At 60.2% G+C, this 114,213-nt stretch carries 100 protein-coding genes, 1 other RNA gene and 3 pseudogenes; 47 read left to right on the top strand and 57 right to left on the bottom strand.

Annotated features, from left to right (window positions below; genetic code table 11):
* Window positions 1-682 precede the first annotated feature (682 nt).
* Window positions 683-1,747: a 2,3-butanediol dehydrogenase gene (locus AB4O35_RS27225; RefSeq protein ID WP_225930709.1), complete on the top strand. Its 1,065-nt coding sequence runs from the start codon at window positions 683-685 to the stop codon at window positions 1,745-1,747.
* Between the two features lie 89 nt (window positions 1,748-1,836).
* On the opposite strand, the gene AB4O35_RS27220 is transcribed toward AB4O35_RS27225, so the two are convergent.
* The 3 genes from AB4O35_RS27220 to AB4O35_RS27210 form a co-directional block, all read right to left on the bottom strand.
* The gene (locus tag AB4O35_RS27220; RefSeq protein ID WP_065881300.1) at window positions 1,837-2,172 is read right to left on the bottom strand and encodes a hypothetical protein; all 336 of its coding nucleotides are present in this window, start codon (window positions 2,170-2,172) and stop codon (window positions 1,837-1,839) included.
* A gap of 200 nt (window positions 2,173-2,372) precedes the next feature.
* Window positions 2,373-3,413, bottom strand: a complete 1,041-nt coding sequence (locus tag AB4O35_RS27215) for a DMT family transporter (protein ID WP_065881298.1) — start codon at window positions 3,411-3,413, stop codon at window positions 2,373-2,375.
* 40 nt (window positions 3,414-3,453) lie between these two features.
* Entirely contained in the window at window positions 3,454-4,086 is a 633-nt protein-coding gene (locus AB4O35_RS27210) for a hypothetical protein (RefSeq protein WP_065946251.1), read from the bottom strand.
* A 156-nt stretch (window positions 4,087-4,242) separates the two neighbouring features.
* On the opposite strand from AB4O35_RS27210, the gene AB4O35_RS27205 reads away from it, so the two are divergent.
* Entirely contained in the window at window positions 4,243-4,611 is a 369-nt protein-coding gene (locus AB4O35_RS27205) for a hypothetical protein (RefSeq protein WP_065873917.1), read from the top strand.
* Between the two features lie 281 nt (window positions 4,612-4,892).
* On the opposite strand, the gene AB4O35_RS27200 is transcribed toward AB4O35_RS27205, so the two are convergent.
* Complete coding sequence (locus AB4O35_RS27200) at window positions 4,893-5,471, bottom strand: DUF4337 domain-containing protein (RefSeq protein ID WP_065873916.1); 579 nt, start codon at window positions 5,469-5,471, stop codon at window positions 4,893-4,895.
* Window positions 5,472-5,525: 54 nt separating this feature from the next.
* Complete coding sequence (locus AB4O35_RS27195) at window positions 5,526-5,891, bottom strand: DUF2784 domain-containing protein (protein ID WP_065873915.1); 366 nt, start codon at window positions 5,889-5,891, stop codon at window positions 5,526-5,528.
* Window positions 5,892-5,999: 108 nt separating this feature from the next.
* On the opposite strand from AB4O35_RS27195, the gene AB4O35_RS27190 reads away from it, so the two are divergent.
* Window positions 6,000-6,689 (top strand): HAD-IA family hydrolase, encoded by a 690-nt coding sequence (locus tag AB4O35_RS27190; protein WP_065873914.1) that lies wholly within the window; start codon window positions 6,000-6,002, stop codon window positions 6,687-6,689.
* Window positions 6,690-6,838: 149 nt separating this feature from the next.
* Here AB4O35_RS27190 and AB4O35_RS27185 read toward each other — a convergent pair whose 3' ends face one another.
* The gene (locus tag AB4O35_RS27185) at window positions 6,839-7,585 is read right to left on the bottom strand and encodes a 3-oxoacyl-ACP reductase family protein (protein ID WP_065946250.1); all 747 of its coding nucleotides are present in this window, start codon (window positions 7,583-7,585) and stop codon (window positions 6,839-6,841) included.
* 125 nt (window positions 7,586-7,710) lie between these two features.
* Between AB4O35_RS27185 and AB4O35_RS27180 the strand changes: the two are divergent.
* A pseudogene (locus tag AB4O35_RS27180) lies at window positions 7,711-8,635 on the top strand (LysR family transcriptional regulator).
* Window positions 8,636-8,739: 104 nt separating this feature from the next.
* Here AB4O35_RS27180 and AB4O35_RS27175 read toward each other — a convergent pair.
* The 3 genes from AB4O35_RS27175 to AB4O35_RS27165 all read right to left on the bottom strand — a co-directional run bounded on the left by AB4O35_RS27175 (window position 8,740) and on the right by AB4O35_RS27165 (window position 12,212).
* Window positions 8,740-9,468 (bottom strand): aspartate/glutamate racemase family protein, encoded by a 729-nt coding sequence (locus tag AB4O35_RS27175; RefSeq protein WP_065873911.1) that lies wholly within the window; start codon window positions 9,466-9,468, stop codon window positions 8,740-8,742.
* A 13-nt stretch (window positions 9,469-9,481) separates the two neighbouring features.
* Window positions 9,482-11,008, bottom strand: coding sequence for an NCS1 family nucleobase:cation symporter-1 (locus AB4O35_RS27170; RefSeq protein ID WP_065873910.1), 1,527 nt, complete (start codon window positions 11,006-11,008; stop codon window positions 9,482-9,484).
* Window positions 11,009-11,477: 469 nt separating this feature from the next.
* On the bottom strand, window positions 11,478-12,212 hold the full coding sequence (locus AB4O35_RS27165) for a phosphoadenylyl-sulfate reductase (RefSeq protein ID WP_065873909.1): 735 nt from the start codon (window positions 12,210-12,212) through the stop codon (window positions 11,478-11,480).
* A 153-nt stretch (window positions 12,213-12,365) separates the two neighbouring features.
* On the opposite strand from AB4O35_RS27165, the gene thrH reads away from it, so the two are divergent.
* Window positions 12,366-12,983: a bifunctional phosphoserine phosphatase/homoserine phosphotransferase ThrH gene (gene thrH, locus AB4O35_RS27160; RefSeq protein ID WP_049711978.1), complete on the top strand. Its 618-nt coding sequence runs from the start codon at window positions 12,366-12,368 to the stop codon at window positions 12,981-12,983.
* Between the two features lie 183 nt (window positions 12,984-13,166).
* Here the strand turns inward: thrH and AB4O35_RS27155 are convergent.
* From AB4O35_RS27155 to rloA, 6 genes and pseudogenes are all read right to left on the bottom strand, one after another.
* Window positions 13,167-13,514, bottom strand: a pseudogene (locus tag AB4O35_RS27155) (helix-turn-helix domain-containing protein); the annotation flags it as partial.
* A complete protein-coding gene (locus AB4O35_RS27150) occupies window positions 13,514-13,816 on the bottom strand; it encodes a type II toxin-antitoxin system HigB family toxin (protein WP_065946248.1) in 303 nt (100 codons plus the stop codon). The gene AB4O35_RS27150 and the pseudogene AB4O35_RS27155, both read right to left, overlap by 1 nt.
* 228 nt (window positions 13,817-14,044) lie before the next feature.
* A complete protein-coding gene (gene pabB, locus AB4O35_RS27145) occupies window positions 14,045-15,388 on the bottom strand; it encodes an aminodeoxychorismate synthase component I (RefSeq protein ID WP_065946247.1) in 1,344 nt (447 codons plus the stop codon).
* An 89-nt stretch (window positions 15,389-15,477) separates the two neighbouring features.
* Window positions 15,478-16,464 carry an alpha-L-glutamate ligase-like protein gene (locus AB4O35_RS27140; RefSeq protein WP_065873906.1) on the bottom strand — a complete coding sequence of 329 codons (987 nt, stop codon included), beginning with the start codon at window positions 16,462-16,464 and terminating at the stop codon, window positions 15,478-15,480.
* A complete protein-coding gene (gene rloB / locus AB4O35_RS27135; protein ID WP_049711983.1) occupies window positions 16,464-17,996 on the bottom strand; it encodes an osmotic stress tolerance membrane protein RloB in 1,533 nt (510 codons plus the stop codon). Before rloB ends, AB4O35_RS27140 begins: the two co-directional genes overlap by 1 nt.
* A 5-nt stretch (window positions 17,997-18,001) precedes the next feature.
* The gene (rloA, locus tag AB4O35_RS27130) at window positions 18,002-18,535 is read right to left on the bottom strand and encodes a retropepsin-like aspartic peptidase RloA (protein WP_065873905.1); all 534 of its coding nucleotides are present in this window, start codon (window positions 18,533-18,535) and stop codon (window positions 18,002-18,004) included.
* Window positions 18,536-18,807: 272 nt separating this feature from the next.
* Here rloA and AB4O35_RS27125 point away from each other — a divergent pair, with 272 nt between their 5' ends.
* The 6 genes from AB4O35_RS27125 to prpD all read left to right on the top strand — a co-directional run bounded on the left by AB4O35_RS27125 (window position 18,808) and on the right by prpD (window position 27,274).
* A complete protein-coding gene (locus AB4O35_RS27125; protein WP_065873904.1) occupies window positions 18,808-19,518 on the top strand; it encodes a GntR family transcriptional regulator in 711 nt (236 codons plus the stop codon).
* Entirely contained in the window at window positions 19,515-20,408 is an 894-nt protein-coding gene (gene prpB, locus AB4O35_RS27120; protein ID WP_065873903.1) for a methylisocitrate lyase, read from the top strand. The genes AB4O35_RS27125 and prpB overlap by 4 nt, the downstream gene beginning before the upstream one ends.
* Before the next feature lie 40 nt (window positions 20,409-20,448).
* Window positions 20,449-21,576, top strand: a complete 1,128-nt coding sequence (prpC, locus tag AB4O35_RS27115; protein WP_460149390.1) for a bifunctional 2-methylcitrate synthase/citrate synthase — start codon at window positions 20,449-20,451, stop codon at window positions 21,574-21,576.
* 207 nt (window positions 21,577-21,783) lie between these two features.
* Window positions 21,784-24,378, top strand: coding sequence for a Fe/S-dependent 2-methylisocitrate dehydratase AcnD (gene acnD, locus AB4O35_RS27110; RefSeq protein WP_065946245.1), 2,595 nt, complete (start codon window positions 21,784-21,786; stop codon window positions 24,376-24,378).
* A gap of 9 nt (window positions 24,379-24,387) precedes the next feature.
* Window positions 24,388-25,578 carry a 2-methylaconitate cis-trans isomerase PrpF gene (gene prpF, locus AB4O35_RS27105; protein ID WP_065873900.1) on the top strand — a complete coding sequence of 397 codons (1,191 nt, stop codon included), beginning with the start codon at window positions 24,388-24,390 and terminating at the stop codon, window positions 25,576-25,578.
* Window positions 25,579-25,789: 211 nt separating this feature from the next.
* The gene (prpD, locus tag AB4O35_RS27100) at window positions 25,790-27,274 is read left to right on the top strand and encodes a 2-methylcitrate dehydratase (RefSeq protein WP_065946244.1); all 1,485 of its coding nucleotides are present in this window, start codon (window positions 25,790-25,792) and stop codon (window positions 27,272-27,274) included.
* A 56-nt stretch (window positions 27,275-27,330) separates the two neighbouring features.
* On the opposite strand, the gene AB4O35_RS27095 is transcribed toward prpD, so the two are convergent.
* The 5 genes and pseudogenes from AB4O35_RS27095 to AB4O35_RS27075 form a co-directional block, all read right to left on the bottom strand.
* Window positions 27,331-28,059: an alanyl-tRNA editing protein gene (locus AB4O35_RS27095; protein WP_065873898.1), complete on the bottom strand. Its 729-nt coding sequence runs from the start codon at window positions 28,057-28,059 to the stop codon at window positions 27,331-27,333.
* 2 nt (window positions 28,060-28,061) lie between these two features.
* Window positions 28,062-29,054 (bottom strand): serine O-acetyltransferase, encoded by a 993-nt coding sequence (locus AB4O35_RS27090; protein WP_065873897.1) that lies wholly within the window; start codon window positions 29,052-29,054, stop codon window positions 28,062-28,064.
* A gap of 37 nt (window positions 29,055-29,091) precedes the next feature.
* The gene (locus AB4O35_RS27085; RefSeq protein WP_065873896.1) at window positions 29,092-30,006 is read right to left on the bottom strand and encodes a PLP-dependent cysteine synthase family protein; all 915 of its coding nucleotides are present in this window, start codon (window positions 30,004-30,006) and stop codon (window positions 29,092-29,094) included.
* A gap of 15 nt (window positions 30,007-30,021) precedes the next feature.
* On the bottom strand, window positions 30,022-31,884 hold the full coding sequence (gene moeB, locus AB4O35_RS27080; protein WP_065946243.1) for a molybdopterin-synthase adenylyltransferase MoeB: 1,863 nt from the start codon (window positions 31,882-31,884) through the stop codon (window positions 30,022-30,024).
* A 45-nt stretch (window positions 31,885-31,929) separates the two neighbouring features.
* Window positions 31,930-32,817 (bottom strand): annotated as a pseudogene (locus tag AB4O35_RS27075) (DMT family transporter); the annotation flags it as partial.
* A 160-nt stretch (window positions 32,818-32,977) separates the two neighbouring features.
* Between AB4O35_RS27075 and AB4O35_RS27070 the strand changes: the two are divergent.
* Window positions 32,978-34,402 carry an aminotransferase-like domain-containing protein gene (locus AB4O35_RS27070; protein WP_065909226.1) on the top strand — a complete coding sequence of 475 codons (1,425 nt, stop codon included), beginning with the start codon at window positions 32,978-32,980 and terminating at the stop codon, window positions 34,400-34,402.
* A gap of 126 nt (window positions 34,403-34,528) precedes the next feature.
* Here AB4O35_RS27070 and ppsR read toward each other — a convergent pair whose 3' ends face one another.
* Window positions 34,529-35,347: a posphoenolpyruvate synthetase regulatory kinase/phosphorylase PpsR gene (ppsR, locus tag AB4O35_RS27065; RefSeq protein ID WP_027603681.1), complete on the bottom strand. Its 819-nt coding sequence runs from the start codon at window positions 35,345-35,347 to the stop codon at window positions 34,529-34,531.
* A gap of 178 nt (window positions 35,348-35,525) precedes the next feature.
* On the opposite strand from ppsR, the gene ppsA reads away from it, so the two are divergent.
* The 8 genes from ppsA (at window position 35,526) to AB4O35_RS27025 (ending at window position 43,608) form a co-directional block, all read left to right on the top strand.
* Entirely contained in the window at window positions 35,526-37,901 is a 2,376-nt protein-coding gene (gene ppsA, locus AB4O35_RS27060) for a phosphoenolpyruvate synthase (RefSeq protein ID WP_065873892.1), read from the top strand.
* A 106-nt stretch (window positions 37,902-38,007) separates the two neighbouring features.
* The gene (locus tag AB4O35_RS27055; protein WP_065873891.1) at window positions 38,008-38,997 is read left to right on the top strand and encodes an alpha/beta fold hydrolase; all 990 of its coding nucleotides are present in this window, start codon (window positions 38,008-38,010) and stop codon (window positions 38,995-38,997) included.
* Between the two features lie 188 nt (window positions 38,998-39,185).
* On the top strand, window positions 39,186-39,674 hold the full coding sequence (gene rraA, locus AB4O35_RS27050) for a ribonuclease E activity regulator RraA (protein WP_460149388.1): 489 nt from the start codon (window positions 39,186-39,188) through the stop codon (window positions 39,672-39,674).
* A 13-nt stretch (window positions 39,675-39,687) separates the two neighbouring features.
* A complete protein-coding gene (locus AB4O35_RS27045) occupies window positions 39,688-40,683 on the top strand; it encodes a zinc transporter ZntB (RefSeq protein ID WP_065881271.1) in 996 nt (331 codons plus the stop codon).
* Between the two features lie 86 nt (window positions 40,684-40,769).
* A complete protein-coding gene (locus AB4O35_RS27040) occupies window positions 40,770-41,015 on the top strand; it encodes a hypothetical protein (RefSeq protein ID WP_025854229.1) in 246 nt (81 codons plus the stop codon).
* A 2-nt stretch (window positions 41,016-41,017) separates the two neighbouring features.
* Entirely contained in the window at window positions 41,018-41,842 is an 825-nt protein-coding gene (locus tag AB4O35_RS27035) for a mechanosensitive ion channel family protein (protein ID WP_065946242.1), read from the top strand.
* Between the two features lie 87 nt (window positions 41,843-41,929).
* On the top strand, window positions 41,930-42,520 hold the full coding sequence (gene sigX, locus AB4O35_RS27030) for an RNA polymerase sigma factor SigX (RefSeq protein WP_010208495.1): 591 nt from the start codon (window positions 41,930-41,932) through the stop codon (window positions 42,518-42,520).
* Between the two features lie 107 nt (window positions 42,521-42,627).
* On the top strand, window positions 42,628-43,608 hold the full coding sequence (locus AB4O35_RS27025) for an OmpA family protein (protein WP_065873888.1): 981 nt from the start codon (window positions 42,628-42,630) through the stop codon (window positions 43,606-43,608).
* Between the two features lie 60 nt (window positions 43,609-43,668).
* On the opposite strand, the gene cobA is transcribed toward AB4O35_RS27025, so the two are convergent.
* The 5 genes from cobA to AB4O35_RS27000 form a co-directional block, all read right to left on the bottom strand.
* The gene (gene cobA, locus AB4O35_RS27020) at window positions 43,669-44,412 is read right to left on the bottom strand and encodes a uroporphyrinogen-III C-methyltransferase (protein WP_065881270.1); all 744 of its coding nucleotides are present in this window, start codon (window positions 44,410-44,412) and stop codon (window positions 43,669-43,671) included.
* Window positions 44,413-44,438: 26 nt separating this feature from the next.
* Complete coding sequence (locus AB4O35_RS27015; RefSeq protein WP_065881269.1) at window positions 44,439-46,109, bottom strand: bifunctional protein-serine/threonine kinase/phosphatase; 1,671 nt, start codon at window positions 46,107-46,109, stop codon at window positions 44,439-44,441.
* Entirely contained in the window at window positions 46,109-47,320 is a 1,212-nt protein-coding gene (locus tag AB4O35_RS27010; RefSeq protein ID WP_065873885.1) for a nitrate/nitrite transporter, read from the bottom strand. Before AB4O35_RS27010 ends, AB4O35_RS27015 begins: the two co-directional genes overlap by 1 nt.
* 210 nt (window positions 47,321-47,530) lie before the next feature.
* On the bottom strand, window positions 47,531-48,106 hold the full coding sequence (locus tag AB4O35_RS27005; RefSeq protein ID WP_065873884.1) for an ANTAR domain-containing response regulator: 576 nt from the start codon (window positions 48,104-48,106) through the stop codon (window positions 47,531-47,533).
* Window positions 48,107-48,119: 13 nt separating this feature from the next.
* A complete protein-coding gene (locus AB4O35_RS27000; RefSeq protein ID WP_065889818.1) occupies window positions 48,120-49,346 on the bottom strand; it encodes a CmpA/NrtA family ABC transporter substrate-binding protein in 1,227 nt (408 codons plus the stop codon).
* A gap of 272 nt (window positions 49,347-49,618) precedes the next feature.
* Here AB4O35_RS27000 and sctC point away from each other — a divergent pair, with 272 nt between their 5' ends.
* From sctC to AB4O35_RS26975, 5 genes are all read left to right on the top strand, one after another.
* Window positions 49,619-51,046 (top strand): type III secretion system outer membrane ring subunit SctC, encoded by a 1,428-nt coding sequence (gene sctC, locus AB4O35_RS26995; protein WP_065881266.1) that lies wholly within the window; start codon window positions 49,619-49,621, stop codon window positions 51,044-51,046.
* A gap of 15 nt (window positions 51,047-51,061) precedes the next feature.
* Window positions 51,062-51,286, top strand: coding sequence for a FliM/FliN family flagellar motor switch protein (locus AB4O35_RS26990; RefSeq protein WP_065873881.1), 225 nt, complete (start codon window positions 51,062-51,064; stop codon window positions 51,284-51,286).
* Window positions 51,287-51,441: 155 nt separating this feature from the next.
* Window positions 51,442-51,846 (top strand): winged helix-turn-helix domain-containing protein, encoded by a 405-nt coding sequence (locus AB4O35_RS26985; protein ID WP_083207180.1) that lies wholly within the window; start codon window positions 51,442-51,444, stop codon window positions 51,844-51,846.
* Window positions 51,839-52,300, top strand: a complete 462-nt coding sequence (locus AB4O35_RS26980) for a transglycosylase SLT domain-containing protein (protein WP_083207178.1) — start codon at window positions 51,839-51,841, stop codon at window positions 52,298-52,300. Before AB4O35_RS26985 ends, AB4O35_RS26980 begins: the two co-directional genes overlap by 8 nt.
* Before the next feature lie 86 nt (window positions 52,301-52,386).
* A complete protein-coding gene (locus tag AB4O35_RS26975) occupies window positions 52,387-53,406 on the top strand; it encodes a quinone-dependent dihydroorotate dehydrogenase (protein ID WP_065946241.1) in 1,020 nt (339 codons plus the stop codon).
* A gap of 341 nt (window positions 53,407-53,747) precedes the next feature.
* Here the strand turns inward: AB4O35_RS26975 and rmf are convergent, their stop codons facing one another.
* Window positions 53,748-53,963 (bottom strand): ribosome modulation factor, encoded by a 216-nt coding sequence (rmf, locus tag AB4O35_RS26970; RefSeq protein ID WP_002553055.1) that lies wholly within the window; start codon window positions 53,961-53,963, stop codon window positions 53,748-53,750.
* A gap of 543 nt (window positions 53,964-54,506) precedes the next feature.
* On the opposite strand from rmf, the gene rlmKL reads away from it, so the two are divergent.
* Complete coding sequence (gene rlmKL, locus AB4O35_RS26965; protein WP_065881259.1) at window positions 54,507-56,771, top strand: bifunctional 23S rRNA (guanine(2069)-N(7))-methyltransferase RlmK/23S rRNA (guanine(2445)-N(2))-methyltransferase RlmL; 2,265 nt, start codon at window positions 54,507-54,509, stop codon at window positions 56,769-56,771.
* A gap of 140 nt (window positions 56,772-56,911) precedes the next feature.
* Window positions 56,912-59,314 carry a sensor domain-containing diguanylate cyclase gene (locus tag AB4O35_RS26960; RefSeq protein WP_065946240.1) on the top strand — a complete coding sequence of 801 codons (2,403 nt, stop codon included), beginning with the start codon at window positions 56,912-56,914 and terminating at the stop codon, window positions 59,312-59,314.
* Window positions 59,315-59,364: 50 nt separating this feature from the next.
* Here AB4O35_RS26960 and dacB read toward each other — a convergent pair whose 3' ends face one another.
* Window positions 59,365-60,825: a D-alanyl-D-alanine carboxypeptidase/D-alanyl-D-alanine endopeptidase gene (gene dacB / locus AB4O35_RS26955; RefSeq protein ID WP_065873876.1), complete on the bottom strand. Its 1,461-nt coding sequence runs from the start codon at window positions 60,823-60,825 to the stop codon at window positions 59,365-59,367.
* Window positions 60,826-61,063: 238 nt separating this feature from the next.
* Between dacB and AB4O35_RS26950 the strand changes: the two genes are divergently transcribed.
* Window positions 61,064-61,408 carry a YggL family protein gene (locus AB4O35_RS26950; RefSeq protein WP_065873875.1) on the top strand — a complete coding sequence of 115 codons (345 nt, stop codon included), beginning with the start codon at window positions 61,064-61,066 and terminating at the stop codon, window positions 61,406-61,408.
* Between the two features lie 37 nt (window positions 61,409-61,445).
* Here AB4O35_RS26950 and AB4O35_RS26945 read toward each other — a convergent pair whose 3' ends face one another.
* A complete protein-coding gene (locus AB4O35_RS26945) occupies window positions 61,446-62,636 on the bottom strand; it encodes a benzoate/H(+) symporter BenE family transporter (RefSeq protein WP_065873874.1) in 1,191 nt (396 codons plus the stop codon).
* Between the two features lie 226 nt (window positions 62,637-62,862).
* Between AB4O35_RS26945 and AB4O35_RS26940 the strand changes: the two genes are divergently transcribed.
* Window positions 62,863-63,627 carry a GntR family transcriptional regulator gene (locus AB4O35_RS26940; RefSeq protein ID WP_049712013.1) on the top strand — a complete coding sequence of 255 codons (765 nt, stop codon included), beginning with the start codon at window positions 62,863-62,865 and terminating at the stop codon, window positions 63,625-63,627.
* Window positions 63,628-63,702: 75 nt separating this feature from the next.
* On the opposite strand, the gene guaD is transcribed toward AB4O35_RS26940, so the two are convergent.
* From guaD to xdhA, 4 genes are all read right to left on the bottom strand, one after another.
* A complete protein-coding gene (guaD, locus tag AB4O35_RS26935) occupies window positions 63,703-65,007 on the bottom strand; it encodes a guanine deaminase (protein WP_065873873.1) in 1,305 nt (434 codons plus the stop codon).
* A gap of 12 nt (window positions 65,008-65,019) precedes the next feature.
* Entirely contained in the window at window positions 65,020-65,859 is an 840-nt protein-coding gene (xdhC, locus tag AB4O35_RS26930; protein WP_049712015.1) for a xanthine dehydrogenase accessory protein XdhC, read from the bottom strand.
* 118 nt (window positions 65,860-65,977) lie between these two features.
* Window positions 65,978-68,377: a xanthine dehydrogenase molybdopterin binding subunit gene (xdhB, locus tag AB4O35_RS26925; RefSeq protein WP_065946239.1), complete on the bottom strand. Its 2,400-nt coding sequence runs from the start codon at window positions 68,375-68,377 to the stop codon at window positions 65,978-65,980.
* Window positions 68,370-69,818 (bottom strand): xanthine dehydrogenase small subunit, encoded by a 1,449-nt coding sequence (gene xdhA, locus AB4O35_RS26920; protein WP_065881255.1) that lies wholly within the window; start codon window positions 69,816-69,818, stop codon window positions 68,370-68,372. The genes xdhB and xdhA overlap by 8 nt, the downstream gene beginning before the upstream one ends.
* A gap of 280 nt (window positions 69,819-70,098) precedes the next feature.
* On the opposite strand from xdhA, the gene AB4O35_RS26915 reads away from it, so the two are divergent.
* The 8 genes from AB4O35_RS26915 to AB4O35_RS26880 all read left to right on the top strand — a co-directional run bounded on the left by AB4O35_RS26915 (window position 70,099) and on the right by AB4O35_RS26880 (window position 82,083).
* Complete coding sequence (locus tag AB4O35_RS26915) at window positions 70,099-70,758, top strand: GntR family transcriptional regulator (protein WP_065946238.1); 660 nt, start codon at window positions 70,099-70,101, stop codon at window positions 70,756-70,758.
* A gap of 2 nt (window positions 70,759-70,760) precedes the next feature.
* Window positions 70,761-74,249, top strand: coding sequence for a chromosome segregation protein SMC (gene smc / locus AB4O35_RS26910; protein WP_065946237.1), 3,489 nt, complete (start codon window positions 70,761-70,763; stop codon window positions 74,247-74,249).
* A 259-nt stretch (window positions 74,250-74,508) separates the two neighbouring features.
* Window positions 74,509-75,378: a cell division protein ZipA gene (gene zipA, locus AB4O35_RS26905; protein ID WP_049712020.1), complete on the top strand. Its 870-nt coding sequence runs from the start codon at window positions 74,509-74,511 to the stop codon at window positions 75,376-75,378.
* Between the two features lie 87 nt (window positions 75,379-75,465).
* A complete protein-coding gene (gene ligA / locus AB4O35_RS26900; protein ID WP_065946236.1) occupies window positions 75,466-77,823 on the top strand; it encodes an NAD-dependent DNA ligase LigA in 2,358 nt (785 codons plus the stop codon).
* A 203-nt stretch (window positions 77,824-78,026) separates the two neighbouring features.
* On the top strand, window positions 78,027-79,193 hold the full coding sequence (locus AB4O35_RS26895; RefSeq protein ID WP_065881252.1) for a zinc-binding metallopeptidase family protein: 1,167 nt from the start codon (window positions 78,027-78,029) through the stop codon (window positions 79,191-79,193).
* 236 nt (window positions 79,194-79,429) lie between these two features.
* An RNA gene (gene ffs / locus AB4O35_RS26890) (signal recognition particle sRNA small type) lies at window positions 79,430-79,526 on the top strand.
* A 125-nt stretch (window positions 79,527-79,651) separates the two neighbouring features.
* Window positions 79,652-80,083: a hypothetical protein gene (locus AB4O35_RS26885; protein WP_065873857.1), complete on the top strand. Its 432-nt coding sequence runs from the start codon at window positions 79,652-79,654 to the stop codon at window positions 80,081-80,083.
* Between the two features lie 38 nt (window positions 80,084-80,121).
* Window positions 80,122-82,083, top strand: a complete 1,962-nt coding sequence (locus AB4O35_RS26880) for a hypothetical protein (RefSeq protein ID WP_065946235.1) — start codon at window positions 80,122-80,124, stop codon at window positions 82,081-82,083.
* A 2-nt stretch (window positions 82,084-82,085) separates the two neighbouring features.
* Here AB4O35_RS26880 and AB4O35_RS26875 read toward each other — a convergent pair whose 3' ends face one another.
* Window positions 82,086-82,652 (bottom strand): hypothetical protein, encoded by a 567-nt coding sequence (locus tag AB4O35_RS26875; protein WP_065873855.1) that lies wholly within the window; start codon window positions 82,650-82,652, stop codon window positions 82,086-82,088.
* A gap of 260 nt (window positions 82,653-82,912) precedes the next feature.
* Between AB4O35_RS26875 and AB4O35_RS26870 the strand changes: the two genes are divergently transcribed.
* Together AB4O35_RS26870 and AB4O35_RS26865 are read left to right on the top strand one after the other, a co-directional pair.
* The gene (locus AB4O35_RS26870; RefSeq protein WP_065889799.1) at window positions 82,913-83,959 is read left to right on the top strand and encodes an N-acetylmuramidase family protein; all 1,047 of its coding nucleotides are present in this window, start codon (window positions 82,913-82,915) and stop codon (window positions 83,957-83,959) included.
* A 1-nt stretch (window position 83,960) separates the two neighbouring features.
* A complete protein-coding gene (locus AB4O35_RS26865) occupies window positions 83,961-84,551 on the top strand; it encodes a hypothetical protein (RefSeq protein ID WP_065889797.1) in 591 nt (196 codons plus the stop codon).
* A 76-nt stretch (window positions 84,552-84,627) separates the two neighbouring features.
* Here AB4O35_RS26865 and AB4O35_RS26860 read toward each other — a convergent pair whose 3' ends face one another.
* Together AB4O35_RS26860 and AB4O35_RS26855 are read right to left on the bottom strand one after the other, a co-directional pair.
* On the bottom strand, window positions 84,628-85,530 hold the full coding sequence (locus AB4O35_RS26860) for a DUF2167 domain-containing protein (RefSeq protein WP_065873852.1): 903 nt from the start codon (window positions 85,528-85,530) through the stop codon (window positions 84,628-84,630).
* A gap of 61 nt (window positions 85,531-85,591) precedes the next feature.
* Complete coding sequence (locus tag AB4O35_RS26855; protein ID WP_065946234.1) at window positions 85,592-86,455, bottom strand: LysR family transcriptional regulator; 864 nt, start codon at window positions 86,453-86,455, stop codon at window positions 85,592-85,594.
* A 102-nt stretch (window positions 86,456-86,557) separates the two neighbouring features.
* Here AB4O35_RS26855 and AB4O35_RS26850 point away from each other — a divergent pair, with 102 nt between their 5' ends.
* The gene (locus tag AB4O35_RS26850) at window positions 86,558-87,454 is read left to right on the top strand and encodes a DMT family transporter (RefSeq protein WP_065881240.1); all 897 of its coding nucleotides are present in this window, start codon (window positions 86,558-86,560) and stop codon (window positions 87,452-87,454) included.
* On the opposite strand, the gene AB4O35_RS26845 is transcribed toward AB4O35_RS26850, so the two are convergent.
* Complete coding sequence (locus tag AB4O35_RS26845; protein WP_065889791.1) at window positions 87,408-88,166, bottom strand: substrate-binding periplasmic protein; 759 nt, start codon at window positions 88,164-88,166, stop codon at window positions 87,408-87,410. The two genes, AB4O35_RS26850 and AB4O35_RS26845, sit on opposite strands and share 47 nt — an antisense overlap.
* A gap of 133 nt (window positions 88,167-88,299) precedes the next feature.
* Here AB4O35_RS26845 and dnaX point away from each other — a divergent pair, with 133 nt between their 5' ends.
* The 5 genes from dnaX to AB4O35_RS26820 all read left to right on the top strand — a co-directional run bounded on the left by dnaX (window position 88,300) and on the right by AB4O35_RS26820 (window position 93,960).
* A complete protein-coding gene (gene dnaX, locus AB4O35_RS26840; RefSeq protein WP_065946233.1) occupies window positions 88,300-90,354 on the top strand; it encodes a DNA polymerase III subunit gamma/tau in 2,055 nt (684 codons plus the stop codon).
* Between the two features lie 43 nt (window positions 90,355-90,397).
* A complete protein-coding gene (locus AB4O35_RS26835; RefSeq protein WP_049712036.1) occupies window positions 90,398-90,736 on the top strand; it encodes a YbaB/EbfC family nucleoid-associated protein in 339 nt (112 codons plus the stop codon).
* Between the two features lie 253 nt (window positions 90,737-90,989).
* Window positions 90,990-92,024, top strand: coding sequence for an NADP-dependent oxidoreductase (locus AB4O35_RS26830; protein ID WP_065873847.1), 1,035 nt, complete (start codon window positions 90,990-90,992; stop codon window positions 92,022-92,024).
* Between the two features lie 66 nt (window positions 92,025-92,090).
* Window positions 92,091-92,693, top strand: a complete 603-nt coding sequence (gene recR / locus AB4O35_RS26825) for a recombination mediator RecR (RefSeq protein ID WP_065873846.1) — start codon at window positions 92,091-92,093, stop codon at window positions 92,691-92,693.
* Between the two features lie 118 nt (window positions 92,694-92,811).
* Window positions 92,812-93,960 carry an acyl-CoA dehydrogenase family protein gene (locus AB4O35_RS26820; protein WP_065881235.1) on the top strand — a complete coding sequence of 383 codons (1,149 nt, stop codon included), beginning with the start codon at window positions 92,812-92,814 and terminating at the stop codon, window positions 93,958-93,960.
* A gap of 132 nt (window positions 93,961-94,092) precedes the next feature.
* Here AB4O35_RS26820 and AB4O35_RS26815 read toward each other — a convergent pair whose 3' ends face one another.
* Together AB4O35_RS26815 and fnr are read right to left on the bottom strand one after the other, a co-directional pair.
* Entirely contained in the window at window positions 94,093-94,641 is a 549-nt protein-coding gene (locus AB4O35_RS26815) for an adenine phosphoribosyltransferase (RefSeq protein ID WP_065946232.1), read from the bottom strand.
* Between the two features lie 78 nt (window positions 94,642-94,719).
* A complete protein-coding gene (gene fnr / locus AB4O35_RS26810; RefSeq protein WP_065873844.1) occupies window positions 94,720-95,454 on the bottom strand; it encodes a fumarate/nitrate reduction transcriptional regulator Fnr in 735 nt (244 codons plus the stop codon).
* Between the two features lie 153 nt (window positions 95,455-95,607).
* On the opposite strand from fnr, the gene AB4O35_RS26805 reads away from it, so the two are divergent.
* A complete protein-coding gene (locus AB4O35_RS26805; RefSeq protein WP_460149386.1) occupies window positions 95,608-96,075 on the top strand; it encodes a hypothetical protein in 468 nt (155 codons plus the stop codon).
* Here AB4O35_RS26805 and hemN read toward each other — a convergent pair whose 3' ends face one another.
* From hemN to ccoN (AB4O35_RS26725), 16 genes are all read right to left on the bottom strand, one after another.
* Window positions 96,076-97,458: an oxygen-independent coproporphyrinogen III oxidase gene (hemN, locus tag AB4O35_RS26800; RefSeq protein WP_065873843.1), complete on the bottom strand. Its 1,383-nt coding sequence runs from the start codon at window positions 97,456-97,458 to the stop codon at window positions 96,076-96,078.
* A gap of 94 nt (window positions 97,459-97,552) precedes the next feature.
* A complete protein-coding gene (locus AB4O35_RS26795) occupies window positions 97,553-98,236 on the bottom strand; it encodes a sulfite exporter TauE/SafE family protein (protein WP_065873842.1) in 684 nt (227 codons plus the stop codon).
* On the bottom strand, window positions 98,229-98,441 hold the full coding sequence (gene ccoS / locus AB4O35_RS26790) for a cbb3-type cytochrome oxidase assembly protein CcoS (RefSeq protein ID WP_010208549.1): 213 nt from the start codon (window positions 98,439-98,441) through the stop codon (window positions 98,229-98,231). Before ccoS ends, AB4O35_RS26795 begins: the two co-directional genes overlap by 8 nt.
* 22 nt (window positions 98,442-98,463) lie before the next feature.
* A complete protein-coding gene (locus AB4O35_RS26785; protein WP_065881228.1) occupies window positions 98,464-100,908 on the bottom strand; it encodes a heavy metal translocating P-type ATPase in 2,445 nt (814 codons plus the stop codon).
* Between the two features lie 45 nt (window positions 100,909-100,953).
* Window positions 100,954-101,493 carry a FixH family protein gene (locus AB4O35_RS26780; RefSeq protein WP_015885303.1) on the bottom strand — a complete coding sequence of 180 codons (540 nt, stop codon included), beginning with the start codon at window positions 101,491-101,493 and terminating at the stop codon, window positions 100,954-100,956.
* Between the two features lie 16 nt (window positions 101,494-101,509).
* Entirely contained in the window at window positions 101,510-102,913 is a 1,404-nt protein-coding gene (gene ccoG / locus AB4O35_RS26775; protein ID WP_065946230.1) for a cytochrome c oxidase accessory protein CcoG, read from the bottom strand.
* Window positions 102,914-103,120: 207 nt separating this feature from the next.
* On the bottom strand, window positions 103,121-103,531 hold the full coding sequence (locus tag AB4O35_RS26770) for a type II toxin-antitoxin system VapC family toxin (protein ID WP_065873839.1): 411 nt from the start codon (window positions 103,529-103,531) through the stop codon (window positions 103,121-103,123).
* Complete coding sequence (locus tag AB4O35_RS26765; protein WP_010208555.1) at window positions 103,531-103,785, bottom strand: type II toxin-antitoxin system Phd/YefM family antitoxin; 255 nt, start codon at window positions 103,783-103,785, stop codon at window positions 103,531-103,533. Before AB4O35_RS26765 ends, AB4O35_RS26770 begins: the two co-directional genes overlap by 1 nt.
* Before the next feature lie 171 nt (window positions 103,786-103,956).
* Window positions 103,957-104,934, bottom strand: a complete 978-nt coding sequence (ccoP, locus tag AB4O35_RS26760; RefSeq protein WP_049712048.1) for a cytochrome-c oxidase, cbb3-type subunit III — start codon at window positions 104,932-104,934, stop codon at window positions 103,957-103,959.
* On the bottom strand, window positions 104,931-105,116 hold the full coding sequence (locus tag AB4O35_RS26755) for a CcoQ/FixQ family Cbb3-type cytochrome c oxidase assembly chaperone (protein WP_003175465.1): 186 nt from the start codon (window positions 105,114-105,116) through the stop codon (window positions 104,931-104,933). The genes ccoP (AB4O35_RS26760) and AB4O35_RS26755 overlap by 4 nt, the downstream gene beginning before the upstream one ends.
* A 6-nt stretch (window positions 105,117-105,122) precedes the next feature.
* Window positions 105,123-105,731: a cytochrome-c oxidase, cbb3-type subunit II gene (gene ccoO, locus AB4O35_RS26750; RefSeq protein ID WP_003193167.1), complete on the bottom strand. Its 609-nt coding sequence runs from the start codon at window positions 105,729-105,731 to the stop codon at window positions 105,123-105,125.
* Window positions 105,731-107,173 carry a cytochrome-c oxidase, cbb3-type subunit I gene (gene ccoN / locus AB4O35_RS26745; protein WP_065873838.1) on the bottom strand — a complete coding sequence of 481 codons (1,443 nt, stop codon included), beginning with the start codon at window positions 107,171-107,173 and terminating at the stop codon, window positions 105,731-105,733. The genes ccoO (AB4O35_RS26750) and ccoN (AB4O35_RS26745) overlap by 1 nt, the downstream gene beginning before the upstream one ends.
* A gap of 350 nt (window positions 107,174-107,523) precedes the next feature.
* The gene (gene ccoP, locus AB4O35_RS26740; RefSeq protein ID WP_065873837.1) at window positions 107,524-108,471 is read right to left on the bottom strand and encodes a cytochrome-c oxidase, cbb3-type subunit III; all 948 of its coding nucleotides are present in this window, start codon (window positions 108,469-108,471) and stop codon (window positions 107,524-107,526) included.
* Complete coding sequence (locus AB4O35_RS26735; protein ID WP_010208563.1) at window positions 108,468-108,668, bottom strand: cbb3-type cytochrome oxidase subunit 3; 201 nt, start codon at window positions 108,666-108,668, stop codon at window positions 108,468-108,470. The genes ccoP (AB4O35_RS26740) and AB4O35_RS26735 overlap by 4 nt, the downstream gene beginning before the upstream one ends.
* 3 nt (window positions 108,669-108,671) lie before the next feature.
* Window positions 108,672-109,280, bottom strand: coding sequence for a cytochrome-c oxidase, cbb3-type subunit II (gene ccoO / locus AB4O35_RS26730; RefSeq protein ID WP_065881223.1), 609 nt, complete (start codon window positions 109,278-109,280; stop codon window positions 108,672-108,674).
* Window positions 109,281-109,290: 10 nt separating this feature from the next.
* Window positions 109,291-110,715: a cytochrome-c oxidase, cbb3-type subunit I gene (gene ccoN / locus AB4O35_RS26725; RefSeq protein WP_049712053.1), complete on the bottom strand. Its 1,425-nt coding sequence runs from the start codon at window positions 110,713-110,715 to the stop codon at window positions 109,291-109,293.
* A 79-nt stretch (window positions 110,716-110,794) separates the two neighbouring features.
* Here ccoN (AB4O35_RS26725) and AB4O35_RS26720 point away from each other — a divergent pair, with 79 nt between their 5' ends.
* Window positions 110,795-111,490 (top strand): alpha/beta family hydrolase, encoded by a 696-nt coding sequence (locus AB4O35_RS26720; protein ID WP_065889788.1) that lies wholly within the window; start codon window positions 110,795-110,797, stop codon window positions 111,488-111,490.
* Between the two features lie 40 nt (window positions 111,491-111,530).
* On the opposite strand, the gene AB4O35_RS26715 is transcribed toward AB4O35_RS26720, so the two are convergent.
* Together AB4O35_RS26715 and AB4O35_RS26710 are read right to left on the bottom strand one after the other, a co-directional pair.
* Complete coding sequence (locus tag AB4O35_RS26715; RefSeq protein ID WP_065873833.1) at window positions 111,531-113,096, bottom strand: methyl-accepting chemotaxis protein; 1,566 nt, start codon at window positions 113,094-113,096, stop codon at window positions 111,531-111,533.
* 73 nt (window positions 113,097-113,169) lie between these two features.
* Window positions 113,170-113,961: a CPBP family intramembrane glutamic endopeptidase gene (locus AB4O35_RS26710; RefSeq protein WP_065946229.1), complete on the bottom strand. Its 792-nt coding sequence runs from the start codon at window positions 113,959-113,961 to the stop codon at window positions 113,170-113,172.
* Window positions 113,962-114,213 lie beyond the last annotated feature (252 nt).

Below are 114,213 nucleotides of genomic sequence, written 5' to 3'. Positions count from 1 at the left end.
GATTTCGAATTCAAACCCCCTATACGTGTGATGCGCACGCGTAGTGAGGTGCATGCTGATGCTCGTGGGAATGGCGTGGGAATGCTTTTGCGCAATTGGCACCGCTGGAGCCCTTGTATACCGGGGCCTCGGTTGAGCAATCGAGGGTGCGGGTACTTTCGAATCTCTCCTTCACCGCCAAATTCGAAACGACAAGACCCCTGAAAACGTAAAAGTTTTCAGGGGTTTTGTGTTTTCAGGGGGCCGAAAAAGCCCATTGGGGAATATCCATGGGAACACGGGCTGCTGGAGTGGCCGTCTTCATTGATCCCAACTTGCTTCATTCCTCGGGCCTGGCGCTGAGACGCAACGTCTCACGTTCTCGTGGCTACCTCTTGCGCCCTGACCTGCAGCGTCTCATCTGAACCCGACTCCCGCCATCCTTCATTACCCATCCCGCCGCTCTAAAAAAGGGTTGTCCAGGTGTTTTTGCGGACCTGGCACCGGCCTTGCTCTAGCTCCAGCACCCAGCCCGACTGGTCAACCAATAATAAAAAGAAGTGCCCGATGTCCCGCTCAATCGACTGGTTTTGGCCGCTGTTCAACAGCACTGAGGCCCTGCTGGCGGACGGTTGCGGGGCGCCAGGACCCACCGTCTCAAGGAGATGTCGCGATGACCCTTTCGATCAAACCGCAACGCAGCATGCGTGCCGCTGTCTGGCACGGCCGCAACGATATTCGCGTCGAGGACGTTCCGCTGCCGATTTCTCCGCCTGCTGGTTGGGTGCAGATCCGGGTGCAATGGTGCGGGATTTGCGGGTCCGATTTGCATGAGTACGTGGCGGGGCCGGTGTTCATACCGGTTGACGCTCCGCACCCGCTGACCGGGATTAAGGGCCAGTGCATTCTCGGTCATGAGTTTTGTGGCGAGATCGTCGAACTCGGTGACGGCGTGCAGGGCTTCAGTGTCGGCGAGCCGGTGGCGGCCGATGCGTGCCAACATTGCGGCACGTGCTACTACTGCACTCACGGGCTGTACAACATTTGCGAGAACCTGGCGTTCACTGGGTTGATGAACAATGGTGCCTTCGCCGAACTGGTCAATGTGCCAGCCAACCTGCTGTACAAGTTGCCGGCGAACTTTCCGGCTGAAGCAGGGGCACTGATCGAGCCGCTGGCGGTGGGCATGCACGCGGTGAAAAAAGCCGGAAGCCTGCTCGGGCAACACGTGGTGGTGGTCGGTGCCGGCACCATTGGCCTGTGTACCATCATGTGTGCCAAGGCGGCGGGTGCGGCTCAGGTGATCGCTCTGGAAATGTCCGCAGCGCGCAAGGCCAAGGCCCTGGAAGTGGGGGCGACGCATGTGCTCGATCCCAACCAATGCGACGTTCTGGCTGAGGTACGACGCTTGACGGGTGGGCTCGGGGCGGATGTCAGTTTCGAATGCATCGGTAACAAACACACGGCCAAGCTCGCGATCGATTTGATCCGCAAGGCCGGCAAATGCGTACTGGTGGGGATTTTCGAGGAGCCCAGCGAGTTCAACTTTTTCGAGTTGGTGGCCACGGAAAAGCAGGTACTGGGGGCACTGGCCTACAACGGTGAGTTCGCTGACGTGATCGCTTTTATCGCGGATGGCCGGCTCGACATCACGCCGCTGGTGACTGGGCGCATTCAGTTGGAACAGATCGTGGGTCAGGGCTTCGAGGAACTGGTCAACAACAAGGAGCACAACGTGAAAATCATCGTGTCACCCGCTCGAGTCTGAAACGAGTGATGGGCGGCCTAATGCATTAAATCCACATTCAAAAAACCAAAACACCGGGCAATGCCCGGTGTTTTTTTATGCGTGCCGCTTTACTGTGCGGTTTTCAGCTTGACCACATCACCCGAAATCTTGGTGGTGTAACCGCTCAGCACCCACGCCCAAAACCATTTTTCCTGGATCTGAGTGTTGATCAGCGCATCGCCGCCTTTTGCCTTGATGGCAGCATCCTGGGCGCGAACGAAACGGCTGTTCTGGCCGATCGGGATGATGCCGAACAGCATGATGCCAGTGGCGCTGGCTTCGCTGTGACCCAGCACGGTGTATTGGCTGCTGTCGTATTGCGGGGATTTGATGGCGGTGCCGGTGCAACCTGCGAGGGCGAGACCAAGAACGGCTGCGGCAACTGCTTTACTGACGTACTTCACGGTGTAACTCCATGGACGAAATATCGAGATCCAATTCTCGAGGGGGCGCTACTCTAATTGCTCGGGCAACATATTGAAATCAATCGCCTGAAGATTTCATGTTCCGATACCTGCCTGTCATCGGGAAAACAGTCAGGAGAACAATGTGAAAGTCATCGTTTCACCCGCTCGACTTACGGCCTCCGTGACAAACCCAAACCTTAATGCCTATGCCGATGATGCACATCCGGAAAGTGCGCATGGCTGTGCTTCATCGGAGTGTGCACATGTACATGGCTATGCGGCATCGTGGGATCCCACTCAAACCCATGTTCATGCTGATGGTGCTCATCATGCACATGCCGATGCCCATGTTCCGTGGCCTCATGCTGATGATCGTGCGAGTGCCGCTCCGTCAGGTGCAGCCACACGCCAACGGCCATCAGCGCCGACGCAATCCAGAATGCCGCCGACACCGACTCACCCAACACCAGCAACGCAATCACTGCACCCAGGAACGGCGCCGTGGAGAAATAAGCCCCCGTACGCGCACTGCCCAGACCGCGTAGCGCCAGCACAAACATAACCAGGCTGATGCCGTAGCCCAGGAGCCCAACCAGCAAGATAGGCGCGAGCTGCGCCGCACCTGGAATCTGTGCCCCCAGATAAAGCGCGAGGCTGCAGTTCACCAGTCCAGCAACCAACCCTTTGGCGCCCGCGATAAATAGCGCGTCAGACGCGGACACCTTGCGCGTCAGGTTGTTATCAATCCCCCAGCACAGGCACGCAACGGCAACCGCAAACGGCCCCGTCCAATCGTGGTCCGTGCCGCCGCCGTCGGACCATGACAACACCACGCCGCCCAACACAATGGCGATCATCCCCAGGACGATACGTCGATCCGCGTTTTCCCTGAACACGAGCCAGGCGATAACGGCGGTCAGCACCGATTCAAGGTTGAGCATCAAGGAGGCGGTCGCTCCGGCAGTGCGTGTCAGGCCAAACATCAACGCAACCGGCCCGAGGATGCCGCCAAACCCAATGGCACCCAGCAACCAGGGCCACTCCGAGGACGTCAGCCCGGAAGGTTTCCAGCCGCGATCACGGATAAGGCGCAAGGCGGCGAGTCCTAGGCCGCTGCCGAGGTATAGCAACCCTGCGAGCAGGATGGGAGAGAGGCCCAGGCCGAGGCTTTTGGCGAGTGGGGTGCTGGCGCCGAAAAGGGCAGCTGCCGCAAGTGCGTAAACAATGCTGAGGTTCATGGGGCGTCTCCGAAAGTCAGGCCCATGGTACGCCGCTCGTTCAGGGTGTCCCTTGCGTGTTCAATAACGGCCCCACCGACCCAAACGGATAGCTGCCCATCCCAATCCGCAACGGTGCTATCGGGCTCGCCGCCGCACCCATCAGCAGCACGTTGTCGATAACAATGGTTTCTCCCGGCGCCCGGTTATCCGCCGCGACAATCAGGTAGTAAGTGCCGCTGTTTTTCACCGTGCCCTTCAACACCTGGCTGATGACTCCCACTATGCCGGTCGCATTGCCAAAGCCTTCCGCCTGCACATTGCCCTGGTCGTCCATCAGGATCAAATAAGGGTTCAGGGCGTATTTGCTGAACCCCAGGCACGCATTGACGCACCAGGAGTTAACGTCGATATGGAAGGGTGTGTCTTTGGTTAAGGCAACGCTGAACAATCGATAGTTCGAGGGTATCCCGTTGATCAGGATGCGCGGCTCGGCGGCGGTGATTTTCCACTGGGGCGGCCGCCAGCCTGGGTCGACCGGCATGGGCACCGCATGGGTGTTATGCATGGCGTCGGCGGGCGTTTGCGCTAACGGCGTGGTGCTGTTTTTGACTTGCTCTTCAAACAGTGTCGCCGGGTTGCTTGCACAGGCGGTGATCAACAAACAGCAGAGTGATAAAAACAGCATCCGCATGAGTACTTCCTTGTAGATAGATGGATAAACGGGACGGATTTGTTTGAGGTTTTACTCTATCGCGGTGTGATGGCAAAGGGCTTACAAATGCTGGTCATGAATTCTAAGACTTGTTAAGGTCGCCGCCTTTCCAACACGCCATTCAGAGGGATCTAAATGCATCCGGTGCTTCGCAAGACATTCGGCGGGCTTTCTGCCCAGTACTACATTCGCAATTTTCTGTTCGGGCTGATTTTTCCCGTGCTGATCTATACCGCGCTTACCCACTCGAAAACCGGAGTGTTCACAATGGGGGCTCTGTTTTATTGCGTGGTCAACAGCGTGCTTTACCCCTACGCACGCTTCGTTTACGAAAGCATCATGGATTACATCTTTGGCAACAACGTGTTCTTCGTGAATGCGATTCTGATGCTGACCGTCAAGGTGTTCACCATGGCGATCTGCTGGAGCATGGCTATTTTCATTGCGCCGGTTGGGCTGGCTTACTTGTACTTCCACCACAGCAGTGCGGCGAATCGGGCCTGATTCAGCCCTGCGCAAGGCAGTAGATCTGGTAGCTGGCCAGACTGCGATTACGGTGTGACAGTCAACTATGATGTTGAGTGATGGTCCGTCATCGCAACATAGGTATCTACACATCTTTAGCCATCCCCGGCGTAGCAGCTGTCGAGCCCCGGCGAGGCTGCGTCAGCGGTGTGTCAGACAGGCCGCAAACGCAGCCTCGCTGGGGCTCGACAGCTGCTACGCACCATCAATACCTATGGTCATCGCAGGCAAGCCAGCGCCTACCTTTGGCCTGCGCTATGTCAGATATGCAGCCACGCCAGGCTGCCCAGCACCACGGCTACGCCACCGGCCGTATACGACAGGCGTTTGAGCCATTCCTTACGCGTCAACAAGGTAATCGCCGCCAACGAAATCGCGATCTGAATCGCAGTCATCGCCTGGGCCCAGCGATGATGCTGGTGCAGCGCCTGCTCTGACTTCTCATCCCATTCCTTTGACGTGGCTTCAAGCTTTTCGGCCTGCTTGCGCACGTCTTCCTTCTGGCCCTTGTAGCGCTCGATCTCTTCCTTGTAATGCACGGCGTCCACACCTGGAATGTGCGTGGCGAGTTCAGCGAGGTTTTGTCGGCTGGATTTGGCCTGGTAGTAATTCCACTGGTTGGCGGCTTCGGTCTTGAAGATGGCGGCGTTGTTTTTGTCCATCGCCGCTTCGCTTTCGGTGGAGCCGGCCTGGTAGCTGAGCATGGCGCCAAGGGTGGCCATGAGGGCGGTCATCACGGCGATGCGACTGGCGAAATTGTCCCCGCGGCCGTGGGCATGTTCGGTGGTGTGTTCGATGTGTTTTTCGTGGGGGCTGGGGACTTCGAAGGCTTCGGACATGGCGGCGTCTGTGAAGGGAATGAGGGCGTCTGATTCTTCACCAGCGAAGCTGTCTCAAGCCTGTACGTAACGCCGGATCAACCGCGCATACACCGCGATATTGATCATCAGCACCAGCGCGCCCAGCCCCAACTGGATCTGTGGGGTCAGCCCGGCGGGGTAGATGAGTGTGAGGATGTAATGCTCGATGAACCCACCGCCATAACCGTCCTGCCCGGCGAGATGACGAAACAGGTTTTCCCAACGGGTTAATGGGCAAGGCAGGTGAAACACCTCGACGGCCACGCCCCATGCAGCAGCGGGCAAGTGCAACCACATCACACTACGCCACTTAAGCGCGAGCAGGCCTCCGAACAGAACAAAGAGGATAAAGCACAGGTGAAACAGCACCAGGCTGTCGGCGGCTAGGCGGTAGAGCATCGCGGACACTTCGAAAGGGGAGGTGGATAGTCTAAAGGGTTGCTAGCTGACAAGCGTGGCCGTTATTGTGCTGAATCCTTTTAGTCCTTCCTCCAGGGTTCTGTAGTGATGAATGCACCGCGTAGCGCAGTCGGTCCGATCAAGGCCGTGATTTTCGATATGGACGGGTTGTTGCTGGACACTGAAGGCATCTACACCGAAGTCACGCAGATCATCGCCGAACGCTACGGCCGTACCTACGACTGGAGCATCAAGCAGCACATCATCGGGCGTGGCGCTCAGGATTTGGCCGACTACGTGGTCAAGGCGCTGGATTTGCCGATCACACCGGCCGAGTTTCTCGAGATCCGTGAACCGCTGATGAGCGAGCGCTTCCCCAAGGCCTTGGGCATGCCCGGCGCCGAAGCATTGGTGCGGCATTTGAAGGCACACAATATCCCGATCGCTGTGGGCACCAGTTCGTCGCGCAATTCGTTCGGCCACAAAACCACGTTGCACCGCGAGTGGTTTGGCCTGTTCGACACCATCGTCACCGCTGACGACCCGGAAGTCGGCGCGGCCAAACCTGCGCCGGACATTTTCCTCACCGCCGCCCGCCGCCTGGGCGTCGCGCCCGAGGATTGCCTGGTATTCGAAGATTCGCCCTTCGGCGTGACCGCCGCGAAGGCTGCCCACATGACTGCCATCGCCGTGCCGGATGAAGCCATGGCCGACAGCAAGTACCACCACGCCGACCAGATCATTCGCAAGCTCGCGGATTTCGACCTGGCCGCCTACGGCCTGCCGCCGCTCCCCTGACCAAAACGCGGTCAAAAAAATGTGGGAGCTGGCTTGCCTGCGATAGCGGTGTACCAGTCGATGTATCCAGTGACTGGCACCCTGCTTTCGCGAGCAAGTCGAATCGTCGCACCGCCGCTCCCACATTTGGTTTGCAGTGTTCCAACAATCTAGGCGCTGAAGCCACCATCGATAGTCAAGCTTGCACCGGTGATGTACCCAGCCTCCGGCCCTGCGAGGTAGGCCACAAAGCTGGCAATCTCCTCGACATGCCCATACCTGCCCACCGCCATCAACCCAATCAAGCTCTCGGCAAAATCACTGTTCGCCGGGTTCATATCAGTATCCACCGGCCCAGGCTGCACGTTATTGATGGTAATCCCACGAGGCCCCAGGTCTCGCGCCAACCCTTTGGTCAAACCGACCAGCGCCGCCTTGCTCATTGCATACGGGCCACCCCCGCCAAATGGCATGCGCTCGGCATTGGTGCTGCCAATGTTGATCACCCGGCCACCTTCACCCATGTGCTTGGCGGCTTCCTGGGTCGCGATAAACACACTGCGTACGTTGATGGCCAAGGTCTGGTCAAAATCTTCCAGCTTGAAGTCTTCCAGCGGCGCGATGGCCAGCACGCCGGCGTTGTTCACCAGGATATCCAGGCTCCCGAAGGCTTCGACAGTGGCGTTGACGGCGTTGCGGATCGCGTCGGCATCGGCGCTGTCGGCATGAATCGCCAGGGCTTTGCCGCCTTCGCTGATCACGCTGTTCTGCAATGCTTCGGCCTTGGCGGCCGAGCTGACGTAGGTAAAGGCAACCGCTGCACCCTGTGCGGCGAGGCGCTTGACGATGGCGGCGCCGATGCCGCGGGAACCGCCTTGAATCAAGGCGACTTTACCGCTGAGGTCTTGTGTGGTCATGTCGATCTCCTAGCTGTTCAAGGCGGGATGCCTTGTTGTTGGAACCGAGTATCGACCTCACCCGTCACTGTCGGTAGACCGTGATTGCTATAGTCTGTGTAAACCAAAAGTTTAGAGTGGATGGAATGGAAAGCTTTGGCAGTATCGAATGCTTTGTGCGCAGCGCCGAAGGGGGCAGCTTTGCAGAGGCGGCGCGGCACCTGAGCCTGACCCCTGCAGCGGTAGGTAAAAGCGTTGCCAAGCTGGAAGCGCGTCTCGGTGTGCGTCTGTTCCAGCGCAGCACCCGACGCTTGACCCTGACCGAGGCCGGCAAACTGTTTCTCGAAGAAGTCAGCGGTAGCCTCACCCACCATCCAGAACGCCGTGGCCAACCTGGCCAGCGCCGAAGGCCGGCCGGTGGGCACGCTCAAGGTCAGCATGGGCCCGGTGTTCGGTAATCGCTATGTGGTGCCGCTGCTGGGAGCGTTCATGCGGCGCTTTCCGGACATCAGCCCGGACTGGCATTTCGATAACCGCCAGGTTGACCTGATCGGACAAGGCTTTGACGCGGCCATCGGCGGTGGCTTTGAGCTGCCCCAGGGCGTCGTGGCCCGTAAGCTCACGCCCGCGCACCGAGTGTTGGTGGCCTCACCGGATTACCTGTCGCAACGACCGCCGGTAGACACGCCTGAAGACTTGGCACGTTGCACGGGAATCCTGATCCGCTCACCACAAACCGGTCGCATCCGCTCCTGGCAGTTGACCAGCAGTGAAAGAGAGCAACGCCCGTTGGTGCTCAAGCCAAGGATGACCATGAGTGACTCCGAAGCCGCCTGCTGCGCCAGCGCCCAGGGCCTGGGCATTGCCTTGGTGAGTATGCCGATGGCTGTGCCGTTCCTCGACAGTGGCGCCGTGGTGCGAGTATTGCCCGACTGGTATGTCGACGACGGCAACATCTCCATTTACTACGCCGAACACAAACTGCTGCCCGGCAAGACCCGGGCGTTTGTGGACTTCATCATTGAGCAGTTCGCCGAGCAGCAACTGAGCCAGCGATTCAGTGCCATTTGATTGCACTCACACACCGCGTCGCGGCCATCGCAGGCAAGCCAGCTCCCACCTTGAAATGCATTCCCCTGTGGGAGCTGGCTTGCCTGCGATGGCCACACCTCGGTCTACCGGCCGAACTGGCCCGGCCAGCCAATGACCTTCTTCGGCCGCGGCGTCGCATACGTCCTGATCTTCGACGTCGACAACCCCAACCGTACCAAGGACTCAGCAATGGTCACCGCTGCAGTCACGCCATCCACCACCGGCACCCCGGTGCGCTGGCGAATCTGCTCATCCAGCCCGGCCATGCCGCCACACCCCAGGCAGATCACCTCAGCCTTGTCCTCGCGGATGGCCAGTTCGGCCTGACGCACGATAGCCTCCATCGCCGCCAACGGGTCTTCTTCCAGCTCCAGCACCGCCATTCCACTGGCCCGCACCGAGGCGCAACGCTGGTACAGGCCGGCGAGTTTCAGGCGGTCTTCGATCAGCGGCACAGTGCGGTCCAGCGTGGTGACCACCGAATAGGCGTGGCCCAGGAACATCGCGGTGCTGGCGGCGGCTTCGGTGATGTCCACCACCGGCACGTTGAGCAACTCCTGCAAACCTTCGCGGCCGTGTTCGCCGTAGCCGGCCTGGATCACCGCGTCGAACGGCTGGTCGTAGGCCATCACCCGGTCCATCACCGCGATGGCCGCCAGGTAGCTTTCAAAATTGCCCTCTACCGACTCCGCGCCGAAGTAGGGCGTGAGCCCGACAATCTCGGTGCCCGGCGCGGCCACGGCTCGTGCCTGCTGGGCGATGGTTTCAGTGATGGATTCGGTGGTGTTGACGTTGACCACGAGGATACGCATGGAATGTCCTTGATTAGTGACTGACGTTATCGACTGCAATGCTTTCGCCGCTGACATCGGCGTAGAACGGCTGGCGCTTGGCGATCAGCCCATACAGCAGCGCTGCAATACCGGCGCCAAACATCCAGGAAAACGGTGAGACGCTGGCGAAACCGGGCAGCAGGGCCAGGAGAATGGCGATCACTGCCGCAGGAACAAACGCCGCCACCGCACGTAAATTGACCCCGCGGCTGTAGTAATAAACACCACGGGGGTCTTCGCTATACAACTGCGGCACGTCCACCTGGCTTTTACGGATCAACCAGTAATCGACCATGATCACCCCGTACAACGGCCCCAGCAGTGCGCCCAAGCCAGACAGGAAATACACGATCACCAGCGGGCTGTTGTAGAGGTTCCACGGCAGGATCAATACGGCCACGGTGGCGCTGATCAACCCGGCGCGACGGAAGTTCAGGTACTTGGGCGCCAGGTTGCTCAGCACAAAGGCGGGCGCGACAAAGTTGGCCATGATGTTCACCGCCACGGTGACGATCAGGAACGCCAGGCAACCCAGTACCAGAAGCACGGTATCAGGGATGGCTGCGATGATCTCGGTCGGGCTTTCGATCACCCGGCCATTGAGCTGGAATTGCCCGCCGCACAGCAGCACCGTGATTGCGGCGAACACCAGGATATTCACCGGCAGGCCCCAGAAGTTGCCGACCTGGATGGTCTTGCGGCATGGCGAGGAGCGGGCGAAGTCGCAGAAGTTGAGAATCAACGTGCCGTAGATCGACAGCCACAGCGCGCCGCCGGCAAAGATATTGCGCCACATCTCGCCACCGCTCAGCGGTTCACGGATCGACCAGGCGATGTTGCCGCCAGTTTGGAAATACATCCAACCGGCCAGTGAAGCCACCGTCAGCAGAATCACCGGCCCGGCGAAGCCTTCATAGCGGCGCACCATTTCCATGCCGTAGGCCAGGATCACCAGCTGCACCAGCCAGATCGCCACAAAACACGCCCAGCCGAGGGAGGACAGACCGAGGATAGAGTTGTGGTCATAGTCGGCAAAGCCTGGATGAATCGCCGTCAGCAATACGCGGAAAACCACCGAGGCCAGGTAGGTCTGGATACCAAACCAGGCAATCGCAATCACCGCGCGGATCAACGCCGGAATCTGTGCGCCATGAATGCCGAAACTGATGCGGCTGATCACTGGAAACGGTACGCCGGTCTTCTGCCCCATATAGCCCGACAAGTTCATGAAGAAGTACACCAGCGCCGCACCGATGCCGAGGGACAACAAGATCTGCCAGCCGCCCAGGCCCAATGCATACAAGCCAATGGCGAACGAATAGTTGGCGATGTTGTGTACGTCGTTGGTCCATAACGCAAAGATGCTGTAGCGCCCCCAACGCCGGCCTTCGACCTTGGTGGGCGCCAGGTCCTTGTTATGCAGGCGCGGGCTGAGTACCAGCGGGCCCGGCCGTGTGGCCTCGGGGTTCAGGGAGGAGGGCGGATCCAGTGCGATGTTATTCGAGAGGCTAGTACGCATTCCGGCAGGCTCCAGCACATCAGCAGTCGGGCCGCGGATGGCAAAGTGTATGTAGGTTTTGTGTTTATTGTATACAAAGCGTATTTCACCTTAAGCCACATGCGTGCCAGTTTTCGATCTATGAAAACGGCGGATAATTTCCTTTTTGTAGAATTTTTAAATAACTAGCTGAATTAAAAGCGATATAAATTGACCGTTTGAACAGCTATTTATTTTTCTGTGGGAAAGCGACGGATCGCGATGGGAAAAAGAGGGCGAGTAGAGGTGTTACGTTATGGTGCGGATCAAGGAGGATCGCACACATATATGGCACCGATGGTTACATCTTTGTGTACATTTTAGGGGTCAAAACAAAACAAATGTGGGAGCGGGCTTGCTCGCGAATGCAGTGTGTCATTCACCGAATAAGTGACTGATACACTGCATTCGCGAGCAAGCCCGCTCCCACATTTTCATATCGCGCCAGGCATCAAGCCTTACTGATGATATTCCCCGCATGCAACCCACATTCCTTCTGCGTAGCCTCTTCCCACCACCAACGCCCCTCGCGTTCATGCTGGTTCGGCAACACCGGACGCGTGCAAGGTTCGCAGCCAATGCTGATGAAACCACGCTCATGCAAGCTGTTATACGGCAGCTCCAGCATGCGGATGTAACCCCAAACCTCCTCACTGGTCATTTGCGCCAGCGGGTTGAACTTGTACAAGGTGCGCTCCGGCGTAGAGAACGCCGTGTCGATTTCCAGTGCCGCCACCTGGCTCCGTGTACCCGGGCTCTGGTCGCGGCGCTGGCCGGTGGCCCAGGCATTTACGCCGGAGAGTTTGCGACGCAGCGGCTCGATCTTGCGCACGCCGCAGCATTCGCCATGGCCGTCCTTGTAAAAGCTGAACAGGCCCTTCTCTTTAACGAAGGGCTCCAGCTTGCTCTGGTCCGGTGAAATCAACTCGATGTCGATCTTGTAGAAGTCGCGCACCTGCTCGATAAACCGGTAGGTCTCCGGGTGCAGGCGGCCGGTGTCGAGGCTGAACACCTTGACGTTCTTGTTCAGCTTCCAGGCCATGTCTACCAGCACCACGTCCTCGGCGCCGCTGAAGGAGATCCACAGGTCATCACCGAACTGGCTGAACGCCAGCTTGAGAATGTCCTGCGCAGACTTGTTGGCGTAAGTCGTGGCGAGTTCAACGACGTCGAAGGCTTGGTTCATCAGGACGGTTTCCTACAGGTCAGTGGCGCTGAGCGCTCTATAGGGGAGCGATGGTATCAAAATCCGCCCTGCGTTGCGGCGGCGAGCGTGAGTCGCTAGAGTTCGGCAGTCCTTTTGCCCGCTCAATCAACAACATCTAAATGGGAGTGTCTTGTGGAAATTGCCTGCCTTGACCTGGAAGGGGTACTGGTTCCGGAAATCTGGATCGCCTTCGCCGAAAAAACCGGTATTGAATCCCTGCGGGCCACCACGCGGGACATTCCCGACTACGACGTGCTGATGAAGCAACGCCTGCGCATCCTCGACGAACACGGGCTCAAGCTCGCCGACATCCAGGAAGTGATCGCCACCCTCAAGCCGCTGGACGGCGCTATCGAGTTCGTCAACTGGCTGCGCGAGCGCTTCCAGGTGGTGATCCTGTCAGACACCTTCTACGAGTTCTCCCAGCCGCTGATGCGCCAACTGGGTTTCCCGACCCTGCTCTGCCACCGCCTCATCACCGACGAAACCGACCGCGTGGTGAGCTATCAACTGCGCCAGAAAGACCCCAAGCGCCAGTCGGTATTGGCCTTCAAGAGCCTGTACTACCGCGTGATCGCCGCCGGCGATTCCTACAACGACACCACCATGCTGGGCGAGGCCGACCGTGGGATCTTGTTCCATGCGCCGGAGAACGTGATTCGCGAGTTCCCGCAGTTTCCGGCGGTCCATACGTTTGAGGACTTGAAGAAAGAGTTCATCAAGGCCTCGAATCGGCAGTTGAGCCTGTAGGTCCTTCAGCGCGGCTGATGGCCTCTTCGCAGGCAAGCCAGCTCCCACATTTGAATGATGTGAACCCGATCAAATGTGGGAGCCGGGCTTGCCCGCGATGGGCATAGGTATCTACACATTTTCAATGTGAAATTGCGTAGCAGAGGGCTCCCTCAAGATGTGTGGATACTTATGCCGCGATGAGGCCAGCAAGCTCTCATAAGGAATGCGCAACCCCTCGTGCAAGCGCTTGATCATCGACAAGCTGAGCTTGCGCTTGTGGTTCAACACCTCTGACACCCGCCCACTGGTGCCGATAAAGGGTTCCAGATCGCGGGCGGTCATGCCCAGTTGCTCCATGCGAAATTTGATCGCCTCCACCGGGTCCGAAGGGGGCATTGGATAATGTTCGGCCTCATATTTTTCGATGAGTATTGCGAGGACTTCCAGCTCGTCACCTTCGGGTGAGCCGACTTCCGCTCCCCATATTTGCTCCACACGAGCGAGGGCTGCAGTTAGATCCTCTTGGGAATGAATCGGTTTGATGTTCATCACACGGTCTCCGCGTTGATCTGATCGTACTGCGCGTGAGTTCCTACGAAGCGTATGAACCCAAGCTGTCGCTGATAATCGATCGCCATGATTACTCGGTACTTGTTGTCACCGACGTTGAAGACAACCCTGCCACTTTTAAGAATGCTTGCTGTTCTAAGCTCTGCTTTGAGCGCTTGCGGCGTTGGGTACGTTGCTTTCTCCATATGGCGATACAGCTCGACCAGGGGTGTTTTTGCGTCGGAATAGGCGCAGTGGCTTTCCCAAAATATGCGTAGGGTGGAGAGAGCGATAATCCGCATCGCTGAAACCTCCCAATTTGGGAGATGATAGGTGCGGTTAGTTTGAGATGCAATCTCGGAAATAATTTCTGACGAGTAAGCAGTCGTTTCATGTGATCCCTCACAGACGGCCAGTGGACGGTCGGGGCTGGACGCTATCTACCAGCGCAAACTCCGTCCATAGACGTTCTGATTCAGGCTTTTTCCTGCCGACCAGCGCTGCACCCGAAACCTGGAGGGGCTTGGTTATTACAGGCCTTCCAAAGTGCGTAACAACACCCGCACCTTCGTCAGCGACTCCTGATATTCCGCCTCCCACTGCGAATCCGCCACGATCCCGCCGCCGCCCCAGCAGCAGACCTGACCCTCCTTGACCAGTAAGCTACGGATGGCGATGGAACTGTCCATCTCCCCCCTAACATCCAGATACACCAAAGAACCGCAGTACAGTCCGCGTCGAGTAGGCTCCAGCTCGTCGATGATCTGCATCGCACGGATCTTCGGTGCGCCGGTGATCGAGCCGCCGGGAAAGCTGCCCGCGATCAGGTCGAGAGCGTCTTTGTCGTCGGCCAACTCGCCGATAACGCTGCTCACCAGATGGTGGACGTTGGGGTAGCTTTCCAGGCTGAACAGCTCCGGCACGCTCACCGAGCCGGTGCGGCAGGTACGGCCGAGGTCGTTGCGCAGCAGGTCGACGATCATCAGGTTTTCGGCGCGGTCCTTGGGGCTGGCCAGCAGTTCGGCGGCGTTGGCGGCGTCTTCTTCGGGCGTCAGGCCACGGGGGCGGGTGCCTTTGATGGGGCGGGTTTCGACGCGACGCTTGCTGATATGCACGAAGCGCTCGGGCGACAGGCTCAGTACCGCGCCGTCGTCCGGCAGGCTCTGGAACCCGGAGAACGGCGTCGGGCAGGCTTCTCGCAGGGCGCAGTAGGCGACCCATGGATCGCCCATGCACGGTGCACGGAAACGCTGGGCGAAGTTGACCTGGTAGCAGTCGCCGGCCTGAATGTAATCCTGGATGCGCACGATGGCCTGACGGTAAGCCTCGGCGGTGAGGTCCGGGGCCATGGGGCCGTGAAGTTTGAAGGACGCGGGCGAGTCGATAGCGCCAGTGCTGAATAGCGCAATCAAACGTTGCTGCTCGCTATCGGCCAGTGCCGGATGAAACACCAACTGGCTGGTCTGCGTGTGGTGATCGCTGACCAGCGCCCAGGCATACAGCCCAAAGCGCGCATCCGGCAGGTGCAGGTCGTCTGTTGCAAGGTGCGGCATCTGCTCAAGGTGCCGACCAAAGTCATAGCTCAGGTAGCCGATCAGGCCTCCGGCAAATGGCAGCTCATACTCGACAGGCAAATCCGCCTCACCCAGCTGCGTGAGATTTTCCCGCAACCGTTGCAGGAAATCGCCACCGCTTTCATCAGGCGACACCGTCAACGTCGCTTGCGGCCAAGCGCTGAGAAGGTCATACCGCCCGCGTTCAGCCGCTGGCCGGCCACTGTCCAGCAGTACGGCACCAGGCCCGTGGCGAATGACCGCGAAATACTCGGCGGGGTTGGCCCGGTAGGGCAGCGGGTGTACGGAACAGGTCGACATGCGGGGTGGATCAGCTGTTGGCGTGGGGGAGGGGATTGTAGTCCCCACGAAGGGTTTGATCCTAGAGCGCAGTCTAAATGTGGGAGCGCTCAGCCTTCTACAGGCGGAATATGCCCAAACATCTCCTGCGCAAACTTAACCCGCTCCTCAGGAGTTTCTGTCACGCCGGCTGCCTTCAGTTCTTCCAGCCGCGCCTCCACCGCATGGGTGCGCAGGGTCAAACCACAGTCGTTGGCGATCTGGATATTCAGCCCCGGTCGCGCATTCAGTTCCAGGATCAGCGGGCCTTTCTCCTGGTCCAGTACCATGTCCACGCCGATGTAACCCAGCCCGCACAGCTCATAGCAGCCGGCTGCGAGCTTCATGAAACCGTCCCAGTTGGGCAGTTGCACGCCATCCACCGCATTGGTGGTGTCTGGGTGTTTGGTGATGATGTTGTTCAGCCAGGTGCCGCGCAGGGTAAGGCCCGTGGCCAAGTCCACCCCCACACCGATGGCGCCCTGGTGCAGGTTGGCCTTGCCGCCCGATTGGCGGGTCGGCAAGCGCAGCATGGCCATCACCGGGTAACCCATCAATACGATGATGCGAATGTCCGGCACACCTTCATAGCTGATGCTCTTGAAGATCTGGTCGGGCACCACGCGGTATTCGATCAGCGCACGATCACGGTGGCCGCCCAACGAATACAGGCCGGTGAGGATGCTGGAAATCTGATGTTCGATTTCTTCATGGCTGATGATCTTGCCGGACACCGTGCGATAGCGCCCTTCAAAGCGGTCCGCCACCACCAGGATGCCGTCGCCGCCGGCGCCCTGGGCCGGCTTGATCACGAAGTCGCTGCGCCCTTTGAGGATCTCGTCGAGCTTGTCGATTTCCTTCTCGGTGGAGATCACCCCGTACATTTCCGGCACATGGATGCCGGCCGCCAGCGCGCGTTCCTTGGTGATGATCTTGTCATCCACAATCGGGTACAGGCTGCGCTTGTTGTACTTGAGCACGTAGTCGGCATTCCGCCGGTTGATGCCCATGATCCCCCGCGCTTCCAGCGCTTTCCAGGTCTTCCAGAATCCGAACATTACTGATCAGCCTTCAAGAAGGCCTTGAATCGCACCAGCTCGGTCAAGCGGTAGCCGCGATACCGACCCATGGCCAGCATGAAGCCCACCAAAATCAGCAGGATCGCCGGGAAGGTGAACACAAAGTAGATCAGTTCCGGCACGCTCATGATCAGGTGTGCCAGGGATGCGGCGAACAGCGTACCAATCGCCACTTTCAGCGCATGGTTGGCGCCGCGCTCTTCCCAAGTGATGGACAGGCGTTCGATGGTCATGGTCAAAATCACCATCGGGAACAGCGCCACCGACAGCCCGCGCTCCAGCCCCAGTTTGTGGCTGAACAGGCTGATGGCCGCGATCAGCACCACCACAAAGGTCAACACCACCGACAACCTCGGCAGCATCTGCAGCTTCAAGTGTTCCAGGTACGACCTGAGCGACAAGCCCAGCGCCGTGATGATCGTAAACAGCACAATCCCGAAGCCCAGCTGCGTCTCGCGGAACGCCAGGGCGATCAGCACCGGGGTGAATGTGCCCAAGGTCTGCAGGCCGATCAGGTTGCGCAGGATCAAAATCACCAACACGCCAATCGGGATCATCACCATGATCATGAAGGTCTGCTGGGTTTGCAGCGGCAGGCCGTAGAGCGAGTACTCGAGGAAGTTGGCGTCGGTGTTCTCGTCGGTCAGCTTGGCCAGGCGAATCGCGTTCATTTCGCTGTTGTTCAGGCTGAAGGTCACCATGGCCTTCTTGCCGCCATCGACAGTGATCAGGTTTTCATCGCCTGTCCACCACAGCAGGCGGTCGGCGGGCAGGCCTTGTTCGCCGGTCTCCGGGTTGAAGTACAACCAGTCATTGCCGTTGAAGCTGCGCAGCCACAGTTCCGGGCTTTGCGGCTGGTCGGCGACCAGGCGGATGGTGTGGACTTTTTCCACCGGCACGTGGGCAATGGACAGCAGCAATTCGACGATCTTGGCTTTGTGCGGCGTCGACGGATCGCCCGCGAGCAGCAGTTTCACGTTGTCGTCGTTGAGGTTGTTGGTGCGCTTGATGGCTTCAGTAATAAAGGTCTCGACGTCGGCCGAGTGCTGGCGGATCGGCGCAAGCAGGGCTTCGGCGGCGATTTTCTCCGGGCCTTCGACGGCAATGCTGTCGCGGAAGGTGGGGCCCTTGACCTTGACCTTTTCGCCGCTGTAGCGCTTGGTCAGGACCAGGCGGTAATACAGGGTCTGGTTACCCTTGGCGCGGCGTGCCGACCAGGTGACCTTGCGGTTGCCGTCGGTGCGGTTGACGCTCACGCCGTAATTATTCGAGATGAAACTCTCGTTGAGGCTGACGAAGTCGCGGCTCAAGGGCGGCACGAACATCTGGATTTTCACGGGATCTTTCGGGTTGGCGACGAACTCGACCTTGGCGTCGATGTTCCACAAGTCGTCGGTGGCGTCCTCGGTAACGGGGATCCCCAGCACGAAGATCTGATAGGCGGTGACCGAAATACCCAGCACCACCAGGATGGCGATCAGGATTTTCAGGTGCAGGGTCAGAGAGCGCATTCGTTTTACTCGGCGGTATGAGCGTCGGCGGCGCAAGCGGGTTTGCCCGCTGCGTATTTAAGACTGGGGTCGACCAGCGCATCAAAGCGTTTCAGCGCTTCGGAGCCAATCAGCAGCGGGTATTGGAATGCGCTGCGGTCAGTCAAGTTCACTTCGATGCTGCGTAAAGCGGTGCCCATGCAGATATCCAGGGCTATCACTGGACGGGCGGTGTAGTTCTTGTCCTCATCGGGGTCGTAGTCACCGGCGCGGCGCTTGATCTTGCTGACGCGGGCCAGGGGGCGTTCGATGGGGTGGGAATGGGCGGTGTCGATGGCCAGGTAGAAGCGAACCCAGGATTCGCCGTTGCGCTTGAAGCGCTTGATGTCGCGGGCGCTGAGGGACGCGGTCTTGGCACCGGTGTCCAGTTTGGCGGCGACTTCCAGGTTAATGCCGGCCAATTGGGCGTATTCGTTGAGGCCATACACGGTCTTCTCGGCAGCGGTGCCAAGGCCTGGCATGAACAATAGGCAGAACAGGGGGAAGGGCTTGAGTCTCATAAATCCTGAGGCGGTGCAGTGCGATGTTTGATTCAAGGCGACTGGCATTACTGCGCAAGCTCCCTCGTGCGCCGTTTCATCTAGTGATGTCAGGCAAATACGGCGAGCATTCTAACATGATGCTTTTTTGGCGCCAGCGCTGGCAGGCGGCCATGCCCTGCACGAGTTCAGCAGCGGTTATTAGACGATTGTCGACAATGTTGATTTATTCTTTGACTATCTTGGTCTGATTGGCTAGTTTTTGCGGCATTGCTTTTAAAGGTGTCGACAATATGCTGGATCAGCTGGAATCCCCAGTGGTGGCGCAAGACGATTCCCAGACCATGTCCGAGAACGTCTTCCGACGTATCCAGGCCGCCATCGTCAAGGGTGAGATCGCCCCCGGCAGCAAGATCTCCGAGCCGGAACTGGCACGCACCTACGGCATCAGCCGAGGTCCGCTGCGCGAGGCGATCCACCGCCTGGAAGGCCAGCGCCTGCTGGTGCGTGTGCCCCACGTCGGCGCGCGGGTGGTGTCGTTGAGCCATGCCGAGCTGATCGAACTCTATGAAATCCGCGAATCCCTCGAAGGCATGGCCTGTCGCCTGGCCGCCGAGCGCATGACCGATGCGGAAATCGAAGAGCTGCGCCAGGTGCTGCACACCCACGAACGCGATGAAGCCTTCCAGGCCGGCCTCGGCTATTACCAGCAGGAAGGCGACTTCGATTTTCATTACCGGATCATTCAAGGCGCCGGCAACCGCACCCTGACCCAAATGCTCTGCGGCGAGCTGTACCAACTGGTGCGCATGTACCGCATCCAGTTTTCCGCCACCCCCAATCGTCCACGCCAGGCCTTTGCGGAGCACCACCGCATTCTTGACGCGATTGCCGATCGCGACGGTGAACTGGCCGAACTGTTGATGCGCCGGCATATCGGCGCTTCCAAACGCAACATTGCCCGTCACTTCCCAGGCGGTGCTACTGATAGAGGTGAGTCATGAGTTCTAACAATAAAAGCACCCCCGGCCAGCGTTTCCGTGACGCCGTCGCCAGTGAGCACCCCTTGCAGGTGGTCGGTGCTATCAACGCCAATCACGCGCTGCTGGCCAAGCGTGCCGGTTTCAAGGCGATCTACCTGTCGGGTGGCGGGGTGGCTGCCGGCTCCCTCGGCGTGCCGGACCTGGGCATCACCGGCCTGGATGACGTACTCACCGACGTACGCCGCATCACCGATGTGTGCGACCTGCCGCTGCTAGTGGACGTGGACACCGGTTTCGGCTCCTCAGCGTTCAACGTGGCGCGTACCGTCAAGTCGATGATCAAGTTTGGCGCGGCTGCCATCCATATCGAAGACCAGGTCGGCGCCAAGCGCTGCGGCCATCGCCCGAACAAAGAAATCGTGTCCCAGCAGGAAATGGTCGACCGCATCAAGGCCGCCGTGGATGCGCGCACCGATGACAGCTTCGTGATCATGGCGCGCACCGATGCCCTGGCCGTCGAGGGATTGGAATCCGCCCTGGAACGCGCCGCCGCCTGCATCGAAGCCGGCGCCGACATGGTGTTTCCGGAGGCCATTACCGAATTGGAGATGTACAAGCTCTTCGCGTCAAAGGTAAAGGTCCCGATCCTGGCCAACATCACCGAATTCGGCGCCACGCCGCTGTACACCACCGAACAGTTGAAATCTGCCGATGTTTCCATCGTGCTGTACCCGCTCTCGGCCTTCCGCGCCATGAACAAGGCCGCCGAAAACGTCTACACCGCGATCCGTCGCGACGGCACCCAGCAGAACGTGATCGACACCATGCAAACCCGCATGGAGCTTTACGATCGCATCGACTACCACACCTTCGAGCAGAAGCTCGACGCGCTGTTCGCAGCCAAGAAGTAACGAACGGCCTCCCTAATAAATTCAAGATTGGAGAAAGAACATGGCTGAAGCAAAAGTACTCAGTGGCGCCGGCCTGCGTGGCCAGGTGGCCGGGCAGACCGCACTGTCCACCGTCGGCCAAGCCGGCGCCGGCCTGACCTATCGCGGCTACGACGTGCGTGAACTGGCCGCCGATGCGCAGTTTGAAGAAGTCGCCTACCTGCTGCTGTATGGCGAGCTGCCGACAAAGACCGAACTGGCCGCCTACAGTGCCAAGCTGAGCAAGCTGCGCGACCTGCCGCACGCATTGAAGGAAGTACTGGAACGCATCCCCGCCGACGCCCACCCGATGGACGTGATGCGCACCGGTTGCTCGTTCCTCGGCAATATCGAGCCAGAGAAAGACTTCAGCGTGCAGCGCGACGTTACCGATCGTCTGCTGACGGCCTTCCCGGCGATCATGTGCTACTGGTATCGCTTCAGCCACGACGGCAAGCGTATCGACTGCGTGACCGACGAGCCGACCATCGGCGGCCACTTCCTGCACCTGTTGCACGGCGAAAAGCCGAGCGAGTTGCACGAGAAGGTCATGAACGTGTCGCTGATTCTCTACGCCGAGCACGAATTCAACGCTTCGACCTTCACCGCACGGGTGTGTGCGTCGACCCTGTCCGACCTCTATTCCTGCGTCACCGCCGCCATCGGTTCCCTGCGCGGTCCTCTGCATGGCGGCGCCAACGAAGCGGCGATGGAGATGATCGAGCGGTTCTCGTCGGCTGAAGAAGCCGTCGAAGGCACCCTCGGCATGCTGGCGCGCAAGGACAAGATCATGGGCTTCGGCCACGCGATCTACAAAGACAACGACCCGCGCAATGAAGTGATCAAGGGCTGGTCGAAAAAACTCGCTGACGAGGTAGGGGACAAGGTGTTGTTCCCGGTCTCCGAAGCCATCGACAAAACCATGTGGGAACAGAAGAAGCTGTTTCCCAACGCCGATTTCTACCATGCCTCGGCGTATCACTTCATGGGCATCCCGACCAAGCTGTTCACCCCGATCTTCGTGTGCTCGCGCCTGACTGGCTGGGCCGCGCATGTCTTCGAGCAGCGCGCCAACAACCGCATCATCCGTCCAAGCGCCGAATACACCGGCGTTGAGCAGCGCAAGTTCGTGCCAATCGAACGTCGCTGAATGGGATGAACCTGAGGCACCGGTTTTCATGGTTGGAACCGGGTCAATGTGGGAGCCGGGCTTGCCCGCGATAGCGGTATTACTGTCGACACATGTGTTGAATGACAGTCAGTCATCGCGGGCAAGCCCGGCTCCCACAGGGACCGAGTTCATCCAGACCCCTGCAGCAGGTTCGTGCCGCCTAACTACCGTGACCGAGTCCTGACGATGAACACTGAATTTCGCAAACCACTCCCCGGCAGCCGCCTGGATTTCTTCGACGCCCGTGCGGCTGTCGAGGCAATCACCCCCGGCGCCTACGCCACCTTGCCCTACACCTCCCGCGTCCTCGCAGAAAACCTCGTGCGTCGTTGCGACCCGGCCACCCTCAACGCGTCCCTGAGCCAACTGATCGAACGCAAGCGCGACCTCGACTTCCCGTGGTTCCCGGCGCGTGTGGTGTGCCACGACATTCTCGGCCAGACCGCCTTGGTCGACCTCGCTGGCCTGCGCGATGCTATCGCCCTGCAAGGCGGTGACCCGGCGCAGGTCAATCCGGTGGTGCCGACCCAATTGATCGTCGACCATTCCCTGGCCGTCGAAGCCGGTGGTTCTGACCCGGACGCGTTCGAGAAAAACCGCGCCATCGAAGACCGTCGCAACGAAGACCGTTTCCACTTTATCGAGTGGACCAAGAAGGCGTTCAAGAACGTCGATGTGATCCCGCCGGGCAACGGCATCATGCACCAGATCAACCTGGAGAAAATGTCCCCGGTGATTCAGGTGCGTGACGGCGTTGCGTTCCCCGACACGTGCGTCGGCACCGACAGCCACACGCCACACGTAGACGCGTTGGGCGTAATCGCCATCGGCGTCGGTGGTCTCGAAGCTGAAAGCGTGATGCTTGGCCGCGCCTCGTGGATGCGCCTGCCGGAAAGTGTTGGCGTGGAGCTCACCGGCAAGCTGCAACCTGGCATCACCGCCACCGATATGGTGCTGGCGCTGACCGAGTTCCTGCGCAAGCAAAAAGTGGTCGGCGCCTGGCTGGAGTTCTTCGGCGAGGGTGCCTCAAATCTCACCTTGGGCGACCGTGCGACCATCTCCAACATGGCCCCGGAATACGGCGCTACGGCGGCGATGTTCTATATCGATCAGCAGACCATCGCGTACCTCAAGCTCACCGGTCGCGAAGACGAACAAGTCACCTTGGTTGAGCAATACGCCCGCCACACTGGCCTATGGGCCGATGACCTCAAAGGCGCGCAATACGAGCGTGGTCTCACCTTCGACCTGTCCAGCGTCGTGCGCAACATGGCCGGCCCGAGCAACCCGCACGCGCGCGTCGCTACCCGTGACCTGGCGGCCAAAGGCATCTCTGGCCAGTGGGACGAAGTGCCGGGGCAAATGCCCGACGGCGCGGTAATCATCGCCGCTATCACCAGTTGCACCAACACCAGCAACCCGCGCAACGTCATCGCCGCAGGCCTCTTGGCGCGCAACGCCAACAAACTGGGGCTGGTGCGCAAACCGTGGGTCAAATCGTCCCTGGCTCCTGGTTCGAAAACCGTGGCCATGTACCTCGACGAAGCCGGCTTGACCACTGAATTGGAGCAGCTTGGTTTTGGTGTCGTGGCCTTCGCCTGCACCACCTGCAACGGTATGTCCGGCGCACTCGACCCGGTGATCCAGCAGGAAATCATCGACCGCGACCTATACGCCACCGCAGTGCTCTCGGGCAACCGCAACTTCGACGGGCGTATTCACCCGTACGCCAAGCAAGCTTTCCTGGCCTCGCCGCCGCTGGTAGTGGCTTACGCGATTGCCGGCACTATTCGTTTCGACATCGAAAAAGACGAGCTCGGTCTCGACGCCAACGGCAAGGAAATCCGCCTGCAGGACATCTGGCCGAGCGACGAAGAGATCGACGCGGTGGTCAAGGCCTCGGTCAAGCCGGAGCAGTTCCGCAAGGTCTACATTCCGATGTTCGCGATCCACGAAGACACCGGCCCGAAAGTCGCGCCGCTGTACGATTGGCGCCCACAAAGCACTTACATCCGCCGCCCGCCGTATTGGGAAGGCGCACTGGCCGGCGCCCGCCCGCTCAAGGGCATGCGCCCGCTGGCGGTGCTGCCGGACAACATCACCACTGACCACCTGTCGCCGTCCAACGCGATCCTGCTCGACAGCGCCGCCGGCGAATACCTCGCGAAAATGGGCTTGCCGGAAGTCGACTTCAACTCCTACGCCACGCATCGCGGCGACCACCTGACAGCGCAACGCGCGACCTTTGCCAACCCGAAACTGTTCAACGAAATGGTCGTTGAAAACGGCAAGGTCAAGCAGGGTTCCCTGGCGCGGATCGAGCCGGAAGGCCAGGTCACGCGGATGTGGGAAGCCATCGAAACCTACATGGAACGCAAGCAGCCGCTGATCATCATCGCCGGCGCCGACTACGGCCAGGGCTCGTCCCGCGACTGGGCGGCCAAAGGCGTGCGACTGGCCGGTGTGGAAGCGATTGCCGCCGAAGGCTTCGAGCGTATCCACCGCACTAACCTGGTGGGCATGGGCGTGTTGCCGCTGGAGTTCCTGCCGGGCACGGATCGCCATACGCTGAAGATCGATGGCAGCGAGACCTATGACGTTGTTGGTGCGCGCACCCCGCGTGCCACGCTGACATTGGTGATCAACCGCAAGAATGGCGAACGTGTCGAAGTGCCGGTGACCTGCCGCCTGGACACCGCCGAAGAAGTGTCGATCTACGAGGCGGGCGGCGTGTTGCAGCGTTTTGCCCAGGACTTCCTGGAATCGGCGGCGACTGCCTGAGGGGGAACCATGGCACACGTAGCGCAAATCAAGATCCCCGCCACCTACATGCGTGGCGGCACCAGCAAGGGTGTATTTTTCAGCCTCCAGGACCTGCCCGAAGCGGCGCAAGTACCGGGCGCCGCACGGGATGCCCTGTTGCTGCGGGTGATCGGCAGCCCCGACCCGTATGACAAGCAGATCGACGGTATGGGCGGTGCCACGTCGAGCACCAGCAAAACCGTAATCCTGGCCAAAAGCACCCGCGCCGAGCATGACGTGGACTACCTGTTCGGCCAGGTCTCCATCGACAAACCCTTCGTCGATTGGAGCGGCAACTGTGGCAACCTGTCGGCGGCGGTCGGCGCCTTCGCCATCAGCGCCGGCTTGGTTGACCCCGCCCGCGTGCCCCGTAACGGCGTGGCCGTGGTGCGCGTGTGGCAGGCGAATATCGGCAAGACCATCATCGCCCATGTACCGATCACGGACGGCGCGGTGCAGGAAACCGGCGATTTCGAACTGGACGGCGTGACCTTCCCGGCAGCCGAAGTGCAGTTGGAGTTCATGGACCCCGCGGCGGAAGAAGAGGGCGGTGGTGGCTCGATGTTCCCCACTGGCAACCTGGTAGATGACCTGGAAGTCCCCGGTGTCGGCACCTTCAAGGCGACGCTGATCAATGCCGGCATCCCGACGATTTTCATCAACGCTGAAGACCTCGGCTACACCGGTACCGAGCTGCAAGGCGCAATCAACAGCGATCCGAAAGCGTTGGCCATGTTCGAAACCGTGCGGGGCTACGGCGCGTTGCGCATGGGCCTGATCAAACACCTGGACGAAGCCGCGCAGCGCCAGCACACGCCGAAGGTGGCGTTTGTGGCCAAGCCTTCGGATTACGTGGCTTCCAGCGGAAAGGCGATCAAGGCCGACGATGTGGACTTGCTGGTGCGCGCGCTGTCCATGGGCAAGCTGCACCACGCGATGATGGGCACGGCGGCAGTGGCGATTGGCACTGCAGCGGCCATTTCCGGGACCTTGGTCAACCTCGCAGCCGGTGGTATCGAGCGTAACGCCGTGCGGTTTGGGCATCCGTCCGGCACCTTGCGTGTTGGGGCCGAAGCCACTCAAGTGAATGGCGAATGGATTGTTAAGAAAGCCATCATGAGCCGCAGCGCACGCGTCTTGATGGAAGGTTTCGTCCGCGTGCCCGGCGATTCTTTCTAACTGCCTGCACCGACCCAGTGTGGGAGCGGGCTTGCTCGCGAAAGCGGTGATTCAGTCAATACATTAGCTGACTGATAAACCGCATTCGCGAGCAAGCCCGCTCCCACATGGTTTAGTGGTGCATTTCGCATATAGGCAGGCGCCAGACCTGCCGTAACCCGATCAACCGTGACCCGAGGACTACCCCCCACCCATTTTTTGGAGTACTGCCATGAGCGCCAACGTCGACCAGAACAACCGCCCCGACTACGACCAGGTCCTGCAGGACATCGCCGACTACGTCCTCAACTGCCGGATCGACTCGCAGGACGCATTGGACACCGCCCGTCATTGCTTGATGGATACCCTCGGTTGCGGCCTGCTGGCCCTGCGTTTCCCCGAGTGCACCAAGCACCTGGGGCCGATCGTCGAGGGCACGGTGGTGCCGTTTGGCGCGCGGGTGCCGGGGACGTCGTTCCGGCTGGACCCGGTCAAGGCGGCGTGGGACATCGGTTGCATCGTGCGTTGGCTCGACTACAACGACACCTGGCTCGCCGCCGAATGGGGTCACCCATCGGATAACCTCGGCGGCATCCTCGCCGTCGCCGATCACCTGTCGCAAAAGCGCGTGGCCCATGGCGACGCACCGCTGACCGTTCGCACAGTGCTGGAAGCGATGATCATGGCCCACGAAATCCAGGGCGTGATTGCCCTGGAAAACTCGTTCAACCGCGTCGGCCTAGACCATGTGCTGTTGGTGAAAGTCGCCTCCACGGCCGTCACCGCCAAGCTGATGGGCGCCAACCGGGAGCAGTTGCTGGCGGCGTTGTCCCATGCGTTTGTCGATGGGCAGGCGTTGCGCACTTATCGGCATGCACCGAACGCCGGGTCGCGCAAATCCTGGGCGGCAGGGGATGCGTCGAGTCGGGGCGTGCGGCTGGCAGATATCGCGTTGCGTGGCGAGATGGGTATTCCCGGCGTATTGAGCGCGCCGCAGTGGGGGTTCTACGACGTGCTGTTCAGCCACACCAACAAGGACCAGATGCTCAAGCCGGAGGACAAACGCGCGTTCAGCCTGTCCCAGCCCTACGGCACTTATGTGATGGAGAACGTGCTGTTCAAGATTAGCTTCCCTGCAGAGTTCCACGCGCAAACGGCCTGTGAAGCGGCGGTGACCTTGCATCCATGGGTGAAAGATCGCCTGCATGAAATCGAGCGTATCGTCATTACCACCCACGAGTCGGCGATTCGCATTATCTCCAAGGTCGGCCCACTGGCGAATGCAGCGGACCGTGACCATTGCCTGCAATACATGACTGCGGTACCGCTGGCCTTCGGCAATCTGGTGGCCGAGCAGTACGAAGATGAATTCCACGCCGCGCATCCCATCATCGATCAGTTGCGGGAAAAAATGGTCATCGTCGAAGACCCACGCTACAGCCGTGAATACCTGGAAGCCGACAAGCGTTCCATCGCCAACGCCGTTCAGGTGTTCTTCACGGATGGCAGCAGCACTGAGCAGGTGGCGGTTGAATACCCGATTGGTCATCGTCGGCGCCGGGCGGATGGCATTCCGTTGCTGGAAGACAAGTTCAAGGCCAACCTGGCGACGCGGTTTACCGGCCAGCGCAGTGCTGAGATTTTTGCGTTATGCAAGGACCAGGCGCGGCTTGAGGCCACTCCCGTCAATCGGTTTGTGGACCTGTTCGTGATCTAAGCCGTAACAGGGTCAATGTGGGAACTGCGGTTCGACGCTCCCACATTGAATCGTGTTCACTCAAACCGCAGGATCACCCGGCGGTTGTGCTTGCTCTTCTTCTCGATCTTCTCGCAAAACACCCGGCCGATTTCTTCGGTGTTGATCACATGGGTGCCCCCACACGGCTGGATATCAATACCGGCAATTTCAATCACTCGGACCGAGCCCTGAATCACCGGCGGGGCCACGGCTTGTGTGCGGGTGATCTGTAGCAGAGTCGAGTATTCGGAAGCCGGCATCGACAGGGTTTTGACCGCGTGAGCCTGTTCAATCAGCGCATTCAGGTCGCGGGTGATGGTGTCTTTATCGAGGGTCATTTCCGGCAGGTCGAAATCCAGGCGGCCCTTATCCGCGCTGATGCTGCATCCCGTTACCGGTGCGTCGATGATCGAGCACAACAGGTGCAGGCAGGTGTGCATTTTCATGTGCTGGTAACGGCGATCCCAATCGAGTCCGGCGTCCACCTGCACCCCGGCAACCAGTTGCTCGGGGCAGTGTTCCACCTGATGCCAGATGATCGAGCGCAGCACCGGGTCGCGCACCGTGCCCGTCACTTCGACCCGCGTACCGTCCGCCAGTGTGAGGTGGCCGGTGTCGCCTGGCTGCCCGCCACCCGTGGGATAGAACAGCGTGTGCTCCAGGGCAATGCCGTGTTCGCTGACGGCAATCACCCGGGCGCTGAAAGCATTCTGGTAGGGCGCGCTGTCGAACAGCGCCAGGGTTTCCATGGTGTGCACAGACATGTTCAACCTCGCACGATCAGTGGGCTGGCTTGCAGCAGGGAACGCACCATTGCACTCAAGCCAGGAGGTGAGAGCAGGGTGATTTCAAATTCGGGGCCGCAGACCTTCAGGTTCAGTGGCAAGCGCGGCAATTGGTTGCCCGACTCCACCCGGTGCAACCGGAACTGCAGGTGGTGACGCTCTTTTACCGTGGGCTCCAGCATCAGGCCCTGCAAGGGGTGAAAGTCGGCGTCCAGCACCGTCACCTTGTGGCTGACATTGATCTCGCCAACCACATGTAACCGCTCATCCAGGGCGAAGGCGCCGAGGTAGTTGCTGTGGTCCGACTCATCGTTCTTTTGCAGTTGGATCTGGTTCACCACCTTCACTTTGGTGCCGGCGGGAACGTCCTGTGTGATCACGCAGGACGGGCTGATAAATACGTTGTCGCCGATCAGCACATAACCCAGCACGCGGGCGCCGGAGCCGACTTCGACGTTATTGCCCAGGCGCGGGTGACGCTTGCCGTCGGGGTTGTTGGCGATGCCACGGGCGCCCAGGGTGACGCCGCAGAGGATGTAGCAGTCGTTGCCGATCTCGCAGGTTTCGCCGATCACCGTGCCGTAGCCGTGGTCCAGCACGAAGCGTCGGCCGATCCGCGCTGCCGGGTGGATCTCGGCGCCGGAGAGCACTTTGCCCTGGTTGCTGAGCTTGAGCGCGATGCGGGAAAACATCCCGTTGGTCTGGTCGGGAAAATTCCACACCAGGTGCGCCAGGCGGTAATACAGCACCGCCTTGAACGAGGCGTAGGACTCCAGGATCAGCTCGCCGCGCCCACGCGATGCAGGATCGCGGTAGGCGTAGGCGATCAGGTCCTCGGCCACTGCCTGGGCAGCATTCTGGATCAACGGTGCCAGATGCGGTTCCAACTGTTTCATTTGCAAGGGTGTGAGGGTCTTGATGAGGTGAGTGATCAACTCATCGTGCAACTGTTGCATGTCGATAAAGCCGCCCATGGAGGCACCCCCGCATTCTGAATGATTGGAAAACCGATTATTCGAAACTCGGCAGGTAGCTGTCGGCATTGTCGTAGACCATGGTCAACACCACCGTTTCGGGCGGCAGTTCGGGGGCGAGCTTGGCGATGGCCACCATGTTGGCGGCGGAAGACAGGCCCAGGCTGATGGCGTCGGTGCGCATGATGCGTTTCATCATGTCGATGCACGCCTGGCGCGAGACCTTGAGCATGCCGTCGATCACCTTCAGGTTGAGGATGCTCGGGATCAGGCCGATCGACAGGCCCTGGATGTGGTGCGGCGCATGCTGGTCTTTCAGCAGGTCGCATTCTTCCGGTTCCACGCCCATCACGCGAAGGGCTGGCCAGGCGGCTTTCAGCGTTTCGCCGATGCCGGTGATGTGCCCGCCGGTGCCGATGCCGCTGACAAAATAGTCCACACGAAGATCACCAAACGCACGGAGGATTTCCGGTGCGGTGGTGTCGCGATGGGTTTGCGGGTTGGCGCCGTTGCGCTGCTGGTTGAGCATCACGTAGCTGGGGTTTTCCAGCTGCAGTTCCATGCACTTTTCGCCGTGGGAATTGTTCCCCAAGCGACTGTCCGACAGCACCACCTTGGCCCCGTACAAACGCAGCAACTTCTGTTTTTCGGGGCTGTAGTTGTCGGGGATCACCAGCACGACTTTGTAGCCCAGCACATTGCCGGCCATGACCAGGCCAATGCCGGTATTGCCGCCGCTGGGCTCGATGATGGTTTGCCCGGAGTCGCGGATCAGCACACCCCGGCGTTCGGCGTCGAGGATCATGCCCAGCGCGATGCGCGCCTTGTGGCTGCCGCCCGGGTTGAGGGATTCCAGCTTGGCATACACTTCGATGCCCAGGTCTTCGGAAAACTGCGCCAGGCGCACGATCGGCGTATGGCCGATCACGTCGAGAATGGAGTTATGCAACATCAGTCAGCTCCCGGCTCAGTACAAAGGCATGTCGGGTTCGACGTCGCGAACCCAGTGTTTCATGCCGCCTTGCAGGACTTTGGTGTTAGCGAAGCCGGCTGCCAGCAAGGTACTGGCGGCTTGTTCGGCCCGGGTCCCGGCGTAGCAGATCAGGTAGTGGGTGTTGTCCCGACTGAGGCTGTCCAAGTGCCCATCCAGTTCGGCGAGGGGGATGTGCACCACGCCCGGCAATTTGCACACTTCCAGTTCGCTGGCGTCACGCACGTCCAGCAGTACGTCGGCGCTGCGTGGGTGGTCGAGCAGTTGCTTGAGCACGCGGGGCTTGATGTAGCGTTCTTCGGCCAGTGAAGGCTTGTTCGGTACGGCGTCGGCGCAGACCGCTGGTGTGTGGGGCTGGCTGTGGCGCAGTTCCGAGCAGCACGGGCAATCGGCGCGGCGCTTGAAGCGGATCTCGCTGAACTTCATCGCCAGCGCATCGAAACGCATCAAGCGGCCGGACAAAGGCTCGCCAATGCCGATCAGTAGCTTGATGGCCTCGGTCGCCTGGATCATCCCGACCACGCCGGGCAGTACGCCGATCACGCCACCGGCGCTGCAATTGGGTGCCAGTTCGGCAGGCGGCGCGCTGGGGAACAGGCAGCGGTAGCATGGGCCGCCTTTGTAGTTGAGCACGCTGATCTGCCCGTCGAAGCGGTAGATGGCGCCGTACACCAAGGGCTTGCCGAGTTGCACGCAGGCGTCGTTGACCAAATAGCGGGTGTCGAAATTGTCGGTGCCGTCGATCACCAGGTCGTAGGCGCCCACCAGTTCCAGGGCGTTGTCGGCATTCAGGGCGGTGTCGTGGGCATTGATCTGGATATGACTGTTGAGGTCTTGCAGGCGCTGCTTGGCCGATTCGACCTTTGGCATGCCCAACGTGCTGTTGCCGTGGACGATCTGGCGTTGCAGGTTGCTGCTTTCCACCACATCGAAGTCCACCAGCCCCAGGGTGCCGATGCCGGCGGCTGCCAGGTACAGGCTGATCGGCGAACCCAGGCCACCGGTGCCGATGATCAGCACCTTGGCTTTCTTGAGGTTCAACTGACCTTCGCGACCGACACCCGGCAGGGTGATGTGGCGCACATAGCGCTGTACTTCCTCGTTGCTCAAAGTGTCGACGTCGATGCCGCCCGACGTGGCGAGCAGTACTTCGATTCTGGCTTTTTCCGGCAGCCGTTCATCGGGATCAACCAGCGCCTCCTCAGCGGTAAACAGGAAGTGTTCCTTGAGCTGGTTGTTCTTCTCGTGAAACAGGTGCGGACGCAATTGCGGGTGGCTGCTGCAGAGGTTTTCAATGACTTCGCGCAATGTCGATCCGGTGCCCTCGAGGGTCGATTCCGGCAGCTTGGCCACGCGAACCAGAATGTCAGGGAAAGAGACAGCGTTCATGGACAACTCCGTGTGCAGGTCGTTGAAAGGTTTAAGGGCGAAATGCTTGCCGTCCCAGGCAAACAGCTTGGAGCCCAGGGCCTGGCCCTGGCGAACGTCTACCACCAGGTAGCTGACGGGGTAGATCGGCTCGCCCATGAACAGTGCCTTGTCCTGGTCTTCGTCGCTGAAATAGGCACCCACATCCGGATGGGAGTGGTAGATCACCACCACCGGGTTGTCGCTGCGAAACGCCTTGTTCATCAGCAGGGTGTCGGCCACCGAAAACGTGTAGCCATTGGCCGCGCTGCGCGGGTACATCTCAGGGTTCTTGCGGTGCAGCTCATTCTGGATATTGCTGCCCAGGTACACGCTGCCGTCGGCGAAGACAAAGCCACAGCACTCCTCGGGGTAGCTGCGGCTGGCGTGGGCGTAAATCTGTTCCAGGGCTTTTGGGCGGAGGACGTCCATGTTTCTCTCGCGTTGCTCATGTTGATGGGAAAGGAGGGTCAATTTTTTCTTGGCCATGAGTTTCTCGATGGGCAATTTGGTAATCGCAAAGCCGGCCAGCAGAATGGCCGAATACAGCATCAGGTCGCGGGAAATCGCCAAGCCTTCGTACCAGGCACCGATGATCACCGCGAACACCGGAAAGATGATGAACACGAACGACAGGATGATCGGGCTCAAGCGCTTGAGCAGCATGAAGTACACGATGAACCCACCCACTGAAGCCACCAGCCCCAGGTAGAACAGGGCACTCCAGGAGCGCAGGGTGATGTCTTCGAATGTCGGCGTTTCAAACCACAAGCCGGCGACGAACAGCATCATCCCGGCAATGCCGATGGGCAAAGTGTTGTAGGTAATAACGCTGATGGCGCTGCCTTTTTGCTTGGTAATCACGTAGCACAAGGCATGCATGATCGCGGCGGTCAGGATCGCCAGGACGCCAAAGAACTCCGCGTGGTCCAGGTGCAGGCCCTGGCTCTTGATGATCATGTAGAGGCTGCCGAAGCCGATACCGATGCCGACCACCTGGGAAAAGTAGATACGTTCGCGCAGGAACAGCGCGGAGAAAATCAGGATGAATACCGGCATGCAGCTGAATAACAGCGCTGTGAGGCCAGATGAGACATGCATCTCGCCGTAGTTGAGCAGGTAGTAGGGCACGCTGAAGTAGGACAAGGTCACGAACACGAAGAACCAGCGGCTCTCACGGGGAAACAGGATCGGCTCGCGACGCACCATGGCAAAACACAGGAACAGCGGGAAGGCGATGAGGAAGCGCAAACCGGCGGAGGTCAGTGGAGGAACGCTCTCCACGGCAATCTTGATCCCCAGCCAGGTTGTGCCCCAGCTCAGGCACACGATCAGGAACATCACGCTGGTGACCAAGCCAGCCAACCACTGTTTTTGGGTTTTTGTCTTGGCAGTGTTTTCGAGAACGGCGGACATTGGCATCGTTTATTGCTTCCCTGAGCCGGAATTGAACTCTATATTGAGCTTGTAATGAGTTGTAAAATTCGGCGATTGAACCCGTAAAAGCACACTATTAGGGCGAAAGATGGCTGTCAAAACAAATATTGACATGGTGTCAATTATGCGTGATGGGTTGTCCAACGGGCAGGGCGTGAAGTACAAGCGCCTGTCCGATGTCATGGAACGGGGCATCCTTGAAGGCTTGATTGAACCCGGACGAAAACTGCCGCCCCATCGGGTGCTTTCCGACAATCTTGGCGTCACCATCGGCACGATCAGCCGCGCTTACGGCGAGCTGGAACGCCTGGGGTTAGTTGTCGCGCGGGTCGGTGACGGCACGTTCGTGCGCAAGCGTGGAATGGAGCGCCAGCGCGATGAAGGTTTTCGCAACTTCAGCGAAGAGCCGCGCCAGTTTTTCGACATGAGCCGCAACATGCACATCCCGGGGCAGGAAACGCTGTTTCTGGCCCAGAGCTTCCAAACCCTGTCGACCAACGCCAAGTTCCTCCAGGACATCAGTGCCTACACCCCGGACGCCGGCCTGCCGCGCTACCGTGAAGCCGGTGCGCAGTGGCTGGTGCAGCGTGATTTTCATCCGATCCCCGAGCAAGTCATCTGCGTCAACGGCGGCCAGCATGGCTTGCTGTGCTCGATGATGGCGCTGTTGCGGGCCGGCGATACGGTGGTCACCGAACAACTGACTTACCCCGGCTTGATCACCGCCGCGCGCATGCTGGGTATCCGGTTGATCGGCCTGGAAATGGACGAAGAAGGTGTGCTGCCGAGCGCGCTGGATGAAGTCTGTCGTAATCACCGGGTCTCAGCGCTGTATTGCACGCCGACGATCCAGAACCCGACCACCGCGGTGCTCTCGGTGGCGCGTCGCGAAGCCTTGGTCAGGGTGTGTCGGGAACACAACCTGCTGATTCTTGAGGATGAGGCCCACGGGGTGCTGGTCGAAGACCGACCGCCGCCCCTCAGCCATTTCGCCCCCGAGCGTGCGATTTTGATCAGTAGCCTGAGCAAGGCGGTGTCGGCCGGGCTGCGTGTGGGCTATGTGCATGCGCCGCCGGCGTTGGTCAGCCGTATTTCGGCGGCGCTGCGTTCTACCTGCTGGATGGCCACGCCCGTCACCCTTGAGCTGGCCACCCAGTGGATTGAAAACGGCACGGCGGAATACCTGTTGCGCCAGCAGATCAATGAGATCAGCCGGCGTAAGGCGCTGGTACGTGATCTTCTGGCGGGCCTGGAATACCGCACCCACCTCAACAGCCCGCATTTCTGGATTGAAGTGCCGGAGCCGTGGCGTGCGTCGGAAATCGAGGCGGAGCTCAGGCAGAACAACTACTTGATTGCTACGGCCGAGGCGTTTGCCGTGGGGCAGACGGCAGTGCCGCAGTTTATTCGGGCGAGTATCTGTAATACGTCGGGGGATGATCAATTGTTGCGGGCGGGGTTTGATGCGTTGGCCACGGCGCTGGGGCAGGGGGGCGGGCGGTTTCATTTGTAGGCAGGCTTACCGAGTTATCGTTCTTCGCAGGCAAGCCAGCTCCCACATTTGACCGAGTTCCAACTTTGGAATGCAGTCAAATGTGGGAGCTGGCTTGCCTGCGATAGCGTCAGTCCGGTCAATCGATTATTTGAATCGGCGCTCCACCCCTTTCTCCACCAAAATCTTCGCCGAAATCTCTTCCACCGAAAAATGCGTGGAATTGATATGCGCAATATTCTCGCGACGGAACAGATTTTCTACCTCGCGCACCTCGAACTCGCACTGGGCATAACTGGAATAGCGGCTATTGGGCTTGCGCTCATTGCGGATCGCAGTGAGGCGGTCCGGGTCAATAGTCAGGCCAAACAGCTTGTGCGAATGCGCGCGCAGGGCGGCCGGCAGCGTCAAGTGCTCCATGTCATCTTCGGTCAGCGGGTAGTTGGCCGCACGAATGCCGAATTGCATAGCCATGTACAGACAGGTCGGGGTCTTGCCGCAACGCGACACGCCCACCAGGATCAGGTCGGCTTTGTCGTAATAGTGAGTGCGGGCGCCGTCATCGTTGTCGAGGGCGAAGTTGACGGCCTCGATCCGCTCCATATAGTTGGAGTTATGACCAATGGAATGGGACTTTCCTACTGAATAGGAGGAGTGTTCACTCAACTCCTGCTCCAGCGGCGCCAGGAACGTCGAGAAGATGTCGATCATGAAACCATTGGAGGTTGCGAGGATCTCACGGATGTCTTGATTGACGATGGTGTCAAAAATGATCGGCCGAAAGCCGTCTTTTTCAGCCGCCAGATTGATTTGTTGTACCATGGCCCGCGCTTTATCCACGCTGTCGATATAGGGCCGCGTGAATTTGGCGAAGGTATTGTTTTCGAACTGCGCGAGCAGGCTTTGACCCAATGTTTCGGCTGTGATGCCGGTGCCGTCGGAGATAAAGAAAGCAGATCGTTTCATTTGAGCCCTGGGCCTTAAGCTGATGGCGAATCTTGGATATGATAGGCGCGATTTTGCCGTCCCGCAGTGGGCCGCATTCTCACTTATTTTCCAGGTCCAGGCCACAAGCGCTGGCGAATGCTCCTACTGAGCTGCCGGCGTCCTGAGCTTTTCCAACACAGTTAGTGGAGAGATCACCTTGGTAGAGTACGTAGTTTCCCTCGATAAGCTCGGCGTCCATGATGTAGAGCACGTGGGGGGCAAGAACGCATCCCTCGGCGAGATGATCAGTAATCTTGCAGGCGCAGGTGTGTCGGTGCCCGGTGGTTTCGCCACCACGGCCCAGGCTTACCGCGATTTCCTCGAACTGAGCGGCCTTAACGCTCAGATCCACGCCGCGCTGGACGCTCTGGACGTCGATGACGTCAACGCCCTGGCCAAGACTGGCGCCCAGATCCGTAAGTGGATTATGGAAGCCGAGTTCCCCGAGAAGCTCAACGAAGAAATCCGCGTCGCCTTCGCTACCCTGTCGGCTGGCAACCCGGACATGGCCGTCGCCGTGCGCTCGTCGGCCACCGCCGAAGACCTGCCAGACGCCTCTTTCGCCGGCCAGCAAGAGACCTTCCTGAACATCCGCGGCGTGGAAAACGTGATCCGCGCAGCCAAGGAAGTCTTCGCCTCGCTGTTTAACGATCGCGCGATTTCCTACCGTGTGCACCAAGGTTTCGACCACAAGCTGGTGGCCTTGTCCGCCGGTGTACAGCGCATGGTGCGCTCGGAAACCGGCACCGCCGGTGTGATGTTCACCCTGGATACCGAATCGGGCTTCCGTGACGTGGTGTTCATCACCGGTGCCTACGGCCTGGGCGAAACCGTTGTACAAGGCGCGGTCAACCCAGACGAATTCTACGTACACAAGCACACCCTTGAAGCCGGCCGTCCGGCCATCTTGCGCCGCAACCTGGGCAGCAAGGCCATCAAGATGATCTACGGCGACGAGGCCAAGGCCGGTCGCTCGGTTAAGACCGTTGATGTCGACAAGGCCGAGCGCGCGCGTTTCTGCCTGACCGACGCTGAAGTCAGCGAATTGGCTAAGCAAGCGATGATCATCGAAAAGCACTACAAGTGCCCGATGGACATCGAATGGGCCAAAGACGGTGATGACGGCAAGCTGTACATCGTGCAGGCCCGTCCGGAAACCGTGAAGAGCCGCACTTCGGCCAATGTCATGGAACGCTACCTGCTGAAAGAAACCGGCACCGTACTGGTGGAAGGCCGTGCCATCGGCCAGCGCATCGGCGCCGGCAAGGTGCGGATCATCAAGGACGTGTCCGAAATGGACAAAGTCCAGCCAGGTGACGTACTGGTTTCCGACATGACCGACCCGGACTGGGAACCGGTGATGAAACGCGCCAGCGCCATCGTCACCAACCGGGGTGGGCGTACCTGCCACGCGGCGATCATCGCTCGTGAGCTGGGGATTCCTGCGGTAGTGGGTTGCGGTAACGCCACCCAACTGCTCAAGGACGGTCAGGGCGTGACGGTTTCCTGCGCCGAAGGTGACACCGGCTTTATCTTTGAAGGCGAACTGGGCTTCGATATCAAGCAGAACTCCATCGACGCCATGCCTGACCTGCCGTTCAAGATCATGATGAACGTCGGCAACCCGGACCGTGCCTTTGACTTCGCGCAGTTGCCGAACGCCGGCGTGGGCCTGGCCCGCCTGGAATTCATCATCAACCGCATGATCGGCGTGCACCCCAAGGCCCTGTTGAACTACGACGGCCTGCCGCTGGATATCAAAGAAAGCGTCGACAAGCGCATCGCTGGCTATAACGATCCGGTGGGCTTCTACGTCGAGAAGCTGGTGGAAGGCATCAGCACCCTGGCGGCGGCGTTCTACCCGAAAAAGGTCATCGTGCGCCTGTCGGACTTCAAGTCCAACGAATACGCCAACCTGATCGGCGGCAAACTCTACGAGCCGGAAGAAGAAAACCCGATGTTGGGCTTCCGTGGCGCCTCGCGTTACATCAGCGAAGCGTTCCGTGACTGCTTCGAACTCGAGTGCCGCGCCCTCAAGCGCGTGCGCAACGAGATGGGCCTGACCAACGTCGAGATCATGGTGCCGTTCGTGCGCACCTTGGGCGAAGCGAGCCAGGTGGTTGACCTGCTGGCGGAAAACGGCCTGTCCCGTGGCGAGAACGGCCTGCGCGTCATCATGATGTGCGAACTGCCGTCCAACGCCATCCTGGCTGAAGAATTCCTGGAATTCTTCGACGGTTTCTCCATCGGCTCCAACGACCTGACCCAACTGACCCTGGGCCTGGATCGCGACTCCGGGATCATCGCTCACCTGTTCGACGAGCGTAACCCTGCCGTCAAGAAGTTGCTGGCCAACGCCATCCAGGCCTGTAACAAGGCCGGCAAGTACATCGGTATCTGCGGCCAAGGTCCTTCCGATCACCCGGATCTGGCCAAATGGCTGATGGAACAGGGCATCGAAAGTGTCTCGCTGAACCCCGATTCCGTGCTGGAAACCTGGTTCTTCCTGGCGGAAGGCCAAGCGCCGGCCTAAGGTCGTCACGTCAAAAGTGCCGGTCACCCGCTGAGGGTGACTGGCATTCTTATCTGTGCAGGGCGGAACTCCTTCCGGACGCCGCCCTTTTTTGTGCAAGAGCATTATGCAAAGCAGCAGCAACCTGTTTCCCGTCGCCCTGATCAGCGCTGAACGTCGTGGCGACCTGAGTGAAGATGTGTACCGCCTCAAGCCCGGCAACAGCCCCGACGGCACCGTCGAGTTGGCGGTTACCCGTTTGGGCTTGGCCGATGTCCCGGAAAGCCGGGGCATTCCGGTTATTTTGTTGCATGGCAGTTTTTCCAATCGGCGCTTCTGGTACTCGCCCAAGGGGATTGGCCTGGGCGCTTATCTGGCACGCCAGGGCTTTGATGTGTGGATCCCGGAAATGCGCGGTCACGGCCTGTCCAAGCGCAATCATCACTACGCGCGCAACCGCGTCGCGGACTATGCACGCTATGACTTACCGGCCATTGGCGCGTTTGTGCGTGAGCAAAGCGGGCAGATTCCACACTGGATCGGCCACTCCCTGGGGGGGACGAGCCTGGCGGCGGCCTTGGGTGGGCAGCACCTTGGCGCGCCGGCAGTGGCTTCAGTGGCACTGTTTGGCTGTCAGGTCAGTCGCACCCACTGGCCGTTGAAACTGCCCCCGGTGGAATGGACGGGCCGCTTGCTCTTGAAACGCTTCGGCGAGCTGTCTGGTTCGCGCTTCAAGCGCGGCCCGGAGGACGAGCCTGCGGGCGTGTTGATCGAGGCGATGCGCTGGAATGGCCTGTTCGGGCGGTTTGGCGAAGGTAAACACGACTGGTGGAAAGGCTTGGCAAGCGTCGATGTACCGCTGCTGGCTGTCAGTGCTGCCGGGGATCATCAAGACCCCGACTGGGCCTGCCGCACGTTGTTCGAGCAAGTCGGCTCCGAGCACCGCCAATACTTGTGCCTGGGCCGCCAACAAGGGTTCAGCGGGGATTTCGGGCATGTGGAAATGCTCGTCAGCAAAGCCGCGCAGGTCGAAGTGTGGCCTTTGGTGGCGCAGTGGCTGAAAGATCCGCTCACACCCTTGACTGGCGCGCAAGCCGAGGTATTGGCCGAGGTTTGAAGGAGCGCTCTGCCAAGGGCGTTTCACTCGTGTGTGGTTGCGGCTAAGATATGACGCGTTAAACGCTTCTGGTCATATTCAGTCGCGCAGTGGCTATTGCGTTGCGGCGAAGCGGATGGGATGTTTCGCACCTGCTTGGCCTGGCGCTTCTTTCGAAAGACACCTCTTTGACAGAAAGGAATTTTTCAATGAACCATTACGTGACTCCCGACCTGTGCGACGCCTACCCGGACCTGGTGCAAGTGCTGGAGCCGATGTTCAGCAATTTCGGCGGCCGAGATTCGTTTGGCGGCGAGATTGTCACCATCAAATGCTTCGAAGATAACTCCCTGGTCAAGGAACAAGCCGACCAGCCTGGCGCTGGCAAGGTGCTGGTGGTCGACGGGGGGTCGCTGCGCCGCGCGCTGCTGGGCGACATGATTGCCGAGAAAGCCGCGAAAAACGGCTGGGAAGGCCTGGTGATCTACGGCTGCATTCGTGACGTCGATGTGATCGCCCAGACCGACCTGGGTGTTCAGGCGCTGGCCAGCCATCCGATGAAGACTGACAAGCGCGGTATCGGTGACCTGAACGTAGTGGTCACGTTTGCAGGCGTGACGTTTCGCCCGGGTGAATACGTATACGCCGATAACAACGGCGTGATCGTTTCACCCAGCCCGCTGAAAATGCCTGAATAAGACAGGAGTGAGGATGTTCGAGGAAGAAAACGCGCAATGGGGGCTGGTGCATGCCCTGGTGCTGGACGGTAAAGGCGGTGCGCGTTCGATTGCCCGGACTGAGCTCGATGATTTGCAACTGCAGCCCCAGGAAAGCCTCTGGCTGCATTGGGATCGCAGCCACCCGCAAACCCAGACCTGGTTGCGTAAATCCAGTGGGTTGAGTGAGTTCGCCTGTGACCTGTTGCTGGAGGAAAACACCCGGCCGCGTCTGTTGCCGCTGCCGGACTCGGAATTGCTGTTGTTCCTGCGTGGGGTCAACCTCAACCCGGGCGCAGAACCGGAGGATATGGTTTCGGTGCGTATTTTCGCAGCGGCCAGCCGTGTGATTTCCCTGCGATTGCGCCCGTTGCGCGCCACTGATGAGCTGCTGGTGCAATTGGCGGACGGTAAGGGGCCTAGAACCGCTTCGGAACTCATCCTTTATATGGCGCAGTACCTGACCCATAAAGTGCAGGATTTGGTCGCCGACCTGTCGGAAGTCGTCGACGCCGAGGAAGAAAAACTCGATACCGACGAACGGTATACCCCGGAACATGGCAGCATTTTGCAGATCCGCCGGAGAGCGGCCGGGCTGAAGCGATTCCTCGCGCCGCAGCGGGATATTTTTGCCCAGCTCACACGCATCAAATTAGCGTGGTTCTGTGACGACGATGCCGACTACTGGAACGAATTGAACAACAGCCTGACCCGTTATCTGGAAGAGCTCGAATTGACCCGAGAGCGCGTGGGGCTTGTGCTTGAGGCCGAAGATCGGCGCTTGAGCGTGCGTATGAACCGCACCATGTACCGCTTCGGGATCATTACCGGGATCTTCCTGCCGATGAGTTTTCTCACCGGTCTGCTGGGTATAAATGTGGGGGGGATTCCGTTCTCCGCCAGCCCCTATGGATTCATGATTGCGTGCCTGTTGATGGCCTCGGTTGCGCTCGGCCAGTGGTGGCTTTTTCGACGATTGCGCTGGGTTTGAGCTGAATATGAGCTGAACGTAGGAAGGGGCCTATGTGACCCCAAGAATTTTACCCTCGTCTTTTAAATCACTTGCGAGAGGTCTATATGCACGATCCGTTCGAACAGTCTTTGCGTGACATGCTCAATGCCTCGCCGTCCAACCGTGACGACGATGCTTGCCTGGGTCGCGTGTTGAAAACCGCCAACCGTCAGGTGGGTGCGGGTGACCTGTTCGGTCTGCTCGGCCGCTGGGTACCGGCGTTGATGATGGCCCTGAACAACGGTTCGGCCCACGTATCGCCGGTTTCCCGTCGTAAACCTCTTGCTCGCACTGCTGATAAGGCTGATTGAATATGGAACTTGATCTCTGGACCCAGAGCCTGGTCACTGCGATGACTGCATTGTGGACCAAGGTGGCGAATTTCATTCCCAACCTGTTTGGTGCACTGGTACTGGTACTGCTGGGCTTTGTCGTGGCCAAGTTGCTCGACACCCTGCTGTCCAAGCTGCTTGCAAAATTGGGCCTCGACCGCTTGATGGCAGGCACTGGCCTGACTAAGCAGCTGGGCCGCGCAGGGCTGCAGGTGCCGATCTCCACATTGATCGGCAAGATCGTTTATTGGTTTGTTTTGCTGATTTTTCTGGTTTCTGCGGCTCAATCCCTTGGACTTGAGCGAGTTTCAGCTACGCTCGACATGCTGGCGCTGTATTTGCCGAAAGTTTTCGGCGGCGCGCTGGTACTGCTGGTAGGCGTTTTGCTGGCGCAATTGGCCAATGGGCTGGTGCGCGGCGCCGCTGAAGGAGTGGGGCTGGACTATGCCGCCGGTCTTGGGCGAATTGCTCAGGGACTGGTGATCATCATCAGTATTTCGGTCGCGATCAGCCAGTTGGAGGTCAAGACTGACCTGCTCAACCACGTGATTGTGATCGTTTTGATTACCGTTGGTCTGGCCGTTGCGCTGGCCATGGGCTTGGGAAGCCGGGAAATTGCCGGTCAGATTCTTGCGGGAATCTATGTGCGTGAGCTGTATCAGGTAGGGCAACAGGTGCGTGTGGGCGAGGTCGAAGGGCAAATCGAAGAGATCGGCACAGTCAAGACGACCGTGCTCACCGATGACGGCGACCTGGTGTCGTTGTCCAACCGGATTCTCCTCGAGCAGCAGGTCAGTAGCCGCTAATCCGGAAAACCCTGCTAATGTACGCCGCCGCGAACCCGGCTGACCGGGCTGTGGCGGACATTGACCTGACTGTCGGCACGACTTGTTTTGAATAAAGCCCAAACGCTGTCCACGCGCTATGACCCCCGTGAGCTCTCTGATGAGGAGTTGGTCGCGCGCTCGCACACGGAGCTGTTTCACGTAACTCGTGCGTATGAAGAATTGATGCGCAGATATCAACGCACTCTGTTCAACGTTTGTTCAAGGTATTTAGGGAACGATAGAGATGCGGATGATGTCTGTCAGGAAGTGATGCTCAAGGTGCTTTACGGCCTGAAGAACTTCGAGGGCAAATCGAAGTTCAAGACGTGGCTGTACAGCATCACGTACAACGAGTGCATCACGCAGTATCGGAAGGAACGGCGAAAGCGTCGCTTGATGGACGCCTTGAGTCTTGACCCCCTTGAGGAGGCGTCTGAAGAAAAGGCGCCGGCACCCGAGGAGAAGGGCGGACTTGATCGCTGGTTGGTGTATGTGAACCCGATTGACCGCGAAATTCTGGTGCTACGATTTGTCGCAGAGCTGGAATTTCAGGAAATCGCTGACATCATGCACATGGGTTTGAGTGCTACAAAAATGCGTTACAAACGTGCTCTTGATAAATTACGTGAGAAATTTGCGGGCGAGACTGAAACTTAGTGCGTGGCAAATATCTCTTACGTGTAGGCAAGTTCTGTTAGACTTGTCGCCGAGTTGTCCCCCGGTTTGTGGGACTGCTTTACAATCACCAGATGGGGATTTAACGGATGAAACTGAAAAACACCTTGGGCTTGGCCATTGGTTCTCTTATTGCCGCTACTTCTTTCGGCGTTCTGGCACAAGGCCAAGGCGCAGTTGAAGGCGAGCTGTTCTACAAGAAGCAGTACAACGATAGCGTCAAGCACATCGAAGACGGCTTCAATCCTGGCGCTCGCATCGGTTACTTCCTGACCGACGACCTGTCCTTGAACCTGTCCTACGACAAGACCAACCACACCCGTTCGAACGACGGTACTGGTAACCAGAAGATCAAAGGCGATACCGGCAGCCTGGTTGCCCAGTATCACTTCGGTCAAGCTGGCGTAGACAGCCTGCGTCCGTACGTAGAAGGCGGTTTCGGCCACCAGAGCCGTACCAACGTTCAAGCTGACGGCCACAGCGGTCGCGACCAGACCACTTTCGCTACCGTTGGTACTGGCGTGAAGTACTACTTCACCAACAACCTGTACGCTCGTGCCGGTGTTGAAGCTGACTACGGTCTGGACAACGGCAAGTGGGACTACTCCGCACTGGTCGGCCTGGGCGTGAACTTCGGCGGTAACGCTGGCGCAGCAGCTCCAGCTCCTACCCCAGCACCAGCTCCAGAGCCAACTCCAGAGCCAGAAGCTCCAGTTGCTCAGGTTGTTCGTGTTGAGCTGGACGTTAAGTTCGACTTCGACAAGGCTGTTGTTAAGCCTAACAGCTACGGCGACGTTAAAAACCTGGCCGACTTCATGGCTCAGTACCCAGCTACCAACGTAGAAGTTGCTGGTCACACTGACTCCGTAGGTCCAGACGCTTACAACCAGAAGCTGTCCCAGCGTCGTGCTGACGCTGTTAAGCAAGTCCTGGTTAAAGACGGCGTTGCTCCAAGCCGTGTAACTGCAGTAGGTTACGGCGAATCCCGCCCAGTTGCTGACAACGCAACTGAAGCTGGTCGCGCTGTTAACCGTCGCGTAGAAGCGTCGGTTGAAGCTACCGCTCAGTAATTACTGAGTTGTAGAAAAAAGCCCGGCTTAGGCCGGGCTTTTTTTCGCCTGGGATTTGCCTCAGGCGCGGGCTGCCTCTGCCAGGCAAACAGCCTGTTCGGTGGCGGCAACGCGGCCGATCACCAGGATTGCCGGGCTCTTCAGGGCAAACGCACGGGCATCCTCATGCATATGGGACAGATCGCTGCGGCATTCCCTTTGCTGCGGCAACGATGCATTTTCAATCATCGCCACCGGCATATCCGGCGTCATCCCGCCATCCAGCAATTGCTGGCGAATTTCCTCCAGTTTCGCCACGCCCATATACACCACCAAGGTTGTCCCGCCCTCTGCCAGCGCACGCCAATTCAGGCTGCTGTCGTCCTGAGTGTGCGCCGTGACCAGGGTCACGCCACGGCTTACCCCGCGTAACGTCAACGGAACCGCGCAATTCGTAGCGCCGGCCAAGCCGGCAGTAATCCCGTTGACCAATTCCACCTCGACGCCTCGCTCACGCAACCACACTGCTTCTTCACCACCGCGGCCGAAAATGCACGGGTCGCCACCCTTGAGCCGCACCACGCATTTGCCTTGGCGCGCATAACGCAGCATCAGGCGGTGGATAAAATCCTGTGGAGTCGAGCGACAGCCACCGCGTTTGCCCACGGTAATCACCCGCGCTTGAGCACAGTGTTCCAGCACCGCCGGGTTGACCAGATCATCGATCAGTACCACATCGGCTTCGCGCATGGCCCGAACGGCCTTGAGGGTCAACAGCTCCGGGTCACCGGGACCTGCGCCTACCAGCCAGACTTTTGCGTTCATAGGTTTTTCCTCGTCCAGGGATGACGTCAGCTGTGAAAGAGTGAGTACAACAGCACCAGGTTGATCAGCATTGAGATCAACCCCAGCGCGCGCCAGACCTTCAAGGGTTCACGCTCCAGCAACGGCCTGGGGCGGATGCTCAGTTCCTGCCGGTCAGCCTGTTCCAGCACCCGCAACCACTCTTCGGCGGTTTCATAGCGGTTTGTCGGATGGGCAGCCACGGCCCTTTCCAGGCTCAGGGGCAACCAATCCGGCAGGTCGGGGCGATAGCGGCTGGCGCTGACAGGGTGGGTAAACCTTGGCCGTTGGAAGGCTTCGATTTCACCGTAGGGGTAATGCCCGGTCAGCAGGTAATAAAGGGCGACGCCGACACTGTATAAATCCTGTTGGGCCGTAGGACGGTCGCCATTGAATGCCTCCGGTGCTATGAAGCTTGGCGTGCCCGGCAGTGCATGGGGATGGTCTTCCGACAGGCCTGGGCAGTACGCCAGGCCGAAATCCAGCACCCGCAGTTCGCCGTCGTCCCCCAGCAGGAGGTTTTCCGGCTTGATATCACGGTGCAGGATCTGCCGCCGATGCAGCATCCCCACCGCCCGCAGCAAGCGTTCGGCCATAGACTGCCATTGCGCCAGGGGCAATGGACCTTGGCGCTGGAACAGTTCAGCCAGGGTTTCACCGGAATATTCACGCATCACGTAGTACAGATGCTGGCGCCCGCTGGCGACATGCACTTCAGGAAATGCCCGCCCTGCAACCCGCCTTAAAAACCATTCCTCCGACAGCAATGCCTGGCCGGCGTCGCGATCATCGTCACGGCTCAACGGCAGGGTTTTCAGCAGCCAGGGTTGCTGCTGGGCGTCCCTTACCCGGTACAACAACGACTGTCGGCTTTGCGCCAGAACGGTCTCCACGTGCCAGCCTTCGAAGTGTTGCCCGGCTTTCAGCGGTGGTGGCAGGGGCCATTGCTGCAACTGCACCAAGGCGTCGCCGAGCATGGCTGCACCTAGGCTGTCGATGCGCACCAGCAGTGCGCTGGCATTGTCTTGGCTGCCGGCCAGGTGTGCGGCGCTCACCAGCGTGTTGACCGCCAGATCCAGGTCCGTTTGCTCGCGTAAAATCGCGCGGATGCGCTGATCACCCAACGTCGCCCATACGCCATCACTGAGCAGCAGGAAACATTCGCCTTCGCGCAGTTGGCCGTCGAGAAAATCCAACACCAGGTGTTGATCCAGGCCGAGCGCGCGCTTGAGCACATGTTGCATGCCCGGTTGTTCCCACACGTGATCCTCGCTGATGCGCTGCAATTCGCCATCCAGCCAACGATAGGCCCGGCAATCGCCGACGTGCGCCAGGGTAAAGCGCTGGCCGCGAAACACCAGGGCGCTGAGGGTGGTCAGCAAGGGCTGACCACCGCCATTCGCCTGCAGCCAGCGATTCTGTGCCAGCAGCAAACGTTCCAGGGCCTGGGCCACGCCCCAGGTTTGCGGCGTGGCGTAGTAATCCAACGCCAGCGCCTGCAGGGTCGTGCGCGCGGCCAGACCACCGTCGGCGCACTGGCTTACGCCGTCGGCGATGGCGCACAAGTAACCTTTGCTCGCCGCCAGTTCGGCCACAGGAGTCACCACCCGCAGCGCGTCCTGGTTTTCCGCCCGTGGGCCGATGGCACTGGCTTGGGCGACGCTCAGTTGCAGGCTCATCAGACCCGCGCAGCCGTCACGGCAGCCGAGCCCCAGGTGGTCCTCCAGCGACGCTTCACGCCATGCAAGCCGAACCAGGCCAACACGCCCAGGCTGGCGAACAGCCACAGGGCCAGTTGATAGCTGCCGGTGCTTTGTTTGATCGCGCCCATGCCCGCCGCCAGAGCAAAACCGCCGATACCGCCGGCCATGCCGATCAGGCCGGTCATCACGCCGATCTCGCGACGGAAACGCTGTGGCACCAGTTGGAACACCGCGCCATTCCCGGCACCCAGGCCGAGCATCGTGCAGACGAAAAGTGCCAGTGCCGCGTAGGAACTCGGTAGGTTGAAACCCACCGCTGCGATACAAATCGCCGCCACGCTGTACATGCCCAACAGGGTACGAATCCCGCCGAAACGGTCCGCCAAGGCGCCACCCAGGGGGCGCATCAGGCTGCCGCCGAACACGCAGGCGGCGGTGTAGTAACCGGCGGTCACCGGGCTCAGGCCGTACTGGTCGTTGAAGTAGCCGGGCAGGGCGCTGGCCAGGCCGATAAACCCGCCAAAGGTCACGCTGTAGAAAAACATGAACCACCAGCTGTCACGGTCGCCCAGGGCCTTGAAGTAGTCAGCCATGGATTTGGCTTTCGGGCGTTCAGGGGCGTTGCGCGCCAGCCAGGCAAAGACAATCAGGGTCAACACCAGTGGAATCACGGCAAAGCCGAAGACGTTGTTCCAGCCAAAAGCGGCCGCCAGCACAGGCGCCAACAATGCGGCGAATACAGTGCCGGAGTTGCCCGCGCCGGCGATGCCCATGGCCTTGCCCTGGTGTTCTGCCGGGTACCATTGGGAGGCCAGTGGCAGTGCGACGGCAAACGATGCGCCGGCCATGCCGAGGAACACGCCCAACAGCAAGGCTTGCTCGTAACTGTGGATTCCCAGCTTCCAGGCGACGAACAGGGCGCAGATCACAATCACCTGGCCAATCAGCCCCGCGGTCTTCGGCGACAGCTTGTCAGCCAGCATCCCCATCAGAAAGCGCAAAATCGCACCGGCGAGGATGGGCGTTGCGACCATCAAGCCGCGCTGTTGAGTGGTCAAGTGCAAGTCGGCGGCAATTTGTATCGCCAGTGGGCCCAGCAGGTACCAGACCATGAAGCTCAGGTCGAAATACAGGAACGCGGCAAACAGGGTCGGGGTGTGCCCGGATTTCCAGAAGCTTGATTTCATCACGCACCTCAACGGTTGGGAGTCTTGTAAGAAGGCCTGGTGATGGAACAGCCGGTTAAGGCCGCCCCACCGGCCCCTTTAGCGGGGGCCAAAACGAAAAAACGCCGCCACCGGGTTCGCGAGGGCAAACCGGGTGTGCGACGTCTTTGTCGTGGAGGGGCAACCGCCGTTGGCTACCTGTGATGTTTACTTAGCAAGAGCTGCGCCACATCAGCCGAGCAACTCACTCATGGCGATAATCTGCTCCGCCACCTGGATCAGTTTCTGCTGGCGACTCATGGCCTGCCGGCGCATCAAGGTGTAGGCCTCTTCCTCATTGCATTCCTTCATTTTCATCAGCATGCCCTTGGCCAGCTCGATGCGCTTGCGTTCGGCCAGTTGCTGGTCTCGAGCGTGAAGCTGAGCGCGCAAGGCCTGGTCGCTTTCGAAGCGCGCCATGGCCACATCGAGGATCGGCTGCAGGCGCTCGGCCTGGATGCCTTCGACGATATAAGCGCTGACACCGGATTTGATAGCCTGGCGCATCACGCTTGGGTCGTGTTCGTCGGTGAACATCACAATCGGCCGGGGTTGGTCGCGGCTGACCAATACCACTTGCTCCATCACATCACGGCCCGGTGACTCGGTATCGATCAGGATCACGTCCGGGCGCACTGTTTCGACGCGTGCGGGCAGGTCGATGGTCAAGCCGGACTCGTCGATGACTTCAAAACCGGCCTCGATCAGCGCCGTCCTAAGTCGGCCGACTTTGCGCGGTGTGTCGTTGATCAACAGGATTCGCAGCATGGAAGTCCTCCTGTCAGCGCAAGGCTTGGCGGTGGGTGGTGTTGGCCAGGGCATGCAGGCGGAAGCTGCGGGCATAGCCGGCGGGGTCGGAACCGTCCCAGATTTTGCCGTCGATCAGTTGGCTGCTGCGCATGTCCTGGTCTTTCGCCGTGATACCCAGCGCGTCGGCCGCCTGGCGAAACAGCGGCAACTGCTGCACTTGGCGCGCAACGCCGAGATAGTCCGGGTCTTCACGCAGCAGGCCCCAGCGCCGAAACTGGGTCATGAACCACATGCCGTCAGAGAGGTAGGGCAGGTTCACCTCGCCATCAGCAAAAAAGCGCAAGGCGTGGGGATCCTGCCACCGGTTGCCCAGGCCATCGTTGTAGGCGCCGAGCAGGCGCGGTTCGATGCAGTCGAGTGGGGCGTCGAGGTACTCGCGGCCACTGAGCAGTTGCGCGGTGGAACGGCGGTTTTCGGTGCTTTCTTCGATAAATCGACTGGCCTCCAGGATCGCCATTACCAGTACGCGCGCGGTGTTGGGGTACTGGTCGACAAACGCCTGGGTACAGCCGAGCACCTTTTCTGGATGATCCGGCCAGATCGCCTGGGTTGTTGCCAGGGTAAACCCTTGGTTTTGCTTGACCGCACTGGCGCACCAGGGTTCGCCGACGCAAAAACCATCGATGCGTCCGGCGTGCAGGTGCGCAACCATTTGCGGTGGCGGGACCACCACGCTGTCCACATCCCGCAAGGGATGAATGCCTTGGCTCGCCAGCCAGTAATACAACCACATGGCGTGGGTGCCTGTGGGAAAGGTCTGAGCAAAGGTCAGTTTTGTTCGGCTTTGGTGCACATGGCGTTCCAGTGCCTCAGGAGTGATCACCCCTTGTTGCTGCAACCCGTGGGACAGGTTGATGCTCTGGCCGTTCTGGTTAAGCCCCATCAGTACCGCCATGTCGGTGGACGCTACGCCGCCGATGCCCAGGTGCACGGCATAAATCAGCCCGTACAGGCTGTGGGCGGCGTCCAGTTCGCCGCTGACCAGTTTGTCGCGCAGGTTGGCCCAGGACGATTGGCGCTTGAGGTTCAGGGTCAGGCCATAGGGTTGAGCGAAGCCCTGGGTGGCCGCTACCACTATTGATGCGCAGTCGCTCAAAGCCATGAAGCCCAGGTCGATGCTGCTCTTTTCCGGGGCATCACTGCCGTTGACCCACGCCAGTGGGTCGTTCATCGGGCTGTTGCCAACAGAATCGTTCATCAATACCTACCTTTTCTTTCAAAAAAAGCGTCGTTCCCTCAGATGGCGATGTAAGCCAGTGCGGGTAACGACGCCTTTGTCCGTAAGCTCGCTCCGCCGTTGGCGCGTGCTCTGATACAGAGTGCATAGCAAGGCACATGCCACGGGGGTGAGGCCCGGGCAGCCGTCAACTTTCCATCAAGATTGAAATCGGGCGGCCTTTCAGTATGGCCGCATTCTTAATGCCAGACCGCCCAGGAAACCCCACGGTGTACGCCGACTTCCTTGCAACGATGCCCCGCCGCTGGCTGTTTTTTACTGCGCTGCTTGCCGTGCTGGTGTCCGAAAGTGCGGTTGCCTGGGCCGGGCTTTACCAGGCGCAGGATGAAAGCCTGCATACCGTGTTTACCGCACTGTCGGAGCCATTGGGCTTGCCCATCGTTGTCAGCCGTGAGGTGGCACGCAAACGCCTCAGCGCAGCGCTGGATTTCGATGCACCGCAACAGGCCCTGGAGACGCTTGCGTTGCAACAAGGATTGATCTGGTACAGCGACGGGCAAGCGCTGTATGTCTATGACGCGGGCGAGGCTAAAAGCTCTGCGGTGACCTTGCGGCATATTTCCGTCGACAGGCTGCGTAGCCTCATGCGCCGCTCGGGCCTGGATGAGTCGCGCTATCCCTTGCGTGAAAGTACCGGCCGAACATTCTATGTGTCCGGCCCACCGAATTATGTCGACCAGGTGCTGCGCCTGGCCCAGTTGATGGACCGTCAAAGGGCTGAGTTACGGGTGGCGGCACAGGCCTTTGGCGTCGTGCAAGTGCTCAACACCGATGTGGCGGACCATCAGTACGGCACAAGCGACAGCCCGGTCACCGTCCCGGGAATGGCGTCGATGATCGACACCCTGCTGGCCAGCGAGTACAAGGGGTTGTTGTCCGACAAGAGCCTTGGCGTTATCGCCTACCCGGATAGCAACAGCCTGCTTATCAAGGGTAAGCCAGCGCAGGTAAGTTTCATCCAGAAACTGGTAGCGGAACTCGACATACCCAAGCGCGCGATCGAGGTCTCGCTGTGGTGGGTGGATGTGGAGCGCGACGAACTGAAGACGCTGGGCTTGGATTGGGATACGCAAAGCAAGGCTTCGACATCGCGCGTGTTAGCGCCGTTGGACGATAGCCACCTGATGGTGCAGATCAGCGCATTGGAGCGTCGTCGGCGCGCGAAGGTAACAACACTGCCGGTGATTCTCACCCAGGAGAACGTGCCGGCGGTGTTTCAGGACAACCACACGTTCTATCTGCCACCTCCCGAAAACGACAAAACCGGCTGGACACCAGTGCGTTACGGCACCCAAGTCAGTGTCTTGCCGCGTTTTGCCGAGGCCAACCAGATCGAGATGCGCGTTGAGGTCGACGAGGGTCGCCAGATGACCGAGCCGGGACGGCGTGAAAAAAACACAGCGGTGGGACGAGTGGGCGTCAACAGTGTGGTGCGTGTGCCCCAAGGCAGACGCCTATGGCTGGGCGCGTTTCAAAGGGAGTCAGAAGGACGGGGGGCTGGTCGCCCGGCACTAGTGCGCCTATTTGTGATCCAGGCCAGAGCGGTGGGCGGCGCGTTGAAGGGGCCGGACGAGGGCGTAGGGCCACCACCCTTGACCGCCGCGCAATATGAGCGCGTTCAACGTGCTTTTGTGCGGCCGGGGCGCGATGTTTCACCGTAAACAAGGTGGTAACCCATGCATCTGGAAATTCTTCTACAGGAACAGCTGATCAGCCGCAGGCGCCTGGCAGCCTTCGCGCCCGGAAAGATATTGCCATTGACGCAGCAGATAACCCACTGCGTGGAAGTTCGGGTGAATGGGCAATTACTCGCCTTGGGCGAACTGGTGCAGTTGGAGGACAGGCTAGGGGTTGAGTTGCATGAGGTGTATCAGGCGTGGCTGCCTGGAGGCGGCGGATAGCGAAAGGTCTTACAGAGCAGTATCGAAAACCGCTGGATGAATGGGCTTTTTCCTAGCGTGAGTCGGGACGCAGGTTTTTATAGTCGTGACCTAGGTACATGAGCCAGTGATGCAAATGAGGACTTCAATGTCAGTAGTCGGATGCCGAGGTAATGATGGCCGTCATGGATGATGCAGGGACGACGACTTCCCTGGTTTTTTCGCGTTGGACCCTGCATCACGACGGTCGCCTGACCGGCGAGGGTTCGGATGTTCAGTTACCGCCCAAGGAATGGCAGGTGTTGCGACTGCTACTGGCATCCGGTGGCGCGTTGATGACCAAGGATCGCTTGCTGGAGCTGGCCTGGCCGCAGGGGGAGGTGGCCGAGGAGTCGTTGACGCGCTGCATTTACTCACTACGCAAGTACCTTGGCGTCGACAAGGGGTTTATCAAGACGATCTACGGTCAAGGGTACCGCTTTACTTGCCCGGTCACCGCCGAGGAGCATGCGCCGGGCTGCATGAGACATGTGTGCTCGGCCTGCGGCCAAGTCAGCCCTGGTTCGATAAACCGTGGCTAGGTTCTGGAGCAAAGGCTTGGTGTTGAGCCTGGTGATGACCAGTCATCAAGCCTTGGCCTATTGCTGGGAGGAGGCCGCCAGGCACTACGATATCGAACCCGAGTTGCTGCAAGCGATCGCCGTCGTGGAGTCAGGTAATCGGGCACAAGCGATGAATCTTGCCAACCGTAATGGCACTCGGGACATTGGCCTGATGCAGATCAACAGCATCCATTTGCCTCGCCTGCTCGAGCAGGGTATTACCGAGGAACGGCTGATCAACGAGCCCTGCCTGTCGGTTGAGGTGGGCGCTTCGATTCTCGCCGAGTTCATCCAGCGCTTTGGCTACAACTGGACAGCGGTAGGTTCCTACAACGTTGGGACGGGCTCCGGGCCCGAGCGTGAGGCGTTGCGCATGCGGTATGCGCAGAAAATCTGGGCGTATTACGAGCAGTTGGTCGCGCATCGCTACTGACGATTGAGGTTCACGCCTCGCGCGCTCCCTGCCTCCCCGGCTATAATCGCCGCCACCTTTCGCCGCCATCCGAGTCTAGCCCGCCCATGTATACCCTGGCCCGCCAGCTGTTGTTCAAACTCTCCCCGGAAACTTCACACGATCTGTCCCTGGACCTGATCGGTGCCGGTGGTCGCCTGGGGCTCAATGGCCTGGTATGCAAGGCGCCGGCAAAAATGCCGGTATCGGTGATGGGGCTTGATTTCCCCAATCCGGTCGGGCTGGCGGCTGGCCTGGATAAAAACGGTGCGGCCATTGATGGTTTTGCTCAGTTGGGTTTCGGTTTTGTTGAAATCGGCACCGTGACCCCAAGGCCGCAACCGGGTAACCCCAAGCCGCGTATCTTCCGCCTGCCGGAAGCCGAGGCGATCATCAACCGCATGGGCTTTAACAACCTGGGGGTTGATCATCTGCTGTCGCGGGTTCAAGCGGCGAAGTACAAAGGCATCCTGGGCATCAATATCGGCAAGAACTTCGATACCCCGGTTGAACGTGCCGTGGATGACTACCTGATCTGCCTGGACAAGGTCTACGCCCACGCCAGCTACGTCACGGTCAACGTCAGCTCGCCCAACACCCCGGGCCTGCGTAGCCTGCAGTTCGGCGACTCCCTCAAGCAACTGCTCGAAGCCTTGCGTCAGCGCCAGGAAGACCTGGCTGTGCTCCATGGCAAGCGCGTGCCGTTGGCGATCAAGATTGCCCCGGACATGAGCGACGAGGAAACCGTGCTGGTCGCCCAGGCCCTGGTGGACTCAGGCATGGACGCGGTGATCGCGACCAACACCACCCTCAGCCGCGTAGGCGTCGAAGGCCTGGCCCATGGCGATGAAGCGGGTGGCCTGTCGGGTGCCCCGGTGCGCGAGCAGAGCACGCATATCGTCAAGGTGCTGGCTGCCGAATTGGCGGGGCGTTTGCCGATTATCGCCGCCGGTGGCATCACCGAAGGCAAGCACGCAGCCGAGAAGATCGCCGCGGGTGCCAGCCTGCTGCAGCTCTACTCCGGCTTCATCTATAAAGGCCCGGCGCTGATCCGCCAGTCGGTGGATGCAATCGCTGCACTGCGATAGCTAAAGGTATCTACACAACCTTGTAGTGAGCGGGCTTGCCCCGCGCTGGGCTGCGAAGCGGCCCCAAACCAGGCGACCTGGGTTTATCCTGAAACTCGGAGGTGTCTTTGTTGGGGCAGCTTCGCAGCCCAGCGCGGGGCAAGCCCGCTCACTACAAAAAGATTTTTCAGCCTTACGAATCGTCGCCATAAAGGTACAGGCGACTCAGGCCCTTATGCGCCAGCCAATAAAAAGGGCTCCTTGAAGGAGCCCCCTGGGCCGAAGCCCGCCGCCCGGATAGGACGTGCGTGGTTAAGTCGTTACACATTCAAAGGTGTGATGTCGGAATTAATTGCCCTTGATTAGCCGACGGCGTGAAGTTCGTTGAGTCTGTGGATTCCCGCAGTGCCAGTCATACCGTCCCAGTTGTCGCCGCGTCCTTCTCGCCAGCCGTTAATCCAGGCTTGGCGTACCGACGGTAGAGTAAATGGGCAAAGCTCACGGGATTTGCCATGAACGCCATATTGATATCCGCGTAAAAATGCTCTTTCCAACGGATCACGCTTAAGTCTTCTCATAGGGTGTTTCCCTCACTTGTTGACTGTCTTGATATCCTTCGGCCTCGTCTGGGGCCGGGCAGAGTTTTTCTGCCGTTGGTGGGCTCGCTGCCGGCGTGGCGAGCCTATGTGTCGGCGTCGTTACGGCGCCAACCTGTGTTGAGTTCTAACCAATAGGTCACATGGATTCAATGATCGTTTTGTCATAAGCACGTAACGATAACGATGCTATAGCCATAAGCTGGGCTGGCTTTTCGCCCCATTTATCCGGCAAACCCAGCTATGATGTGCCCTGCAAAGAGGATGGGTTTAATCCTTTAGTGAGAATGCCCGTCCGTTGCGGTCGGTTATTATTCGACGAAAGGGCGGAATATTTCTTTTTGTTACGCGTTTTGTTGTTAAACAGTTCTCTCTGCCTCGTCGATGAGGGCCCAAGGGCCCGGCAGACGGGGTGGGACGGCACATTCGTGCCACGCGAGCACTCTTCAAGAAAAGTGCTTGATTGAAAACCGAGCCGGCGATGCGTCGCCCGTTCATTTATTGCTGAAAAGCCTGGAATGCCCCATGTCGGACCGTTTTGAACTCTTCCTCACCTGCCCCAAGGGCCTCGAAGGCCTGCTGATCGAGGAAGCCGTCGGGCTTGGCCTTGAGGAAGCCCGCGAGCACACCTCGGCCGTGCGCGGCATGGCCGACATGGAAACCGCCTACCGCCTGTGCCTCTGGTCGCGCCTGGCCAACCGCGTGCTGCTGGTACTCAAGCGCTTCCCGATGAAGGACGCCGAAGACCTCTACCACGGCGTGCTGGATATCGAGTGGGCCGACCATATGGTCTCCGATGGCACACTTGCTGTTGAATTCAGCGGCCATGGTTCGGGCATCGACAACACTCACTTCGGCGCACTGAAGGTCAAGGATGCGATTGTCGACAAGCTGCGCACCCCCACCGGCGAACGCCCGTCCATCGACAAGATCAACCCGGACCTGCGCATCCACCTGCGCCTAGACCGCGGCGAAGCGATCCTGTCCCTCGACCTTTCCGGCCACAGCTTGCACCAGCGTGGCTACCGTCTGCAGCAGGGCGCGGCACCGCTGAAAGAAAACCTGGCGGCCGCGATCCTGATCCGTGCCGGCTGGCCGCGCATTGCGGCTGAAGGCGGCGCGCTGAGCGACCCAATGTGCGGCGTGGGTACCTTCCTGGTGGAGGGCGCGATGATCGCTGCCGACATGGCGCCCAACCTGAATCGCGAACTGTGGGGTTTCACCACCTGGCTGGGTCACGTCCCGGCATTGTGGAAAAAACTGCACACCGAGGCCACCGAACGTGCCGCCGTCGGCATGAACAAGCCGCCGCTGTGGATTCGCGGCTACGAAGCCGACCCACGTCTGATTCAGCCCGCGCGCAATAACATCGAGCGTGCCGGCCTCAGCCACTGGATCAAGGTGTACCAGGGCGAAGTCGGCACCTTCGAGCCGCGCCCGGACCAGAACCAGAAAGGCCTGGTCATCTGCAACCCGCCGTACGGCGAGCGTTTGGGTGACGAAGCCAGCCTGTTGTACCTCTACCAGAACCTTGGCGAGCGTCTGCGCCAAGCGTGCATGGGCTGGGAAGCGGCGGTATTCACTGGCGCGCCGGACCTGGGCAAGCGCATGGGTATCCGTAGCCACAAGCAGTACTCGTTCTGGAACGGCGCCCTGCCGTGCAAATTGTTGCTGATCAAGGTCAACCCGGACCAGTTCGTCACCGGTGAGCGTCGCACCCCGGAACAGCGCTTGGCCGAACGTGAGCAAGCCGCTTACGATCAAGCCCCGGCTGAGCCGCAAGAGCGTCAGTACAACAAGAACGGCAACCCGATCAAACCCGCTCCGGCGCCTGTGGTTGAGCAGCCGCGCCTGAGTGAAGGCGGGCAGATGTTCGCCAACCGCCTGCAGAAGAACCTCAAGCTGCTGGGCAAGTGGGCCAAGCGCGAAGGCGTGGATTGCTACCGGGTGTACGACGCCGACATGCCGGAATACTCCATGGCCATCGACCTGTATCACGATTGGGTCCACGTGCAGGAATATGTCGCACCGAAGTCCATCGACCCGGAAAAAGCCTCCGCGCGCATGTTCGATGCCCTGGCTGCGATTCCCCAGGCCCTGAACATCGACAAGAGCCGCGTGGTGGTCAAGCGCCGCGAGCGTCAGAGCGGCACCAAGCAGTACGAGCGTCAGAGCGCCCAAGGCAAGTTCACCGAAGTCAGTGAAGGCGGCGTGAAGTTGCTGGTCAACCTCACCGATTACCTGGACACCGGCCTGTTTCTCGACCACCGTCCGATGCGCATGCGCATCCAGAAAGAAGCCGCCGGCAAGCGCTTCCTCAATTTGTATTGCTACACCGCTACCGCCAGTGTGCACGCGGCCAAGGGCGGTGCGCGCAGCACCACCAGTGTCGACCTGTCCAAGACCTACCTGGACTGGGCGCGTCGCAACTTCTCGCTCAACGGTTTCTCCGACAAGAACCGCCTGGAGCAGGGTGATGTGATGGCGTGGCTGGAAGCCAGCCGCGATGAGTTCGACATGATCTTCATCGACCCGCCGACCTTCTCCAACTCCAAGCGCATGGAAGGCATCTTCGACGTACAGCGTGACCACGTGCAATTGCTCGACTTGGCCATGGCACGCCTGGCACCGGGCGGCGTGCTGTACTTCTCGAACAACTTCCGCAAGTTTGCGTTGGAGGACAACCTCAGCGAACGCTATGCGGTCGAGGAGATCAGTGACAAGACCATCGACCCGGATTTCGCACGTAATGCGAAGATCCACCGGGCGTGGAAAATCACTGCTCGCTGATCGCCGCCACTAAAAAGCCGCAAGCCTGGATTATTCCGGGCTTGCGGCTTTTTTACGCTGGTCAAACTCAAGGTCGATGGCTATAACTTAAGGTCCAGCCAAAGTGACACCCCCGCACGCTGGCGCTGTGAGTGTTGCCTATGTCGCTGCAAGCTGTTCGCCCGAAAATCCTAGGCTTTATCAATGAGCAGGCGTCGGCTTGGCTGGTGGCATTGGTGGTGTTACTGGCGGGATTTGCCTTGACGGCCATTGTTGCCTGGGCAGCCTCCGACCTCTATCAGCAGCAACTGCGCCAGCGCTTTCAATTGCTGGTTAATGAACGCTATACCCGCCTGCAGGAACGTTTCGAAGACCAGGAGCAGCGGCTGAACAGCCTGCGGCGTTTCTTTGTCAATTCCGATGATGTGTCCCACGAAGAATTCGACGGTTTTGCCCAGCCCTTGTTGTTGCGCACCCTCGCATACTCCTGGGCGCCCCGGGTGTATCGCGAACAACGCAGCCAGTTTGAGCAAAACGTGTCCGAGCGGGGAGGCGTGCCCTTTGTTATCCGTGAGTTGAATTCGGCGGGTGAGCTGGCCCCTGCGACCGAGCGCGATGAATACGTGCCAATGTTGTACAGCCAGACCCAAAACCCGATGGGTGCACCACTCGGCTTTGATCTGCTGGCCCAGCCCCTGCGGCGTTCAGCCCTTGAGCGTGCGCAAAAGACCGGCAAGCTGGCGGTGTCCCAGCCCATGCAATGGGTGGGCGTAGAACCGGCCTATGCCACTGGAGTGTTACTGGTCGCGCCGGTGAGCCACTTGCCCATCTCCGGACAATCCCAGAACGAGCCCTACGGCTATGTGATGGCGGTGATCAGCATTCGCCAGCTGGTGGCCGACGGTTTGCCCAAGCCTGACCGGGATAACCTGATGATGCAGATAGTCGACACCTCCGACCTGCACATGCGCGTGCTTTTCGAGTCCGGCACGTTCGGGGCCAGCAAAAACGACCTTGTCGGCACGCGCCGCCTGACGCTGGGCGATCACGTCTACGCCCTGAACCTGCGTCCGAGCCAGGTATTCGAACAGGCCAACCACTCTTCGTTGTCCGCGATTCTGACCATGGGGGGCCTGCTCAGCCTGTTGCTCAGTGCCTTGCTCTATGTACTGGTGAGCCAACGCCAACGCGCGTTGAAACTGGTGGAGCAACGTACCGTGCAACTGCGTATGCGCGAGCAGGAGTTACGCGCGGCTCATGGCCAGTTGCGCAGCGTGCTCAATGCGGCCACGCAGGTCGCAATCATTGCCACCGACCTGCGCGGCGTCATCAACACCTTCAACGCCGGTGCGGAGCAGATGCTGGGGTTCGAGGCCGAGCAAGTGGTGGGCACACACACCCTGGAAAGCCTGCACCTGGCGGTGGAACTGGAGGCGCGTTCCGCCACTTTGAGTGTGGCCTTGGGCAAGCGTATTCCCGCGAGCCAGGCGATGTTGGTGGAAAGCCCGGACAACCTGCACGAAGCCCGCGAATGGACCTTGGTCCGCGAAGACGGCAGCCAGTTGACCGTAAACATGCTGGCCACCGTGCTGCTGGACGACCATGGTTTGTGGATCGGCCACCTGGCGATTTACCTGGACATTACCGAGCAAAAGCGTGCCTACGAGGCATTGGCGGCGCGGGACCGCCTGCTCAAGAAACTCAGCGCCCATGTCCCCGGCGGCATCTTCCAGTTCACCCTGGAGCCCCAGAACAACTGGAAATTCATCTACGCCAGTGATGGCATGCGCGACATCTATGAAATCGAGCCCGGCGTATTGCAGCAAGACGCGAAGAGGGTCTTTGAGCGTATCCATCCGCAGGATGTGGAACGGGTGCGCGCATCGATCCGCTTGTCCGCGTTGCAGTTGAGCCATTGGCGCGAAGAGTACCGGGTGCAGTTGCCACAACGCGGCCTGCGCTGGATTCGTGGGGAGGCCACCCCGGAAGAGTTACCGGGAGGCGGCACGCTGTGGCATGGCTATGTGTCGGATATTTCCGACTTGAAGCGGGTGGAAGAGGAGCTACGCGCGCTTTCCATCACTGACTCCCTGACCGGGATTCATAACCGCCGCTATTTTCAGGATCGCCTGAGGGCCGAGATGGTGAAGCTCAACCGCACCTCGGGGGCACTGTCGGTGATCATGCTGGATATCGATCACTTCAAGCGCATCAACGACAGGCATGGGCATGCCGTCGGCGATGGGGTATTGCAGGAGTTGTGCAAACGCATCAGCCAGCGCCTGCGCCGCACTGATGTGTTCTGTCGCCTGGGAGGCGAGGAATTCATGGTGCTGTGCCCCCATACCGATGGCGAGCAGGCCTACAGCCTGGCCATAGAGTTGTGGAAGTCACTGCGCAGCGCACCGATGGAGCCGGTCGGCACTGTCACCGCCAGCTTTGGCGTGGCCAGCTGGCGGGTGGATGAAGGTGTCGACGGGTTGCTGCTGCGCGCCGACTCAGCGGTGTACGTGGCCAAGCAGGCGGGCCGCGACCGCGTCGAGGCGGAACGGCTTCGGGCTTGATTAACAGGGTCTTCTAGGCAAAACACTATCAATGTGGGAGCTGTTGCTATTTAGAGGACAGGTGCAGCCGCTGCCAATTTAGGTTGGCGATACAGGTCCAGCAACACCTGGTCCAGCACCGACGAAGCGCCCCATGGCTTCGGATCGTTGAGAATCGCCACCACCGCCCAGGTATTGCCGTTGTTGTCGCGGCTGAACCCGGCGATGGCGCGCACGGTGTTCAAGGTGCCGGTCTTGACGTGGGCTTCGCCGCGCATGGCAGTGGTCTTCAGGCGCTTGCGCATGGTGCCGTCGGTGCCGGCAATTGGCATCGAGCTGATGTATTCCGCCGCGTAAGGGCTTTTCCACGCCGCTTGCAGCATGGCTGCCATCTCGCGGGCGCTGACGCGTTCAGCACGGGAAAGGCCGGAGCCGTTCTCCATCACCAAGTGCGGCGCGGTGATGCCTTTCTTCGCCAGCCACTGGCGCACTACGCGTTGCGCCGCCTTGGCATCGTCGCCATCGGCATCGTTGCGAAACTGTGCACCCAGGCTCAGGAACAACTGCTGGGCCATGGTGTTGTTACTGTATTTGTTGATGTCGCGGATGATTTCCGCCAGGTCCGGCGAGAACGCCCGGGCCAGCACTTTGGCATCCTTGGGCACGGGCGCCTGGATATCCCGGCCCTGGATAGTGCCGCCCAATTCCTTCCAGATCGCCCGTACGGCGCCGGCGGTGTAGGTGGCGTGGTCCAGCAGCGACAGATAGGTCTGCGAACTGCAGCCTTCGGCCAATTGGCCGCTGACCGTTACTGTCACGCTGCCATCGGCGGCGGTGACTGGGTTGTAGCGCACATCGCCGGTGCATTGCTTGGCGTTGGAGACCTTGACCTGGTTGTCGATGCGGATGCTGGCAATCGGCGGCTCGACCGACACCAGTACCCGGCCGGAATCATTGCGAGTCACAAAACGCAGCGCCTTCAGGTTGACCAGCAGCGCGTCTGGTTTGACCAGGAACGGCTTGTTCTCGTCATTGCCATCGTCATTGAACTCGGGCAATTGCGGTTGGATAAAGAAGCCACGGTCCAGCACCAAGTCACCGGTGACTTGCTGCACGCCGTTGGCGCGCAGGTCGCGCATCAGCAGCCAGAGTTTTTCCATGTTCAGCTTGGGGTCGCCGCCGCCCTTGAGGTACAGGTTGCCGTGCAACACACCACCGCTGAGGGTGCCGTCGGTGTAGAACTCGGTTTTCCACTGGTGGTTGGGGCCGAGCATTTCCAAGGCCGCGTAAGTGGTGACCAGTTTCATGGTGGACGCTGGGTTCACCGAGACGTCGGCATTGAATACGGTAGGCGTGCCCGGGCCGTTCAAAGGGATCATTACCAGGGACAACGCATTGTTTTGCAGTTTGGCTTTTGAAAGGGCCTGCTGAACATTCGGCGGCAGGGTGTTGTTGACGGGGGCAGCGGTGGCCGAAAAGGCCAGTGGCAGAATAAGACCGGCGAAAAACACTGAACGCAAAGATTTGATCATAAGAAGTAAAACCCTACTGCTGAGGAGGGTGAAAAAGGCGAGGGGTAAATAAGAAAAATCCCTCAATGGTCATGAAAGTGTCGGCATTATGCCCCAAGGTAGGCTCACTTGTAGCTGAACGATAGCGGGTATTCAGCGTTTTTTTTGCCGGCATTGTGCCGCCTGTCCCAGAGAGTCGGGCAATCGTCGCCTTAAACTGCTAAAGTGCCGCCCGTTATTACTTATGAGGATTGTTCCAATGGCGACTAACCGTTCCCAGCGTCTGCGCAAAAAACTGTGCGTTGATGAATTTCAAGAGCTGGGTTTCGAACTGAACCTGGACTTCAAAGAAGGCCTGAGTGAAGAAGCTACCGATGCTTTCCTCGAAGCATTCATCAAAGAAGCCATGGAAGCCAATGGTCTGGGCTATGTCGGCGGCGATGACTTCGGTCTGGTTTGCCTGCAGAAGCGTGGCTCCGTCAACGAAGAACAGCGCGTAGCTGTTGAAAGCTGGCTCAAAGGCCGCAGCGAACTGAAAAGCGCTGAAGTCAGCCCGTTGCTGGACGTGTGGTATCCGGAAAAGCCGATCAACGCGGCTAAGTGATACTAAAAAAAACGGCGACCTCAGGGTCGCCGTTTTTTTATGCCTTGCGCCAGTTCAGAATCAGCAGCGTCAACACCCCCGCCACAATTCCCCAGAACGCCGAACCGATGGAAAATAGCGTCAAGCCAGACGCGGTAACCATAAAGGTGATCAGCGCCGCTTCCCGTTCCTTCGGCTCATTCATGGCGATACTCAAGCCATTGATGATCGAGCCAAACAACGCCAGGGCTGCAATCGACAGCACCAGTTCCTTGGGCAAGGCTGCGAACAAGGCCGCCAAGGTCGCGCCGAACACTCCCGCGATTCCGTAGAACACCCCGCACCACACCGCCGCGGTGTAGCGCTTGTTACGATCCTCATGGGCATGTGGCCCGGTGCAGATGGCCGCGCTGATCGCTGCCAGGTTGATGCCGTGGGAGCCGAACGGCGCCAGCACCAGGGACGCCAGGCCGGTGGCGGTGATCAGGGGCGAGGCGGGCACGGTGTAACCGTCGGCCCTGAGTACCGCGACGCCGGGCATGTTCTGTGAGGTCATCGCGACCACGAACAGTGGAATGCCGATGCTGATGGTCGCCGCCAGCGAGAAGTGCGGCGTGGTCCACACCGGCGTTGCTACTTCCAGGTGAAACCCGCTGAAATCCAGGAGCCCCATCAACCCCGACAATCCCGTGCCGATCACCAGCGCGGCCAGCACCGCGTAACGCGGCGACAGGCGTTTGATGATCAAGTAAGTGAAGAACATCCCCAGCACCAGCCCGGTACGATGCTGCGCGGCAACGAAGATCTCGCTGCCGATCTTGAACAGAATACCCGCCAGCAGGGCGGCCGCGAGTGACGCCGGAATACGCCTGACCAGTTTTTCAAAGCTGCCGGTCAGCCCGCAAATCGTCACCAGCACGGCGCAGGTGATGTAGGCGCCGATGGCCTCGCCATAGCTGACGCCGCCAAGGCTGGTGATCAGCAGCGCCGCGCCTGGCGTCGACCAGGCAATGGTGATGGGCGTGCGATAACGCAAGGACAGGCCGATGCTGCACACCGCCATGCCGATGGAAATCGCCCAGATCCATGAAGAAATCTGCGCCGTGGTCAAGCCGGCGGCTTGCCCGGCCTGGAACATCAGCACCAGGGAGCTGGTGTAGCCGGTCATCATGGCGATGAAGCCGGCGACGACGGCCGACGCAGACGTGTCGGCCAGCGGGCGCAAAGGCGCTTGGGTGGCGTCGTTCATGAAGAGGCGTTCCTTTTACCTGGGTTTTTGCCGTTGGCGGCACGGATTCAAGCCTAAACTCAAACGTAACGACTCATTGCAATACAGCCGACGGCGCAAACAGCCGTACAGTGTGTTGGCGCATCCGGTTGTGTACAATGTGCCCTGTTTTTAGGTGATACTTGCCAGCGACCCGCTGTTGACGTATTACCGTTAATTCGCCGCCGTTCTCCAAACCCGAGTGCCCATGAACGAACAGTTGCAACCTCTCAAGAAAACACCGCGAGCCGGCAAGGCCGGTCGCAGCGGAACCCAGGACGATATCGTCTACGCGCATATCTTCGAGGCGATCCTCGAACAACGCCTGGCACCCGGTACTAAATTGAGTGAAGAGGCACTGGGCGAAATCTTCGGCGTCAGCCGCACCATCATTCGCCGCGCCCTGTCGCGCCTGGCCCATGAAGGCGTGGTGCTGCTGCGGCCCAATCGCGGTGCGGTGGTGGCCAGCCCGAGCGTCGAGGAAGCGCGCCAGGTGTTCCTCGCGCGACGTCTGGTGGAGCGGGCGATCACTGAATTGGCGGTGCAACACGCCACCGCCGAACAACTGGCCGAGCTGCGCCAGATGGTCAACGACGAACGCGACAGCTTCTCTCGTGGCGACCGCGGTGCGGGTATCCGCCTCTCCGGCGAGTTCCACCTCAAGCTGGCCGAAGCGGCGAAGAACGCGCCGCTGATCAGCTTCCAGCGCAGCCTGGTGTCACAGACCTCATTGATCATCGCCCAGTACGAAAGCGGCAACCGCTCGCACTGTTCCTATGATGAACACACCCAGCTGATCGATGCGATCGAAGCGCGGGATGCGGCGTTGGCGGTGAATTTGATGATGCACCACATGGACCATATCGACAGCAAGCTCAACCTCGATGAGGAAAGCGCGTCGGATGATTTGCACGCGGTGTTTTCGCATTTGTTGCAGACCAAGAAGCCAGGGCGCTCTTCGGTCAAACTGTAATTTCCCAGGCTCACCCGGAATTAAAAATGTGGGAGCGGGTTTGCTCCCACATTTGGTTTTGTGTGGTGACTAATATTAGCGCTGGTGCACCAATTGCCCCGCCGCATACGTCTGCATCACCGTTCGATCATCCCCCAGTGTCATCAACACAAACAACGTCTCGGCAATGTTATTCGCCTGCTTCAAGCGATAGCTCAGTAACGGCGTAGCGTTGTAGTCCAACACCAAAAAGTCCGCATCCGTCCCCGGCTGCAACGTGCCGATCTTGTCTTCCAACCGCAGCGCCCGCGCACCGCCCAGGGTCGCCAGGTACAGCGATTTGAACGGGCTCAACCGCGCGCCCTGCAACTGCATGACCTTGTAGGCTTCGTTCAAGGTTTGCAGCAACGAGAAACTGGTGCCGCCGCCCACGTCCGTGCCCAGGCCTACATTTAACTTGTGCTTCTCGGCCATCGGCAGGTTGAACAAACCGCTGCCGAGGAACAAGTTCGAGGTCGGGCAAAACGCGACGGCCGAGCCCGTTTCAGCCAGTCGCGCGCATTCGTCATCGCACAGGTGCACGCCATGGGCAAACACCGAGCGCTCGCCCAGCAATTGGTAGTGGTCGTACACGTCCAGGTAGCCATTGCGCTCCGGGAAGAGTGCCTTCACCCACTCAACTTCCTGTTTGTTCTCACTGATATGGGTCTGCATGTACAGGTCCGGGTATTCGCCCAGCAGTTGCCCGGCCAACGCCAATTGCTCCGGCGTGCTGGTCGGCGCAAAGCGCGGCGTGACCGCATAGTGCAGGCGGCCCTTGCCGTGCCAGCGCTCGATCAGCGCCTTGCTCTCCTGGTAGCCGGATTCGGCGGTATCGGTCAGGTAGTCCGGCGCGTTGCGGTCCATCATCACCTTGCCGGCGATCATGCGCAGGTCGAGCTTTTCAGCCGCTTCAAAAAACGCATTCACTGACTGCGGATGCACGCTGCCAAACACCAGCGCGGTGGTGGTGCCGTTGCGCAGCAATTCCTTGATGAAGATATCCGCGACTTCCTCGGCGTGAGCCTTGTCGGCGAACTGGCTTTCGCACGGGAACGTGTAGGTGTTCAGCCAATCCAGCAATTGCTCCCCATACGCGCCGACCATGCCGGTTTGCGGCAGGTGGATATGGGTGTCGATCAGGCCGGGCGTGATCAGCGCGTCCTGGTAGTGGGTGATATCGATATCGGCGGGCAACGTCGGCAGTAAATCGCCGGCATGGCCGACCGCGCTGATCCGGCCGTTTTCGATCACCAGCAGGCCGTCTTCGAAATACTCGTAGGACGCTTCGATCCCCACTTCAGCGGGGTCGGCGATGCTGTGCAGAATGGCGGCACGGTAGGCTTTGCGAGTCAAAGGCATGATCGTCTCAATTCAAAGGGCTTGGCTGCGACGCGAAGCCGGCAGCAGTTTGGCAATGGGTTCGGCGCTGGCGGTGTGCTGGCCGAAATTCGCGTTATAGGTGGCGATGATTTCGCCGGCGATGGAAATGGCGATCTCCACCGGCAATTTGCCCTTCACCTCGGTGAGGCCCATGGGGCAGCGCATGCGTTGCAGCTGCGCGGCGTCGAAGCCGCGATCACGCAGGCGATGTTCGAATTTGACCCGTTTGGTCTTTGAGCCAATCAGGCCGAAATAGGCAAAGTCATTGCGTTTGAGCAGGGCGGCGGTCAGTTCCAGGTCCAGTGCGTGATTGTGAGTCATCACGATGCAGTAACTGCCTGCCGGCAAGTCGGCGATTTCGTCGACCGGCTCTTCGCTGACGATTTTACGCACGCCTTGCGGGATATGTTCCGGAAACTCCTGGTCGCGCGAATCGATCCAACGCACCCGGCACGGCAGGCTCGCCAGCAACGGCACCAATGCGCGCCCAACATGCCCGGCGCCAAACACCGCGATCTGCGCCTGCACTTGGCCCATGGGTTCGAACAGCAGCACGGTCACGCCGCCACAGCACTGGCCCAGGCTCGCGCCGAGGCTGAAGCGTTCCAGGTGGGTGTTCTGCTGGCCACGTACGAGCATGTCGCGGGCGATCTGCATGGCTTTGTATTCCAAGTGCCCGCCGCCGATGGTGTCGAAGGTCTGCGCGGCGCTGATTACCATCTTTGAACCGGCGTTGCGCGGCGTGGAGCCGAGCTCTTCGATGATGGTCACCAGGACGCAGGGTTCGCCCTGGTTTTGCAGGTCGGCGAGGGCGCTGATCCAGTTGTTCATAGTCACCTCCAGTGGTGTCTGTGAGACCGCTATCGCAGGCAAGCCAGCTCCCACAGTTGATCGGGTTCACAGATCAACATGTGGGAGCCGGGCTTGCCCGCGATGGCAGCGCCTCGGTCTAGAGCGAAGCCATCTCGGTTTCAGTCTCAATGGCTTTCGCCGCCTGCAACTGCCGCATCTGCTCACACCCCCACAACACCCGTTCCGGCGTCGCCGGTGCGTCAATCTTCGGCTGATGGCGATAATCACCCAGGCTCGCCACCGCGTCCTTGATCGCGCACCACGAAGCAATCCCGAGCATGAACGGCGGCTCGCCCACGGCCTTGGAATGGAACACCGTGTCTTCCGGGTTCTTGCGGTTTTCCACCAGCTTGACGCGCAGGTCCAGCGGCATGTCCGCGACGGCTGGGATCTTGTAGCTGGCAGGGCCGTTGGTCATCAGCTTGCCCTTGTTGTTCCACACCAGCTCTTCCATGGTCAGCCAGCCCATGCCCTGGATAAAGCCGCCTTCGACCTGGCCGATGTCGATGGCCGGGTTCAGCGAGGCGCCGACGTCGTGGAGGATGTCGGTGCGCAGCATCTTGTATTCGCCGGTCAGGGTGTCGACGATCACTTCGCAACAGGCCGCGCCGAACGCGAAGTAGTAGAACGGCCGACCGCGTGACTGGCTGCGGTCGTAGAAGATTTTCGGGGTCTTGTAGAAGCCGGTGCTCGACAGCGAAACCTGGGCGAAATACGCCTGCTGGATCAACGCCTCAAAGGTCAGGATCTGGTCGCGTACGCGCACATGGCCGTTGTGGAACTCCACATCTGCCTCGCTCACGTCGTACTTGCGCGCGGCAAACTCCACCAGGCGCTGCTTGATGGTTTCGGCGGCGTTCTGCGCGGCCTTACCGTTCAGGTCAGCACCGCTGGAGGCGGCGGTCGGCGAGGTGTTGGGCACTTTGTCAGTGTTGGTGGCGGTGATCTGTACGCGGTCGATCTCCACCTGGAACACCTCGGCCACCACCTGCGCGACCTTGGTGTTCAAACCCTGGCCCATCTCGGTGCCGCCGTGGTTCAGGTGGATGCTGCCGTCGGTATAGATGTGGATCAGTGCACCCGCCTGGTTGAGAAAGCTGGCGGTAAACGAAATGCCGAACTTCACAGGCGTCAGAGCCAGGCCTTTTTTCAGGATCGGGCTGTTGGCGTTGTACAGGCGAATCGCTTCGCGGCGCTCGGCGTATTGGCTGCTGGCTTCAAGCTCGGCGGTCATCTCTTCGAGCATGTTGTGCTCGACGGTCTGGTAGTAGTGGGTGACGTTGCGCTCGGTCTTGCCGTAGTAGTTGGCCTTGCGCACCGCCAGCGGGTCGAGCGCCAAATGGCGGGCGATGGCGTCCATCACTTCCTCGATGGCGACCATGCCTTGCGGGCCGCCGAAGCCACGGTAGGCGGTGTTGGACGCAGTGTTGGTCTTGCAGCGATGGCCGTTCACCGTGGCATCGCCGAGGTAATACGCGTTGTCGGAGTGGAACATTGCACGGTCGACAATCGAGTTGGACAGGTCCGGCGAACAGCCGCAGTTACCCGCCAGCTCCAGGTTGATGCCGTGCAGGCGACCGCTGTCGTCGAAGCCGACGTCGTATTCGATATAGAAGGGGTGGCGCTTGCCGGTCATCAGCATGTCTTCCACACGCGGCAGGCGCATCTTGGTCGGCTGGCCAGTGAGGCGTGCAACCACCGCGCACAAGCACGCCGGGCTTGCGGCCTGGGTTTCCTTGCCGCCGAAACCACCGCCCATGCGGCGCATATCCACGACGATCTTGTTCATCGACACGTCGAGTACTTCGGCCACCAGTTTCTGCACTTCGGTGGGGTTTTGCGTAGAGCAATAGACGATCATGCCGCCGTCTTCGGTGGGCATCACCGACGAGATCTGGGTTTCCAGGTAGAAGTGTTCCTGGCCGCCGATATGAAGAGTGCCCTGGATACGGTTTTTGGCCGTGGCCAATGCGCCGACTGAATCACCGCGCTGGTGGGTGTGGCTGTCGAGCACGAAGTGTTTTTTGCGAAACGCCTCGACCACATCCAGCACCGGTTCCAGGTCTTCGTATTCGATCACCGCCGCCATCGCTGCTTTGCGTGCGGTGTCCAGGTCGCGGGCAGCCACAGCGAGTACAACCTGGCCGACGTACTGCACCGTATCAATCGCCAGCAACGGATCGCCGGGCATCAGCGGGCCGATGTCTTTCAGGCCCGGCACGTCTTCATGGGTGATAACAATGCGCACGCCTTCAAAGGCATAGCAGGGTGCGGTGTCGATGCTGATGATCCGCGCGTGGGCACGGTCGGACATGCGCGCATACAGGTGCAATTGGTTGGGGAATTCAAGGCGGTCATCGATGTATTGCGCTTCACCGCTGACGTGCTTGGCGGCGCTGTCATGCTTGACGCTGCGGCCCACGCCAGAGGTGAGGTCCTGGGCGAACAGCTCGGCAAGTTCGGCTTGGGTTTTAACGACGGCGTGATGGTTAGACATAAGCGGTCACCCGAGTCTCGATGTGCGGCGTTTGCAGTTCGATGAAGTATTTGCGCAGCAGGTTCTGCGCGCTGAGCAGGCGATATTCCTTGCTGGCGCGGAAGTCTGACAGCGGCGTGAAATCCTCGGCCAGGGCGGCGCAGGCTTGTTCGACGGTGGTCGAGTTCCAGGTGGCGCCGAGCAATACCGTCTCGCAGTTTTTTGCGCGTTTTGGCGTAGCAGCCATGCCGCCGAAGGCGACGCGGGCGTTGCTGATCACACCGTTTTCAATCTTCAAGTTGAACGCGGCGCACACGGCGGAAATGTCATCGTCCAGGCGCTTGGAAACCTTGTAGGCGCGGAACAGCGCGTGGTCCTTCGGCACGATGATTTTCTCGATGAACTCGCTGTCCTGGCGCGCGGTGACGCGGTAATCGATGAAGTAATCTTCAAGCGCCAGGGTGCGGCGGGTTTCGCCCTTGCACAGCACGATCTGCGCGCCGAGGGCGATCAGCAGCGGTGGCGAATCACCAATCGGCGACGCATTGCCGATATTGCCGCCCAGGGTGCCCTGGTTGCGGATTTGCAGAGAGGCGAAGCGATGCAGCAGTTCGCCAAAGTCCGGGTATTCAGCGTTCAACGCGGCGTAGCAATCGGAGAGGGCGGTGGCCGCGCCGATTTCCAGGCGGTCGTCGAACTCTTCGATGCGCTTCATTTCTTCAATGTTGCCGACGTAGATCATCACCGGCAGCGTGCGGTGGAACTGGGTGACTTCCAGCGCCAGGTCGGTGCCGCCGGCCAGCAAGCGCGCTTGGGGATAAGCATCGTAGAGGTCGGCCAGATCGGCAACGGTCAACGGCACCAGGCAACGTTTGTCGCCGCTGTTGAGTTCACCGGTTTGTGTCGGCGCAATGGCTTTGAGGCGGGCGATGGTGTCGGCCTGGCGGCTGTCGAACTGATCCTGGGGTTTGTTGCAGCAAGCCTGTTCGGCGGCCGCGAGAATCGGGCGATAACCGGTGCAGCGGCACAGGTTGCCGGCCAGGGCTTCATGGGCTTTCTGGCTGTCGGGGGCGTCGCTGTTCTTTTGCAGGGCAAACAATGACATCACAAAACCGGGGGTGCAAAAGCCGCATTGTGAACCGTGGCACTCGACCATGGCCTGTTGCACGCTGTGCAGTTGGCCTTGGTGCTTGAGGTCTTCGACGCTGATCAGTTGTTTGCCGTGCAGGGACGAGACAAAGGTCAGGCAGGAGTTGAGGCTGCGATAACGGATCTGCTCGGCGCCTTGATCGTCCGTGTGCAGTTCGCCGACCACCACGGTGCAGGCACCGCAATCGCCGCTGGCGCAGCCTTCCTTGGTGCCGGATTTGCCCACATGCTCGCGCAGATAGTTGAGAACAGTCAGGTTGGGGTCCAGGGCGTGCTCGCTACGGAGTTCCTGGTTAAGTAAAAACTGGATCACGGAAGGCCTCGCAGACTCATTATTGTTGTTAACCGCTTTGCGCCGAATCTAGTCATGTCTGACTTTTCGGTCAATTGTTTTCTGACCTAAGGGTCAAGAAAATGCGATCGCAACACGTTCAATTATGGTCCAGTCTTCTGGAACCGTTGTTTTTGCGGGCTTATGCACTGCAATCTTTGCTTATTCCGTGCCAAATTCGCCACGGTGGGCGTAGCGCCATCAGCGGGCCAATGCGCTACACTGCCGCGCTTGTATTGATAGAAGATTTTGAAGGGAAAACATGACGTTCAAGGCGCCGGACAGTCTCGCCGAGCAAATCGCTCACCACCTCGCCGAACGCATCATTCGCGGCGATCTCAAGCCTGGGGAGCGGATCCAGGAGCAAAAGGTCACGCTGGCACTCAATGTCAGCCGTGGTTCCGTGCGTGAAGCCTTGCTGATCCTCGAACGTCGCCACCTGATCGCGATCCTGCCGCGCCGTGGCGCCCACGTCACCGAACTCACCGCGCACAAGGTGCAGAGCCTGTGTACGTTAATGGGCGAGATGTACATCCTGCTCGGCAATGCGGTTGCCGAAGGCTGGCAAAGCCAGGTCGACATGGCGCCGTTTCTGCAAATACAGCAGCGCCTGCAGCTCAGCTATGAGCGCGAGGACATCCGCGCCTTCGTTGAAGAAAGCTTCAATGTCATGCGCGCCGCGTACCCCTTCGCCAACAACCCCTATTTGCAGGAAACCGTCGAGAACCTGCAGCCAGCGATGAACCGTGCCTATTACCTGGCCCTGGATCAACGCAAGGCGTCCATGAGCGAGTACCTGGCCCTGTTCGAACAACTGCTCGCCGCTGTACTGGCCCGTGACCTGGTGCAGATTCGCCTGGTGCTGTCGGCCTACTGCCAGCGCAGTTCATCGCTGGTCATCGCCGCGTTGGCGGACGCCTAAACGTGCGGCTCAAGTGCATCAAACTGGCGGGGTTCAAATCCTTCGTCGACCCGACCACGGTGAACTTCCCCAGTAATATGGCGGCGGTGGTCGGGCCCAATGGTTGCGGCAAGTCGAACATCATCGACGCCGTACGCTGGGTGATGGGCGAGAGCTCGGCAAAAAACCTGCGCGGCGAATCGATGACCGACGTCATCTTCAACGGTTCCACCAGCCGCAAGCCCGTCAGCCAGGCCAGCATCGAACTGGTATTTGACAACTCCGACGGCACCTTGGTCGGCGAGTACGCGGCCTACGCCGAAATCTCGATCCGCCGCAAAGTGACGCGCGACAGCCAGAACAGTTACTTCCTCAACGGCACCAAGTGTCGCCGTCGGGACATCACCGATATTTTCCTCGGCACAGGCTTGGGCCCGCGCAGCTACTCGATCATCGAGCAGGGCATGATCTCCAAGCTGATCGAAGCCAAGCCCGAAGACCTGCGTAACTTTATCGAGGAAGCGGCCGGCATCTCCAAGTACAAGGAGCGCCGCCGCGAGACCGAAAACCGCATCCGCCGTACCCACGAGAACCTCGCCCGCCTGACCGACCTGCGCGAAGAGCTGGAGCGCCAGTTGGAGCGCCTGCACCGCCAGGCCCAGGCCGCCGAGAAGTACCAGGAATACAAGGGCGAAGAGCGCCAGCTCAAGGCACAACTGTCGGCCCTGCGTTGGCAAGCGTTGAATGACCAGGTTGGCCAGCGCGAAGCGATCATTGGCACCCAGGAAATCAGTTTTGAAGCGCTGGTGGCCGAGCAGCGCAATGCCGACGCCAGCATCGAACGCCTGCGTGATGGGCACCACGACCTGTCCGAGCGCTTCAATCTGGTGCAGGGCCGCTTCTATTCGGTGGGCGGCGATATTGCTCGCGTCGAGCAGAGCATCCAGCACGGCCAGCAGCGCTTGCGTCAGTTGCAGGATGATTTGAAGGAAGCCGAGCGCGCGCGCCTGGAAACAGAATCTCACCTGGGCCACGACCGCACGTTGCTGCTGACCCTCGGTGAAGAGCTGGACATGCTCACCCCCGAGCAGGAAATCACCAGCGCCGCCGCCGAAGAGGCCGCCGCCGCCCTGGAAGAAGCCGAAACCACCATGCACGGCTGGCAGGAGCAGTGGGACACCTTCAACCTGCAATCCGCCGAGCCGCGTCGCCAGGCCGAGGTGCAGCAGTCGCGCATCCAGCAACTGGAAACCAGCATGGAGCGCCTGGCCGAACGCCAGCGTCGTCTGCAGGAAGAGCGTGTGTTGCTCGCCGCCGACCCGGAAGACGCGGCAATCATGGCGCTGAGCGAGCAACTCGCCGAAAGCGAAATGACGCTCGAGGAGCTGGAAGCCAGCGAAGAACAACAAGTGGAGCGCCTGGAGCAATTGCGTCAGCAACTGCAACAGGCGACCCAGGCACAGCAGCAGGCCCAGGGTGATTTGCAGCGGCTCAATGGGCGCTTGGCGTCCCTCGAGGCATTGCAACAAGCCGCCTTGGACCCAGGCACCGGTACGGCTGAATGGTTGCGCGATCAGCATCTGGCCGAACGCCCGCGATTGGCGGAAGGCTTGAAGGTCGAGGCAGGTTGGGAGCTGGCGGTGGAAACCGTGCTCGGCGCCGACCTGCAGGCTGTGCTGGTGGATGATTTTGGCGGCTTTGACCTGGCCGGTTTTGCCCAGGGCGACTTGCGTTTGCTCAGCCCGGCGGCCGATGGCACGCGGGTGCCGGGCAGTTTGCTGGACAAGGTCGAAGCGGCGATTGATCTGTCGCCTTGGCTGGGCCAGGTTAAACCGGTTGAATCACTTGAGCAGGCCTTGGCCCAGCGCGGCCAGCTGGGCGTCGGTGAGAGCTTGATCAGCCGCGACGGCTACTGGGTCGGTCGCCATTTCCTGCGCGTACGCCGTGCCAGTGAAGCCGAAAGCGGCGTCCTGGCCCGAGGCCAGGAAATCGTCAACCTGAGCGCCGAACGCGAAGAACGCGAAGCCACCCTCGAAAGCCTGGAAACCGAACTGCAAACCCTGCGCGCCACCCAGCGCCAGCAAGAGACCGGCCGCGAACACCTGCGCCGCCTGTTGCAGGACGAAGCGCGCCAGCAAGGCGAACTCAAGGCCCAGCTCTCCGCGAGCAAAGCCAAGGCCGAACAACTGACCCTGCGCCGCACCCGGCTTGACGAAGAAGTCGCTGAGATGGGCGAACAACGCGCCCTCGAACACGAGCAGATCGGCGAGGCGCGCCTGCAGTTGCAGGAGGCCCTCGACAGCATGGCCCTCGACACCGAGCAACGTGAATTGCTGCTGGCCCAGCGCGACAGCCTGCGCGAACGCCTCGACCGCGTGCGCCAGGAAGCCCGCCAGCACAAAGACCACGCCCACCAATTGGCAGTGCGCCTCGGCTCCCTGCGCGCCCAGCACAACTCCACGGCTCAGGCCCTTGAGCGCCTGGAGATGCAATCGGAACGCCTCACCGAAAAGCGCGAGCAGTTGAGCCTCAATCTGGAGGAGGGCGAAGCGCCGTTGGAAGAGCTGCGCCTCAAGCTCGAAGAATTGCTCGACAAGCGCATGACCGTCGACGAAGAACTCAAGACCGCGCAGATCGCCCTGGAAGACGCCGACCGCGAATTGCGCGACGCCGAAAAACGCCGGACCCAGGCCGAGCAACAGTCCCAGCTTATCCGCGGTCAGCTCGAACAGCAGCGCATGGAATGGCAAGCCCTGACCGTGCGCCGCAAGACCCTGCAAGACCAATTGCTGGAAGACGGCTACGACCTGCACGGCGTGCTCAACACCCTGACCGCCCAGGCCAACGAGAAAGAGGCCGAAGAAGAACTCGAACGCATTGCTGCGCGTATCCAGCGACTGGGCGCGATCAACTTGGCGGCCATTGACGAATACCAGCAACAATCCGAGCGTAAACGTTATCTGGATGCCCAGAACGCCGACCTGGTGGAAGCGCTGGACACCTTGGAAAACGTGATCCGCAAGATCGACAAGGAAACCCGTAACCGCTTCAAAGATACCTTTGATCAGATTAATGCCGGTTTACAGGCGTTATTCCCAAAAGTTTTCGGCGGTGGCAGCGCTTACTTGGAACTGACGGGCGAAGATCTACTCGATACAGGGGTAACGATCATGGCGCGGCCTCCGGGCAAGAAGAACAGCACCATCCATTTGTTGTCCGGCGGCGAGAAAGCCCTGACCGCATTGGCCCTGGTATTTGCCATCTTCAAGTTGAACCCGGCGCCGTTCTGCATGCTTGATGAAGTTGACGCCCCGCTGGATGACGCTAACGTTGGACGGTACGCGCGGTTGGTCAAAGAGATGTCCCAGACCGTGCAGTTCATCTATATCACCCACAATAAGATCGCCATGGAAATGGCGGATCAGTTGATGGGTGTGACGATGCATGAGCCCGGCTGCTCGCGTTTGGTAGCGGTGGATGTCGAAGAAGCGATGGCGTTGGTGGAGTCTTGAGCCCTGCCGGGGGAGAATTTTTATAGCATGCGGTAAGACGCTTTACCGGTCTGGCGAAAGTGGCAAATGGACATATTTGTTCAAGCCATTTTGACAGACGGTGTAAAGTTATCTTTGGTCGTGCTAGTTTAATGTCAAATTTTCATATGCGTGGGCAAAACGTCAGTCAGAACATAGAGTTGGCGCCACGTTTTAAAGCGGTTTGCACAGTGCTAAACCCCTTATTTTTCAGCATTTTTTATTAGAGGCACGGGATTACATGGAAATCGGTCTGCGCGAGTGGCTGATCGTCATCGGCATCATTGTCATTGCCGGTATTCTTTTTGATGGCTGGCGCCGCATGCGCGGTGGCAAGGGGAAGCTTAAATTTCGTCTGGACCGCAACCTGTCCAACTTGCCTGACGACGACGGTGCCGCCGAGCTGCTGGGGCCGCCCCGTGTGCTCGATACCCATAAAGAACCTCAGTTGGACGAGCACGACTTGCCGTCGATGAGCGCGCCGCTGCGTGAAGCCCGCGAGCCGTCGTCCAAGCGTGGCAAGCGCGCCAGTGCCGGCGCTGCCGAGCCGCATCAGGGCGACTTGAACCTTGACGTCGATGAAGGCCCGAGCTTCAGCAGCCGCGACGATGATTTCCCGGACGAAAATGTGGGCAAGACCTCCAGCGCGCCGCGCCAATCGGTCAACGACCAGCCCGCCGCCGAAGAAGTGCTGGTGATCAGCGTGATCTGCCGCGACGCCGCCGGTTTCAAAGGCCCGGCCCTGCTGCAGAACATCCTGGAAAGCGGCCTGCGTTTTGGCGAGATGGATATTTTCCACCGTCACGAAAGCATGGCGGGTAACGGCGAAGTACTGTTCTCCATGGCCAATGCGGTCAAGCCGGGCACCTTCGACCTGGACGATATCGACCTGTTCAGCACCCCGGCAGTGAGCTTCTTCCTTGGCCTGCCAGGCCCACGTCACCCGAAACAAGCATTCGACGTGATGGTGGCCGCAGCCCGCAAGCTGTCCCAGGAACTGAATGGCGAGCTCAAGGACGACCAGCGCAGCGTCCTCACTGCGCAGACCATCGAACATTACCGTCAGCGCATCGTCGAGTTCGAGCGTCGCGCCCTGACACAGAAACGCTGAGGCCTGATCTTAAGCGTTGCCTGTAGAATCCGTGCACTAACATATTGAGCAGCTTCGGCTGCTCTTTTGCTTTATGAGAGAACACCCATGACCGCCGCCCCTACCCGCATCCTCGAACTGCGCGCTGAACTGGATCAGCACAACTACCGTTACCACGTCCTCGACGAGCCAAGCATTCCGGACGCCGAGTACGACCGGTTGTTCCATGAGCTCAAGGCCCTGGAGGCCGAGCATCCGGAGCTGATTACGCGGGACTCACCGACGCAGCGGGTCGGCAGTGCGGCGCTGTCGGCGTTCACGCAGGTGAAGCACGAGATTCCGATGCTCAGCCTGGGCAACGCGTTTGATGAAACCACCATGCTGGAGTTCGATCGCCGGGTGACCGAAGGTCTCGACCTGCCTGCAGGCGATCTGTTTGGCGGTGGCGCGGCGGTGGAGTACAGCTGCGAGCCCAAGCTGGACGGCCTGGCGGTCAGCCTGCTGTACCAGGATGGCGAGTTGGTACGGGGCGCTACCCGTGGCGACGGCACCACCGGTGAAGACATCAGCGTCAACGTGCGCACCGTGCGCAATATCCCATTGAAGCTGCACGGCAGCGGCTGGCCGGCCACCCTTGAGGTGCGCGGCGAAGTGTTTATGTCCAAGGCCGGTTTCGAGCGGCTCAACGCCTCGCAACTGGACGTCGGCGGCAAGACCTTCGCCAACCCGCGCAATGCGGCTGCCGGCAGCCTGCGCCAGTTGGACTCAAAGATCACTGCCAGCCGCCCGCTGGAATTTTGCTGTTATGGCGTGACCACCGATATCAGCGACAGCCACATTGGCAACCTGCAGCAACTGAAGCAGTGGGGCATGCCCATCAGTCACGAGCTGAAGCTGGCCAAGGGCATCCAGGATTGCCTGGAGTACTACCGTGATATCGGCGAGCGGCGGAACAGCCTGCCGTATGAGATCGACGGTGTGGTGTTCAAGGTCAACAGCATTGCCTCCCAGCGCGAACTGGGTTTCCGCGCCCGCGAACCGCGCTGGGCCATCGCGCATAAATTCCCGGCCCTGGAAGAGCTGACCGAACTGCTCGACGTCGAATTCCAGGTTGGCCGCACCGGTGCCGTCACGCCGGTGGCGCGCCTGAAGCCGGTCAAGGTCGCGGGTGTCACCGTGTCCAACGCGACCTTGCACAACATGGACGAAGTGGCGCGCCTGGGCGTGATGATCGGCGATACCGTGATCATCCGCCGTGCCGGTGACGTAATCCCACAAGTCGTGTCGGTGGTGCTTGAACGACGCCCGGAAACGGCGCGGCCAGTGCCGATCCCCGAGCGCTGCCCGGTGTGCGGTTCCCATGTGGAACGCACGCAACTGGTCAAGCGCAGCAAAGGCAAGGAAACCGTCAGCGAGGGCGCGGTGTACCGTTGCGTCGGCCGCCTGGCCTGTGGCGCGCAGCTCAAGCAGGCGATCATCCATTTTGTTTCGCGTCGTGCCATGGATATCGACGGCCTCGGCGACAAGACCATCGAACAGTTGGTGGATGAAAAACTCATCGGCTCGCCGGCGGATCTCTACAAACTGAAGTACGAGCAGATCATCGACCTGGAAGGCTTCGCCGATATTTCCAGCAAGAAGCTGATTAGCGCCATCGAAAACAGCAAGACCCCGACCCTGGCGCGCTTTATCTATGCCCTGGGCATTCCCGACGTAGGCGAGGAGACCGCCAAGGTGCTGGCGCGCTCCCTGGCCTCGCTGGAACGTGTGCAGAAGGCCTTGCCGGAAGTGCTGACGTACTTGCCGGACGTCGGTCTGGAAGTGGCGCACGAGATCCACAGCTTCTTTGAAGACAGCCATAACCAGGATGTGATCGGTGCGCTGCTGTCGCCGGATGAATGCGGTCTGCAATTGCAGGAGCAGGGCGACCTGAGTGCCGAATTCGCCGCCAGCACCACCTTGGGCGGCTTGCTCGACAAGTTGCACGTGCCGAGCGTCGGCCCGGGCGCTGCGCAGAAACTGGCGGACAAGTTCGGCACCCTCGAAGGCGTGATCAAGGCGGACTGGCTGGATATGCGCCAGGCCCTGCCCGAGAAACAGGCCAAGGCCGTACGCGACTTTTTTGACAACCAAGGCAATGCCAACCGCGCCCTGGCCATCGAGCAGCAGCTCAAGGACTTCGGCATGCACTGGCTGAGCGAGAAGAAAGTCGTCGAAGGTTTGCCCGAAGCCGGGCACACCTGGGTGCTCACCGGCTCCCTGGAGCTGATGAGTCGCGACGTGGCGAAGGAAAAACTCGAAAGCCTCGGCGCCAAGGTGGCGGGTTCCGTCTCGGCGAAAACCCATTGCGTGGTGGCGGGGCCGGGGGCGGGTTCCAAGCTGGCCAAAGCCAGCGAGTTGGGCTTGAAGGTATTGGATGAAGAAGCCTTCGTCGCCTTCCTCGCCAAGCACAACATCACGGTCTGATTCTTACTGAACGATCTCTTACTGGCGATGCTCAGAGTTCCTACGCGCGCCCCGTAGCAGCTGTCGAGCGCCAACGAGGCTGCGTTGGAGGCGATGCGGTGCAGGGCCCGACGCAGGATGGGCAGTGTTGCCGACGCAGTCTCGCTTAAGCTCGACAGCGGCTACGCGGTTATTTTTGGTACTCAAGACAGGAAGAGATCGCCATGTTCCGCTACTTCGAACAACTCAGTTCGCGCATCGCTGCACCGTTCGTAGCCGGCACGTCTCGCGATAGCAAGGTGTGGCAGTGCCGGTGCGGTCAATCGCTGTTTTTTCGCAACAGCCAATGCCTGGCCTGCCAGGCGTTGCTGGGGTATCAAGCGCAACAAAGTCGCCTGTCCTCCCTGCAGCCCGGTCCCGTCGAGGGCACCTGGCTACAGGACGACAACCTCGCCGCCGGCGCCTTCCGCCGCTGCGCCAACCTCGACACGCCGGCCGCCTGCAACTGGCTGATCCCGGCCCACAGCACGGCATCGCTGTGCGTGGCCTGCAGCTTGAACCGCACCATCCCCGACCTGTCGATCGCGGAAAACCACGACCGCTGGCGCAAGGTCGAGACCGCCAAGCGCCGCTTGGTCGCGCAACTGATCAGCTTGGGTTTGCGCGTTGTGCCAAAGAGTGCCGATGAAGATAACGGCCTGGCCTTCGACTTCGTTGGTATCGACCTGGAAGGCAACGCGCCCATGACCGGCCATGCGAACGGTCTGATCACCCTCGACATCAAGGAAGCCGACGACGCCCACCGTGAAAAAGTCCGTGTGCAAATGCGCGAACCCTATCGCACCTTGCTCGGGCACTTTCGCCATGAGGTCGGTCACTATTACTGGGATCGCCTGGTCGCCAATACCCATTGGCTTGAAGCGTTTCGCAACCTGTTCGGCGACGAACGCGCCAGTTATGCCGATGCGCTCGACCAGCACTACCAGAACGGGCCACGCCCCGACTGGCAGCAAACCTGCGTCAGTGCCTACGCCACCATGCACCCCTGGGAAGACTGGGCCGAAACCTGGGCCCACTACCTGCACATGATGGACGCGGTCGACACCGCCCTCGGCTTCGGCATGAGCGCCCGCACGATGGAGCTGGATTACCAGCCATTCCCGCTCAGCACGCTCTACGACCCTGAACACCCTGGCGGTGCAGCGTTCCTGTCGTTCGTCAATGCCTGGATCGAACTGGCCGGCATGCTTAACGAGCTGTCGCGCAGCATGGGCCAGCCGGATTTCTATCCCTTCGTGCTGCCACCGGCAGTAATCGCCAAGCTGCACTTTATTCACTTGGTGATCCAGGAAGAGGGCGGTAGGGCGGATGAGGTGGTACAGGCGCAGTAACTCGCCGTGTGTGGGAGCTGGCTTGCCTGCGATGGCATCACTCGGTAGCCCAGGCAGACCGAGTCGTCAGCATCGCGGGCAAGCCCGGCTACCACAGGGTTCTGTGTGGCTCCCTGGGGCGCAGACAAGTGCTTGAGCCCCTTCATATTTTTAATCCGGCCCCAACGGTTGTAACTTCCGATGAGATCGGTACAATGGCCCCGCTTGCCGAGAGGCAGGCGTCGTTATGGTGACCCCATCGGTCCCCCCGCAACGATTACCCGTGAACCTGGTCAGAGCCGGAAGGCAGCAGCCACAGCGGGAACATTGTGTGCCGGGGTGTGGCTGGTGGGGTTGCCTCCATAACGCTCTTTCTTGCAACACCTCATCACTTTCAATTCAAAAATGCTTTCACGCCATCTGCCATCGGGCAGTCCATGGCGGCATACTCCTATGCCTGGCATCCGGAGACAGCACACGTGGAAAAAGTCGACGACCTCACGCGCGAAAAACTGCGGGAATGGCAGATGCGGCGCCTGGAGATCAAGGACCGTATTCAATCGCATCCTGAACAGACCCTGGAATTGTCGAGGGTATTGGACCTGATGGACGACGAACACGCGCAAATCCTCAGCGAGGCGCAAATGATCCGGGTCGAGGAAGTGACGGATGCCCCCGCGCCGATCGCCCAGCCCGCGCCGCCACCACTCGCGGGCGCCTGCACGCTGCAATTGAATGTGGCCGCGCAGAGTGCCGAAGACTTGCGCAGGTTGCTCGAGATGGCGGTTTTCGAACTCCAGCAGCAGATCAATGCGATGGCCTCTGGAGCTGACTCGCCGGCCCACTGCGGCGGGATGTCAGGCTCCCTGGGCGAGTATCGGTTCGAACTGGGTAGCCAGGACCATGCCTGATCCACGCGACGTACGTCGGCCCCTGGCTGCGAGGAACTATGCAACCGGAACACTTTGATTTATCCAGCCCCGTCTTCCTGCCCGTCACGGACGAAACCTGCACCGCCCTGCTCGGCACGAACGGCGCCGAGGCCTTGGTCGGCCTGACGGACCCGGAGCTGGCCGCCGTGCTCGTCATCCAGAACCTGGCCCAGGCCGCGGAAAAAGACCTGACGTGCGCTGGCGCTGAACGCATCCTGGAAAAGTTGCTCGGCTGGGCAGTGGATTCACCGTCTTCGGGCGCTGCGACGTTGCTGTCTGAAGCGCAACGGCTGTTCGACCCGCGCAAGCTTTACTTTGGGTTTAACGCGCTCAAAAGCGTGAACCTGCGCCTGCTTTCAGCTGAAGAAGTGGCGGCGCGGGATTACCTGTTGCCTACGGGTAAATGGGATATCGGCTACAAGGTCCGCCATCTGCGCAGCAATGACCCGTTCAGCCAGCAAATGATTACACCCCGGCACCGCGAACGCTGGCTCAGCCCGGCTCAGGACAAGCTGGTGCGCACCTTTCGGGCCAACTTGAATGAAGACTTGCATGTTCAAGGCTACGCGGGCATCGGCAAGAGCCACCTGCTCGGCGCCTTGATGGAGTGCCTGCGGCCTGAACAGACCCTGATACTGGCGCGCACGCCAGCAAAGCTGGCGACTCTTCGCGAACGTATGGGGTTGGGGCGCGACAGCAAGGCCGGCTCGACGTTTGCCGGTTTCGCCAAGGCCCTGTTGCACGGGCCACGCCCGCCCGCGCAGGCAACGCCGGCCAGGTTGCCCGGCAAACTGGCCGTGGCGCAAACCCTGGATATCCATGGGTGGCGCGGCCACGAGGGTCCAGCGACCGTCGATGTGTGTCTCAAGGTGCTCGAACGCTATTGTCATTCCAGCCATCACAGCCTCTCGGCCAGGCATTTGCCGCATTTCAAACAACCGTTGTCAGGTGTGGATGCCCAGGTGTTACTGGAGTATTCCAGCCGTGTGTGGACTTACCTGGAGGCCAACCCGCAATGGGCCAGCCCACCCGAGTTCGCGGCGTTGTTGCTGATCAAGCGCGTGAGTCTCGACGGTTGCGTGGTGCCGCCTCGGTACACCCATGTATTGATCGATGAAAGCCAGGACATCCCGCCTTCGTTGTTGCAGATTATCGAACGCGGCCGCCAAGTGCTGATCACCCTCGGCGATGAGTACCAATTGGCCAGCGGTGTGATGGTCAGAAGAAAGCGCGAAGTCCGGCACACCGACATCAGCTATTCCGTGCGCTCGGGCCGCAACGTCGAGCGGCTGGTCAACCCGTTGATCAGCGTGCACTCGCAAAAGTGCAAGACCCCCTTCGAAGGCGCGCGGGATGCGGACGTCGGCATCGAACATTACCCCCAGGGCTTCGTGCCGCCGGAAGGCTGCGTGGTGTTGACCGCGTCGCCTTGGGACACGATGAAATGGGCCATTCAGTTGCAGCAGGCCAACTGCCCGTTCGGGTTACCCGACAACGCGGCGCAGCAGGATCTCCAGCGCTTCATGATCAGCGCCATCGCCCTGTTCAAGCCGCAGTTCTACAGCAACGAGCACAACGAGAACGGGCCGCACGTGTATTTCAGCGACATGGCTGACTGGCAACAGGTGCGTGATGCCAGCCAGTTTGATGAGTCGTTCCTGTGGGTCGAGAGTGAGCTGGAAAAAGGCTTCAATGTCGCCGATATCACACGCTTGAACCGCTTGGTCGGGGTCCCCGGCAAGCGTTGCCTGCTGATGCTGGCGGAAGAGGCGGGTGGCATGGAATTCAATCGGGTGCTGCTGACCCCTGAGCTGCTGACCAACGTGAAGTTCAAGGATGCCTACGCGTTCGATCAGCGGATCTGTGCCGTGTACATCGCAATTTCCCGCGCAAAGCAACAGCTTTACGTCCCTTACGATGTGGTCGAATGGCTCGAGTATCACCATTATCAGGGGTTCAGCGGGTCGCACGGTTACTGATATTACGGCCGGTACACCGGGAATGCCTTGATCACCGGGACAATTTCGGGGCCCATCGCCTCTACCGTTTTTGGCGGATCGCTCGGTGTTGGAATGTTCCTGGCAAAGTGAAAGATGATGGTCTGGCCGGTGCCACTGTCCCGGTAATATTTGAAGAAACTGACTTCAGAGAAACGTCCGTCCTTGCGCAGAGACTCGGGGAAATACATCACCAAATACACGATCCCGGTGGCATTGTCCGTCGCGAGGATCGACGGCATATTCGGGTTTTCCTGCTGGTGAAGCCGGACGGTATTCTTGGCGAGGTCGAGGGGTTCGAAACGGTTCATCTCGCGAGGGACCACGGTAAAATCCACCATCTCATTCCAGGCATCGACGCTTTCCTGCGCCGGGAAGTATTCCCATAGGCCGGGTTTCTGAAATTTCAGGACGAAGGTCTTGCCGTCGAACACCACCGATTTGGTTTCGGCAATGGATGGGCGCGACAGGTCGGGGGCAACAGTGGCTGGGGGCGAAGCGCAACCGCAGAGCAGGGCCAAGACAGACAAAACAACTAACGTGATTTTCATTTCAATCCTTGAAAATAATGTGAGGCAGGCATCTTGCGCGAGAGACAGTAGCCCAACAGGCGGCTGAATACTGCCTATCAGTCGAAAAACTGCGTGTTCCCGATCTGTCCTTGAGGGCTCCCTCACAGCTTTTAAAACACTTTCTGGACAACCCCAAACCGCCTTGCTAGTTTCCGCCAGCCACTTGTTGCAGAGTATGACAAGGGCGTGTAGTTGATATTGAAGTGCTATCACTTCTTTAACTAACAAGGATGTCTGTGATGAAAAGCCTGCAAGGGTTACCCCGTCTTATCAGTGCTTCGGTAGGGACTCCCGGTAAAGCCCGCAACTTGCCCGCCGATGTGCAGTGCATCCAGTATTTATTCAACCTGATCATTCCCAAACTGGGTTTTCCGCTGGCCGAGAACGGCAAGTGCGATGGCCAGTTGGTGCAGTGCATCAGCCAGTACCAGTTCCGTCACCTCAAATACGCCCACCCCGATGGCGTGATCGACCCCACCGGTCGCACCTTCAACAGCTTGATCGAAGAAGCGGTAAAGGTGCCGCTGAAGGCCTTCCCGAGCATGCGCATTCCGAGCTTTCTGAACGCATTCGGTAACAATCAGGGTGATGCAGTGCAGGCGACGGTCAACGTGTACCTGGACCGCATGCGCGCGATGATCGAAGCCGAGCGACGTAACCGCCAGTTAATGCTCCAGGCCACGTGCGACGGCGGCATGACGCTCTCCGATGCGGATTTTCAGAATGCCGCCAAGCAGTTGGGCAACGGCATTTCGGTGAATGTCATCAGGGCCTTCGCCACGGTTGAGTCCGGTGGTCGATCAGGTTTTGGGCCGGCCAAGTTGCCGATCATTGCGTTTGAAGGGCACCAGTTTCGCAAGTACACCAAGCATATCTACGACCAGGCGCACCCGTTGCTTTCGTACGTCTATGTAAGAAAGGCCGGGCCGCAGTGGCAGGTCAATAACAAGGATCAGGTCAAGGCCTGGGAAACCATGGCCACCGCCTTCGCCCTGGATCAGGAAGCGGCGTTGATGTCGGCGTCGTGGGGCATGTTTCAGACCATGGGGTTCAACTACGCCTCATGCGGTTACAAGACGGTGTTTGAGTTTGCCGCGGCATTGAAAGTGAATGTCGGTAACCAACTGAAGGCGTTTCTCGCGTTTTGCGCTAACAGCTCAGCGTTGATGACGGCCATGAAAGCCAAGGATTTCACTTCCATGGCGCGAAACTATAACGGCAAGGACTACGGCAACTATGACGTCCTGATGAAAGAAGCCTACGAGAAACTTGAAGGGAAAAAATAAGATGATCCGTTTTCTAGCAGTGGGTGTGTTGTCGTTGTGCGCCGTAGCGCCTGCCTTGGCCGGTGCACCCGCGTTGCATTCGGGCAAGTACGAGGGGTTGATGCTGGCGGTGACGCCCGAGCATCAGGTCGAAGGCTATTACGCAGAAGCGATGGGTGAGGGTGTCACGCGCAGTTGCACGTTCTACCTGCAAGGCAAGCCTGACGCGCTGACCACCTGGAACGATGAGGCCTACCCTGGCAGCGTGGCGCCTTCTTCGGACGGCGTGACCCTGACCGTAAAAGAGGGCCGCCAGCACCCCGGTTGCTTGAATGTGCTGATGCCGGAGATCGCCACCGGCCTGGACTTGACCCAGACCGCCAACAAGAAATGGATCGGCCTGGTGACGGTGTCCGCCGACAAGGCGTACTTGCTGAAAACCCCAACTGCCAAGCCCGTGAAACGCCCCTACATTGTCAAAAACGACGTGGTCGGCGTGCTGGCCTTTAAGGATGGTTGGGCGCAGGTCGAATTCATCAATGCGCAGAGCCGTTCGTTTACCGGTTGGATCAGCCAGGATCAGTACAGCCGTTTGTCTGCGCCTAAACCCTAGACACGCGCAGCCCAACTCAGAACCTCCGATTACGCCGCAACGTGCCACGCACGTTGCGGCGTTTTCATGCCTGGGTTCAGGCTTTGTTGCGGTTGAACAGCTTACGGATCACGGCGAACAACGCCACCACGCCTATCACCAGGAACTTCTTCGCGGCCAGCAGGAAGATGCCGATCTTGGCGAACAATCCGGCTTTGGCCGCAATCCCGCCGGCGACCAACGCCGCGAGGCCGTAAGTGGCAAGCTTGTCGGTGCTCGGGTTGAAGTCGGTGTACAGGTTGCCGTCGGTGAAGTTGGTGAAGGCCAAGACCTTGGGCAATTCCTGCTTGATGGTGGGCAGGTCGGTCATGGCGGCGACGGCGTTGAGTTCCAGCACGCCTTCACGGCCCAGCACGCGGATGCTGTAGTTGAGGGTGGTCTGCTCGGCGTCGTCGGCCTTCAGTTCGCGGGCCCAATACATCTTGTGGGTGGTGTCGTCGTAGTGCGGCGGCTCGGCCCAGCCCAGCAAGTGCAGGCCGGCGTAGCCTTGTTGCTGGCGTTCTTTGTTTTCGGCCTCGTCTTCTTCCTGCATTTGTTTGAGCAGTTCGGCGTAGTCGATTTTTGCGGCGTCCTCGTCGGAAATGTGCCCGTCGGCCTTGTAGCTGACGATCACGCCCCAGCCACGTTCCGACAGTGGGCTAACGGCTTTCGGCACGATCATGCCCAGGGTCTTGAAGCCCGGCGGGTTGCCCCAGCCGTCCGTCAGCAAGCGCTCGGTGTCGGCGGGGTCGAGGTAATAGAACTCGTCGTTGAGCTTGAGGGTTGCTATGCCACTGGGCAGGGTGACCGTGCCGGTCTTCTGCTTGAGGGACTTGAGGAAGTGCTCGGCCGTTTCGGCGGGCGCACTGGCTTCAACGGGCGCGGGTGTGGAAGCGGCAAAGGCGGGGGCGGCAGGCAGGCTCAAAACGGCCGCCGCCAACAACAGGCGGAAGTAATTCATGGTAGTCCCTTACATTTTGAATTAATTTCGCAAAATAATAACTGAAAGAACCTGTTACGGGTTAGCCAAAAGTCTCCCGCAACAACCCGGCAAACGCATCCCGCGCCAGGTGCCGCTGGGTGTCCTTGTGCCAGAACAGCAAATTGTCCACGGCCTGCAGTTCATCAAACCGGTACGACGCCAACTGATTGGCCTGCTCATAGCGGGCCAGGATGCCTTCCGGCGCGAGCGCCACGCCAATCCCCGCGCTGACACAACCGATGATCGTGCCCCAACTGGCATAGCTGGCGATAGCCGGCTTGAAGTCATGGGGCTTGACCCAGTTCTCCAGCGCCGCCCGATACGGGCAGCCGGGCGGCCACACCAGCAGGGTACGGCCGGCGAGGTCCTCGGCGCTGCGGATTGGTGCGCTGGAGGCGCTGGCGATCAATACGAGGTGTTCGCTGTAGACCACGCTGTGCTCGAGCTTCGCGCGTTTGTTGCCGGCTGCCACCAGCGCCACATCCAGGCGGTGGTGTTGCAGGTCATCGAGCAGTTCACCCCAGGCACCGGTGACCAACTCCAGGCTGACATCCGGGTAGCGCCGGTGATATTCCGCCAGCAGCGGCGGCAGACGGCCGCTGGCGCTGGACTCCACCGCACCGATGCGCAGGGTGCCACGGGGAATGGCGTTGGCATCCACCGCGCGTTTGGATTCGTCCACCAATGCCAGGATGTGCTCGCAATACTCCAGGAATATCTCACCGGCAGCACTGATCGCCAGCCCGCGCCCGGCGCGGATAAACAGCGGCGTGCCCAGCTCGCCTTCCAACTGCTTGATACGCGTGGTGATGTTGGACGGCACACAGTGCAATTGCAGGGCGGCCTGGGCCACGCTGCCGGTCTGCGCCACGGCTCGCACCATTTTCAGTTGGGCCAGTTCCATTACTCAGTTCCAGTGATTTCAGAAGTCAGAAACGCTTAATTGTCCTACGCCTTGCCCGGGCCAAGACTGACGGCATTCCTTCTCAGTTTTCGGATGCCATCGATGAACACCCCGTCGCCCCTGAAGCTTACGCTAGTCATCGCCAGCGTCATCCTCTGTTGGGCCTATTCGCCGATTGGCGTGCACATGGGGCTGCACAGCTACAGCCCCGGGCAGCTCGCGCTGCTGCGGTTTCTGATCGCTTCGGTGTTCATGGCCGGTGTGGCGCTGGTGATGGGCATCGGCCGGCCGCGTCTGCGGGATGTGCCGTGGCTGCTGGTGTTGAGCTTTTTCGGGGTGTTCCTGCATCACACCAGCCTCAATTATGGACAGCAATTCGTGAGTGCCGCGGCGTCCAGCGTACTGGCGCAATCGGCACCCCTGTTCAGTGTTTTGATCGCGTTTTTCTGCTTGAAGGAGCGAGTCAGCCTCTGGCGCTGGAGCTGCGTGTTGCTTGGCTTGCTCGGCGTGCTGGTGGTGATCTGGGGCGATCACGGCGTGGGCGATATCGACCCGCGCGGTTCGCTGATCCTGCTGGCGGCGGTGTCGTGGAGCCTGTACTTCGTCATCCAGAAACACTATGCCCATCGCTATAGCCCGCTGACGATGGCGTGCTACATGGTGTGGGTGGGCACGTTGATGCTCTGCGTGAACCTGCCAGGCCTGCCCGCTGCCGTGATGCAGGCGCCGCTGTCGGAGAACCTTGCAGTGCTGGTGCTCGGGATTTTCCCCAGCGCTTTGGCGTACCTGGCGTGGGGCTACGTGTTGAAGCATGTCGAGGTCAGCCGCGCCTCGGTGGCGATGTACCTGATCCCGCCGGTCGCCATGGTGATGGCGGCGACGTTGCTGGGTGAGCACATCGCCCTGCAAGTGGTGCTGGGCGGCGTGATTGTATTGGCCAGCGTGGCAGCGATCAGTCTGGAGGGGCGTTTACGCTGGCCTCTCCGGTATACAGCTTGATGATTTCGTCGATCTCGCCCGATATCTTCATCCGCAATAAGGTGCGCAGGATTTTTTGCACGGGCACATTCGGATCATTGCGCACGGTGCAGCCCAGGTTCTGTTGATCGATCACCGCGACCTTGTGCAGGCGTTTGCCGACCGGCATCCGCTGGTTGAACCGGTCGAGTGTCCATTCATTGGTCACGGCGAACTTGAAGCGCCCGGCCACCAGTTTTTGCAGCACCTGCTCTTCGCTGCGGGCATCGTCACGGCTGAGCTGGCCGCTGGCAAACAAAGGCTCAAGGGTGGCGTAGCGATAATTGAGCACCGTGCCGATGGCTTGTGGCGCAAGTTTGACAACCTGAACCGGCTGCGCAGGGATATGGGTGCTGATCAACAGGTTGCGCTGCACCATCAACGGGATACTCCACGTGTAGTCACCGGACAAGTTGTCGACCCAGGCCTGGGTGACATAACAGCGCACATCAATCTCGCCATGCTCCATAGCGCTGGCAATTCGCGCGCGAGCCAGTACGTGGAATTCGGCCGGGTGGCCGACCTGGGTGGCCAGGCTCAACATCAGGTCATACAAAATGCCTTGGGTGGGCTGTCCGCCCTCCAATTGCACCATGGGCATCGCCCAGCTGTCGGAAACCGAGAAACGCAACGGTGCGGGCGCTGCCAGGCTTGCCGTGGTAATCATCCATAAGGCGCCCAGGACTACGCGCATATGCTCTCCGGGTTCAGGCCTTTTTGGGGCCAATCAGGCAAGCTTAGTCAGATTAGGCGAGCGTGCCGGATGCAATTTCCCCCTTGCTCCGCTAGCATTACCGGCTTCCGCTTCCCAGTTGCGACGGTTTTCGATGAGTTATCAGGTTCTTGCACGTAAATGGCGTCCGCGCTCGTTCCGCGAAATGGTCGGCCAGACCCATGTGCTCAAGGCTCTGATCAATGCCTTGGACAGCCAACGGCTGCACCATGCCTACCTGTTCACCGGTACCCGGGGAGTGGGCAAGACCACCATTGCGCGCATCATCGCCAAATGCCTGAACTGTGAAACCGGTATCACTTCGACGCCCTGCGGCACCTGCTCGGTGTGCAAGGAAATCGACGAAGGGCGTTTTGTCGACCTGATCGAGATCGACGCCGCGAGCCGTACCAAGGTCGAAGACACCCGCGAGCTGCTGGATAACGTGCAGTACGCGCCGAGCCGTGGCCGCTTCAAGGTCTACCTGATCGACGAAGTGCACATGCTGTCCAGCCATTCCTTCAACGCCTTGTTGAAAACCTTGGAAGAGCCGCCGCCCTACGTCAAATTCATCCTGGCCACCACCGACCCGCAGAAACTACCTGCAACTATTCTGTCGCGGTGCCTGCAGTTCTCCCTGAAAAACATGACCCCCGAGCGAGTGGTCGAGCATTTGACCCACGTGCTGGGCGTCGAGAACGTACCGTTTGAAGACGACGCCTTGTGGCTGCTCGGCCGCGCCGCCGATGGTTCGATGCGGGACGCCATGAGCCTCACCGATCAGGCCATCGCCTTTGGTGAAGGCAAGGTCATGGCCGCCGACGTGCGCGCCATGCTCGGCACCCTCGACCACGGTCAGGTATTCGACGTGCTGCACGCGCTGATCGAAGGCGACGCCAAGGCGTTGCTCGAAGCCGTGCGTCACCTGTCGGAGCAAGGCCCGGACTGGAACGGCGTGCTGTCGGAAATCCTCAATGTGCTGCACCGCGTTGCCATCGCCCAGGCTCTGCCGGAAGGTGTCGACAATGGCCATGGCGACCGCGACCGCGTGCTGGCCCTGGCCCAGGCATTGCCGGCCGAAGATGTGCAGTTCTACTACCAGATGGGCCTGATCGGTCGCCGGGACCTGCCTTTGGCGCCGGACCCGCGCGGTGGCTTTGAAATGGTGCTGCTGCGCATGCTGGCCTTCCGGCCCGCCGACTCGGCCGATGCGCCGAGACAGCCGCTAAAGCCAGTGGGGATCAGCCAGGCCACAGTTGATTCCGCCAAACCAGTGGCTGGCGCGGCGGTGGTTGCGCCAGTGGTGGCTGCGCCCGCGCCGGTCGCACCGGCACCTGAGCCTGAGCCCGTGGTTGCTGCGCCAGTGGTCGAGCCGGAACCGATGGTCGAGCCTGAGCCGGTCGTCGATTTGCCTTGGAATGATCCGGTAGACGCCGACGCTGAAGTCGAGCAGGTGCCTGCCGTGGAGCCCGTGCTGGAAACCAGCAGCGAGCAGCCCGAGCTGACGCCGATGCCCACGCCGACCCCGGACAGCGTGGTGCCGGATGCCCCTGAGTGGGCCTCTGCGCCTGTCCCCGAACCAACCGTGGCCCAAGTGGAAGCTGCCACCCCAGGCATCGACCTCGACGACGAACCGCCGCTGGACGAAGACTATATCGAGCCGGACATGGATTCGGCCTACAGCTACCTGGACGACCTGGCCAGCGAACACACCGCCGAGCCGGCCCCTGAGCCCGAGGCGGAACCCGCTGCAGCCCCGGCCACCGGCCTGGCCCTGCAATGGCTGGAGCTGTTCCCGAAACTGCCGATCTCCGGCATGACCGGCAGCATCGCCGCCAACTGCACACTGATTTCCATTGAGGGCGACCACTGGCTGTTGCACCTGGACCCGGCCCACAGCGCCCTGTTCAACGCGACCCAGCAGCGCCGCCTGAACGATGCGCTGAACCAGTACCATGAGCGCACGCTGACCATCGCCATCGAGCTGATCAAGCCTGAGCAGGAAACCCCGGCCCAGGCCGCGAGCCGCCGGCGTATCAACCGCCAGCGTGAAGCAGAGGACTCGATCCACGCTGATCCGCTCATCCAGCAAATGATGCAACAGTTCGGTGCGGTCGTCCGTCACGATACTATTGAACCCGTCGAAGCCCCGGTGCCCCAAGCGTCATAACACCGGGCTACTCATTGATCCACGTACTTTTGAGGTGATTCCCATGATGAAAGGTGGCATGGCCGGCCTGATGAAGCAGGCGCAGCAGATGCAGGAAAAGATGGCCAAGATGCAGGAAGAACTGGCCAACGCCGAAGTCACCGGTAAGGCCGGTGGCGATATGGTCAGTGTGGTAATGACCGGTCGTCACGACATCAAGCGCGTGAGCATCGACCCAAGCGTATTGCCAGGCACCAGCGAAGATGACCTGGAAATGCTCGAGGCGCTGTTCGCCGCGGCCGTCAACGACGCCGTGCGCAAGATCGAAGCCAACAGCCAGGAAAAAATGGGCGGCGTGACCGCTGGCATGCAATTGCCACCGGGCATGAAGCTGCCGTTCTGACCGGCAAGCTTTAGCTAGACTCCAATGCCAGGCCTCGTGCCTGGCATTTTTTTTACTCGCCCGTAGCAGCTGTCGAGCGCCAGCGAGGCTGCGTGGGGGCGCCTCGGATATTCGCCTGGCGCAAGACATTGGTGTGGCCGACGCAGCCTCGCTGGCGCTCGACAGCTGCTACGAGTCGGTGACTCTATAGAACCTCGAGGTATCAGCCGGTGTCTGCACCCTATACCGATGAATTCGATAAAGGAGCCCCCTCATGTCTCAAGAACCGATCCTGAACCAGCGCATTGTCCTGGTCTCACGCCCGCAGGGCGCCCCCACCCCGGAAAACTTCCGCCTGGAGCGGGTGAATCTGCCGGACCTGGCAGACGGCCAGGTCCTGCTTAAGACGCTGTACCTGTCACTTGACCCGTATATGCGCGGACGCATGAGCGACGCACCGTCCTACGCAGCGCCGGTGGAAATCGACGAAGTGATGACCGGTGGCGCTGTCAGCCGTATCGAGCAGTCGCGTAATCCGAAATTCGAAGTAGGCGACCTGGTAGTCGGTGCTACCGGCTGGCAGAGCCACAGCATTTCCGATGGTCGCAACCTGATGCCGGTGCCAAAAGGGCTCGCCAGCCCGTCGATGGCCCTGGGTGTGCTGGGCATGCCGGGCATGACCGCCTACATGGGGCTGATGGACATCGGCCAGCCCAAGGAGGGGGAAACCCTGGTAGTGGCAGCGGCATCCGGCGCGGTCGGTTCGGTGGTGGGGCAGGTGGCCAAGCTCAAGGGCTTGCGCGTCATCGGGATCGCCGGGGGGGCGGACAAGTGCCGCTACGTGGTGGACGAATTGGGCTTTGATGCCTGCATCGACCATAAGAGCGAGGACTTTGCCAACGAATTGGCGCAGGCGTGCGACAAGGGCGTGGACATCTATTTCGAGAACGTCGGCGACAAAGTCTTCGACGCCGTGGTGCCCTTGCTCAACCCCAAGGCGCGCATTCCGCTGTGCGGGTTGATCGCCGGCTACAATGCCCATGAAGCCCCCAGCGGGCCGGACCGGTTGCCGGCCTTGCAGCGTACGTTGCTGACCAAGCGTGTGCGCATCCAGGGTTTTATCGTGTTCGACGACTACGGTGATCGCCAGCCCGAGTTCCTCAGCGCCATGGCGCCGTGGGTGCGCGATGGCAAGATCAAGTTCCGCGAAGATGTGGTCGACGGCCTGGAGCAGGCGCCCGAAGCCTTCATCGGTTTGCTGGAGGGACGCAACTTCGGCAAGTTGGTGGTGCGCGTCGCACAGGATTGAGCATTTGACGCTAATCCGAGGCGCGGGTATAAACCGCGTCTCGTTGTTTTGTCGGACCTTTCGCCCATGAGCTTCAGCCCCCTGATTCGCCAACTGATCGACGCCCTGCGCACTTTGCCGGGCGTGGGCCAGAAAACCGCCCAGCGCATGGCGCTGCAACTGCTGGAGCGTGATCGCAGCGGCGGCACCCGGTTGGCCCAGGCCCTGAGCCAGGCCATGACCGGAGTGGGCCACTGCCGCCAGTGCCGCACCCTCACCGAAGAGGAACTCTGCCCGCAATGTGCCGACCCGCGCCGCGACGACACGCTGCTGTGCGTGGTGGAAGGGCCGATGGATGTGTACGCGGTGGAACAGACGGGCTATCGCGGGCGCTACTTCGTGCTCAAGGGCCACCTGTCGCCGCTGGACGGCTTGGGCCCGGAAGCCATCGGCATTCCGCAACTGGTGGCGCGAATTGAAGAGCAGGGCACCTTTACCGAAGTGATCCTGGCCACCAATCCGACGGTGGAAGGTGAGGCGACCGCGCATTACATCGCCCAACTCCTGAGTAACAAAGGCCTGATCACCTCGCGCATCGCCCATGGCGTGCCGCTGGGTGGCGAGTTGGAATTGGTGGACGGTGGGACGCTGGCGCATTCCTTCGCCGGTCGCAAACCCATCGCCCTCTAAAGGCACACCGCACTACAACGGTGGGAGCTGGCTTTGTATTGTTGGTGAAATCTGCATCCGGCTTGATAACCAAGCAAGCGCTTGGTAATTTTGCTCCACCTCTCCGTGGAGCTTGCCGATGTCTGCCTATCAGGACTACTTCGACCCCAGCCACCAATTGGTCCGCGACAGCGTGCGCCGTTTTGTCGAACGCGAAATGTTGCCCGGCGTCGAGCAGTGGGAAGAGGCCGAGAGTTTTCCCCGAGCGCTGTACCTCAAGGCCGGCGCGGCGGGGATACTGGGCATCGGTTACCCCGAAGCCCTGGGGGGCAGCCATGAAGGTGATCTGTTCGCCAAAGTGGCCGCCAGCGAGGAGTTGATGCGCTGCGGCTCCGGCGGCGTGGTGGCGGGGCTGGGTTCGCTGGATATCGGCCTGCCGCCTGTCGTCAAGTGGGCGCGACCCGACGTCCGTCAGCGCGTAGCGCCGCTGGTGTTGTCGGGTGAGAAGATCATCGCCCTGGCTGTCACAGAGCCGGGCGGCGGTTCCGACGTGGCCAGCCTGCAAACCCGCGCCGTTCGCGACGGCGACCACTACCGCGTCAGCGGCAGCAAGACCTTTATCACCAGCGGCATCCGCGCCGATTTCTACACCGTGGCCGTGCGCACCGGCGGGCCGGGCTTTGCCGGTATCAGCCTGCTGCTGATCGAAAAAGACACCCCCGGTTTTACCGTCGGCCAGCCTCTGAAGAAAATGGGCTGGTGGGCGTCGGACACGGCTGAATTGTTCTTCGACGATTGCCGGGTGCCGGTGGGCAACCTGATCGGCGCCGAGAACATGGGGTTCGCCTGCATCATGGGCAACTTCCAGAGCGAACGCCTGGCCTTGGCCCTTATGGCCAACATGACCGCACAGTTGGCACTTGAGGAAAGCCTCAAATGGGCCGCGCAACGCGAAGCCTTCGGCAAGCCTATCGGCAAATTCCAAGTGATCAAGCATCGCCTGGCGGAAATGGCCACCGCCGTTGAAGTCTCCCGCGAATTCACCTATCGCCAGGCGGCAAAGATGGCCGCCGGAAAAAGTGTGATCAAGGAAATTTCCATGGCCAAGAATCTCGCCACCGACACCGCCGACCGCGTGACGTTTGACGCCGTGCAGATACTCGGGGGCCAGGGGTATATGCGTGGGAGCCTGGTGGAGCGGCTGTATCGGGACAACCGCATCCTGTCCATCGGGGGAGGGACCCGGGAAGTGATGAATGAAATCATCAGCAAGCAGATGGGGTTGTGAGCTGCAGCGTTCTTTCGGGCCTCATCGCAGGCAAGCCAGCTCCCACAGATATGAATGTGTGGACCCAATCAAATGTGGGAGCGGCGGTGCGACGATTCGACTTGCCCGCGAAAAGGCCAGTCCAGGCAACCGTTACCTTTCAGTCAACGCAAACTGCGTCAGACAAAACGTCGGAATCCCCTTGTCTTCCAACCGCTGCGACCCACCCAACTCCGGCAAATCAATGATCGCCGCCGCTTCAAAAATCTGCGCACCCATGCGCCGCACCAGGTTCGCCGCGGCGATCAGGGTGCCGCCGGTGGCAATCAAATCATCAAAGATCAATACCGAGTCACCCTCACACAGGCTGTCAGCGTGCACTTCCAGGAAGGCCTCGCCGTACTCGGTCTGGTAACCCTCGGCCAGCACGTCGGCTGGCAGCTTGCCCTGCTTGCGAAACAGGATCAGCGGCTTGTTCAGTTGATAGGCGATGATCGAACCGATCAGGAACCCCCGCGCATCCATCGCGCCGATGTGCGTGAAGTCAGCCTCGACATAACGCTGGGCAAAACTGTCGGCCACCAGGCGCAGGGCGCGAGGCGATTGGAACAGCGGGGTGATGTCACGAAAGATCACCCCAGGCTTGGGGAAGTCGATGACAGGGCGGATCAGGGATTTGATGTCGAACGAATCAAAGGTCATCGTCGAAGAGTCCTGGGCTGGAAACGGACTCGAAGTATACCTGCGGCCTCGCCAGTTGGCGCGGCCGCAGCGTCTGGATCAGGCGTCGACCGTGCCGCCGGCCAACGCACACAGTTGGATCGGGTCGAGGATATGCACTTCCTTGCCTTCGGCAGCGATCAACTCGTTCTGCTGGAAACGGGTAAACACGCGGGACACGGTTTCCACCGCCAGGCCCAGGTAGTTGCCGATTTCATTGCGCGACATGCTCAGGCGGAACTGGTTGGCCGAGAAACCACGGGCACGGAACCGCGCGGACAAGTTGACCAGGAAGGTGGCGATGCGCTCGTCGGCGGTTTTCTTCGACAACAGCAGCATCATTTGCTGGTCGTCGCGAATCTCGCGGCTCATCACGCGCATCAGCTGACGGCGCAGTTGCGGCAATTGCAGGGCCAGTTCGTCCAGGCGCTCGAAGGGGATTTCGCACACTGACGTAGTCTCCAGAGCCTGGGCCGACACCGGGTGAATCTCGGTGTCCATGCCTGACAGCCCCACCAGTTCGCTGGGCAAGTGGAACCCCGTGATCTGTTCTTCGCCGCCATCGCTCAGGCTGAACGTCTTCAACGCGCCCGAACGCACTGCATAAACGGAATCGAACTTGTCGCCCTGGCGAAACAGAAACTCGCCTTTTTTCAGCGGGCGACCGCGTTTAACGATCTCGTCCAGCGCTTCCATGTCTTCCAAATTCAACGAAAGTGGCAGGCACAGGGGGGCCAGGCTGCAATCCTTGCAATGGGCCTGGCTGTGAGCGCGCAGTTTAACTGGCTCGGACATTTCTTAAATCCTTGTGGGAAAACACACATAAGACGTAAGGGTAACGCACTGGAGGTCGCTGAAGCCAGCGTGTACAAAAAACCGGCAACCATATAAAGGTTTTTGTACCGAGGTCGATACAGCAGGCATACCTATTTAGTCGGAGCCTGGATCATGTCTGTTATCGCCGCCTACAACCCTGCCATCCGCATTCCGACTGTGCCGGATGTAAAACCACTGGCTGAGGCCAAGGAAGAAGCACCAGGCGCTGAAACGGCTACTGCACCCAAAGTGGTTGAAGGTGTGACCGTGACTATTTCCGCCGATGCCTTCAAAGCCGCTGGTGCGGCCAAAAGCTCCAATGCGGATATCGATGACAGTGGCCTGGACGACAACGTCAAACAGGTGCTGAAAATGATCCGCCAACTGAAACAGCAGATCGCCGAAAAACAGGCCGAACTGGCGGCAGTCGCGGCGGCCAATAACCTCTCGCCCGAAGAGGCTCGAGCCAAGACCAGTGCTCTGCAAAGCGAAATCAGTGCTTTGCAGGCGGGCCTGATGTCGGCTCAGACCTCCCTGGCCAAGTCGATGAAAGGTATGAGCGCCAACGACTCGATGAAGGCCGCCTCGTTGTCGATGTAATCAGATTACCCGTGAAAATCGTTGCCGATTCTGGTGCTCCAGGTAGGCATCGAACACCATGCACACCGAACGCACCAGCAGTCGCCCGGCGGGCAATACACGAATGCCCTGGGCGCCGAGTTCGATCAGGCCATCTTCGGCCATGGTCTCCAGTTGCGGCCAGATGTCGTCAAAATACCCGCGAAAATCAATGTTGAAGGCCGGCTCGATCTTCTCGAACGCCAGGCTGAAATTGCAGATCAACTGTTGGATAACCTCCCGCCGCAACCGATCGTCCGTGGTGCAGACCAAGCCGCGGCTGGTGGCCAGTTGCGCGCCGGCCAAGCTGTTCTGGTAGGCGTTGAGGTCGCTGCTGTTCTGGCAGTACAGGTCGCCGATCTGGCTGATCGCCGACACCCCGAGCCCGATCAGGTCGCAATGACCGTGGGTGGTGTAGCCCTGGAAGTTGCGTTGCAGGGTGCCTTCTTCCTGGGCGATGGCCAGCTCGTCGTCCGGTAGGGCGAAGTGATCCATGCCGATGTAGCGATAGCCGGCCTGGGTCAATTGCTCGATGGTGGTTTGCAGCATCAGCAGCTTTTCTGCCGGTGAAGGCAAGTCGTCGGTGTTGATGCGCCGCTGCGGCATGAAGCGTTCAGGTAGATGCGCATAGTTAAATACCGACAGGCGGTCCGGTTGCAGGTTGATCACTTCCTCGACGGTGCGCGCGAAGTTCAGCGGGGTCTGCTTGGGCAGGCCGTAGATCAGGTCGATATTGATCGAGCGAAATTGCAGGGTGCGCGCCGCGTCGATGACCGCACGGGTTTCTTCCAGGCTTTGCAGGCGGTTGACCGCGCGTTGCACCTCGGGGTCGAGGTCTTGCAGGCCGATGCTGACGCGGTTGAAGCCCAGCTCACGCAGCAGGCCCATCGTGGCCCAATCCGCCTCGCGGGGGTCGATCTCGATGCCGTAGTCGCCGGAATCATCATCCAGCAAATTGAAGTGCTGACGCAGGCATGCCATGACCTGGCGCAGTTCGTCGTGGCTGAGAAACGTCGGCGTGCCGCCGCCGAAGTGCAGTTGTTCCACCGGTTGTTTCGGGTCGAGGTGGCAGGCCACCAGTTGGATTTCCTGCACCAGGCGTTGCAGGTAAGCCTGGGCGCGGCCACGATCCTTGGTGATGACTTTGTTGCAGGCGCAGTAGTAGCAAATGTTCGCGCAAAACGGCACATGCACATACAGTGACAATGGCCGCACAGCCTTGCGACTGTCGCGCAGGGCGTGGAGCAAGTCGAACGTGCCGACCTGGCTGTCGAATTGTACGGCGGTGGGGTAGGACGTGTAGCGCGGTCCCGCCAAGTCGTAGCGGTGAATCAGATTGGTGTCCCAACGAATGGCGTCGAGCATGCGGGCGCTCCCCCGGATTGGCTAGTGGGGTGAGTCTAGGGGCGCGTCGAAGGTGGCATCTTGATTTGCATCAACGGGGAGCGGCGCTATGCATTTAGTGGCCCATTAGCCAGTGCTGGTGCGGCCCCGGCAACGTCCAGATACCAAACAGGATCACCAACAAGCCACCGGCCATCCGCACGCTGCGTTTGCGCAGTAGCGCCGTGACCCGCTCAGCCGCCAGGCCGGTGGCCAACAGTACCGGCCAAGTGCCCAGTCCAAACGCCAGCATCAGCAACCCGCTGTCCAGCGCATTCCCCTGGCTCGCCGCCCACAGCAACGTGCTGTAGACCAATCCGCACGGCAACCAGCCCCAGAGTGCGCCCAGCAGCAACGCGCGCGGCAGGCTGGACACCGGCAGCAAACGGTTGGCAACCGGCTGGATATGCCGCCACAGGCCGCGCCCGAGGCTTTCGACGCGGGTGAGGCCGCTCCACCAGCCCGCCAGGTACAGGCCCATGCTGATCAGTAATAGCCCGGCAAGTACGCGCATGAACATCGCGGCCGGGCTGTTCGCCACCGCCCAGCCGGCCAGGCCAATCAACACGCCGGCAGCGGCATAGCTGAGGATGCGCCCCAGGTTGTACGCCAGCAGCAGGCGAAACCTGCGGCTGCGCTGCTCCTTGGGGATCGCCAGGGTCAACGCGCCCATTAGCCCGCCGCACATGCCCAGGCAATGGCCGCCCCCCAGCAGGCCGAGGATCAGTGCGGAGACCAGCAGCGGCGCCAGTTCAAGCATGGGGTGGGTCTTTAGGCGGTTGTTCGGGGTGGTTGGCTTCTTCGACGCCGGCCAGGTGATTCGGGTCCTGGTCGTCGAACAGCACGCTATGGGCCGGCCCATCGAGGTCGTCGTATTGGCCGCTGTCCACGGCCCAGAAGAAGATGTAGATGGCCACGCCCACTAACAGCAGCGCCGCCGGAATCATCACGTATAAAGCTGGCATCTGCACTCCATGCCCGCGCGGCTCACACCGGCAGCGGGCGGGTTACTGAGGGGGCTCGGGCAACTGGCGCGCTCGGCAGGCGAGTCAGGCGCAGGGCATTGAGCACCACGGTCAACGAACTGAGGGACATACCGATAGCCGCCCAGATGGGCGTGATCCAACCCAGGGCGGCAAACGGCAGCATTAGGCCATTGTACAGCCCGGCCCACAGCAGGTTTTCAATGATCACGCGACGGGTGCGCCGCGCCAGGGAAAAGGCTTGCACCAGCGCGTCCAGGCGGTTGGACAGCAACACCGCATCGGCGCTGGTCTTGGCTAGGTCGGTGGCGGTGCCCATGGCCACGCTGATATCCGCGGCGGCGAGCACGGGCACATCGTTGACCCCATCGCCGAGCATCAGCACCTTGCGGCCTTCCTTGTGCAGTTGTTGCAGCACCTGCAACTTGTCATCAGGGCGCAGGCCGCCGTGGGCTTCGTCGATGCCCAATTCGGCGGCGACACTGGCGACCATCGGCGAACTGTCCCCGGACAGCAACAGCGTGCGCCAGCCGCGTGCCTTGCAGGCGGCCAGCAGGGCCGGCGCGTCGCTGCGCAGGCGGTCATCGAGCACAAACCAGGCTAGGGCGCCTTCGCGGTCGCCGAGCAGCAGCCATTGACCCGAATCTGTCGGTGAGGCGGGGATCGCGCAACCACTGAGTTCGCAGACATAACCGGGTTGACCAATGCGCAATTGGCGCTCGCCAACGCGACCTTCAAGACCAAGCCCAGGCGAACTGAGCACCTCATCGGCGGCCAGCGGCGCGCGACCAAAGGCGCGGGCAATCGGGTGTTCGGAACGGTTTTCCAGGGCGGCGGCAAGGCTCAGGCACAGGTCCGTGCTTAATGTGCCCAGGGGGCGGATGGCTCTCAAGGCCAAGCGGCCTTCGGTGAGGGTGCCGGTCTTGTCGAAAATCACCGTGTCGATCTGGTTCAGCCCTTCCAGCACGTGTCCGCGGGTCAGCAATAACCCGAGTTTGTGCAAGGTGCCAGTGGCGGCAGTGAGCGCGGTGGGGGTGGCCAGGGACAATGCACAGGGGCAGGTCGCGACCAACATCGCCAGTACAATCCAGAACGCCCGCGAAGAATCCAATTCCCACCACAGCAAGCCGATCAGGGCGGCGGCGATCAGCGAGCACAGCAGGAACCACTGCGCAGCGCGGTCAGCGATCTGCGCCAGGCGCGGTTTCTCGGCCTGGGCGCGCTCCAGCAGGCGCACGATGGCGGACAGGCGCGTGTCATGGCCCAAGGCGCGCACTTCGACTGTCAAGGCGCCTTCCACATTGAGCGTGCCCGCCGTGACCGCATCCCCGGTTTGGCGCGGTTGCGGCAGGTATTCACCGGTGAGCAGGGATTCATCGATGCTGGATTGGCCGTCGAGAATCACGCCATCCGCCGGCAGTACGGCACCTGGGTGCACCAGTACACGGTCACCCAACGCCAGCTCGGGAAGCAGGATGCGCTCGCTTTGACCATCCGCCTTCAGCCGCAGGCACGAGGCGGGCAGCAAGTTGACCAACTGCGCCGTCGCGGCGGCTGTACGCTCGCGGGCACGCCGCTCGAGGTAGCGACCGGCCAGCAAGAACAGCGCAAACATGCCCACCGCATCGAAGTACAACTCACCTAGGCCGGTGATCGTGGTCCAGATGCCCGCCAGATATGCACCGCCGATGGCCAATGAAACCGACACATCCATGGTCAGGTGACGCGTACGCAAGTCGCGCAGGGCACCCTTGAAAAACGGTGCACAGCTGTAGAACACGATGGGTGTTGTAAGAAACATCGCCACCCAGCGCAGGATCACATGAAGCTCCGGGCTCAGGTCGATGTTGAATTCCGGCCAGGTAGCCATGGTTGCCATCATCGCCTGGAACCACAGCAGCCCAGCAACACCCAATTGGCGCAGGGCCAGGCGGTTTTCGCTGGCCAATTGCTCGGCCGCGCGGTCCGCTTGATACGGGTGGGCGGCGTAACCGATATGGCGCAGCTCGCTGAGTAACTGGCTCAACGGCAACTGCCCGTCAGCCCAACGCACCAGCAAGCGGTGGTTGGACAAGTTCAGCCGCGCCTCGGCCACAGCGGGCAGGCTGCGCAGGTGTTTCTCGATCAGCCAGCCACAGGCGGCGCAGCTGATGCCTTCCATCAGCAGGGTGGCCTCGGCGAGTTCGCCGTCGTGGCGTACAAAGGGTTTTTGCACGTCGGCGCGGTCGAACAGCGCCAGCTCGTCCACCAACTGCACGGGTAACGCCTCGGGGTTGGCCGAGGCTTCGCTACGGTGCTGGTAGTAGCTTTCCAGGCCACCGGCGACAATCGCTTCGGCCACTGCCTGGCAGCCGGGGCAGCAGAGTTCGCGGCGTTCGCCGAGGATCACGGCGGTAAACCGGCTGCCGGAGGGGACGGGGAGGGCGCAGTGGTAGCACGGGATGGTCATGATCTGGAATCTAAGATGGCAGGGAGGACCTCTTTGCGCAGGTTTTTACTTTTTCAGGTCTTCGGCACCCTGCAGCGGTTCATCACCCAGCAGCAAGTCCTTGTCGTGGCTGACCTGTTCTTCCTCGAACATGCGCCAGGTGCGGTCGCCTTCCACGCCGAGCAATTCGACGAAGCGACGGCCTTCGACCTTGTCGGTGACCTGCCCTATGTAGCGGCCGGGTTCACTGTCACTGCGGGCCAGGTTGATCTTGCGATCCTTCTCGGGCTGGGTCGGGGAAATCAGGTTCAATTCCAGGGTGGTCGGGTTGCTGTTGCCGGTGAGGTTCACCTCGACTTCACCGGTCAGCTCATCCAGGTGCACCTTGGCGCGCAGTTGCAGGGTCTGGGCCAGCAGCTCACGGTCGAGAGAACGGTTGATGCCTTTGCCGGCCTCGTAGTAGTTGTCGTTGACTAGGTTGTCCGGGTTGTTCACCGCGATGGTCACCATGGACAGGGTCAAGGTCACCGAGCAGGCCAGGATCCCGATGATGATCCAGGGCCACAGATGCTTGTACCAAGGGCTTGCAGCAGTTGCTACGGACATTGTTCGGTTCTCTTGATTAACGAACTTGCGGGCCGATGAATCGGCTCTTGGCTTCAATCTGGACGCTGGTGTCATCGGCATCCTTGAGCATGAAGGTCACCTCGTTGGTGCTCGACGGCAATTGCTCCGGCGCACTCGACAGCTCCACCGGCATGCTGACGATATCGCCGGCGGCCACCTTGATCTCGCGGCGGCCCTGCAGCTTGAGGTCCGGCAGGCCCGAAGCATCGAGCACGTAGGTGTGGTCGCGCTGGTCCTTGTTCATGATCTTCAGGCTGTAGACGTTTTCGATACGCCCTTCGGCGTTTTCGCGAAACAGCACGCGGTCTTTGCTCACGTCGAAACCCACCAGCGAGCGCATGAAGAACGCCGCCACCAGCAGGCTGATCATCGCCAGCAACACCAGCGCGTAGCCGATCAATCGCGGGCGCAGCTTGTGGGTTTTCTGCCCCGACAGGTTGTGCTCGGTGGTGTAGCTGATCAGGCCGCGCGGATAGTCCATCTTGTCCATGATGTTGTCGCAGGCGTCGATACAGGCGGCGCAGCCGATGCACTCGATCTGCAGGCCGTCGCGGATGTCGATACCGGTCGGGCACACCTGCACGCACATCGTGCAATCGATGCAATCCCCAAGGCCCTGGGCCTTGTAGTCGACGCCCTTTTTACGCGGGCCGCGCAGTTCGCCACGACGTGGGTCGTAGGAGACGATCAGGGTGTCTTTGTCGAACATCACGCTCTGGAAGCGCGCATACGGACACATGTAGATGCACACCTGTTCGCGCAGCCAGCCGGCGTTGCCATAGGTGGCGAGGGTGAAGAAACCGACCCAGAAATACGACCAGCCATCGGCCTGGCCGGTGAAGAACTCGAACACCAGTTCGCGGATTGGTGAGAAGTAGCCGACAAAGGTCATGCCGGTGACAAAACCGATCAGCAGCCAAAGGGTGTGCTTGCTGAATTTGCGCAAGAATTTGTTGGCGCCCATCCGCGCTTTATCCAGCTTGATGCGCTGGTTGCGGTCGCCTTCGGTGACCTTTTCGCACCACATGAAGATCCATGTCCACACGCTTTGCGGGCAGGTATACCCGCACCACACGCGACCGGCGTACACGGTGATAAAGAACAGGCCAAACGCCGCAACAATCAAAATACCTGAGAGCAGGATGAAGTCCTGGGGCCAGAAGGTCGCACCAAAAATAAAGAACTTACGTTCCGGCAGGTTCCACCACACGGCCTGGTGGCCACCCCAGTTCAGCCACACGGTGCCGAAGTAGAGCAGGAACAGGCCGGCACCACCGAGCATGCGCAGATTGCGGAATAGGCCGGTGAAGGCACGGGTGTAGATTTTCTCTCGCGAGGCGTAGAGGTCGACGGTTTTGGCAGGCGGGGTAACGTTATGTACCGGTATTTGGTCGCTCATCATTGCATCCCACGGCGGTGGAGATTTGCCTCGGCCAGTACGTGCCAACCGGGGTCAAATTAAGGGTGTTGCGGTGGCCTAATGATACGCCCCCGATAGTACGTCAAGGGTGCGACCTTTGGTCGCGTTGGGTGAAATCAATTGATGGTGTACGTGACCTGGATCAATTGACTTGGGAAGTATGGACGGTTTTTGCGGCCAAGCCGGTTATTCGTCCCATGGATTAATCAGTGAAACGCCACTGGATGTGAAGTCACTGACGTTGCGCGTCACAACGGTGAGGCCATGAACCAAGGCGGTAGCGGCGATCAACGCATCACTTTCATTGGCCCGATCTGGAACATGCAAATGTGCGCAACGCAGTGCGACCGCAGCGTCAACAGGCAGGATTCGGGTATCGAAAGCGGGCATCACATGGCGTTTGAGCCAGGTACGCAATACCTTCCCCTGCGCCGGGTCTCGCCGCTCTATGCGCAAGACTCCGGTCTCCAGTTCTTTAAGCGTTATCGCGGAGATAAACATGCGTGGAGCGATGACACTCTTTGCCCATGCGACCACCTTTGCGTCGGCGTGGGGTTTGCGAAGTTCAGAAATAACATTGGTGTCGAGTAGATACATCAAGAGAGGTCCACAGGTCGATGAGTGATCACGGCGCGTTCGGTTTCGAAGTCGATATCGGCCGCTTCTGGCATCACTAGCAGATCAACGATGTCGGCATTGAGCCCTGTCAGTTTCTGGTAGTCCTCAATGCTTAGCAGTACATGGGCCGGCTTGCCGCGATCGGTGATAAAAACCGGCCCTTGGCGGGCTGCTTTTTTGGCACCACTTGTGTCTTGGTTGAATTCGCGGCTGGAAATGGTGGTGATGGTCATGGGGGAGCCCCCTTTATTTGGCTGGATGTAGTTACGTTACTACTTGGTTGTTGCAGGTCGCAAGTGTGAGGCTACGAGTGGTAGCGGGTACCTGCTTACAGAGTCTTCGAAAGCCAGAATGAACAAAGCCCCGCCAGCGTTCGCTGCACGGGGCTTTGATGTTTCGAGGTCTTACTGCTCTTCAGCCTTCTTATCCCCATGGGACAAGCTGTAAACATAGGCTGCCAGCAAGTGCACCTTGTCGTTCCCCTGCAGTTGCTCCTGCGCAGGCATCTGGCCCTGGCGGCCCCAACGGATGGTCTGTTGCAGTTGGGCGAAGCTCGAACCGTAGATGAATGCACCCGGGTGGGTCAGGTCGGGTGCGCCCATGGCGGGCGTGCCTTTACCGGCCGGGCCATGGCAGGCCACGCAGTTGGCGGCGAAGAGTTTTTCGCCGTTGGCCACGTCAGCCTTGACGCCTTCTGGCAGCTTGCGACCGTCGAGGTTGGTCACCACGAAGGCGGCGACATCGCTGACGCCTTGTTCCTTGAGGATATCCAGCCAGGCCGGCATCACGGCATGGCGGCCCTTCATGATGGTTTCCTTGATGGTGGCGGGCTCGCCACCCCATCGCCAGTCGGCGTCGGTCAGGTTGGGGAAGCCATAGGCGCCCTTGGCGTCGGAACCGTGGCACACCGAGCAGTTGGAGGCGAACAGGCGGCCCCCCATCTTCAAGGCTTGCGGATCCTTGGCGACTTCCTCAATCGGCATCGAGGCGAATTTGGCGAAGATCGGCCCGAACTTGGCGTCCGACCTGGCCATTTCCTTTTCCCACTCGTGCACGCCGGTCCAACCGGTCTGGCCATTGGCGAAAGCGGTTTGCTTGTCGTTGTCGAGGTAGTTGTAGCCCGGCAGCAGGCCCTTCCAATTGCCCAGGCCCGGGTACAGCACCAGGTAGCCGAGGGCGAAGATGATGGTGCCGACAAACAGCATGAACCACCACTTGGGCAGTGGGTTGTCGTACTCCTCGATGCCGTCGAACGAGTGGCCGACAGTCTCGTCGGTTTGCTCGGCGCGCTGGCCCTTGCGGGTAGACAGCAGCAGCCAGGTCAGGGCGAAGATGGTACCCAGACTGAGGACTGTGACGTACAGACTCCAGAACGTAGTCATTCTTTGTTACTCCTAGAAGCTTGCTCGACGTGCTTGATGGCTTCGGGATCATCCGCAAAGGGCAGCAAGGTCGCGTCTTCAAACTCCGACTTGCGCTTGGGGCTGAACACCCACAACGCCAGGCCGATAAAGGCCACCATCACCACAACGGTGCCCAAGCCACGAATCATCCCGATATCCATGAAGAATCACCGTTTGCTTTTGATGATGGTGCCAAGGCCTTGCAGGTAGGCCACCAATGCGTCCATTTCGGTCTTGCCTTTCACTGCTGCGGCTGCACCGGCGATGTCTTCGTCGGTGTAGGGCACGCCCAGGGTGCGCAAGACTTCCATCTTCTTCGCGGTGTCCTTGCCGTCGAGCTTGTTTTCCACGAGGAACGGGTACGCTGGCATTTTCGACTCAGGCACAACGTTGCGCGGGTTGTACAAGTGCGCACGTTGCCAGTCATCAGAGTAACGACCGCCGACACGCGCCAAATCCGGGCCGGTACGTTTGGAACCCCACAGGAATGGGTGGTCCCACACGCTTTCGCCGGCGACCGAGTAGTGGCCGTAGCGTTCGGTTTCGGCGCGGAACGGACGGATCATCTGCGAGTGGCAGCCGACACAACCGTTGGCGATGTAGACGTCGCGGCCTTCCAGTTCAAGCGCGGTGCGCGGCTTCATGCCTTCCACCGGCTTGTTGGTGACGTCCTGGAAAAACAGCGGAACGATCTGGGTCAGGCCGCCGATACTCACGGCGATGACCATGAAGAAGGCCAGCAGGCCGATATTCTTCTCGACTACTTCATGCTTCATCAGTGGGCTCCCACAACGGCGATCTTGGCGGCGGCTTCGGCTTCGGCAGGGTCGGAGGCACGCACGGTGCGCCAGACGTTGTAGGCCATGAACAGCATGCCGGTGGCAAAGAACGCACCGCCCAACGCGCGGACGATAAAGCCCGGATGGCTGGCCTGCAGCGCTTCGACGAAGGAGTAGGTGAGGGTGCCGTCATCGTTGATTGCACGCCACATCAGGCCCTGGGTGATGCCGTTGACCCACATCGAGGCGATGTAGAGCACGGTACCGATGGTCGCCAGCCAGAAGTGCGTGTTGATCAGCCCGACACTGTGCATCTGCACGCGGCCGAACAGTCTGGGGATCATGTGGTAGATCGCGCCGATGGAGATCATCGCGACCCAACCGAGCGCACCGGCGTGTACGTGGCCGATGGTCCAGTCGGTGTAGTGGGACAGCGAGTTGACGGTCTTGATCGCCATCATCGGCCCTTCAAAGGTCGACATGCCGTAGAACGCCAGCGATACCACGAGGAAGCGCAGGATCGGGTCAGTGCGCAATTTATGCCAGGCCCCCGACAGGGTCATCATGCCGTTGATCATGCCGCCCCAGCTCGGGGCCAGCAGGATGATCGACATTGCCATGCCCAGGGACTGCGCCCAGTCCGGCAACGCGGTGTAGTGCAAGTGGTGCGGGCCGGCCCAGATGTACAGGGTGATCAGCGCCCAGAAGTGCACGATGGACAGGCGGTACGAGTAAATAGGACGTTCGGCCTGTTTCGGCACGAAGTAGTACATCATCCCCAGGAAACCGGTGGTGAGGAAAAACCCTACGGCGTTGTGGCCGTACCACCACTGGATCATCGCGTCAGTCGCCCCGGCGTAAGCCGAGTAAGACTTGAACAGGCTGACCGGCAACGAGGCGTGGTTGACGATGTGCAGCATCGCCGTCACCAGGATAAAGGCGCCGTAGAACCAGTTGCCCACATAGATGTGCTTGGTCTTGCGCTTGACGATGGTACCGAAGAACACCACGGCATAGGTCACCCACACAATGGCAAGCAAAATGGCGATGGGCCATTCCAGCTCGGCGTATTCCTTGGTGGTGGTGTACCCCAGTGGCAGGGTGACGATGGCGCCGACAATGACCGCTTGCCAACCCCAGAAGGTGAAGGCCGCGAGGCTGTCGGAGATCAGTCGCGTCTGGCAGGTTCGCTGCACGACATAGTAGGAGGTGGCAAACAATGCACATCCGCCGAAGGCGAAGATCACCAGGTTGGTGTGCAGCGGGCGCAGGCGGCCAAAGGTCGTCCATGGCAAACCGAAATTCAATTCCGGCCAAACCAGTTGCGAGGCGATAAACACCCCGAGCCCCATGCCAAGGATCCCCCAGACCACCGTCATGATGGCGAACTGGCGGACTACCTTATAGTTATAAGCAGTCGGACTGATTGCTGTGCTCATTCTAAGGTTCCACGGTTTAGGTTTTTTTATAGGTAAAATCGGCCGCAAGTATGGAGAAAGCGAGGGGCCATTGCAACGCAATGGCTGACCTGTATCAATGCGTTCCACGCCAGATTCTGCGCCCTTTCCATGTTTAGCGTAGGGATAAAATCCGAAATAGAAAGCTGATCAAGTGGACAGGAAAATTTTGGGGTCGCAACGCATGTCGTTGCGTACGCCAGAATTGGTCCGCTGTGGGAACAAGCGTAGACCCGAAAGTGAGGGGGGGAAAGGTGTGCTTTGGAAGGGTGCGACACTTGGTCGCGTAGCGGGGTAGAGCTGCCGCCCCAAGTTGGGGCGGCATTCAGAGGTCACTCGGGCTGGCTTTCTGGCGTTGCACCATCAGCGTTGTGGGACAGGCTGTAAACATACGCGGCCAACAAGTGCACCTTATCGTTACCTTGCAGCACTTCCTGCGCCGGCATTTGGCCTTGGCGGCCGTGACGGATGGTCTGCTGCAACTGCGCGAGGCTGGTGCCGTAGATGTAGCCGGCCGGTTTGGTCAGGTCGGGTGCGCCCATGGCTTCCATGCCGTGGCCTTCTGGACCGTGGCACGCGACACACGTGGTGTTGAACGCCGCTTGGCCTGCGGCCAGGTCAGCGGTGCTGTCGGCAGGCAATGGCAGCTTGGCCACGTCGTGGCGGACGTACGCAGCGACGTTTTTCACTCCGTTGTCGCCGAGCATGTCACCCCAGGCCGGCATCGCCGCGTGGCGGCCGTTCAGGATGGTGGTCTTGATCGCTTCAGCCGAACCGCCCCAGCGCCAGATGTTGTCCGCCAGGTTTGGGAAACCAAACGCGCCCTTGGCATCCGAGCCGTGGCACACCGAGCAGTTGGAAGCGAACAGGCGACCGCCCATTTTCAGCGCTTGCGGGTCCTTTGCGACTTCTTCCAGCGGCATGGCCGAGAATTTGGCGAAGATCGGCCCGAACTTGGTGTCGGCCTTGGCCATCTCCTTGTCCCACTCCTTGGCCGACGTCCAGCCGTCTTCATAGCCCGGCAACACGCCTTTCCAGTTGCCCAGGCCCGGGTAGAGGATCAGGTAGCCGACCGCAAACACCAGGGTGCCGGCGAACAGCATGAACCACCACTGGGGCAGCGGGTTGTCGTATTCCTCGATACCGTCGAAGGCGTGGCCCATGGTCTGGTCGACGCTGCCCTTGGTCTCGCCCTTGCGGGTACCGATCAAGAGCCAGGTCAGGCCGATCAGGCTGCCGAGGGTCAGTACGCAGATCCATGTACTCCAAAACAGGGTCATGGCCGAGTGCTCCTTATTGCAGGCTCTTCTTGAGCGTCGGATGGAGAAGGTTCATCGGCGAAGGGCAGCAGGCGCGCCTGCTCGAATTCCGCATTGCGCCGGTTGTTGAACACCCACAGCGACAGGCCGATAAAGGCGATGGCGACCACCAGCGTGCCGAGGCCGCGGATGGTGCCCGCATCGAATTCAAATCCCATGGCTCACCTCTTGCTCTTGATGGCAGTACCGAGTACTTGCAGGTACGAAACCAGCGCGTCCATCTCGGTCTTGCCTTTGAGGCTGGCCACGGCGGCACTGATGTCGTCGTCGGTGTAGGGCACGCCGAGGGTGCGCATCACGTTCAACTTGGTCTCGGTATGGCTGCTGTCGACCTGGGCGGTGACCAGCCACGGATAGGCCGGCATTTTCGACTCGGGCACCACGTTGCGCGGGTTGTACAAGTGCGCGCGGTGCCAGTCGTCCGAGTAGCGTGCGCCAACGCGCGCCAGGTCCGGCCCGGTGCGCTTGGAACCCCACAGGAACGGGTGGTCCCACACGCTTTCACCGGCGACCGAGTAGTGGCCGTAGCGTTCCGTTTCGGCGCGGAACGGGCGGATCATCTGCGAGTGGCACTGTACGCAGCCTTCGCGGATGTAGATGTCACGGCCTTCCAGTTGCAACGCGGTGTAGGGCTTCATGCCTTCAACCGGTTTGTTGGTCACGTCCTGGAAGAACAGCGGGACGATCTGGGTCAGGCCGCCGATGCTCACGGCTAGCACCATGAGCAGCATCAGCAGGCCGACGTTCTTTTCAATCGTTTCGTGTTTCATCACAGACTCCTCAGGCCATCTGCGCCGCAGCGGCAACTTCGGCAGGTTGCGCCGAACGCACGGTGCGCCAAGTGTTGTAAGCCATCAGGAACATGCCGCTGAGGAAGATCGCACCGCCCACCAACCGCACGATGAAGCCAGGGTGGCTGGCCACCAGGGTTTCGACGAAGGAGTAGGTCAAGGTGCCGTCTTCGTTGACCGCACGCCACATCAGGCCCTGGGCAATGCCGTTGACCCACATCGAGGCGATGTAGAGCACGGTGCCGATGGTGGCCAGCCAGAAGTGCGCGTTGATCAGGCCAAGGCTGTACATCTGCTCGCGACCGAAGACTTTCGGGATCATGTGGTACAGCGCGCCAATGGAAATCATCGCCACCCAGCCAAGGGCGCCGGCGTGTACGTGGCCGATGGTCCAGTCGGTGTAGTGGGAGAGGGCGTTGACGGTCTTGATCGCCATCATCGGGCCTTCGAAGGTCGACATGCCGTAGAACGCCAGGGAGACGACGAGGAAGCGCAGGATCGGGTCGCTGCGCAACTTATGCCAGGCACCCGACAACGTCATCATGCCGTTGATCATGCCGCCCCAGCTCGGTGCCAGCAGCACCAGCGACATCACCATGCCCAGCGACTGTGCCCAGTCCGGCAGCGCGGTGTAGTGCAAGTGGTGCGGGCCGGCCCAGATGTACAGGGTGATCAGTGCCCAGAAGTGCACGATGGACAACCGATAGGAATACACCGGGCGCTCGGCCTGTTTCGGCACGAAGTAATACATCATGCCGAGGAAGCCGGCGGTGAGGAAAAATCCTACCGCGTTATGCCCATACCACCACTGCACCATGGCATCCGTCGCACCGCCGTAGAGGGAGTAGGACTTGGTCAGGCTGACCGGGATTTCCAGGTTGTTGACGATATGCAGGATGGCCACGGTGATGATGAACGCACCGAAGAACCAGTTGCCGACGTAGATGTGCTTGGTGTTGCGCTTCATGATCGTGCCAAAGAACACGATGGCATACGCCACCCAGACAATGGTGATCAGGATGTCGATCGGCCATTCCAGTTCTGCGTATTCCTTGGAACTGGTGTAGCCCAGTGGCAAGGAGATGGCGGCCAAGAGAATGACAAGCTGCCAGCCCCAGAAGCAGAATGCGGCGATTTTCGGCGCGAACAGCTGCGTCTGGCAGGTACGTTGCACCGAGTAGAAGGAGCTGGCGAACAGCGCGCAGCCACCGAAGGCGAAGATCACCGCGTTGGTGTGCAACGGGCGCAGGCGGCCGAAGCTGGTCCAGGGCAAGTCGAAGTTGAGTGCAGGCCAAACCAATTGAGCAGCGAGAAAAACCCCGAGCCCCATGCCGACGATGCCCCACACCACCGTCATAATGGCGAATTGGCGGACCACCTTGTAGTTATAGGCGGTACTTAAAGTAGTGTTCATGGTTCCCCATCCACGGTTCAACCCAAGCAGATGCGGCACTTGGGCTGGAGTTATAGGTAGACTAAAAAGCGAGGCAAGCATGGGCAAAGAGCACAAGGCCAGTATTGACGGGGATCAATGGGCGCAGTGTGTGCGGGAACATGGGTGGTTGTGGGATGCGGCGTCGAGGACGACTTCAGCCGCTCCCGTCACGCTGATCCTGGCCCACGGCGCCGGTGCACCAATGGATTCCGGGTTTATGAACGACATGGCTGCACGCCTTGCCGGGCATGGTGTGAACGTGTTGCGCTTCGAGTTTCCGTACATGGCCCAGCGCCGGGTGGACGGGGGCAGGCGGCCACCGAATCCGGCGCCAAAACTGCTCGAAGCCTGGCGTGAGGTGTATGCCGAGGTGCGACGTCATGTCGCTGGGAAACTGGTTATCGGCGGCAAGTCCATGGGCGGACGCATGGCCAGTTTGTTGGCCGATGAAGTGGGCGCCGATGGGCTGGTGTGCCTGGGGTATCCGTTCTATGCGGTGGGCAAGCCAGAAAAACCACGGGTCGAGCACCTGGCCGGGTTGAAGGCGCCGACGTTGATTGTGCAGGGCGAGCGCGATGCGCTGGGTAATCGGGCGGCGGTGGAGAGGTACGACTTGTCGCCGAGCATCGAGGTGATGTGGCTGGTGGCGGGGGATCATGATTTGAAGCCGTTGAAGGCGTCGGGGTGTAGTCATGAGCAGCATCTGGAGGCTGCGGCGGTGCGGGTTTCTAGCTTTATTAGAGAGCTTGAGTGAAACCTGTGGCGAGGGAGCAAGCTCCCTCGCCACAATCGATTTACCGGTTAAAACGCTCCACCAGCGAATACTGGGTATTCGCGGTATGCGTCAGCTCTTCACTCAACTGCGCCGAGTTCAACGCTTGCTCCGACGTCTGGTCCGCCAACAGCGCAATCGTGCTGATATTGCGGCTGATCTCTTCGGCCACGGAGCTTTGCTCTTCAGTGGCAGCAGCGATCTGGGTGGTCATGTCGGTGATATGTGCCACCGCTTCGCTGATGCCAACCAACGCCTGATCCGCTTCCATCACCCGCGCTACGCCTTCTTCGGCCTGGCGATGCCCGGCGTCCATGGTTTGCACAGCCGCCGCAGCGGTGTGCTGCAGCTTGGCGATCAGGGCATGGATCTGCCCGGTCGACTCGGCGGTACGCTGGGCCAGTTGACGGACTTCGTCAGCGACCACCGCAAACCCACGGCCCATTTCACCGGCACGCGCCGCTTCGATGGCTGCGTTCAGCGCCAGCAGGTTGGTTTGGTCGGCAATGCCCTTGATCACGTCGACTACGCCGCCGATCTCATCACTGTCCTTGGCCAACTGAGTAACGGTCGCGCCCGTCTCTCCAACGGCGGCTGACAGGCGCTGAATCGCCTCGCGGGTTTCCCCGGCAATATCGCGACCGCGACCGGTCAGGCGGTTAGCCTCTTGGGTCGCATCGGCGGTGCGCTGCACATGGCTGGCGACTTCCTGGGTCGTCGCCGCCATCTGGTTGACCGCCGTAGCCACCTGCTCGGTTTCCACACGCTGGCGTTCCAGGCCGCTGGAGCTGTTATGCGCCAGGGTGTTGGACTGCGCCGCCTGGGCGTTCAGGTGCTCGGCAGTGTCCTGCAAGCGCGTCAGACACGTCTTCAGACGCGCCTCCTGGCTGAGGATCGACATCTCCAGGCGCGCCTGGGCGCCACGGCTGTCGGTGTACATCTGCGCGATCAACGGGTCGGACGTGGTCTGCTCGGCCAGTCGCAGCAAGCGCTTGAGGCCACGCTGTTGCCAGCTCAGGCCGAGCAGGCCCAACGGCACCGACAACCCAGCCGCCAGGGCAAAGCCCCAGTGGGAGTTGAGTGACGCGCCGATCATGAAGCTCAGCTGGCTCACCAGGATAAACGGCAGCCAGTCCTGCAACACCGGCAGCCACTTGTCCCGCTGCGGGATCGCTGACTTGCCCTGGTTGATGCGGTGATAAAGCGCTTCGGCCCGGCGGATCTGCTCAGAGGTGGGCTTGATGCGCACCGATTCGTAGCCGACCACCTGGTTGCCGTCGAAGACGGGCGTCACATAGGCGTTAACCCAGTAGTGATCACCGGTCTTGCAGCGATTCTTGACGATGCCCATCCATGGCAAGCCTTGTTTGAGCGTCGACCACATGTGCGCGAACACCGCCGCCGGAACATCCGGGTGACGGACCAGGTTGTGCGGGGCACGGACCAGTTCTTCGTGGGTGTACCCACTGATTTCGACAAATGCGTCGTTGCAGTAGGTGATCACGCCCTTGGCATCTGTGGTGGAGATCAACCGTTGCTGAGCGGGGAAGGTACGTTCGCGCTGGGTAACGGGTTGGTTATTACGCATGATTGTTCAATCCGCAAGGCTTTCAAGGGTTGTCGGCCGGAAAACGCTTTTATTTAACTTAATTTTGCAACAATCACCCGGCCAGCATCGGGTAGGTAAACAACCCGAAGTGAAGCAGATTCAAACCAAAGTGCGTGGCTATCGCCGCGCCCAGGCCGCCGAAGCGATAAGCCAGGCCATATCCCACCCCGGCAATGCTGGCCAGCAGCACCCAGTGCCAGCCTGCGCCGACATGCACCAGGCCAAACAGCAGCGAGGCCAGCAGCAGTGCGAGGTTTTCGCCGTAAGGCAGATGTTTGAAGCGCTGGCTCAAGCCGCCCTGGACATAGCCACGGAACAGGGCTTCTTCTACCAGGGTCACTAACAGCAGGTTATTGAGCACCCAGAGCCAGGCCGGTTCCGGCCATTTCGGCGCCCAACTGATCACTCCGAGCAAGGTGGCAGTGCCCAAGGCGGCGATGGCGGTGAGGGTCAGGGCCAGGGCGGTCACGCAGATCGACAGGCGCAGCGAGCGCCGCGCCACGATCCAGGGGCAGGCCAGCAACAGCCAGAAGCCAATCAGCGGTTTGTCCTGGTTCAGGTACATCGAGAAGGGCACGGCGTCGGCGGTGAAACGTTGTGGGGCAATACCACGCCCGTTGTAGAAACCCGGCAGCCAGTGCATCGCCAGGCCCAGGGCCAATACAATAAACAGCCCGTGGCCCAGGTAGCGCGCCCAAGGTGTGCGTTGCTGGCGTACGGCATAGCCGGCGATCAGCAGCAGGGCGACGGACACACCCGCCAGCACCCCCAGTTGCCCGTAGATCAAGGCCAATAGGTAGCCGATAGAAAGAAGCGCCAGGTACAGCCAGGGCAATGCGAGCATGGGAAGTCCTTGGAAAAATCTGGGCGCATTATAGCGACCGGTCCGCCAAGGCCTGCATGAAAACGCCTCCACGCACTGCGCGTGGGTGAAGTGATTGCCAACCCGGGTAACGACTGGTTATAGTCCGGGCCTCTTCATCCCTTCACACAAGATCAGCCCATGCCAGCTTTCCAGCGCATAGCGGTAGTCGATTCAGCGTCCAACGCTGCAGTCGTGCCGTGCGGGAACCAGCAGCCTGCGCAGATCAGCCAC

The organism is Pseudomonas sp. H1_A03 (assembly GCF_054685145.1).
The sequence above is the reverse complement of the archived record's forward strand: the minus strand, read 5'-3'. Positions and strand labels throughout refer to the sequence as shown.

Coding starts and splice junctions, on each gene's coding strand:
- AB4O35_RS27200 (WP_065873916.1), bottom strand. CDS start 5,471: ATGTCCGAAGCCTTCGAAGTCCCCAGCCCCCACGAAAAACACATCGAA.
- AB4O35_RS26830 (WP_065873847.1), top strand. CDS start 90,990: ATGTCTCAAGAACCGATCCTGAACCAGCGCATTGTCCTGGTCTCACGC.
- AB4O35_RS26985 (WP_083207180.1), top strand. CDS start 51,442: ATGGCCGTCATGGATGATGCAGGGACGACGACTTCCCTGGTTTTTTCG.
- AB4O35_RS26960 (WP_065946240.1), top strand. CDS start 56,912: ATGTCGCTGCAAGCTGTTCGCCCGAAAATCCTAGGCTTTATCAATGAG.
- AB4O35_RS27195 (WP_065873915.1), bottom strand. CDS start 5,891: ATGCTCTACCGCCTAGCCGCCGACAGCCTGGTGCTGTTTCACCTGTGC.
- AB4O35_RS26820 (WP_065881235.1), top strand. CDS start 92,812: ATGTCTGCCTATCAGGACTACTTCGACCCCAGCCACCAATTGGTCCGC.
- AB4O35_RS26850 (WP_065881240.1), top strand. CDS start 86,558: ATGAACACCCCGTCGCCCCTGAAGCTTACGCTAGTCATCGCCAGCGTC.
- rloB (WP_049711983.1), bottom strand. CDS start 17,996: ATGCGCTCTCTGACCCTGCACCTGAAAATCCTGATCGCCATCCTGGTG.
- zipA (WP_049712020.1), top strand. CDS start 74,509: ATGGAAATCGGTCTGCGCGAGTGGCTGATCGTCATCGGCATCATTGTC.
- ccoO (WP_003193167.1), bottom strand. CDS start 105,731: ATGAAGCATGAAGTAGTCGAGAAGAATATCGGCCTGCTGGCCTTCTTC.
- ppsR (WP_027603681.1), bottom strand. CDS start 35,347: ATGAAACGATCTGCTTTCTTTATCTCCGACGGCACCGGCATCACAGCC.
- xdhC (WP_049712015.1), bottom strand. CDS start 65,859: ATGAACAACTGGATCAGCGCCCTCGCCGACCTGCAAAACCAGGGCGAA.
- ccoP (WP_049712048.1), bottom strand. CDS start 104,934: ATGACTACGTTCTGGAGTCTGTACGTCACAGTCCTCAGTCTGGGTACC.
- pabB (WP_065946247.1), bottom strand. CDS start 15,388: ATGTCGACCTGTTCCGTACACCCGCTGCCCTACCGGGCCAACCCCGCC.
- AB4O35_RS26895 (WP_065881252.1), top strand. CDS start 78,027: ATGTTCCGCTACTTCGAACAACTCAGTTCGCGCATCGCTGCACCGTTC.
- AB4O35_RS27225 (WP_225930709.1), top strand. CDS start 683: ATGCGTGCCGCTGTCTGGCACGGCCGCAACGATATTCGCGTCGAGGAC.
- acnD (WP_065946245.1), top strand. CDS start 21,784: ATGAACACTGAATTTCGCAAACCACTCCCCGGCAGCCGCCTGGATTTC.
- AB4O35_RS27015 (WP_065881269.1), bottom strand. CDS start 46,109: ATGAGCCTGCAACTGAGCGTCGCCCAAGCCAGTGCCATCGGCCCACGG.
- AB4O35_RS26915 (WP_065946238.1), top strand. CDS start 70,099: ATGACGTTCAAGGCGCCGGACAGTCTCGCCGAGCAAATCGCTCACCAC.
- prpF (WP_065873900.1), top strand. CDS start 24,388: ATGGCACACGTAGCGCAAATCAAGATCCCCGCCACCTACATGCGTGGC.
- AB4O35_RS27000 (WP_065889818.1), bottom strand. CDS start 49,346: ATGAACGATTCTGTTGGCAACAGCCCGATGAACGACCCACTGGCGTGG.
- AB4O35_RS26720 (WP_065889788.1), top strand. CDS start 110,795: ATGGGCAAAGAGCACAAGGCCAGTATTGACGGGGATCAATGGGCGCAG.
- AB4O35_RS26945 (WP_065873874.1), bottom strand. CDS start 62,636: ATGAACGACGCCACCCAAGCGCCTTTGCGCCCGCTGGCCGACACGTCT.
- AB4O35_RS26805 (WP_460149386.1), top strand. CDS start 95,608: ATGTCTGTTATCGCCGCCTACAACCCTGCCATCCGCATTCCGACTGTG.
- AB4O35_RS26755 (WP_003175465.1), bottom strand. CDS start 105,116: ATGGATATCGGGATGATTCGTGGCTTGGGCACCGTTGTGGTGATGGTG.
- recR (WP_065873846.1), top strand. CDS start 92,091: ATGAGCTTCAGCCCCCTGATTCGCCAACTGATCGACGCCCTGCGCACT.
- AB4O35_RS26860 (WP_065873852.1), bottom strand. CDS start 85,530: ATGAATTACTTCCGCCTGTTGTTGGCGGCGGCCGTTTTGAGCCTGCCT.
- AB4O35_RS27040 (WP_025854229.1), top strand. CDS start 40,770: ATGCACGATCCGTTCGAACAGTCTTTGCGTGACATGCTCAATGCCTCG.
- AB4O35_RS26875 (WP_065873855.1), bottom strand. CDS start 82,652: ATGAAAATCACGTTAGTTGTTTTGTCTGTCTTGGCCCTGCTCTGCGGT.
- AB4O35_RS26855 (WP_065946234.1), bottom strand. CDS start 86,455: ATGGAACTGGCCCAACTGAAAATGGTGCGAGCCGTGGCGCAGACCGGC.
- AB4O35_RS26865 (WP_065889797.1), top strand. CDS start 83,961: ATGATCCGTTTTCTAGCAGTGGGTGTGTTGTCGTTGTGCGCCGTAGCG.
- AB4O35_RS27085 (WP_065873896.1), bottom strand. CDS start 30,006: ATGTTGCATAACTCCATTCTCGACGTGATCGGCCATACGCCGATCGTG.
- AB4O35_RS27210 (WP_065946251.1), bottom strand. CDS start 4,086: ATGCGGATGCTGTTTTTATCACTCTGCTGTTTGTTGATCACCGCCTGT.
- AB4O35_RS27190 (WP_065873914.1), top strand. CDS start 6,000: ATGAATGCACCGCGTAGCGCAGTCGGTCCGATCAAGGCCGTGATTTTC.
- AB4O35_RS27125 (WP_065873904.1), top strand. CDS start 18,808: ATGCTGGATCAGCTGGAATCCCCAGTGGTGGCGCAAGACGATTCCCAG.
- AB4O35_RS26835 (WP_049712036.1), top strand. CDS start 90,398: ATGATGAAAGGTGGCATGGCCGGCCTGATGAAGCAGGCGCAGCAGATG.
- rraA (WP_460149388.1), top strand. CDS start 39,186: ATGAACCATTACGTGACTCCCGACCTGTGCGACGCCTACCCGGACCTG.
- AB4O35_RS26795 (WP_065873842.1), bottom strand. CDS start 98,236: ATGCTTGAACTGGCGCCGCTGCTGGTCTCCGCACTGATCCTCGGCCTG.
- AB4O35_RS26785 (WP_065881228.1), bottom strand. CDS start 100,908: ATGACCATCCCGTGCTACCACTGCGCCCTCCCCGTCCCCTCCGGCAGC.
- prpB (WP_065873903.1), top strand. CDS start 19,515: ATGAGTTCTAACAATAAAAGCACCCCCGGCCAGCGTTTCCGTGACGCC.
- AB4O35_RS27045 (WP_065881271.1), top strand. CDS start 39,688: ATGTTCGAGGAAGAAAACGCGCAATGGGGGCTGGTGCATGCCCTGGTG.
- AB4O35_RS27175 (WP_065873911.1), bottom strand. CDS start 9,468: ATGCGTATCCTCGTGGTCAACGTCAACACCACCGAATCCATCACTGAA.
- guaD (WP_065873873.1), bottom strand. CDS start 65,007: ATGCCTTTGACTCGCAAAGCCTACCGTGCCGCCATTCTGCACAGCATC.
- rmf (WP_002553055.1), bottom strand. CDS start 53,963: ATGAGAAGACTTAAGCGTGATCCGTTGGAAAGAGCATTTTTACGCGGA.
- AB4O35_RS27005 (WP_065873884.1), bottom strand. CDS start 48,106: ATGCTGCGAATCCTGTTGATCAACGACACACCGCGCAAAGTCGGCCGA.
- fnr (WP_065873844.1), bottom strand. CDS start 95,454: ATGTCCGAGCCAGTTAAACTGCGCGCTCACAGCCAGGCCCATTGCAAG.
- AB4O35_RS26845 (WP_065889791.1), bottom strand. CDS start 88,166: ATGCGCGTAGTCCTGGGCGCCTTATGGATGATTACCACGGCAAGCCTG.
- AB4O35_RS27150 (WP_065946248.1), bottom strand. CDS start 13,816: ATGCGGATTATCGCTCTCTCCACCCTACGCATATTTTGGGAAAGCCAC.
- AB4O35_RS26735 (WP_010208563.1), bottom strand. CDS start 108,668: ATGGGATTTGAATTCGATGCGGGCACCATCCGCGGCCTCGGCACGCTG.
- moeB (WP_065946243.1), bottom strand. CDS start 31,884: ATGGACGTCCTCCGCCCAAAAGCCCTGGAACAGATTTACGCCCACGCC.
- AB4O35_RS26870 (WP_065889799.1), top strand. CDS start 82,913: ATGAAAAGCCTGCAAGGGTTACCCCGTCTTATCAGTGCTTCGGTAGGG.
- AB4O35_RS27090 (WP_065873897.1), bottom strand. CDS start 29,054: ATGGGCGGCTTTATCGACATGCAACAGTTGCACGATGAGTTGATCACT.
- AB4O35_RS26770 (WP_065873839.1), bottom strand. CDS start 103,531: ATGTATCTACTCGACACCAATGTTATTTCTGAACTTCGCAAACCCCAC.
- AB4O35_RS27010 (WP_065873885.1), bottom strand. CDS start 47,320: ATGAAATCAAGCTTCTGGAAATCCGGGCACACCCCGACCCTGTTTGCC.
- AB4O35_RS27185 (WP_065946250.1), bottom strand. CDS start 7,585: ATGACCACACAAGACCTCAGCGGTAAAGTCGCCTTGATTCAAGGCGGT.
- ccoS (WP_010208549.1), bottom strand. CDS start 98,441: ATGCCAGCTTTATACGTGATGATTCCGGCGGCGCTGCTGTTAGTGGGC.
- AB4O35_RS27205 (WP_065873917.1), top strand. CDS start 4,243: ATGCATCCGGTGCTTCGCAAGACATTCGGCGGGCTTTCTGCCCAGTAC.
- dacB (WP_065873876.1), bottom strand. CDS start 60,825: ATGATCAAATCTTTGCGTTCAGTGTTTTTCGCCGGTCTTATTCTGCCA.
- sctC (WP_065881266.1), top strand. CDS start 49,619: ATGCCCCGCCGCTGGCTGTTTTTTACTGCGCTGCTTGCCGTGCTGGTG.
- prpD (WP_065946244.1), top strand. CDS start 25,790: ATGAGCGCCAACGTCGACCAGAACAACCGCCCCGACTACGACCAGGTC.
- xdhB (WP_065946239.1), bottom strand. CDS start 68,377: ATGTCTAACCATCACGCCGTCGTTAAAACCCAAGCCGAACTTGCCGAG.
- AB4O35_RS27035 (WP_065946242.1), top strand. CDS start 41,018: ATGGAACTTGATCTCTGGACCCAGAGCCTGGTCACTGCGATGACTGCA.
- AB4O35_RS26780 (WP_015885303.1), bottom strand. CDS start 101,493: ATGTCCGTAGCAACTGCTGCAAGCCCTTGGTACAAGCATCTGTGGCCC.
- AB4O35_RS27170 (WP_065873910.1), bottom strand. CDS start 11,008: ATGCGTACTAGCCTCTCGAATAACATCGCACTGGATCCGCCCTCCTCC.
- AB4O35_RS26990 (WP_065873881.1), top strand. CDS start 51,062: ATGCATCTGGAAATTCTTCTACAGGAACAGCTGATCAGCCGCAGGCGC.
- AB4O35_RS27025 (WP_065873888.1), top strand. CDS start 42,628: ATGAAACTGAAAAACACCTTGGGCTTGGCCATTGGTTCTCTTATTGCC.
- ccoG (WP_065946230.1), bottom strand. CDS start 102,913: ATGAGCGACCAAATACCGGTACATAACGTTACCCCGCCTGCCAAAACC.
- ccoP (WP_065873837.1), bottom strand. CDS start 108,471: ATGACCCTGTTTTGGAGTACATGGATCTGCGTACTGACCCTCGGCAGC.
- AB4O35_RS26710 (WP_065946229.1), bottom strand. CDS start 113,961: ATGCTCGCATTGCCCTGGCTGTACCTGGCGCTTCTTTCTATCGGCTAC.
- AB4O35_RS27095 (WP_065873898.1), bottom strand. CDS start 28,059: ATGTCTGTGCACACCATGGAAACCCTGGCGCTGTTCGACAGCGCGCCC.
- rloA (WP_065873905.1), bottom strand. CDS start 18,535: ATGAGACTCAAGCCCTTCCCCCTGTTCTGCCTATTGTTCATGCCAGGC.
- rlmKL (WP_065881259.1), top strand. CDS start 54,507: ATGTCGGACCGTTTTGAACTCTTCCTCACCTGCCCCAAGGGCCTCGAA.
- AB4O35_RS26715 (WP_065873833.1), bottom strand. CDS start 113,096: ATGCGTAATAACCAACCCGTTACCCAGCGCGAACGTACCTTCCCCGCT.
- AB4O35_RS26940 (WP_049712013.1), top strand. CDS start 62,863: ATGAACGAACAGTTGCAACCTCTCAAGAAAACACCGCGAGCCGGCAAG.
- prpC (WP_460149390.1), top strand. CDS start 20,449: ATGGCTGAAGCAAAAGTACTCAGTGGCGCCGGCCTGCGTGGCCAGGTG.
- AB4O35_RS26765 (WP_010208555.1), bottom strand. CDS start 103,785: ATGACCATCACCACCATTTCCAGCCGCGAATTCAACCAAGACACAAGT.
- ligA (WP_065946236.1), top strand. CDS start 75,466: ATGACCGCCGCCCCTACCCGCATCCTCGAACTGCGCGCTGAACTGGAT.
- AB4O35_RS26950 (WP_065873875.1), top strand. CDS start 61,064: ATGGCGACTAACCGTTCCCAGCGTCTGCGCAAAAAACTGTGCGTTGAT.
- AB4O35_RS27140 (WP_065873906.1), bottom strand. CDS start 16,464: ATGTTCGGATTCTGGAAGACCTGGAAAGCGCTGGAAGCGCGGGGGATC.
- AB4O35_RS27055 (WP_065873891.1), top strand. CDS start 38,008: ATGCAAAGCAGCAGCAACCTGTTTCCCGTCGCCCTGATCAGCGCTGAA.
- hemN (WP_065873843.1), bottom strand. CDS start 97,458: ATGCTCGACGCCATTCGTTGGGACACCAATCTGATTCACCGCTACGAC.
- ccoO (WP_065881223.1), bottom strand. CDS start 109,280: ATGAAACACGAAACGATTGAAAAGAACGTCGGCCTGCTGATGCTGCTC.
- cobA (WP_065881270.1), bottom strand. CDS start 44,412: ATGAACGCAAAAGTCTGGCTGGTAGGCGCAGGTCCCGGTGACCCGGAG.
- AB4O35_RS27165 (WP_065873909.1), bottom strand. CDS start 12,212: ATGAACCAAGCCTTCGACGTCGTTGAACTCGCCACGACTTACGCCAAC.
- dnaX (WP_065946233.1), top strand. CDS start 88,300: ATGAGTTATCAGGTTCTTGCACGTAAATGGCGTCCGCGCTCGTTCCGC.
- AB4O35_RS27070 (WP_065909226.1), top strand. CDS start 32,978: ATGGCTGTCAAAACAAATATTGACATGGTGTCAATTATGCGTGATGGG.
- AB4O35_RS27215 (WP_065881298.1), bottom strand. CDS start 3,413: ATGAACCTCAGCATTGTTTACGCACTTGCGGCAGCTGCCCTTTTCGGC.
- AB4O35_RS26815 (WP_065946232.1), bottom strand. CDS start 94,641: ATGACCTTTGATTCGTTCGACATCAAATCCCTGATCCGCCCTGTCATC.
- ccoN (WP_065873838.1), bottom strand. CDS start 107,173: ATGAGCACAGCAATCAGTCCGACTGCTTATAACTATAAGGTAGTCCGC.
- AB4O35_RS26975 (WP_065946241.1), top strand. CDS start 52,387: ATGTATACCCTGGCCCGCCAGCTGTTGTTCAAACTCTCCCCGGAAACT.
- ccoN (WP_049712053.1), bottom strand. CDS start 110,715: ATGAACACTACTTTAAGTACCGCCTATAACTACAAGGTGGTCCGCCAA.
- AB4O35_RS26880 (WP_065946235.1), top strand. CDS start 80,122: ATGCAACCGGAACACTTTGATTTATCCAGCCCCGTCTTCCTGCCCGTC.